The organism is Cellulomonas biazotea (assembly GCF_004306155.1).
Lineage (GTDB): Bacteria > Actinomycetota > Actinomycetes > Actinomycetales > Cellulomonadaceae > Cellulomonas > Cellulomonas biazotea.
In genome coordinates this window covers 1-106,765 of the sequence record NZ_BIMR01000038.1, presented here as the reverse complement: position 1 = coordinate 106,765, position 106,765 = coordinate 1, and the positions used below count along the sequence as shown (strand labels likewise).

The 106,765-nt window shown below is 71.2% G+C and carries 98 protein-coding genes, 4 tRNA genes and 2 pseudogenes; 49 read left to right on the top strand and 55 right to left on the bottom strand.

Annotation, left to right across the window (positions count from 1 at the left end; translation table 11 throughout):
* Positions 1-257 precede the first annotated feature (257 nt).
* The 6 genes from CBZ_RS03945 to CBZ_RS03920 form a co-directional block, all read right to left on the bottom strand.
* Positions 258-4,865 carry a PDDEXK-like endonuclease domain-containing protein gene (locus CBZ_RS03945; RefSeq protein ID WP_130780290.1) on the bottom strand — a complete coding sequence of 1,536 codons (4,608 nt, stop codon included), beginning with the start codon at positions 4,863-4,865 and terminating at the stop codon, positions 258-260.
* Between the two features lie 360 nt (positions 4,866-5,225).
* On the bottom strand, positions 5,226-6,431 hold the full coding sequence (locus CBZ_RS03940) for an MFS transporter (RefSeq protein ID WP_130780289.1): 1,206 nt from the start codon (positions 6,429-6,431) through the stop codon (positions 5,226-5,228).
* Complete coding sequence (narI, locus tag CBZ_RS03935; RefSeq protein ID WP_130780288.1) at positions 6,428-7,189, bottom strand: respiratory nitrate reductase subunit gamma; 762 nt, start codon at positions 7,187-7,189, stop codon at positions 6,428-6,430. The genes CBZ_RS03940 and narI overlap by 4 nt, the downstream gene beginning before the upstream one ends.
* Positions 7,189-7,866, bottom strand: a complete 678-nt coding sequence (gene narJ / locus CBZ_RS03930; RefSeq protein ID WP_130780287.1) for a nitrate reductase molybdenum cofactor assembly chaperone — start codon at positions 7,864-7,866, stop codon at positions 7,189-7,191. Before narJ ends, narI begins: the two co-directional genes overlap by 1 nt.
* Positions 7,863-9,605, bottom strand: coding sequence for a nitrate reductase subunit beta (gene narH, locus CBZ_RS03925; RefSeq protein WP_130780286.1), 1,743 nt, complete (start codon positions 9,603-9,605; stop codon positions 7,863-7,865). The genes narJ and narH overlap by 4 nt, the downstream gene beginning before the upstream one ends.
* A gap of 1 nt (position 9,606) precedes the next feature.
* Positions 9,607-13,332: a nitrate reductase subunit alpha gene (locus CBZ_RS03920; protein ID WP_130780285.1), complete on the bottom strand. Its 3,726-nt coding sequence runs from the start codon at positions 13,330-13,332 to the stop codon at positions 9,607-9,609.
* Between the two features lie 332 nt (positions 13,333-13,664).
* On the opposite strand from CBZ_RS03920, the gene CBZ_RS03915 reads away from it, so the two are divergent.
* Both CBZ_RS03915 and CBZ_RS03910 read left to right on the top strand, forming a co-directional pair.
* Entirely contained in the window at positions 13,665-15,155 is a 1,491-nt protein-coding gene (locus tag CBZ_RS03915) for a DHA2 family efflux MFS transporter permease subunit (RefSeq protein ID WP_130780284.1), read from the top strand.
* Positions 15,155-15,547, top strand: coding sequence for a hypothetical protein (locus CBZ_RS03910; protein ID WP_130780283.1), 393 nt, complete (start codon positions 15,155-15,157; stop codon positions 15,545-15,547). Before CBZ_RS03915 ends, CBZ_RS03910 begins: the two co-directional genes overlap by 1 nt.
* A gap of 66 nt (positions 15,548-15,613) precedes the next feature.
* Here the strand turns inward: CBZ_RS03910 and CBZ_RS03905 are convergent, their stop codons facing one another.
* Complete coding sequence (locus CBZ_RS03905) at positions 15,614-16,372, bottom strand: hypothetical protein (RefSeq protein WP_130780282.1); 759 nt, start codon at positions 16,370-16,372, stop codon at positions 15,614-15,616.
* Between the two features lie 164 nt (positions 16,373-16,536).
* Positions 16,537-17,145 (bottom strand): hypothetical protein, encoded by a 609-nt coding sequence (locus CBZ_RS03900; RefSeq protein ID WP_130780281.1) that lies wholly within the window; start codon positions 17,143-17,145, stop codon positions 16,537-16,539.
* A 121-nt stretch (positions 17,146-17,266) separates the two neighbouring features.
* Between CBZ_RS03900 and CBZ_RS03895 the strand changes: the two genes are divergently transcribed.
* On the top strand, positions 17,267-18,169 hold the full coding sequence (locus CBZ_RS03895) for a GNAT family N-acetyltransferase (protein WP_130780280.1): 903 nt from the start codon (positions 17,267-17,269) through the stop codon (positions 18,167-18,169).
* A 36-nt stretch (positions 18,170-18,205) separates the two neighbouring features.
* On the opposite strand, the gene CBZ_RS03890 is transcribed toward CBZ_RS03895, so the two are convergent.
* The 3 genes from CBZ_RS03890 to CBZ_RS03880 form a co-directional block, all read right to left on the bottom strand.
* Positions 18,206-19,477 (bottom strand): glycoside hydrolase family 16 protein, encoded by a 1,272-nt coding sequence (locus CBZ_RS03890; protein ID WP_130780279.1) that lies wholly within the window; start codon positions 19,475-19,477, stop codon positions 18,206-18,208.
* Between the two features lie 238 nt (positions 19,478-19,715).
* Positions 19,716-20,969 (bottom strand): RNA polymerase sigma factor, encoded by a 1,254-nt coding sequence (locus CBZ_RS03885; protein ID WP_130780278.1) that lies wholly within the window; start codon positions 20,967-20,969, stop codon positions 19,716-19,718.
* On the bottom strand, positions 20,966-21,343 hold the full coding sequence (locus CBZ_RS03880) for a YciI family protein (RefSeq protein WP_130780277.1): 378 nt from the start codon (positions 21,341-21,343) through the stop codon (positions 20,966-20,968). The genes CBZ_RS03885 and CBZ_RS03880 overlap by 4 nt, the downstream gene beginning before the upstream one ends.
* Positions 21,344-21,526: 183 nt before the next feature.
* On the opposite strand from CBZ_RS03880, the gene CBZ_RS03875 reads away from it, so the two are divergent.
* On the top strand, positions 21,527-22,915 hold the full coding sequence (locus CBZ_RS03875) for a wax ester/triacylglycerol synthase domain-containing protein (protein WP_130780276.1): 1,389 nt from the start codon (positions 21,527-21,529) through the stop codon (positions 22,913-22,915).
* A 19-nt stretch (positions 22,916-22,934) separates the two neighbouring features.
* Positions 22,935-23,420, top strand: coding sequence for a PPOX class F420-dependent oxidoreductase (locus tag CBZ_RS03870; RefSeq protein WP_130780275.1), 486 nt, complete (start codon positions 22,935-22,937; stop codon positions 23,418-23,420).
* A gap of 60 nt (positions 23,421-23,480) precedes the next feature.
* Here CBZ_RS03870 and CBZ_RS03865 read toward each other — a convergent pair whose 3' ends face one another.
* Complete coding sequence (locus CBZ_RS03865; protein WP_246013024.1) at positions 23,481-24,245, bottom strand: glycerophosphodiester phosphodiesterase family protein; 765 nt, start codon at positions 24,243-24,245, stop codon at positions 23,481-23,483.
* Positions 24,246-24,312: 67 nt separating this feature from the next.
* Between CBZ_RS03865 and CBZ_RS03860 the strand changes: the two genes are divergently transcribed.
* Positions 24,313-24,777, top strand: a complete 465-nt coding sequence (locus CBZ_RS03860) for a DoxX family protein (protein WP_130780273.1) — start codon at positions 24,313-24,315, stop codon at positions 24,775-24,777.
* A gap of 14 nt (positions 24,778-24,791) precedes the next feature.
* On the opposite strand, the gene CBZ_RS03855 is transcribed toward CBZ_RS03860, so the two are convergent.
* A complete protein-coding gene (locus CBZ_RS03855) occupies positions 24,792-25,895 on the bottom strand; it encodes a GTP-binding protein (RefSeq protein WP_130780272.1) in 1,104 nt (367 codons plus the stop codon).
* A 100-nt stretch (positions 25,896-25,995) separates the two neighbouring features.
* Between CBZ_RS03855 and rpmB the strand changes: the two genes are divergently transcribed.
* From rpmB to CBZ_RS21960, 7 genes are read left to right on the top strand one after another with little or no spacing between them, the layout of a single operon-like run.
* Complete coding sequence (rpmB, locus tag CBZ_RS03850; RefSeq protein WP_130780271.1) at positions 25,996-26,235, top strand: 50S ribosomal protein L28; 240 nt, start codon at positions 25,996-25,998, stop codon at positions 26,233-26,235.
* Positions 26,232-26,402 (top strand): 50S ribosomal protein L33, encoded by a 171-nt coding sequence (gene rpmG, locus CBZ_RS03845; RefSeq protein ID WP_130780270.1) that lies wholly within the window; start codon positions 26,232-26,234, stop codon positions 26,400-26,402. The genes rpmB and rpmG overlap by 4 nt, the downstream gene beginning before the upstream one ends.
* Before the next feature lies 1 nt (position 26,403).
* Positions 26,404-26,709 carry a 30S ribosomal protein S14 gene (rpsN, locus tag CBZ_RS03840; RefSeq protein WP_130780269.1) on the top strand — a complete coding sequence of 102 codons (306 nt, stop codon included), beginning with the start codon at positions 26,404-26,406 and terminating at the stop codon, positions 26,707-26,709.
* Positions 26,710-26,746: 37 nt separating this feature from the next.
* Positions 26,747-27,028: a type B 50S ribosomal protein L31 gene (locus CBZ_RS03835; protein WP_130780268.1), complete on the top strand. Its 282-nt coding sequence runs from the start codon at positions 26,747-26,749 to the stop codon at positions 27,026-27,028.
* A complete protein-coding gene (gene ykgO / locus CBZ_RS03830; RefSeq protein WP_034625243.1) occupies positions 27,025-27,147 on the top strand; it encodes a type B 50S ribosomal protein L36 in 123 nt (40 codons plus the stop codon). Before CBZ_RS03835 ends, ykgO begins: the two co-directional genes overlap by 4 nt.
* The gene (gene rpmF / locus CBZ_RS03825; protein ID WP_130780267.1) at positions 27,147-27,317 is read left to right on the top strand and encodes a 50S ribosomal protein L32; all 171 of its coding nucleotides are present in this window, start codon (positions 27,147-27,149) and stop codon (positions 27,315-27,317) included. Before ykgO ends, rpmF begins: the two co-directional genes overlap by 1 nt.
* Before the next feature lie 29 nt (positions 27,318-27,346).
* A complete protein-coding gene (locus tag CBZ_RS21960; protein ID WP_281274844.1) occupies positions 27,347-27,469 on the top strand; it encodes a hypothetical protein in 123 nt (40 codons plus the stop codon).
* Between the two features lie 18 nt (positions 27,470-27,487).
* Here the strand turns inward: CBZ_RS21960 and CBZ_RS03820 are convergent, their stop codons facing one another.
* From CBZ_RS03820 to CBZ_RS03805, 4 genes are all read right to left on the bottom strand, one after another.
* Positions 27,488-29,002, bottom strand: coding sequence for an MATE family efflux transporter (locus CBZ_RS03820; protein WP_130780266.1), 1,515 nt, complete (start codon positions 29,000-29,002; stop codon positions 27,488-27,490).
* 260 nt (positions 29,003-29,262) lie between these two features.
* Positions 29,263-31,569 carry a transglutaminase domain-containing protein gene (locus CBZ_RS03815; protein ID WP_130780265.1) on the bottom strand — a complete coding sequence of 769 codons (2,307 nt, stop codon included), beginning with the start codon at positions 31,567-31,569 and terminating at the stop codon, positions 29,263-29,265.
* Between the two features lie 271 nt (positions 31,570-31,840).
* A complete protein-coding gene (locus tag CBZ_RS03810) occupies positions 31,841-32,179 on the bottom strand; it encodes a cupin domain-containing protein (protein ID WP_130780264.1) in 339 nt (112 codons plus the stop codon).
* A 17-nt stretch (positions 32,180-32,196) separates the two neighbouring features.
* Positions 32,197-34,341: a DEAD/DEAH box helicase gene (locus tag CBZ_RS03805; RefSeq protein ID WP_130780263.1), complete on the bottom strand. Its 2,145-nt coding sequence runs from the start codon at positions 34,339-34,341 to the stop codon at positions 32,197-32,199.
* Between the two features lie 561 nt (positions 34,342-34,902).
* Between CBZ_RS03805 and CBZ_RS03800 the strand changes: the two genes are divergently transcribed.
* From CBZ_RS03800 to CBZ_RS03790, 3 genes are all read left to right on the top strand, one after another.
* Positions 34,903-35,340, top strand: coding sequence for a RelB antitoxin-like protein (locus CBZ_RS03800; protein ID WP_130780262.1), 438 nt, complete (start codon positions 34,903-34,905; stop codon positions 35,338-35,340).
* Between the two features lie 224 nt (positions 35,341-35,564).
* Complete coding sequence (locus tag CBZ_RS21460) at positions 35,565-35,768, top strand: hypothetical protein (RefSeq protein ID WP_218022702.1); 204 nt, start codon at positions 35,565-35,567, stop codon at positions 35,766-35,768.
* Positions 35,769-36,339: 571 nt separating this feature from the next.
* Positions 36,340-37,461: a PDDEXK family nuclease gene (locus CBZ_RS03790; protein WP_130780261.1), complete on the top strand. Its 1,122-nt coding sequence runs from the start codon at positions 36,340-36,342 to the stop codon at positions 37,459-37,461.
* A 377-nt stretch (positions 37,462-37,838) separates the two neighbouring features.
* Here the strand turns inward: CBZ_RS03790 and CBZ_RS03785 are convergent, their stop codons facing one another.
* From CBZ_RS03785 to CBZ_RS03775, 3 genes are all read right to left on the bottom strand, one after another.
* A complete protein-coding gene (locus CBZ_RS03785; RefSeq protein WP_130780260.1) occupies positions 37,839-38,252 on the bottom strand; it encodes a hypothetical protein in 414 nt (137 codons plus the stop codon).
* Between the two features lies 1 nt (position 38,253).
* On the bottom strand, positions 38,254-39,000 hold the full coding sequence (locus CBZ_RS03780) for an HNH endonuclease (protein WP_130780259.1): 747 nt from the start codon (positions 38,998-39,000) through the stop codon (positions 38,254-38,256).
* Positions 39,001-39,270: 270 nt separating this feature from the next.
* On the bottom strand, positions 39,271-40,413 hold the full coding sequence (locus tag CBZ_RS03775) for a competence protein CoiA family protein (RefSeq protein WP_130780258.1): 1,143 nt from the start codon (positions 40,411-40,413) through the stop codon (positions 39,271-39,273).
* Between the two features lie 535 nt (positions 40,414-40,948).
* Between CBZ_RS03775 and mobF the strand changes: the two genes are divergently transcribed.
* From mobF to CBZ_RS03750, 8 genes and pseudogenes are all read left to right on the top strand, one after another.
* Positions 40,949-41,998 carry a MobF family relaxase gene (gene mobF, locus CBZ_RS21690; RefSeq protein ID WP_246013022.1) on the top strand — a complete coding sequence of 350 codons (1,050 nt, stop codon included), beginning with the start codon at positions 40,949-40,951 and terminating at the stop codon, positions 41,996-41,998.
* Positions 41,919-42,644: pseudogene (locus CBZ_RS21685) on the top strand (AAA family ATPase); the annotation flags it as partial. The gene mobF and the pseudogene CBZ_RS21685, both read left to right, overlap by 80 nt.
* Positions 42,645-42,699: 55 nt before the next feature.
* Positions 42,700-42,789: pseudogene (locus CBZ_RS21680) on the top strand (hypothetical protein); the annotation flags it as partial.
* Positions 42,790-42,858: 69 nt separating this feature from the next.
* Positions 42,859-43,629 carry a hypothetical protein gene (locus CBZ_RS21675; RefSeq protein WP_246013030.1) on the top strand — a complete coding sequence of 257 codons (771 nt, stop codon included), beginning with the start codon at positions 42,859-42,861 and terminating at the stop codon, positions 43,627-43,629.
* A 36-nt stretch (positions 43,630-43,665) separates the two neighbouring features.
* On the top strand, positions 43,666-43,878 hold the full coding sequence (locus CBZ_RS03765) for a helix-turn-helix domain-containing protein (protein WP_130780257.1): 213 nt from the start codon (positions 43,666-43,668) through the stop codon (positions 43,876-43,878).
* 35 nt (positions 43,879-43,913) lie between these two features.
* Positions 43,914-45,020 (top strand): tyrosine-type recombinase/integrase, encoded by a 1,107-nt coding sequence (locus CBZ_RS03760; RefSeq protein WP_246013020.1) that lies wholly within the window; start codon positions 43,914-43,916, stop codon positions 45,018-45,020.
* Positions 45,021-45,066: 46 nt separating this feature from the next.
* Complete coding sequence (locus CBZ_RS03755) at positions 45,067-47,559, top strand: hypothetical protein (RefSeq protein ID WP_130780255.1); 2,493 nt, start codon at positions 45,067-45,069, stop codon at positions 47,557-47,559.
* A 104-nt stretch (positions 47,560-47,663) separates the two neighbouring features.
* The gene (locus CBZ_RS03750; protein WP_130780254.1) at positions 47,664-47,879 is read left to right on the top strand and encodes a hypothetical protein; all 216 of its coding nucleotides are present in this window, start codon (positions 47,664-47,666) and stop codon (positions 47,877-47,879) included.
* 210 nt (positions 47,880-48,089) lie between these two features.
* On the opposite strand, the gene CBZ_RS03745 is transcribed toward CBZ_RS03750, so the two are convergent.
* The 3 genes from CBZ_RS03745 to CBZ_RS03735 form a co-directional block, all read right to left on the bottom strand.
* A tRNA-Arg gene (locus CBZ_RS03745) sits at positions 48,090-48,162 on the bottom strand.
* A gap of 199 nt (positions 48,163-48,361) precedes the next feature.
* A complete protein-coding gene (locus CBZ_RS03740) occupies positions 48,362-49,732 on the bottom strand; it encodes a hypothetical protein (protein WP_130780253.1) in 1,371 nt (456 codons plus the stop codon).
* The gene (locus CBZ_RS03735) at positions 49,732-50,634 is read right to left on the bottom strand and encodes a site-specific integrase (protein ID WP_130780252.1); all 903 of its coding nucleotides are present in this window, start codon (positions 50,632-50,634) and stop codon (positions 49,732-49,734) included. The genes CBZ_RS03740 and CBZ_RS03735 overlap by 1 nt, the downstream gene beginning before the upstream one ends.
* Positions 50,635-50,820: 186 nt before the next feature.
* Between CBZ_RS03735 and CBZ_RS03730 the strand changes: the two genes are divergently transcribed.
* Positions 50,821-51,075: a helix-turn-helix transcriptional regulator gene (locus CBZ_RS03730; protein ID WP_165446635.1), complete on the top strand. Its 255-nt coding sequence runs from the start codon at positions 50,821-50,823 to the stop codon at positions 51,073-51,075.
* 97 nt (positions 51,076-51,172) lie between these two features.
* Positions 51,173-51,544: a hypothetical protein gene (locus CBZ_RS03725; protein WP_130780250.1), complete on the top strand. Its 372-nt coding sequence runs from the start codon at positions 51,173-51,175 to the stop codon at positions 51,542-51,544.
* Positions 51,545-51,581: 37 nt separating this feature from the next.
* On the opposite strand, the gene brxL is transcribed toward CBZ_RS03725, so the two are convergent.
* From brxL to CBZ_RS03690, 8 genes are read right to left on the bottom strand one after another with little or no spacing between them, the layout of a single operon-like run.
* Positions 51,582-53,705 (bottom strand): BREX system Lon protease-like protein BrxL, encoded by a 2,124-nt coding sequence (gene brxL, locus CBZ_RS03720; RefSeq protein WP_130780249.1) that lies wholly within the window; start codon positions 53,703-53,705, stop codon positions 51,582-51,584.
* Positions 53,706-53,721: 16 nt separating this feature from the next.
* The gene (pglZ, locus tag CBZ_RS03715; RefSeq protein WP_130780248.1) at positions 53,722-56,220 is read right to left on the bottom strand and encodes a BREX-1 system phosphatase PglZ type A; all 2,499 of its coding nucleotides are present in this window, start codon (positions 56,218-56,220) and stop codon (positions 53,722-53,724) included.
* Entirely contained in the window at positions 56,213-59,398 is a 3,186-nt protein-coding gene (gene pglX / locus CBZ_RS03710) for a BREX-1 system adenine-specific DNA-methyltransferase PglX (RefSeq protein ID WP_246013017.1), read from the bottom strand. The genes pglZ and pglX overlap by 8 nt, the downstream gene beginning before the upstream one ends.
* A 33-nt stretch (positions 59,399-59,431) precedes the next feature.
* The gene (locus CBZ_RS21670; RefSeq protein ID WP_246013015.1) at positions 59,432-59,638 is read right to left on the bottom strand and encodes a BREX-1 system adenine-specific DNA-methyltransferase PglX; all 207 of its coding nucleotides are present in this window, start codon (positions 59,636-59,638) and stop codon (positions 59,432-59,434) included.
* Positions 59,638-63,117 carry a BREX system P-loop protein BrxC gene (brxC, locus tag CBZ_RS03705; RefSeq protein ID WP_130780297.1) on the bottom strand — a complete coding sequence of 1,160 codons (3,480 nt, stop codon included), beginning with the start codon at positions 63,115-63,117 and terminating at the stop codon, positions 59,638-59,640. The genes CBZ_RS21670 and brxC overlap by 1 nt, the downstream gene beginning before the upstream one ends.
* A gap of 5 nt (positions 63,118-63,122) precedes the next feature.
* Positions 63,123-63,722, bottom strand: a complete 600-nt coding sequence (locus CBZ_RS03700) for a DUF1788 domain-containing protein (protein ID WP_444979405.1) — start codon at positions 63,720-63,722, stop codon at positions 63,123-63,125.
* The gene (locus CBZ_RS03695; protein ID WP_130780247.1) at positions 63,719-64,345 is read right to left on the bottom strand and encodes a DUF1819 family protein; all 627 of its coding nucleotides are present in this window, start codon (positions 64,343-64,345) and stop codon (positions 63,719-63,721) included. The genes CBZ_RS03700 and CBZ_RS03695 overlap by 4 nt, the downstream gene beginning before the upstream one ends.
* Before the next feature lie 55 nt (positions 64,346-64,400).
* The gene (locus tag CBZ_RS03690; RefSeq protein WP_130780246.1) at positions 64,401-64,610 is read right to left on the bottom strand and encodes a helix-turn-helix domain-containing protein; all 210 of its coding nucleotides are present in this window, start codon (positions 64,608-64,610) and stop codon (positions 64,401-64,403) included.
* A gap of 788 nt (positions 64,611-65,398) precedes the next feature.
* Here CBZ_RS03690 and CBZ_RS03685 point away from each other — a divergent pair.
* The 8 genes from CBZ_RS03685 (at position 65,399) to CBZ_RS03650 (ending at position 70,794) form a co-directional block, all read left to right on the top strand.
* The gene (locus CBZ_RS03685) at positions 65,399-66,196 is read left to right on the top strand and encodes a hypothetical protein (RefSeq protein WP_130780245.1); all 798 of its coding nucleotides are present in this window, start codon (positions 65,399-65,401) and stop codon (positions 66,194-66,196) included.
* A complete protein-coding gene (locus CBZ_RS03680) occupies positions 66,193-66,861 on the top strand; it encodes a type II toxin-antitoxin system prevent-host-death family antitoxin (protein ID WP_165446634.1) in 669 nt (222 codons plus the stop codon). Before CBZ_RS03685 ends, CBZ_RS03680 begins: the two co-directional genes overlap by 4 nt.
* A gap of 58 nt (positions 66,862-66,919) precedes the next feature.
* Positions 66,920-67,177 carry a hypothetical protein gene (locus CBZ_RS03675; RefSeq protein WP_130780243.1) on the top strand — a complete coding sequence of 86 codons (258 nt, stop codon included), beginning with the start codon at positions 66,920-66,922 and terminating at the stop codon, positions 67,175-67,177.
* A gap of 3 nt (positions 67,178-67,180) precedes the next feature.
* Complete coding sequence (locus tag CBZ_RS03670) at positions 67,181-67,906, top strand: hypothetical protein (protein WP_165446633.1); 726 nt, start codon at positions 67,181-67,183, stop codon at positions 67,904-67,906.
* Positions 67,907-68,530 (top strand): hypothetical protein, encoded by a 624-nt coding sequence (locus CBZ_RS03665; protein WP_130780241.1) that lies wholly within the window; start codon positions 67,907-67,909, stop codon positions 68,528-68,530.
* Positions 68,531-68,720: 190 nt separating this feature from the next.
* Positions 68,721-69,167, top strand: coding sequence for a TrmH family RNA methyltransferase (locus CBZ_RS03660; RefSeq protein WP_246013012.1), 447 nt, complete (start codon positions 68,721-68,723; stop codon positions 69,165-69,167).
* A gap of 212 nt (positions 69,168-69,379) precedes the next feature.
* The gene (locus CBZ_RS03655) at positions 69,380-70,375 is read left to right on the top strand and encodes a hypothetical protein (RefSeq protein WP_130780240.1); all 996 of its coding nucleotides are present in this window, start codon (positions 69,380-69,382) and stop codon (positions 70,373-70,375) included.
* Positions 70,372-70,794 carry a hypothetical protein gene (locus CBZ_RS03650; RefSeq protein WP_130780239.1) on the top strand — a complete coding sequence of 141 codons (423 nt, stop codon included), beginning with the start codon at positions 70,372-70,374 and terminating at the stop codon, positions 70,792-70,794. Before CBZ_RS03655 ends, CBZ_RS03650 begins: the two co-directional genes overlap by 4 nt.
* Before the next feature lie 172 nt (positions 70,795-70,966).
* Here CBZ_RS03650 and CBZ_RS03645 read toward each other — a convergent pair whose 3' ends face one another.
* The 4 genes from CBZ_RS03645 to CBZ_RS03630 all read right to left on the bottom strand — a co-directional run bounded on the left by CBZ_RS03645 (position 70,967) and on the right by CBZ_RS03630 (position 75,917).
* Complete coding sequence (locus CBZ_RS03645) at positions 70,967-71,374, bottom strand: hypothetical protein (RefSeq protein ID WP_130780238.1); 408 nt, start codon at positions 71,372-71,374, stop codon at positions 70,967-70,969.
* 83 nt (positions 71,375-71,457) lie between these two features.
* Entirely contained in the window at positions 71,458-73,407 is a 1,950-nt protein-coding gene (locus CBZ_RS03640; protein WP_165446632.1) for a DUF262 domain-containing protein, read from the bottom strand.
* Between the two features lie 283 nt (positions 73,408-73,690).
* Positions 73,691-74,521 (bottom strand): HNH endonuclease, encoded by an 831-nt coding sequence (locus CBZ_RS03635; RefSeq protein WP_130780236.1) that lies wholly within the window; start codon positions 74,519-74,521, stop codon positions 73,691-73,693.
* A gap of 1 nt (position 74,522) precedes the next feature.
* A complete protein-coding gene (locus CBZ_RS03630; protein ID WP_165446631.1) occupies positions 74,523-75,917 on the bottom strand; it encodes an AAA family ATPase in 1,395 nt (464 codons plus the stop codon).
* A gap of 852 nt (positions 75,918-76,769) precedes the next feature.
* On the opposite strand from CBZ_RS03630, the gene CBZ_RS03625 reads away from it, so the two are divergent.
* On the top strand, positions 76,770-77,075 hold the full coding sequence (locus CBZ_RS03625; protein WP_130780234.1) for a hypothetical protein: 306 nt from the start codon (positions 76,770-76,772) through the stop codon (positions 77,073-77,075).
* Positions 77,076-77,203: 128 nt separating this feature from the next.
* Here CBZ_RS03625 and CBZ_RS03620 read toward each other — a convergent pair whose 3' ends face one another.
* Positions 77,204-77,560 carry a VOC family protein gene (locus CBZ_RS03620; protein ID WP_130780233.1) on the bottom strand — a complete coding sequence of 119 codons (357 nt, stop codon included), beginning with the start codon at positions 77,558-77,560 and terminating at the stop codon, positions 77,204-77,206.
* Between the two features lie 119 nt (positions 77,561-77,679).
* Between CBZ_RS03620 and CBZ_RS03615 the strand changes: the two genes are divergently transcribed.
* Entirely contained in the window at positions 77,680-78,186 is a 507-nt protein-coding gene (locus CBZ_RS03615; protein ID WP_130780232.1) for an excisionase family DNA-binding protein, read from the top strand.
* On the top strand, positions 78,183-78,752 hold the full coding sequence (locus CBZ_RS03610) for a DUF6036 family nucleotidyltransferase (protein WP_130780231.1): 570 nt from the start codon (positions 78,183-78,185) through the stop codon (positions 78,750-78,752). Before CBZ_RS03615 ends, CBZ_RS03610 begins: the two co-directional genes overlap by 4 nt.
* 71 nt (positions 78,753-78,823) lie before the next feature.
* Here CBZ_RS03610 and CBZ_RS03605 read toward each other — a convergent pair whose 3' ends face one another.
* A complete protein-coding gene (locus CBZ_RS03605; protein ID WP_218022701.1) occupies positions 78,824-80,482 on the bottom strand; it encodes a glycosyl hydrolase family 18 protein in 1,659 nt (552 codons plus the stop codon).
* A 477-nt stretch (positions 80,483-80,959) separates the two neighbouring features.
* On the opposite strand from CBZ_RS03605, the gene CBZ_RS03600 reads away from it, so the two are divergent.
* The 4 genes from CBZ_RS03600 (at position 80,960) to surE (ending at position 84,192) form a co-directional block, all read left to right on the top strand.
* On the top strand, positions 80,960-81,808 hold the full coding sequence (locus tag CBZ_RS03600; RefSeq protein WP_130780230.1) for a VOC family protein: 849 nt from the start codon (positions 80,960-80,962) through the stop codon (positions 81,806-81,808).
* A 55-nt stretch (positions 81,809-81,863) separates the two neighbouring features.
* Entirely contained in the window at positions 81,864-82,232 is a 369-nt protein-coding gene (locus CBZ_RS03595; protein WP_130780229.1) for a nucleotide pyrophosphohydrolase, read from the top strand.
* 57 nt (positions 82,233-82,289) lie between these two features.
* Positions 82,290-83,264 carry a 1-phosphofructokinase family hexose kinase gene (locus tag CBZ_RS03590; RefSeq protein WP_130780228.1) on the top strand — a complete coding sequence of 325 codons (975 nt, stop codon included), beginning with the start codon at positions 82,290-82,292 and terminating at the stop codon, positions 83,262-83,264.
* Positions 83,265-83,400: 136 nt separating this feature from the next.
* Positions 83,401-84,192 carry a 5'/3'-nucleotidase SurE gene (surE, locus tag CBZ_RS03585; RefSeq protein WP_130780227.1) on the top strand — a complete coding sequence of 264 codons (792 nt, stop codon included), beginning with the start codon at positions 83,401-83,403 and terminating at the stop codon, positions 84,190-84,192.
* 25 nt (positions 84,193-84,217) lie between these two features.
* Here the strand turns inward: surE and CBZ_RS03580 are convergent, their stop codons facing one another.
* The 6 genes from CBZ_RS03580 to CBZ_RS03555 form a co-directional block, all read right to left on the bottom strand.
* Positions 84,218-85,099: a prenyltransferase gene (locus CBZ_RS03580; RefSeq protein ID WP_130780226.1), complete on the bottom strand. Its 882-nt coding sequence runs from the start codon at positions 85,097-85,099 to the stop codon at positions 84,218-84,220.
* The gene (locus CBZ_RS03575; RefSeq protein ID WP_130780225.1) at positions 85,096-85,473 is read right to left on the bottom strand and encodes a lycopene cyclase domain-containing protein; all 378 of its coding nucleotides are present in this window, start codon (positions 85,471-85,473) and stop codon (positions 85,096-85,098) included. Before CBZ_RS03575 ends, CBZ_RS03580 begins: the two co-directional genes overlap by 4 nt.
* Complete coding sequence (locus CBZ_RS03570; RefSeq protein ID WP_130780224.1) at positions 85,470-85,856, bottom strand: lycopene cyclase domain-containing protein; 387 nt, start codon at positions 85,854-85,856, stop codon at positions 85,470-85,472. The genes CBZ_RS03575 and CBZ_RS03570 overlap by 4 nt, the downstream gene beginning before the upstream one ends.
* Positions 85,853-87,481 carry a phytoene desaturase family protein gene (gene crtI / locus CBZ_RS03565; protein WP_246013026.1) on the bottom strand — a complete coding sequence of 543 codons (1,629 nt, stop codon included), beginning with the start codon at positions 87,479-87,481 and terminating at the stop codon, positions 85,853-85,855. Before crtI ends, CBZ_RS03570 begins: the two co-directional genes overlap by 4 nt.
* A 92-nt stretch (positions 87,482-87,573) precedes the next feature.
* Complete coding sequence (locus CBZ_RS03560; RefSeq protein WP_130780223.1) at positions 87,574-88,527, bottom strand: phytoene/squalene synthase family protein; 954 nt, start codon at positions 88,525-88,527, stop codon at positions 87,574-87,576.
* Between the two features lie 3 nt (positions 88,528-88,530).
* Positions 88,531-89,637: a polyprenyl synthetase family protein gene (locus CBZ_RS03555; protein ID WP_130780222.1), complete on the bottom strand. Its 1,107-nt coding sequence runs from the start codon at positions 89,635-89,637 to the stop codon at positions 88,531-88,533.
* A 175-nt stretch (positions 89,638-89,812) separates the two neighbouring features.
* Here CBZ_RS03555 and galE point away from each other — a divergent pair, with 175 nt between their 5' ends.
* Positions 89,813-90,772: a UDP-glucose 4-epimerase GalE gene (gene galE, locus CBZ_RS03550; protein ID WP_130780221.1), complete on the top strand. Its 960-nt coding sequence runs from the start codon at positions 89,813-89,815 to the stop codon at positions 90,770-90,772.
* A gap of 63 nt (positions 90,773-90,835) precedes the next feature.
* On the opposite strand, the gene CBZ_RS03545 is transcribed toward galE, so the two are convergent.
* Entirely contained in the window at positions 90,836-91,768 is a 933-nt protein-coding gene (locus CBZ_RS03545) for an LLM class flavin-dependent oxidoreductase (protein WP_130780220.1), read from the bottom strand.
* Positions 91,769-91,790: 22 nt separating this feature from the next.
* Complete coding sequence (locus tag CBZ_RS03540; protein ID WP_130780293.1) at positions 91,791-92,135, bottom strand: metallopeptidase family protein; 345 nt, start codon at positions 92,133-92,135, stop codon at positions 91,791-91,793.
* Between the two features lie 178 nt (positions 92,136-92,313).
* Between CBZ_RS03540 and CBZ_RS03535 the strand changes: the two genes are divergently transcribed.
* The 6 genes from CBZ_RS03535 (at position 92,314) to CBZ_RS03510 (ending at position 94,100) form a co-directional block, all read left to right on the top strand.
* Positions 92,314-92,386 (top strand) — tRNA-Glu (locus CBZ_RS03535).
* A 42-nt stretch (positions 92,387-92,428) separates the two neighbouring features.
* Positions 92,429-92,502 (top strand) — tRNA-Asp (locus CBZ_RS03530).
* A gap of 39 nt (positions 92,503-92,541) precedes the next feature.
* Positions 92,542-92,614, top strand: a tRNA-Phe gene (locus tag CBZ_RS03525).
* A 184-nt stretch (positions 92,615-92,798) separates the two neighbouring features.
* The gene (locus tag CBZ_RS03520) at positions 92,799-93,242 is read left to right on the top strand and encodes a phage holin family protein (protein WP_130780219.1); all 444 of its coding nucleotides are present in this window, start codon (positions 92,799-92,801) and stop codon (positions 93,240-93,242) included.
* Positions 93,243-93,375: 133 nt separating this feature from the next.
* Positions 93,376-93,786, top strand: coding sequence for a phage holin family protein (locus CBZ_RS03515; protein ID WP_130780292.1), 411 nt, complete (start codon positions 93,376-93,378; stop codon positions 93,784-93,786).
* Positions 93,783-94,100, top strand: a complete 318-nt coding sequence (locus tag CBZ_RS03510; protein ID WP_246013011.1) for a DUF3618 domain-containing protein — start codon at positions 93,783-93,785, stop codon at positions 94,098-94,100. The genes CBZ_RS03515 and CBZ_RS03510 overlap by 4 nt, the downstream gene beginning before the upstream one ends.
* Before the next feature lie 313 nt (positions 94,101-94,413).
* Here the strand turns inward: CBZ_RS03510 and CBZ_RS03505 are convergent, their stop codons facing one another.
* Positions 94,414-94,626 (bottom strand): BldC family transcriptional regulator, encoded by a 213-nt coding sequence (locus tag CBZ_RS03505; RefSeq protein WP_130780218.1) that lies wholly within the window; start codon positions 94,624-94,626, stop codon positions 94,414-94,416.
* A 415-nt stretch (positions 94,627-95,041) separates the two neighbouring features.
* On the opposite strand from CBZ_RS03505, the gene CBZ_RS03500 reads away from it, so the two are divergent.
* Positions 95,042-95,254, top strand: coding sequence for a DUF3073 domain-containing protein (locus CBZ_RS03500; protein WP_130780217.1), 213 nt, complete (start codon positions 95,042-95,044; stop codon positions 95,252-95,254).
* A 449-nt stretch (positions 95,255-95,703) separates the two neighbouring features.
* On the opposite strand, the gene purM is transcribed toward CBZ_RS03500, so the two are convergent.
* From purM to CBZ_RS03455, 9 genes are all read right to left on the bottom strand, one after another.
* Positions 95,704-96,831, bottom strand: coding sequence for a phosphoribosylformylglycinamidine cyclo-ligase (purM, locus tag CBZ_RS03495; RefSeq protein WP_130780216.1), 1,128 nt, complete (start codon positions 96,829-96,831; stop codon positions 95,704-95,706).
* A complete protein-coding gene (gene purF / locus CBZ_RS03490) occupies positions 96,828-98,375 on the bottom strand; it encodes an amidophosphoribosyltransferase (protein WP_130780215.1) in 1,548 nt (515 codons plus the stop codon). Before purF ends, purM begins: the two co-directional genes overlap by 4 nt.
* Positions 98,376-98,437: 62 nt before the next feature.
* A complete protein-coding gene (locus tag CBZ_RS03485) occupies positions 98,438-98,800 on the bottom strand; it encodes a histidine kinase (protein ID WP_130780214.1) in 363 nt (120 codons plus the stop codon).
* A gap of 14 nt (positions 98,801-98,814) precedes the next feature.
* Positions 98,815-99,195, bottom strand: coding sequence for a sterol carrier family protein (locus CBZ_RS03480; RefSeq protein WP_130780213.1), 381 nt, complete (start codon positions 99,193-99,195; stop codon positions 98,815-98,817).
* A 199-nt stretch (positions 99,196-99,394) separates the two neighbouring features.
* The gene (locus CBZ_RS03475; RefSeq protein ID WP_130780212.1) at positions 99,395-100,768 is read right to left on the bottom strand and encodes a glycoside hydrolase family 6 protein; all 1,374 of its coding nucleotides are present in this window, start codon (positions 100,766-100,768) and stop codon (positions 99,395-99,397) included.
* 234 nt (positions 100,769-101,002) lie between these two features.
* Positions 101,003-102,232, bottom strand: coding sequence for a ribosome small subunit-dependent GTPase A (rsgA, locus tag CBZ_RS03470; RefSeq protein WP_130780211.1), 1,230 nt, complete (start codon positions 102,230-102,232; stop codon positions 101,003-101,005).
* Between the two features lie 287 nt (positions 102,233-102,519).
* Positions 102,520-103,854, bottom strand: coding sequence for an NADP-specific glutamate dehydrogenase (gene gdhA / locus CBZ_RS03465; protein ID WP_130780210.1), 1,335 nt, complete (start codon positions 103,852-103,854; stop codon positions 102,520-102,522).
* A gap of 10 nt (positions 103,855-103,864) precedes the next feature.
* Positions 103,865-104,857 (bottom strand): MvdC/MvdD family ATP grasp protein, encoded by a 993-nt coding sequence (locus CBZ_RS03460; RefSeq protein WP_130780209.1) that lies wholly within the window; start codon positions 104,855-104,857, stop codon positions 103,865-103,867.
* 11 nt (positions 104,858-104,868) lie between these two features.
* Entirely contained in the window at positions 104,869-106,515 is a 1,647-nt protein-coding gene (locus tag CBZ_RS03455; protein WP_130780208.1) for a trypsin-like serine peptidase, read from the bottom strand.
* Positions 106,516-106,765: the final 250 nt, after the last annotated feature.

The window sequence follows — 106,765 nt, the reverse complement described above, 5'->3', positions numbered from 1 at the left end:
GCCCCCGACCCGACGGCCCGTCTGCCGTCACCGCGAGGGCCGGGGCGGCGCCAGCCGCCGGCCCGTCGGCCGCAGAGGCAGCGGGCAGCGCGTCACCGCTCGGCGAGCCCGCCGTCGGACCGTCGACGGCAGCGGCGGCGGGCAGCGCGTCACCGCTCGGCGAGCCAGCCGTCGGACCGTGGGCCGACGGTCGTGGCGCGTCCGGCAGGGTGGGGGTCACCGGTCGATGATCCCACCCGTCCGCAGCGGGGAGCGTGTCAGCGCAGCGCGCGGCTCACGGCGGAGCGGACCGCCGTGTCGATCCGGTACGAGCGGCGGGTGATGCCGAGCTCGTCGCGCAGGTCGGCGGCGAGCTGCTCGCGGGACCGGTCGTTGCCGTCCGACCGCAGCCACGCGACGAGCTCGTCGAGCTGGTCGTCGCTGTAGGCCCCGATGGGCAGGCCCTTGCGGACGTCCGGCCGCGGCGACCCGGGGACGGCGAGCGTCAGCTGCACCGCTCGGTCGGTCCGGTCGTCCTGGCCGTCGTGCGCGTCGCCCCGGTCGTCCGTCGGGCCGTGACCGGTCGTGCCCTCGACGTCGTCCGTCGCGGGACCCACCGGCTCGTCGGTCGTGCGGTCGGGGTCGGCCGAGGTGGCGGCCGGCTCGGGGACGGCCCGCCTGCCCGTCCCGGAGGCTCCCGGCTCCCGCGCGTCGGCGACGGCCCCGGCGGCGAGGTCGACGCCGGCGTCGGGGACGACGTCGTCGTCGGACTGTTCGCGGGCGCCCTCGGCGGCGCGGCGGGCGGCGAGGGTGGTGCGGACGGAGATGCGGATCGGGGCGGTGACGGGCGGGAGCTCCTCCTGCTCGTCGGACACGTCGACGGTCGGCACGCCCAGCACGAGGGGGACGTTGCGCGGCTCGGCGGGCGTGGGCACCCGGCCGTGCACGGCCCGGCGGATGCGGTCGACCTCGGCCTGCGGGTCGAGGAACGCGGCCGCCGACCAGACGCGGACGACGGTCCACCCGAGCCGTTCGAGGCGGTCGGCGAGCAGCCGGTCGCGGACCCGCACGGACGGCTCACCGACGTAGGCCTCGTCGTCGGTGAGGACCGCGACGAGCAGCCGGTCGGGCGCGTCGGGGTGGCCGACGACCATGGGGATGCGGGCGCCGCCGGGGATGCCGTGGTCGACCTCGACGGTCAGCCCGTGCCGCCAGAGCCGCTCGGCGAGGTCGAGCAGCAGCCGGTCCGGCTCGGCACCGGTGGTGTCGCCGGCGTCGCCGGCGGAACCGGTCGGCGCGTCGGCGGGAGCAGCGGCCGCAGCACGATCGCCGGAGGACGCGACCGTCACGACGGCGCCGGAGGTGGCCTCGCGCAGGTCGACCTGCGGGTCGGGGCGCGGACCGGGGGCGGTCAGGACGACGTCGTCGCCGCTCGCCCCGGCACCGCGCGACGCGGCGAAGGCGAGGAGGTCGCGCAGCAGGCGGGGTCCGGCGGCGCGGATGCGCTCGGGGTCGAGGTCGTCGGCGCCGAAGCAGGACACGACGGTGAGCCGGTGCCGGCTGGCCCCGAGGACGTCGAGCAGCAGCGCGTCGCCGCCGGGCTCCCCGACGACGCCGAAGGAGTGCAGGACGCGACGGTGCGGGGTCCGGCCGAAGCCGACGGACAGCACGACGGCCTCGCGGCGCAGGCCCGCGACGTTCGCGAGGTCGGTCACGACGAACGGCTCGGGACGCGCGCCGTCGAAGAACGCGGCGATCGCGGGGTTGCCGCGGACCTCGGTGAGGACGGCCTCGCGCAGCGCGTCGGCGTGCACGGTCGACGGCGTGACGACGGCGAGCGACTCGTCGGGGTGCGACAGCGCGTGGTGCAGGACGACCTCGACGACGTGCTCGACCTCGACGCGGGTCGACGCGACGGTGCCGGTCGCGGAGTCGGGCATGCCCGTGCCGTCGACGACGTCGAGCCGGACGAGCGGCAGGTGCTCGGGCAGCGGTGTCGCGGCGAGGACGCCGTCGTAGCCGTGCGCGGCGAGGAACGCGGTGAGGTACGGGTCGCGGCGGGACGTCTCGGCGTGCAGCGCGACGGACGGCAGGACGTCGGCGAGCTCGCGCACGGCGGTGCCGGACGCGCAGCGCGCGTCACCGACGACGACGACCTGACGACCCCGTGCGAGGGCGGCGACGGCCATGTCGACGGGCAGGTGCGCGGCGGCGTCCAGGACGACGAGGTCGACGCCGCGCGTCGGCGGCAGGACCTGCGGGACGAGCATGGGGCTCGCGGCGATCACGGGCCGCAGTCGGCGGGTGACGTCGGGGTGCCGGGCGACGGTGTCGCGCAGCGACGTGAGCCGCTCCTCGACGAGCTCGGCGAACAGCGACTCGGCCTGGACGCGGTGGTGGCGCAGGGCGTCGTGGGTCTGCTGCGCGACGGCGGCGCGCACGGGCCCGGACAGGCTCGCGACGTGCGCGCGGTCGAGCGCGGCGTACTGCGCGGACAGGTCGCCGAGCGCCGCACCGTCGTAGCCGGCGAGCGTGGGGTCCTGCGTGAGGATCTGCTCGATGACGGTGCTCCACCACGCGAGGTCGAGCTCGGCGGGGGCGAGCACCGGGTCGACGCGGCGGGTCGCGAGGTCGTCGACGAGCTCGCCGAGCCCCGCGGCGCGCAGCCGGTGCAGGAGCCCGGTGCGGTCGGGCAGCGTCTCGAGCGCGCTCGTGTCGGCGCGCAGCCGGGTGAGCCGCTCGGCGAGCGCAGCGAACGGCAGGTCGGCCAGGCCGGCGCCGGCGGGCGTCCCGGCGAGCACCTCGTCGAGCGCGGCGACGTCCTCACGGACCGCCTGGTGCTCGTCCTCGATGTGCTCGAGGCCGTCGGGCAGCCGCGGCCAGCCGCCCGCGGGGCAGTGCGCCTGCCAGATCTCGCGCTGCGCCTGCACGTCGAGCAGCGCGGTGTGCAGGTCGGCGACGGGACGCCCGGGGCGGACCATGTCGCGGGCCTGGCGGCGCAGCCGTCGGCGCAGCCAGAAGCCCATGTCGACGCCCCGCTCGGTGCGCCACTGCGGGGTCGCGGTGGCGGCCACGAGGTCGGCGGCGGTGCGCTCGAACACGATGGGCAGGAAGACGTCGAGCGCGCCGCGCACGCCGTCGAGCATCCGGAGCTGCTCGGCCCACGACGTGAGGCTCGTCGCCTGCGTGAGGCCGGTCTCGGCGGCCACCTGGGCGGTGCGCTCCACGAGCGCGGGCAGCGTGCCGTCGAGCAGCCGGGCGATGCGCCGCACGACGACGTCCGCGTCGGCACGGGTCCGCAGGTCGGCGCCGTACCAGGGGGTGTCGGTCGGGCGGACCTGGAACGCACCGAGCTCCCCGGCGCGCACGAGGTCGGCCCCCAGCGCGGCACGGCGCTCCGTGTCGAGCACCCGGGCGACGTCGGGCGTGAGCCGCACGGTGGTGCGCGGCGCGGGCCGGGTCGAGGTGAGGCGGGCGAGCTGCTGGAGCGCGTCGTACGCGGACGCGCCCCACGGCTCGCGGGTCGCGTGCAGGTCGTCGACGTAGGCGCGCAGGCGCTCGCGATGCTCGACGAGCCGGGTGCGCAGCACGTGCAGGCCCTGCCCGTCGACGGCGGGGACGTCGAGGGTCATCGCGCCGAGCAGGCGGCGCGCGGCGGCCGTGCGCCACCCGGCCTCGGGTGCGACGTCGAGCAGCAGGTCGCCCAGGCCGAGCTGGTCGAGCCGCTCGGCGAGCGCCGCGGCGGCACGGCGGTGGCCCGGCACGTAGAGGACGGTCCGGCCGGACGCGGCGGCGTCGGCGACGACCGCGGCGAGCGTGCCGGTGACGTCGGCACCCGTGGGGGCGTCGACGAACAGGTGCGCGCCGGTGCTCAGCGCGTCGAGGACGTGCTGCTGCGCGGGGTCGAGGTCGCCGACGCCGCGCTCCAGGTGAGGCTCGCGGTCGCCCGTGACCGGGTCGGGCAGGCGGACACGGAGGCGCTCGCGGTCGGCGTCGACCCCGGCGAGGGCGGCGACGACCTCGTGGGACTCGAGCGTGCCGGCGAGCGCGTCGAGGTCGTCGACGAGGATCTGCCCGGGGTGCACGAACGTCCCGACGACGACGCGCTCGGTGAGCCGGAAGTCGTCGAGCACGGCCTCGCCGAGCGACGCGAGCCGCTGCAGCGCGCCGCGCGGGTCGAACCCGCCGCTCGCGAACGTGCCGCGCGCGACGGCACCGGGGTCGAGCAGCGCGCCGCGGGTGCGCAGGGCGCGCGCGAGCACGGGGTTGACGTCGAGCGTCGGCTCGAGCGCGATCTCGTAGTCGGCCTCGCCGGTGCCGCGGGCGCGCAGCGTCACGGGCCGCAGCAGGACGGGGGCGCGGACGGTGCGGGCCTGCACGGTCGGGCGGGGCCCGGGCTCGACGGGGCGCGTGGCGTCCGCGAGCGCGGCGACGTCGTCGTGCTGGCCGGCGTGCGGCGCGGGTCGCTCGGTCCAGGTGGCGACGCCGATCGCGAGGGCGGTCGGCGCGATGCCGTAGCGCTGCTCGTAGACGGCGGCGCGCGCGGCGACGGCTCGCGCGCGGCGGCGGGCGTTCGACAGCGCGGCGCCCTCGCGGACCAGGTTGGACAGGCGCGTGGGCCGGCCGGCGAAGAGCTGCGCCATGCCGGAGGGGTGCGCGGACGACAGGTCGAGCGCGGCGTCGCCGAGCAGCTCCATGTCGGCGAGCGTCGAGCCGCCGGCGGCCTCGACGAGGCCTTCGCGCCATCGTTCGACGGCCCGGTCGACGAGCTCACCGGGTGTCGGCGGGACGACGAGCGAGACTGCGGCGTCGTCGGCGGTCGGGTTCTCGTCGGGCACGGGAGCCTGCTCGGGTCCCGTGCCGGACGAGCGCGCGGGGGCTGTCACCCTCGGAACGGTAACGGCCGTCGGGTCGGTCGGCCGGGTGGCGCGCCGGGGTCCCCGGAAGGCGTCGTCATGCGGTTCTCCCCCGTTCCCGGGTGGCTGGTCGGTGGTGCGCACGTGCCCGGAGACGCCACGAGCGGGACAGGTCGTGGACCCGTCCCGCTCGTGGGAAGCAGAAACGGTGCGCACCGCGCAGGGGGCAGGCGATGCGCACCGTCGAGTACGAGTGTGCGGCATGGACGGGCTCCTGGTCAAACGTCCAGGGCAGGTCCGCACGGGTGATTCATACGAACGGGTAACACCGCGCGGGCGACGCGCCGACGACCTGCGAGAACCCGTCCGGGAGGCCGCATATCCGCGTCGTCATGCGGGACGGTCCTCGCGCTTGAGGCGGAGCAGGACGAACAGGAACGACACCACGGCGGTCGCGCTGAGGAGCACCAGGCCGACCGTGTAGGACTGCGTCGCCTCGTCGTAGGTGGCCCCCATGACGAGCGGCGGGAAGTACCCGCCGAGCCCGCCCGCGGCACCGACGATGCCCGACACGGAACCGACCCGGTCGGCGGGTGCGCGGCGCGCGACCCACGCGAACACGCCGCCCGTGCCGATGCCCAGGAAGAACGCCATGGTGACGAACGTGAGGCCCGCGGGGATCTCCGGCTGCGGCTTGGTCGCGATGACGAGCGCCATCACGGCGGCCCCCGCGAACGACACGAGGACGATCGGCTTCGGGTGCCACCGGTCGGACAGGATCCCGCCGAGCGGGCGGGCGACGACGGCGGCGATCGCGAACCCGGCGGTGCGGGCGCCCGCGTCGGCGAGGTCGAAGCCGTAGACGTCGCTCAGGTAGGTCGGCAGGTAGGTGGAGAACGCGACGAAGCCGCCGAACGTCACCGCGTACAGGAACGACATCTGCCACGTGACGGGGAGCTTGAGCGCCGCGGCGAGCTTGGGCAGCACGCGGTCGGTCGAGCGCCGCCAGGCGGGGGCGTCCCGCATGACCGTCAGCACGACGAGACCCGTCACGCCGAGCGCGGCGGCGACGATGAGGTGCGTCGGCACGTACCCGAACGTCGCGACGAACCGCGGCGTGAAGAACGACGACAGGGCCGTGCCGCCCATGCCGATCCCGAAGACGCCGGTCGCGAACCCGCGCCGGGCGGGCTCGTACCAGGCGTTGACGAACGGGATGCCGGCCGCGAACGTCGTGCCCGCGACGCCGAGCAGGAAGCCGAACACGAGGAGCAGGACGTACGAGCCCTGCTCCCCTGCGAACGCGACGAGCAGCACGGGCACGATCGACACGAGGGACAGGACGCCGAGCATGAGGCGGCCGCCGTAGCGGTCCGCGAGCGCGCCCACGGGGATGCGGCCGACCGCGCCGACCAGCACGGGCGTCGCGACGAGCAGCGACTTCTCGGTCGCCGACAGCCCGAGCTCCTCGGTGTAGCGCGCGGCGAGCGGGCCGATGATGTTCCACGCCCAGAACGTGATGGCGAACGTCCACGTCGCCAGGACGAGGTTGAGCGTGCGGCCCGCGACGCGGGTCGCCGGTGCGGTCGTCGTCATCGACGCTTCCCCGATCGTTCGCGGTCACGCGTGCCGACCGGGTCCCACCCGGGCCGCGGCGCGCTGGCCCCGGGCGTCGGGCGGGCGTCACGGCTGCGGTACACGACGTACGGGCGGAACAGGTAGTGCAGCGGGGCGGTGAACGCGTGCACGAGGCGCGTGAACGGGAAGATCGCGATGAGGACGAGCCCGACGAGCGTGTGCCACTGGAACGACGCGGGCGCCGCCGCCATGGACGCGACGTCGGGCTGCAGGACGAACAGCGACCGGAACCAGGGGGCGACGCTCTCGCGGTAGTTGTGCGCCTCGTGGCCGGCGCCGACCGAGTTGAGCGTCGTCCAGAGGCCGAGCACGATCGCGGCGACGAGCGCCACGTACATCGTCTTGTCGTTCTTGGTCGTCGCCATGAACACGGGCCCGGTGCGGCGGCGGCGGTAGACGAGGATCGCGACGCCGACGAGCGTGCAGAACCCCGCGATGCCCCCGATCACCAGCGCCATCGCGTGGTACGCCTCCTGCGAGAGGCCGACGGCGTCGGTCCAGGACTGCGGGATCACGAGCCCGCCGACGTGCCCGACGATGACGAACACGAGCCCGAAGTGGAACAGCGGGCTGCCGATGCGCAGCAGCCGCGACTCGTAGAGCTGCGACGAGCGGGTGGTCCAGCCGAACTGGTCGTAGCGGTACCGCCAGATCGTGCCGCCGACGAGCGTGACGATCGCGAGGTAGGGCACGACACCCCAGAGCAGGACGTCCATCAGCGGCTCCCCCCGGTCGCGCCGGCGCCGGGTGCGGCGGCGAGCGGCAGCAGGCGCGGGTCGGCGACGTCGAGCCCGACGGACTCGCGCGGCGGCCCGGCCTGGGCCATGGCGTGCACGGCGGCGCGGTCGCGTGGCGACTCACCGGGCAGCGTCGCGCAGACGGCGGTCAGCACCCCGGTCCACGGGCTGGTGGCGTCCACGAGCGCGAGGCGGACCAGCTCGAGGCTCGCCCGGTACTCCTGCAGGAGAGCGGCGCCGTCGACGGGGTCGGCCACCGCCGCGTACTCGAGGACGAGCGGCAGGTGGTCAGGCAGCTCGCCGCGGGTGTCGACGAGCATCCCGGACGCCCGGTAGCGCGCCTTGAACGCCGCGAGGACCTCGCCGCGGCGACGGGTGTCGCCGTCGGTCCAGTACGACAGGTAGAGCGTCTGGCGGCCCGACAGGTCGAACGCGTCGACGTAGGCACGCTGCAGGTCGGGCAGCGGGGTCGTCGCGGCGTGGTCGAGGAACGCGCGCAGGCCGTCGCGCGCGGCCCCGGCGGGCAGCTCGTCGACCGCGGCCACGAGCAGCGGCAGCCGGTCGACGAGGTCGTCGTCGGGGTACGCGAGGCACCACGACGCGACCTGGTGCACGACGCGGGCCGTCGCGAGCCGCGCGGCCTCCCGGCGCCTCACGACCGTGTCCCCGTGACGCCGGGGTCGACGGCGGGACCGTCGCTCGCGCCGCCCGCGGCACCGGGCTCGGGCGCGGTCGCGCGCACGTCGGACGCGGGGAACAGGCCGGGCGGCGTGCCCTTGCCGTCCCAGTTGAGCAGGTTGACGCGGCCGTGCATCTCGCTGGGCGTCGTGACGCCGTCGGACGTCTGGCGCTGCTTGAGGGCGTGGAACGTCTCGACGGCGACGGGCACGGGCCGGCCCGACGCCTCCCCGAACGGCGACTGCTCGTACATGCCGGGGCCCTCGTCGAAGTCGAGCGAGCAGCCGAGCTCCTCGAGCTCGTGCCCGCGCTCCTCGTGGGCCTTGGGGATGACGTACCGGTCCTCGTACTTCGCGATCGCGAGCAGCCGGTACATCGCGTACATGAGCTGCCCGGACATCCCGACGGACGCGGGGATGCGCTCGTCTGCGGTGTCGTCGAGCGTGATGCCGCGCAGGTAGCCGCGCATGGCCGCGAGGCGGCGCAGGACGCCGGTGACGACCTCGGTGTCGCCCGCGGTGAACAGCTCGGCGAGGTACTCGACGGGGATCCGCAGCGCCTCGATCGCGCCGAACAGGTTGCCGTGGTCCTCGGCGTCGTGGCCCTGCTCGCGCAGCAGGTCGACGACCGGCGACAGCGGCGGGACGTACCAGACCATCGGCATCGTCCGGTACTCGGGGTGCAGCGGGAGGGCCACGCGGTACGTCTTGGCCAGGGCGTACACCGGGGAGCGGCGGGCCGCGTCCATCCAGTCGGCGGGGATGCCCTGCTCGCGGGCCGCGGCGACGACCGCGGGGTCCGTCGGGTCGAGCATGAGGTCGAGCTGCGCCTCGTAGAGGTCCTGGTCGTCCGGCACGGACGCGGCCTCCGTGACGCGGTCGGCGTCGTACAGGACGAGCCCGAGGTACCGCAGCCGCCCGACGCACGTCTCCGAGCAGACCGTCGGCAGGCCGACCTCGACGCGCGGGTAGCACATCGTGCACTTCTCGGCCTTGCCGGTCTTGTGGTTGAAGTAGATCTTCTTGTACGGGCAGCCGGTGATGCACTGGCGCCAGCCGCGGCAGCGGTCCTGGTCGACGAGGACGATGCCGTCCTCGGCCCGCTTGTAGATCGCCCCGGACGGGCACGACGCCATGCACGACGGGTTGAGGCAGTGCTCGCAGATCCGCGGCAGGTACATCATGAAGGTCTTCTCGAGCTCGAACTTGATCTTGTCCTCGGACTCGGCGCGGACCTTCTCGACGACGGGGTCGAGGTGCCCCATCTCGGCGGCGCCGCCCAGGTTGTCGTCCCAGTTCGCCGACCACGAGACCTTGGTGTCCTCGCCCGTGATGAGGGACTTGGGGCGGGCGACCGGGAAGTCGTCGCCGAGCGGGGCGTCGGTGAGCTTCTCGTAGTCGTACGTCCACGGCTCGTAGTAGTCCTCGAGCTTCGGCTGCACGGGGCTCGCGAAGATCGTCAGGAGCTTCTTGACGCGTCCGCCGGCCTTGAGCGTGAGGTTCCCGCGCCGGTTGAGCGTCCAGCCGCCGCGCCACTGCTCCTGGTCCTCGTACCGTCGCGGGTAGCCCTGGCCGGGCCGGGTCTCGACGTTGTTGAACCACACGTACTCGACGCCCGCGCGGTTCGTCCACGCCTGCTTGCACGTGACCGAGCAGGTGTGGCACCCGATGCACTTGTCGAGGTTCATGACCATCGCCATCTGCGCCATGACTCTCATGTCAGTACTCCACCTCCTGCGAACGACGACGGATCGTCGCGACCATGTCCCGCTGGTTCCCGGTCGGGCCGAGGTAGTTGAACGTGTAGGACAGCTGCGCGTAGCCGCCGATGAGGTGCGTCGGCTTGACCAGCAGGCGGGTCACCGAGTTGTGGATGCCGCCGCGGCGCCCGGTCCGCTCCGACTTCGGGACGTCGATCGTGCGCTCCTGCGCGTGGTGCACGTAGACGACCCCCTGCGGCATGCGCGGGCTGACGATCGCGCGGGCGATGAAGATGCCGTTGCCGTTCGCGCACTCGACCCAGTCGTTGTCGGCGGCGCCGATGACCTCCGCGTCCTGCGGCGACATCCAGCACGTCGGGCCGCCGCGCGACAGCGACAGCATGAGCAGGTTGTCCTGGTACTCGGAGTGGATGGACCACTTGGAGTGCGGCGTGAGGTACCGGACGGTCACCTGCGCGGAGCCGTCGGGGCCGAGCCGCGGCTCGCCGAGCAGCGTGTGCAGGTCGAGGGGTGGTCGGTAGATCGGCAGCGCCTCGCCGAGGTCCTTCATCCAGTCGTGGTCGAGGAACAGGTGCATGCGGCCCGTCAGGGTGTGCCACGGCTTGAGCCGCTCGACGTTGACGGTGAACGGCGCGTACCGCCGCCCGCCCGTCTCCGACCCCGACCACTCCGGCGACGTGATGACGGGCACCGGGCGGGCCTGGGTGTCGGCGAACGTGATCCGCTTCTCCTCCGAGCCCTCCGCGAGGTCCGCGAGCGGCTTGCCGACGCGACGCTCGAGGCTGCGGAACCCCTGCGTCGCGAGCTCGCCGTTGGTCGTGCCGGACAGCGACAGGATCGCCTCGGCGAGCTTGACGTCCGTGTCCAGCGCGGGCCGCCCGTCGCCCGCGCCGCCGAGCATGACGCCGTTGAGCTTCCCGAGCCGCTCGACCTCGTGCTCCAGCCGGTACGTGACGTTCTTGATCGTGAAGCCCAGCCGGTCGGCGAGCGGGCCGAGCGACCCGAGCTTGTCGGCGATCGCCGTGTAGTCGCGCTCGACGACCTGCAGCAGCGGCAGGTTGACGCCCGGGGTCGGCGGCAGGTCGCCGCGGGCCCAGTCGCGGGCCACGCCGCCCGCCTGGACCGCCTCACCGGGGGTGTCGTGCTGCACCGGCACGCTCACGACGTCGTGGCGGGTGCCGAGGTGCGTGCGGGCGAGGTCGGAGAACCGGCGGGCGACCAGGTGGAAGGCGTCGAAGTCGGACCGCGACTCCCACGGCGGGTCGATCGCGGGCGTGAACGCGTGCACGAAGGGGTGCATGTCCGTCGAGGACAGGTCGTACTTCTCGTACCAGGTCGCCGCGGGCAGGACCACGTCGGACAGGAGCGTGGTGGACGTCATCCGGAAGTCCGCGCTGACCAGCAGGTCGAGCTTGCCCTCGGGGATGTCGTCCCGCCAGGTCACCTCGGTCGGGCGCACGTCGGACGGCTCCGCGGTGACGTTCGAGTGCGTGCCCAGCAGGTACCGCAGGAAGTACTCGTTGCCCTTGGCCGACGACCCCAGGAGGTTCGCGCGCCACAGGATGAGCGTGCGCGGCCAGTTCTCCGGGGCGTCGACGTCCTCGACGGCGAACCGCACGCGCCGGTCGGCGAGGCGCTCCACCAGCGCGGTGGTCGGGTCGGGCGCCTCCCCCGCGTCCGCCGCCGCGCGCAGCTCGTCCGCCAGGTCCAGGGGGTTGCGGTCGAACTGCGGGTAGAACGGCATCCACCCGAGCCGCGCCGACTGCGCGATCGTGTCGGCGGTGTGCATCCCCGCGAGGTGCCCCTCGGCCAGCGGCGACGCCAGCGCGTCCGCGCGGTAGCCGTCGAACCGCCACTGGTCGGTGTGCATGTACCAGTACGACGTGCCCGTCATCGTGCGCGGCGGACGCGACCAGTCGAGCGCGTTCGCGAGCGACAGCCAGCCGGTCAGCGGGCGGCACTTCTCCTGCCCGACGTAGTGCGCCCAGCCGCCGCCGTTGCGCCCGAAGCAGCCGGTCAGGGCCAGCAGCGCGAGGATCGCGCGGTACGTCGCGTCGCCGTGGAACCACTGGCAGATGCCCGCACCCATGATGATCATCGAGCGGCCGCGGGACTTCTCCGCGTTCGTCGCGAACTCCCGTGCGATGCGCGTGACCGCCGCCGCCGGCACCGACGTGATGGCCTCCTGCCAGGCCGGCGTGTACGGGGTGTCCGCGTCGTCGTAGCCGCTCGCCCACTCCCCCGGCAGCCCGTCGCGGCCCACGCCGTACTGCGCGAGCATCAGGTCGTACACCGTCGTGACGAGGTGGTCGCCGACGCGCCTGGCCGGGACCCCGCGGCGCAGGACCGACCCCGAGCCGTCGGGCTGGTCGAAGCACGGCAGCAGCACGGTGACGCCCTCGGCCGTCCCACCCGCAGCGTCGCTGGCGCTCAGCGCCGGGGCGACACCCTCCAGGTCGAGGTTCCAGCGGCCCTCGCCCGACTCCGTGTACCGGAAGCCCATCGAGCCGTTCGGGACGACCGGCGCCCCCGTGGCCTCGTCGAGCAGGACCGTCTTCCACTCGTCGCCCTCGGCGCCCGGGACCGCGCCGGGCAGGTCGGCGGCGCGCAGGAACTTCGACGGCACGTACCCGCCCCCGGTCCCGTCGCCGTCGTGCGGCGCGAGCGTCACCAGGAAGGGCAGGTCCGTGTACTGCTTGACGTAGTCCCGGAAGAACGGCACGTCCCGGTCGACCAGGTACTCTCGCAGGACGACGTGGCCCATCGCCATCGCCATCGCCGCGTCCGTCCCCGCCTGCGCCGGCAGCCACTCGTCCGCGAACTTCGTGTTGTCCGCGTAGTCCGGCGACACCGTGACGACCTTCGTGCCCCGGTAGCGGACCTCCGCCATCCAGTGCGCGTCCGGCGTGCGCGTCACCGGGACGTTCGAGCCCCACATCATCAGGTACGTCGCGTCCCACCAGTCGCCCGACTCCGGGACGTCCGTCTGGTCGCCGAACATCTGCGGGCTCGCGACCGGCAGGTCCGCGTACCAGTCGTAGAACGACGTCATGACGCCGCCGATGAGCTGCACGAACCGGGTCCCCACCGCGTGCGACACGATCGACATCGCCGGGATCGGGGAGAAGCCCGCGCACCGGTCCGGCCCGTGCGTCTTGATCGTGTGCACGTGCGCCGCCGCGACCATCTCGACGGCCTCGTCCCACGACACCCGGACCAGGCCGCCCTTGCCGCGCGCCCGCTGGTACCGGCGCCGACGCTCCGGGTCCCCGACGACGTCCGCCCAGGCCAGGACGGGGTCGCGGAGGCGGGACTTCGCCTCGCGGTACATCTCGACCAGCACACCCCGCGCGTACGGGTAGCGGACCCGCGTCGGTGAGTACGTGTACCAGGAGAACGCAGCCCCGCGGGGGCAGCCGCGGGGCTCGTAGTCGGGACGGTCCGGGCCCGGCGACGGGTAGTCCGTCTGCTGCGCCTCCCACGTGATGATCCCGTCCTTGACGTAGACCTTCCACGAGCACGAGCCCGTGCAGTTCACGCCGTGGGTCGACCGGACCACCTTGTCGTGACGCCAGCGGTCCCGGTAGAACGCGTCGCCGCGCCGGCCGCCCTCACGGAACACCGCCCGGCCGTCGTCGGTCTCGTCCCAGCGCGTGAAGAACCGCCCCGTCTTCAGCAGCGCTGCCGTCGCCGGTCCGTCGAGTCGAGTCGCACCCTCGCCCATGGCCCGACCCTGCCCGACGCCCCGCGCTCCCGCCACCCGGACCGCGATCCCCGTCGACCCCGTGATCGTGACCGCGTGGGGTGCTTCTTCGGTCGTCATGACGGGGTCGCGCGGACAACGCGGGGCCGCGTCGCGCGGGCGGGAAGGTCGACGGGGGCCGATGAGTTGCACGGTGGTGGGCGGTCGGTCAGGGAGAGGCCCGTCTGCCGGTGGCGTATTTGCGTCGACCGTGTCAGACCCCTCGAACACACTGGACGCTCCACCGTCGACGCCGTCCGCGCCGACGCGTGCGACACCACTCCCGACCGTCCCCCCGGAAGCCAGGTGCCCCTGTGACCGAGACCTCGACCGCACCGCTGCGCGACGACCCCGCCGCCGGCGGGGCAGCCGCGAGCGCCGACCGCATGAACCCGCGCGACCGCCTCGCGGTCACGGTGCTGCTCGTCTCGACGTTCGTCGTCATCCTCAACGAGACGATCATGGGCGTCGCGCTGCCGCGGCTCATGACGGACCTGTCGATCACCGCGTCGACCGCGCAGTGGCTGACCACCGCGTTCATGCTGACGATGGCCGTCGTCATCCCCGTCACCGGGTTCGTGCTGCAGCGCATCACGACGCGGCCCGCGTTCCTGCTGGCCATGGGCATGTTCGCGCTCGGCACGCTGATCTGCGCGCTCGCCCCCGGGTTCGTCGTCCTGCTGTCCGGGCGCATCGTGCAGGCCGTCGGCACCGCGATCATGCTGCCGCTGCTCATGACGACCGTCATGACGGTCACCCCGGTCGCGTCGCGCGGCCGCACGATGGGCAACATCTCGGTCGTCATCTCCGTCGCGCCCGCCATCGGCCCGACGATCTCCGGCCTGATCCTGTCGGTGCTGAGCTGGCGGTGGATGTTCGGGCTGGTCCTGCCCATCGCGATCGCCGCGATCGTCCTCGGCGCGACCCGCCTGCCGAACGTCACCGAGCCGCGCTACGCGAAGGTCGACGTCGTCTCCGTGATCCTGTCCGCGCTCGGGTTCGGCGGGATCGTCTACGGGCTGTCGGGCCTCGGCGAGATCACCGACGGCGGTGTCGCCCCCGCGACGTGGGTCGCGATCGGCGTCGGCGTCGTGACGCTCGTCGCGTTCGTCCTGCGGCAGCGGTCGCTCGCGAAGGTCGACGACGCCCTGCTCGACCTGCGCGTCTTCTCGTCCCGCACGTTCGCCGTGTCGGTCGCGCTGCTCGCCGGGCTCATGGTGTCGCTGTTCGGCGTCATCATCCTGCTGCCCATCTACGCGCAGACCGTCCTCGGCCTGACGACGCTGCAGACCGGGCTGCTGCTCCTGCCGGGCGGGCTGCTCATGGGCCTGCTCGCGCCGGGCGTCGGGCGCGCGTACGACCGGCTCGGCCCGCGCCCGCTGCTCATCCCGGGTGCGGTCGCGCTGAGCCTCGCGTTCTGGGGCTTCGTCCTGCTGCAGCCGGACTCCTCGCCGTGGTGGGTGCTCGCCGCGCACATGACGATGTCCGCCGGGCTCGCGCTGATGTTCACGCCGCTGTTCACGTCCGCGCTCGGGTCGCTGCCCGCGCACCGGTACTCGCACGGGTCGGCCGTCGTGGGGACGCTGCAGCAGGTCGCCGGCGCCGCCGGGACCGCGCTGTTCGTCACCGTGCTCACCGCGCAGTCCGCCGCCCTGGCGGACGGGGGCGCGACCGCGACGGCCTCGGTCGCCGGGGGCGTGCACAGCGCGTTCCTCGTCGGTGCCGTGCTGTCGCTCGTCACGGTGCCCGTCGCCCTGCTCGTCCCCGCGAAGCCGTTCGTCGCCGAACCGGGGTCGCACCACTGATGAGCGGTCCCGGCACCCCCGACTGGATCGAGCACCGCCGGTCCGGCGACCGTGAGCTGCTCGGCTGGGTCCGGGTCGACGGCGACGGTTTCGTCGCCGTCGACCGGATCGGCCGCGAGCTCACCGGCGTCGTCGACTGGCACGACGCCGAGGAGGCCCTCGACGCGCACGGGCTGCACTGGCTCGCCGACCGGTGGCAGCTCACGCTCGACGACGGCCGGGTCGTGCGCGTGCGGATCTCCGAGGTCGCGACCGACCGCGTGGTCGTCGGGACGGACGACTTCGGTGCGGTCGACGTCGCCGTGACGACGTGGGTCCTGCCGTTCCCCGCGCCCGCCACGCTCGCCCCGTTCACGGGCGACCCGTTCCACATCGACGGGTTGCCCGGCTGAGGTCGGGCGCGGCCGAGGTCGGGCGCGGCCGAGGTCGGGCGCGGCCGAGGTCAGGCGCGGCCGAGGTCAGGCGCGTGAGCGGATGAGACGCCGCAGCCCCTCGTGGTCGGCGCGCTGCTCGACGTAGACGCCCATCGCGTACGTCTCCCGGAACAGCTCCTGCGCGTACCGCACGATGCCCGTCGTGTACGTCTCGTCGCCCGCACGCAGATGGGCGGCCACGTCCGGGTGCGCGACGAGGGCGGCATCCACCAGGGCGACGAGCCGCTCGGGGTCGGGCACGTGCGCGAGCGCCGCGACCAGCCGAGCCGCGTCCGGGCCGAACGCCCAGTACTGCGCCCACGGCACGGTCGCGACGACGTGGGGACCCCGCGGGGCGGGCTCAGGCCACAGCTGCAGGAGGTAGCGCTCGACCGGCTGCTCGTCGTCGCGCGCGGGGTCGCGGAACCAGTCCGAGCCCGCCTGCCCGTCGACGACGACGAACCGCACCCGGTGCAGCCCCGCGGCCGGCACGGGGACCTCCACGGCGTCGCCCTCGCCGGCCCAGCCCACGACCGTCGCACCGACGCCCACCGGCATCGAGGCCTCGTGCACCGCGTCCCACGCCGGGTCGAGCGGAACCGCGCCCAGGTGCACCTGCACCTCGACCGGCACCTGGCCGTACTGGCGGGCCGTCGTGAGCGTGAGCCAGTCGCCCGCGTTCACCAGGCCCGGGCTGTTCTCGACCGCGCCGAGGTCCGCGGCGGACGGCTCCTCGCCGTCGCAGTCCAGGTGGAGCTCGATCTGCGAGTAGTCGGCCGAGACCGTGCCCGTGCGGGTGATCACGGCCGCGAGCCTAAGACGTCGCCGTCCCGACCAGCTGCGTCACCCCCTGCCGTCACCCGTCCGCGCCGCAGTAGCGTGCGGTGAGCCGCGACGACGCGGCGCCGGCGCCTGGACCTGACCGGCGGGTCCGCGGGCGCGGGAACGGCCGGCGCCCGGCACCGCCGCTACCGCGGCGTCGCGATCGTCGTCCGGACCGTCGTGACCGTCGGCTGTCGCGGCACCGACGAGAAGCCGAAGCCGACCGGCGGGACGGTCGGCAGGAGCGCTCCGCACGGCACGCCGTCCCACCGGGCGTGCACGTCCACGACCGCGTGCTGGTCCCCCGCCCCGTACCACTCGCGCCGCCCCGCCCCGGCGGAGCCTCGGGTGCGGACCCCGGGGAGCAGCAGGCGGGCCACCGGGTCGGCGGCCGACGCGAACGCGCGCGACCGGGTCAGCGCCCGGGGCAGGGCCGACAGGAGCAGCCCGAGCGACGTGCGGCCGCCGATCGTCACGTCGGCCTCGAGCGGTCCGGCGACGATGCGCCACTGCCGCGCGGCGGCGTCGCAGGTCACGCGCACCGGCTCGACGACGACCTCGTCGAAGACGTACGTGGCCGCGACCTCGTCGGCGACCGCGCGCGTCGGGGCGACGAGCGTGCGCAGGCCGTCGGTGTCCTGCGTCATGACGTCGGCGAACGGCGGCCACGGGGAGCGGAGCCAGCGGCCGACGACGACCCGGCGGCCGTCGGCCGTCGCGAATCCCAGGATGTGGCCGTCGTAGCGGTCGAGCACGACGCCCAGTGTCCCCCGCGGGGACGACGCCGCACGGCGGCCGTGGTCGGGCAGGACCGCGCGCGGGTGACGACCGGCCGCGGTCGTGGACGCCGGGCCCGGTCGGGGTGAGGATCAGGGCATGGCTCCGGACCGCGCGAGCGAGGACGGCCCTGTCCCGCGCGTCCCCGGACCGGACGCGTCCGGCGCAGGCCGCGACGAGACCGGCGCGCCGGTCGTCACCGCTGCGGAGCCGGGCACGGACGGGGTCGGGACCGCCGCCGGGGACGCACCCCGCGAGCCCGTCCTGGTCGAGACGTCCCTCGCCGACCTCACCGACGCCGAGCTCGTCGACGTGTACCGGCGGCTGCTCGAGCCGACGTTCCGGCCCGAGGAGCTCATGTCGCGCGACGAGGTGCGCGCGACGTTCACCGGGCCCGACGCGGAGCCGTCGCTCGTCGTCCTGGCCGACGGCCGGGCGGTCGGGCTCATGCTGGGCGGCTGGTACGCGGACCGGCGCGCGCTGCTGCTCACGTACCTGGCGGTCGACCCGCGCACGCGCGGGACGGGGCTCGGGGCGCGGCTGGTCAGCGAGATCCTGCCCCGGTGGGCGGGCGCGTCGCCGGGGGCGCTCGTCGTCGCGGAGGTCGACGACCCGCGGCACTGGCCGGCCGACGAGACGCAGGGCGACCCCGTCGCGCGGCTGAGGTTCTACGGCCGGCACGGCGCCCGGCTGGTGCCGCTGCCGTACGTCCAGCCGTCGCTCGGGCCGGGCACGCCCCGCGTCGAGGGGATGCTGCTGCTGCGGCTCGACGCGAACCCGGGGGTCACGGGCGACACGCTCGCGGCGTTCCTGGCGGACTACTTCGCGCAGCACGAGGGCCCGGAGGCGCTCGACGACCCGGTGGTGGCGCGGCTCGTCGCGGGGGCCCGTGCGCTCGACCTGGACGACGGCCTGTGGTCGGTCGACCGCTGGCCGGACGTGCCGACGGACGCGCCTTCCGGTCGGCCCGCCGACGGACCGCGGGGCGAGGGCGACCGCTGACCGGCGCCCCCGCCCCGCGGGGTCCTCACCGGGAGGTCACAGGTACCACTGCTGGGCCGCGGTGCGGTTGCAGTCCCACACCTGGACGCGCTGGCCGTCGTGCAGCGGGGCCCCGCCCACGGCGTCGAGGCACCGCCCGGACTGCGGGTTCTTCAGCGCGCGGGTCGCGGAGTCGTAGGTCCACCTCTGGGCGCCCGTGCCGTTGCACGTCCAGAGCTGGACGACCGTGCCGCTGGCCGTCCCGCCGCCGCTGACGTCGAGGCACTTGCCGAGCGCGCGGACCGTGCCGTCGGAGCCACGCGTCCACTGCTGGGCGGCGTTGCCGTTGCAGCCGACGACCTGGATCGGGTTGCCGTCGTGCGTCTGCGCCCACGGGACGTCGAGGCACAGGCTGTTCGCGACCTTGAGCGTCCCCGTGCCGGTCGGCAGCGAGCCGCCGCCACCGCCGCCCCCGCCGGTGCCCGAGCCGTTGTCGTAGACGCGGACGTAGTCGACCTTCATCTGCTGCGGGAACTGGGTGGTGCCGTCGGGGTAGCCGGGCCACTGGCCGCCGACCGCGACGTTGAGGATGAGGAAGTACGCCTTGTCGAACACCCACGCGTTGCCGCCGACGCTGGCGGTGGTGACGCGGTGGAAGACGTTGCCGTCGACGGACCACTCGATGGAGCCGGGCTTCCAGTCGACGGCGAAGGTGTGGAACGTGTCGGCGAAGGACCAGTTCTGCGGGTGCTGGTAGGCGCCCGTGATGCCGCCGCCGCCGGAGTAGCCGGGGCCGTGCACGGTGCCGTAGACGCGGTGCGGCTCCTTGCCGACGTTCTCCATGATGTCGATCTCGCCGGAGGACGGCCACGAGTTCTGGGGGAAGTCGGCGCCGAGCATCCAGAACGCGGGCCAGATGCCCTGGCCGCGGGGGATCTGGATGCGGGCCTCGACGCGCCCGTACTTCACCTCGAACTTGTCGTTGCTCTGCAGACGCGCGGACGTGTACGAGCCGTCGCCCTCGCGGCGGGCGGTGATGACGAGGTTGCCCTGGCCGTCGAGCGCGGAGTTGTTGCGGGACGTCGTGTAGCTCTGCAGCTCGGCGTTGCCCCAGCCGCCGGCGCCGGTGTCGTAGCTCCAGACCGACGAGTCGGGGGCCGAGCCGGAGGCGCCGTTGAACTCCTGGGCCCAGATGATGTCGCCGACGGCGGCGTTCGCGGGTGCCGCGGGGGCGGTCGCGACGAGGGCGCTGGCGAGGAGTGCGGCGGCGCCGAACGCGGCGGCGAGTCCTCGTGCCCGGGTGGTCGTGCGTGGCTGTGCGTGCTGCATGGTGCCTCCTGGAACCGGTCGGCGATGCGGGCGGAGCCGGGCGGTCGGCGTCGCCTGCTGACACGTGTCACGACACTGCGCACGTCGGCGGCGACTCGTTCCGTCCGGCGCCCGACCGTAATGGGAGTCCTTACTGACCGGCAAGTAATCCTTGACCTGAGACCGTTGTCGGATTCGCTTCAGGGCGCTGACCTGCACCGATGTCTCGCCGGACTGAAAGGATTCGGACGATTCGGTCTCAGGTCGGGCCACCCGCGGCCGTGACCCGAGCCCACGTCGCCAGGTGGTCGCGCACCGCCGGGTCGTCCGCCAGCGCGGCCGCCCGCCCGAACGCCGCCACCGCCTCGTCCCGTCGTCCGGCCCGCGCCAGCAGGTCCGCACGCACCGCCCACCAGGGCTGGAACGCTGGCGACGGCTCCGCAGGCAGTGCCGCCAGCCCCGCCTCGGGACCGTCGAGCCGCCCCACCACCGCCGCGAGCGCGACCCGCCCGCCCAGGCTCGGCGCGACCGCGTCGAGCGCCACGTAGAGCGTCCGCAGCGCCGCCCAGTCCGTCGCGCCCGAACGGCGCCGGTCCGTGTGCACCGCCTGGATCGCGGCCTCCAGCCGGAACCGACCCGGCGGGCCCGGCCGGTACGCACGCCGCAGGTACGCCTCCCCCTCCGCCACCAGATGCTCGTCCCACCCCGCCGGGTCCTGCTCGTCCAGCGGCACGAACGGACCCGTCCGGCGCCGGGCCAGCGACAACGTGACGAGCGCCGCGAGCGCCCACGCCTCCGGCTCGTCCTCCAGCAGCACGGCCAGCGTCACCGCGAGGTGCTGCGCCTCCCCCGCCAGGTCGCGGCCGTCCTGCCGCCACGTCAGCGCCGCGCACCCGTACACCGCCTCCAGCACCGGCGGCAGCCGCTCCGCCATCGCCGCGCGGTCCGGGACGACGAACGGGATCCGGGCGTCCGCGATGCGCCGCTTGGCCCGCACGAGCCGCTGCTGCATCGCCGCCGGCGGCACCGCGAACGCCGTCGCGACCTGCGCCGAGCCCAGCCCCAGCACCGTCTGCAGCATGAGCGGCGTCCGGACGTCCGCCGCGATCGCCGGGTGCGCGCACACGAACAGCAGCGCCAGCCGACGGTCCGGGATCGCGAACGGGTCGACGTCCGCGAACGGGTCGACGGCGGGCGGGTCCCCGACGGCCCGGCCACGCGCACCGTCGGGCGCCGCACCCGCCGAACCGTCAGGCAGCGGGACGGAACGCCGGTGCGCCGCCGACCGCCACACGTCACGGATCCGGTTGCGGGCCACGGTCAGCAGCCAGGCATCGGGGTTGCGCGGCACACCGGCGTCCGGCCAGCGCGTCAGCGCCTCCTCGAACGCGTCTGCCAGGGCGTCCTCCGCGAGGGCGACGTTCCCGGCCTGCGCGGCGAGCAGCGCGACGAGCCGACCGTACGAGTCGCGGGCGGCGCGCTCGGCCGCCGCCCGCGCCCGCACGTCGGTCACGCGTTCGGCGTCCAGACGCCGTCGACCGTGTACAGCGCACCCGGTCGCACCTCGACCGCACCCCAGCCGATGTTCGGCGCCTGCCGGGCATGCTCCAGTGCCGCGTCGAGGTCCGGCACGTCGACGACGAACGTGCCGCCGAGCTGCTCCTTCGTGTCCGCGAACGGGCCGTCCTGCACCTGCAGGGCGCCGTCGACGGTCCGCAGCGTCGTGGTGCTCGTTGACGGCTGGAGCACCTCCGCGCCGACGAGGACCCCGGCGGCGTGCAGCGTCGCGGCGTACGCGGAGAACGCGCGCTCGCCCTCCGCCCACGCCTCCTCGCCCAGCGACTCCGGGGTGGCCTCGGGGTAGTGCAGCAGGATCGTGTACCGCATGGCGTCCTCCTCGGACGGTCTCGTGGTCAGGGTAGGTGCGCCCGTGCCGTGCGGCCCGGGCACCGCCGGACGAGGTGCCCGACACCTCCATGACGATCTCGGGCCGGCCCGGCAGACACCCCGCCGCCGACGTCGGGACGTTCGGCTCTGCCGTCCCCCACCCGGCCACCCCAGACTGCGGGGGTGGCGGAACGGCTGACGGTGTTCGACCGGGCGGAGCTCGCGACGGACGTCGGGCCGAACCCGCGGCACATCACCGTGCTGCTCGTGCTCGGCGGACCGACGCCCGACGTCGAGGAGGTCCGCCGCCGCCTCGCGCGCGCCGTCGAGGCGCAGCCCCGGCTCGCCGCGCAGGTCCGTGCCCCGTCCGGGCCGTTCCGCTGGTTCCGGGCTCCGACCTGGCAGACCGGCCCCGTCGACCTCGCCCGGCACGTCACCGTGCGGGCCGCGCCGGGCGCCGATCCCGTCACGCTGGCCGTCGACGACCTCACCCGGCCGCTCCCCGCCGGACGACCCGCGTGGCGGATCACGGTGCTCGACCTCGGCGACGCCGAGCGGTCCGCCCTCCTCTGGACCAGCCACCACCTGCTCGGCAACGGCCCGAGCCTGCTCGGGCTGCTGCTCGACACCCTCACGGACTCCCCGCTGCCCGCCGGGTGGCGCACGCCGGGGCGTCGCCCGGTCCCGGGTCAGGCCTCGGGGGTCGACGGACGCGTCGGGCGCTCCGGTCGGCCAGGTCCGGTCGGCCTGGTCGCGCACGAGGACCAGGGACGCCCGGTCGGCCCTGCCGCACGCGCGGGTCTGGTCGGCCTGGTCGCGCGTCTGACGCCCGGGGACCGCGAAGGACGCGCCGGTCGCGCCGCCCCCAGCCCGCTCGTCCGTCCGATCACCGCGGGCGCGGTCGCCGTCCCCGTCCAGGTCGACGCCGCGGCGGTCCGTGCCGGGGCGCGCACGGCCGGCGCGACGGTCAACGACGCGCTCCTGTGGGCGTGGGCGCGCGCGTGCGGACGGGCCGACGTCGCGCTCGGCGGGCCGAGCGGTCGCGTCGTGCTGTCGGTCCCCGTGACCGTGCCGGGCAGCCGCTTCGGCAACCGGCTGGGGACGTTCCGGGTCGCCGTGCCCGACCCCGACGAGCCGCCCGCCGACGGGCTCGCCGCGCTCGCGGCCCGGACCCGACGCGCCAAGGGCCGCATCCGCCCCTGGACGTGGGCGCTCGCCCCCTACGGTGCGCGCGTCGTGCGGCGGCTCGGCCTGATGCCCGCCCTGCTCCACCGCCAGCGCCTCATGACGACCGTGGTCACGCACGCGCCCGGCCCGCCCGACGCGCTGCAGATGCTCGGCGCACCGCTCGTCGCGACCGTCCCGCTGGTCCCGCTCGTCGGCAACGTCACGACGTGCGTCGCCGCGGTGTCGATCAGCGGGCGTCTGGACGCGACCGTGCTGTGCTCCCCCGAGTCCGCGCCAGCCGCCGACGCGCTCGCCCGTAACCTGAGGGCCGGGCTGGACGCGGTCGCGTCGCTCGCCACCCCGGCCGGTGACGACCCCGTCGTGCCGGTCGGCGCCCCCGCCTGACCGCGCCTACCGTGGCGGCATGCCCCGCACCGTCGCCACCTCCCGCACCGTCGGCCTGACCGAGCTGCTCGACTTCGTCCGGCCCCGCCACCACTTCCTGCTCGTCACCGCGCGGCAGGACGGCCGGCCGCAGGTCTCGCCCGTGAGCGGCGGTGTCGACGACGCCGGGCGCCTGGTGGTCTCGACGTACCCGGGCCGCGCCAAGTCGGTCAACGCCGCGCGCGACCCGAAGGTGTCGGTGTGCGTCCTGTCCGACGACTTCGGCGGCGCGTGGGTGCAGGTCGACGGCGACGCCGAGGTGCTGCACATGCCCGAGGCGGAGGACGCGCTCGTCGACTACTACCGCTGCATCGCGGGCGAGCACCCCGACTGGGACGAGTACCGCGCCGCGATGCGCCTGCAGGACAAGGCCCTCATCCGCGTGACGCCGACCCGCTGGGGCCCGATCGCGACGGGCGGCTTCCCGTCGGACGTCGCGGCCCGCCTGGACGCCCTCGACGCCTGACCCGACCGCCCGACCGCGGGCGGTGTCCGACCGGGGGTGGGGAGGCTGCGGCCGGCGCGGTCAGCGCCAGGTGCCGCGGGCGCGCAGGACGTCGCGCAGGACGTCGGCACGGTCGGTGATGAGACCGTCGACGCCGAGGTCGAGCAGCGTCGTCATGTCCGCCTCGTCGTTCACGGTCCACACGTGCACGAGCCGGCCCGCGCGGTGCGCGGTGTCGACGTGCCGGGCGGTGAGGACCTGCCGCCCGCGCCACCGCCACGGCACCTGGAAGACGTCGACGTCCCGGACGGCCCTGACGGGCACCCGACCGGAGCGGCCCGCACGGAAGAACGCGAGCGCCTCGGTGGTCCCCGCCGACGTCGCGACGGGTCGGGACAGCCGCGCGACCGTCGCGTCCCGCCGGGTGACCGAGAACGACGCGACGCACACGCGGTCGTGCGACCGGGTCCGCTCGATCGCGGCGGCGACGGGTGCGACCCCGGAGCGCTCCTTGACGTCGACGTTGACCCGCAGGTCGGGCCAGGTGCCGAGCAGGTCCTCGAGCGTCGGGACGGGCTCGACGCCGCCGACGCGAGCCTGCCGGACCTGCGACCACGGCAGGTGGGCGACCCGCCCGGTGCGGTCGGTGGTGCGGTCGAGGGACGCGTCGTGCAGCGCGACGGCGACACCGTCGGCGGTCCCGTGCGCGTCGGTCTCGACGTACCGGTAGCCGAGGTCGACGGCGGCCTGGAACGCGGCGAGCGTGTTCTCCAGGCCGTCGCGCGAGAACCCGCGGTGCGCGAGCGCGGCGACGCCACCCGGTGCGTCGAGGTACGGATGTGTCACGTGCACGACCTCCCGAGGCTCAGCACAGCACACTGCACGATCCCCCGCGGCCAGGGAGGATGTCGCCATGTCGAACCTCGCTCGCATCGCCCGCGCCGTCGGGCAGGTCGGCCTCGGCGCCGCGCTGCTCACCGCCGGCACGACCCACCTGACGACCGCGCGGGAGGAGTTCCAGGCCCAGGTGCCGTCGTGGTTCCCGGCCGACCCGGACGTCGTCGTGCTGGTGTCGGGCGTGGCGGAGATCGCGCTCGGCGCGGCGCTCGTCGGGACGTGGAAGCAGCCGGCGCGCGCGTGGGTCGGCGCCGCGGCGGCGGCGTTCTTCGTGGCGATCTTCCCCGGCAACATCGCGCAGTACGTCGAGGGGAAGGACGGGTTCGGCCTGGACACCGACACCAAGCGGGCCGTCCGGCTCGTGTTCCAGCCGGGGCTCGTCGCGTGGGCGCTCGCGGCGACGGACGCGCCCCGCACGCTCGTGCGCGGCCGCGGCCGCGGTGACGGCCCGTCGGGCGACGACCGGCCCACCCCGGCCTGAGCCGCACGGGCCGGTCACGCGCGCGAGCGCTCCCCCAGCCACGGCTCGAGCACGTCGGCGCGGCCGAGCCAGCCGGCGAGCCCTGCCCGGTGCTCGGCCTCGGTGACGAGGACGTCGGCGAACGCGTCGACGAGGTCGCCGGCCCAGTCGCCGACGCCGGTGAGCAGCAGGCGCGTGTCGGGCTCACGGCGTCCCCACGTGCCGGCCTCGCCCACGGAGAGCTGACCGCCGGCACCGTCCCAGACGCACACGGAGTCGGGGCGGCTGGGCACCCAGAACCGGCCACGGCCGCGAGCGGCGACGTCGCCGAGGCGTTCGACGTGCGCGACGAGCCGCTCGGGGTGCAGGGGGCGGCCGGAGTGCAGGTCGAGGGTCCAGACGCCGTGCGCGGTCGGCGCGCCCGCCACGGGTGCGGCGTGCAGGGGGTCGACGCGGCGGTCGGCGCGGCGGGCGTCGTGGACGTGCCGCAGGAGGTCGTGGGGGTCGACGCCGTGCAGGCCGTCGACGCGGCGGGCGTCGGCGGCGCGCAGGTGGTCGAGCAGGTCGGACGCGACGGGCTCGGCGGCCCGGTCGCCCGCGACGAGGACGGTGTCGACGTGCCCGACCTGCGCGGCGAGGGCCTCGCCGACGGAGCGCCGGTCGTCGACGGTGAGCGCGAGGCCGCGCTCGGCGAGCAGGTCGTCTCCGAGCAGGTCGTCCTCGAAGGTGTCGAGGTCGAGCGCGGCGGCGACGTTCGCGACGCGCAGGCCGCGCAGGGCTCCGCCGCGGCGGGCGGTCCACGACAGGGCGCGTGAGACGGGCAGCGACTCGGCGCCGACGGGCAGGGCGAGCACGACGGCGTCCCAGCGGGGGTCGTGGGCGAGGCGCTCGAGCTGTGGCACGGCGTCCTCGCGGACGGCGCAGGAGAGGCACGCGTGCTCGAGCGGGACCTCGGTGTCCTCGTGCACGCCGTGGCCGCTGACGACGACGCGGCGGATCCGGCCGCCGTCCTGGTCGTCGAGGATGTCGTGCCGCAGGACGACGAGGCGCGGGTGGTCGGTGACGAGACCGAAGACGGTGGTGTCGCGGACGACGGGGTCGACGGTGGCGAGGACGACGAGGGGCAGGGGTGCGGTCATGGCGACGGCTCTCTCATGCTCGGGCGGCTTCTCGGTCGGGGTGGACGGGTGCCACCGTACACGTTGACGGGAATGATTCTCACTATCTAGTGTCGCCGTCATGTCCGCTCACTGCCAGGTCCTCGGGACCTCCCCCGGGTTCGGCCATGCCGTGTCCCACTCGCATCGCCGAACGAAGCGCCGCTGGAACCCCAACATCCAGCAGCGCACGTACTACGTGCCGTCGCTGCGCCGCCGCGTGACCCTCACGGTCTCCGCGCGCGGCATCAAGACCATCGACAAGCAGGGCATCGACGTCGTCGTCGCCCGGATCCTCGCCCGCGGGGAGAAGCTGCGATGAGCACCAAGCGCGCCGACCTGCGACCCGTCATCAAGCTCCGGTCCACCGCCGGCACCGGGTTCACGTACGTCACCCGCAAGAACCGCCGCAACGACCCCGACCGGCTCGTGCTGCGCAAGTTCGACCCCGTCGTGCGCCGGCACGTCGACTTCCGCGAGGAGCGCTGACATGGCCAAGACCAGCAAGATCGCCCGCGACGCCCAGCGGCGGGAGGTCGTCGCCCGGTACGCCGAGCGGCGCGCCGCGCTCAAGAAGGCGTCCGTCGACCCGCACCGCACCGCGGCCGAGCGCGCCGAGGCCATGGCGGCGCTGCACGCGCTGCCGCGCGACGCCTCGCCCGTCCGGCTGCGCAACCGCGACGCCGTCGACGGCCGCCCACGCGCGCACCTGAGGAAGTTCGGGCTGTCCCGCACCCGGCTGCGCGAGCTCGCGCACCGCGGCGAGCTGCCCGGCGTCACGAAGTCCAGCTGGTGAGCGCATCACGCCGCACACCCGAGAGGAGCACCCCCGCATGAAGAAGGACCTCCACCCCGACTACCACCCGGTCGTCTTCCGCGACGCGTCTGCCGACTTCGCGTTCCTCACGCGCTCCACGGCGACGTCCGCGAAGACCGTCGCGTGGACCGACGGCCGGACCTACCCCGTGATCGACGTCGAGATCTCCTCGGCGAGCCACCCCTTCTACACCGGCACCGCGCGCGTCGTGGACACCGCGGGCCGCGTCGAGAAGTTCCGCCGCCGGTACGGCCGTACGGGCGCGACGACCGCCGCTGCCGACGAGGAGTCCCGATGAAGGTCCGCGCGTCGCTCGCGTCGCTCAAGAAGAAGGACGGGTCGATCGTCGTGCGCCGCCGCGGCAAGACCTACGTCATCAACAAGCGCAACCCGCGGTGGAAGGCGAGGCAGGGCTGATGGCCGTCCCGAAGCGGCGCCTGAGCCGCGCCCGGACCCGCGCCCGTCGCGCGCAGTGGAAGGCCGAGCCCGCGACCGTGGTCCCGGTCACCGTCGACGGCCGCACGGTCCACGTCCCGCGCCGCCTGGTGCGCGCCGTGCAGCGCGGCCTGCTCCGGTTCGACGCCTGACCCGGGTGCGGCTCGGCGAGGATGGGGGCGTGCACCGACCCACCCGGACGCTCGCCGCCCTCGCCGTCGTCGTCGGGCGGGCCGCCTGCTCCCCAGGCTCCGCCGCGCCCGACCGCGAGCCGGACGTGACCGCGGTGCAGGTCGTCGGCTGAGCGGCCCGCCGGCGCGATTCAGCAGCGCGCCGCGCCGCTCTCCGCCGGCTGAGCGAGCCCGTCCCGCACGTCGTCCGCCTCCGGCGACGGGTGCGGGGCAGGCAGCGCGTCGACGTCCGCGACGACCGCCTCCATGACGGCCGACCCCTCGGCGGGCCCCTCGAGGACGAGCGTCGTCGGGACGTCGCCGGCGCCGGTCACAGGCTGCCGGCCGAGCTGGCGGTGCGCGGCGAGGTACGCGGGCACGAGCAGGACGATCGCGCCGATCCACGCCAGCGGGTTGCCCCACACGACGCCGTCGTACCCGTAGGACGCCCCGAGGACGACCGCGGCGCCGACGCGGCAGACGAGCTCGATCACGCCGGTCATCGTCGGGACGACCGTCTGCCCGAGGCCCTGCAGCGCGCCGCGCAGGATGAACAGCGCGCCGAGCACGGTGTAGAGCGCGCCGTTGACGAGGAGCAGGTGCGCGGCCATGTCGACGACCTGCTGCTCGCCCGCACCGACGAACAGGGCGACGATCGGCCCGCCCGCGGCGACGAGCACGACGCCGAGCACCGCGGCACCCGCGACGGCGATCCAGACGCCCTGCACGACGCCGCGCCGGATCCGGTCGGGACGCCCGCCGCCGAGGTTCTGCGCGACGAACATCGACACGGCCAGCCCGAGCGAGGCGAGCAGGGCGACGGCGAGGCCGTCGACGCGCGCGGCGGTCGTGTAGGCGGCGACCGCGTCGGACCCGAGCTCGTTGAGGCGCACCTGCACGGCGAGCGTGCCGATCGCGATGATCGACGCCTGGAAGCCCATCGGGAGGCCGAGCCGCAGGTGCGTGCCGAGCTCCTCGCGGGTGACGTGCCAGTCCTCGCGGTGCACGTGCAGGACGGGCACGCGGCGACGGACGTAGTCGAGGCACAGCGCGACGGACACGCCCTGCGAGAGGACCGTCGAGAGCGCCGCGCCGCCGACGCCCCAGTCGAGCCAGCCGACGGCCGCGACGACGAGCACGATGTTGAGCACGCACGACACGGTGAGGAACACCAGGGGCGTGCGGGAGTCGCCGATGGCGCGGATGACGGCCGACAGGAAGTTGAAGAACATCATCGTGCTGCCGCCGAGGAAGCTGATGACGGCGAACGTCGTCGCCTGCGGCAGCAGCTCCTCGGGCGTCTGCAGCAGGCGCAGCGCGGGACCGGCGAGCAGCGGCGCGCCGACGGTGAGCAGCAGGCTCGTGGCGGCCGTCAGGACTGCGCCCGCGGCGACGGAGCGTCGCACGGCCCGGTGGTCGCCTGCGCCGAACGCCTGCGCGGTGGGGATCGCGAAGCCGTTCGTCAGGCCCCACGCGAACCCGAGCAGCAGGAACAGCAGCGAGCCCGTCGCACCGACGGCGGCGAGCGCGTCGACGCCCAGGACGCGGCCGACGACCATCGCGTCGGCGGCCTGGTAGAGCTGCTGGACGACGTTGCCGACGAGCAGCGGGACGGCGAAGAGGAGGATGACGCGCCAGGGGCGACCGGCGGTGAGGACCTTGGGCACAGCGATTCCCGGAGAGCTGGTGGGCGGGTTGGAGGACGTGCGCGGTGGTCGGGTCGTGCCGGTCGCGTCGTCCTTCGATCGTATCGATTCGAATCGGCGGGACGCGAGCCTTTTCCGCACGTGAGGTATGCGCTTGCCCACATCTCACCCGTTCCGGTGGCGCCACCTCCGGACACTTGTGGCGAACCACCCCTCCGGGTGCGGGCGTCAGGCGCTCACGCCCCCGCCGCTCGCAACGCCGGCCGGCCGCGGCCCGGGACTCAGCCTGTCGTGTAGGCCGCGAGCTGCGAGTCGACCAGCCAGTCCGTGTCGACCACGTGGTCGGCGTCGAGCTCGGCGTCCGTGACCAGCAGCCACCGGTCGGCGGACGCGCCGTCGTTCCACGTGACGTCGAGGTTGAGCCACGCGCCGTCGACCTTCGCACGGCTCCACTCGTGCCCGACCCCGTCGGCGCGCGAGCGCCCGGTGACGTTGACCGCCTCGATCCCCGCCTCCAGCGCGAGCGCCTGGAACGCGACCGAGTACGACACGCACACGCCCGCGCCGTCGAGCAGGACGCCCTCGGCCGACCACGCCCGCTCGAACCCGGCGGTGCTGTTCTGCGCCTCGACCTGCGCCCACGCGGTGTGGTGGTAGTCGGCGTTCGCGACGAGCCAGTCGTTGATCGCGCGGACCGTGTCGCGCTGCGACGGCTTCGTCCCGATGCGCGCCACGACGTCCTCGACCTGCACCTTCAGCGCAGCCTGGTCGGCCCGGTAGGTGTCCAGGTCGGTGAACGCGACCGGCTGCCCGTACAGGACGCGGGTCGACTGGCTGTAGGACACGTTCCACAGGCCCAGCAGGTACGGGTTCTGAGTGACGACCTCGCCGATGACGTCGTCGATGTCGACGCCCGTCCCGCTCACCCGGCTGCCGGGCTCGAAGAAGTCGGCGAGCGACACCTTGAAGTTGCCCGCGACGAAGTTCGTCGCGATGAACCGGCCCAGGTCGGTCGTCGCGAACACCGGGTACGGGACGTCGGGCAGGGTGCTCGACGTCTCGCCGCCGCCCACGAGGTCCGGGGTGACGTAGGAGTACAGGCTCATCCCGCCGGTGTTGGCGCGCAGCGCGAGCGAGCGCGCGTTGATCTCCGCCAGCGCCGCCTGCGCGGCCTCGACGCTCGCCGCCGTGAACGCCACGGTGTCGACGACGGTGGACCCGAGCACCGAGAACGTCGTCTCGTACCCGCCGAACCTCTCCGTCACCGACCCGACGGCGTACTCGACGCTGCCCACGGTCGTCGACCCGTCCGCCATCGTCACCGGCACCTGGTCCGGCAGGTCCGCGACGTCCCGCGTCCGCCCGACCATGACCTCCCGCAGCGCGTACCCGGCGACCTTCACGGGCAGACCCGCGCTGACGTCGCGCTGGTTGACGAGCGCGACCGCGCTCGGGACGTCGTCGGCCGTCATCGCGACCACGCCGTACAGGGCCGTCCGCGCGCTGTACGGACCACGGTCCGCGAAGTCCGGGTCGCGCGCCTCGTCCTCGGAGTTGCCGACGTAGGACACGAACGCGCTGTTGCGCCCCATCCACTCCTCCGTCGGGACGTCGGACGCCGCGATCTGCGTCCCGTCCGTCGTCGCGAGGACCTCCACCCGCGACGACGTCCCGTACTCCTGCTCGTGCGCGCCGTAGCCCAGGCTCACCAGGACGTACCGCGTCGCACCCTCGACCGCGTTCCACCGGAACACCCCGTCGCCGCCGTCGCGCGCCTCGTACGTCGCGACCGGCGAGTCGAGCTCCGCCTTCGGCGTGAACAGGCTGACCACCGGCTCGGGCAGCACCTCACCCGTCGCGAGGTCCTTCTTGACCGCCAGGTAGTACCGGTCGAACAGCCCCCACTCGCCGTTCTGGTTGATCTGCAGCTCGTAGCCGTCGCCGTCCTCGGCGATCTTGCCGATCGAGAACGACGACGGGCTGACGCTGAGCTGCCCCCGGAACTCGTACGACGACACGTCCGGCGCCGGCATCGTCAGCTGCGGGTCCAGGTACACCTCGACGATCTCGCCCAGGTCGTCGTCCTCCCCGACCGGGAAGCCCACGTCGAACAGGAACTCCTGGTCGCGGTCCACCCCGACGAACACGTTCGCGAACTCGCGGTCCTCCGCGCCCGGGCCCGCCTTCGAGGCGTCGATCCGCACCGCACCGACGTGCAGCAGCTCGCCCATGAGGCTCGCGCCGCTCATCGCGACGGCCACGACGACGACCGCCGCGACCGCGGCCCCGATCCCGCCGAACACCCACGCGAGGGTCCGCTTCCGCGACTTCTTCGGCGCCTGCTGCTGCGCGGGCGGGACGTGGTGCGGGGCGGCGCCCTGGGTCGGGGCGACGTGCGGCTCGTCGAGACCCTTGCGGATCTCCGCGACCATCTCCTGCGCCGTCCACCCGTGCGCCGCCGCCGAGCGCAGCCACGAGTCCTGCACGTCCGCGGGCCAGCCCATCTGCGCGGCCCACCGCCGGAACCCGTCGACCGCCTCGTCGCTCCACCCATACCCCAACGCGATCGGCCGCTCGTCCCCAGTCACGGGGAACGATTGTCCCGGACCCCGCCTGGGCCTCTGACCAGCACCGCGACGCCGAGACCTCGGTCACCCCGACTCGCCGACACCACCACCCGTTCGGCCCAGCGAGACCCGTGGGCCGCACCGACGCGGGCACCGCGAGACGTGGTCGAGCTTGCTACGCCCGGCAGGTCGGAATGAGAGCAGAGCAAACTCCTCGCGGCGCCTCTCAGGCCTGCCCCGTCATGCTCGGCCCGGACGGCGCCGGACCTGATGCCGTGGGCGGTCGTCGGGTCTAGGCCAGCGGCGTGAGCACGGCCTCGACACCCGACGGCAGCAGGAACCACCCGAGGAACTCCACGCCCTCGTCGGTCGCGTCGAACGCCTCGATCCGCTCGTCGCCCGGCTCGTGGAAGACGTCCCCGACGCCGAGCCGCACGCGCGGGCCGTCCCCGACCTGGAAGTCGACGGACCCGGACACGACGACCCCGAACACCGGGCCGTTGTGCACGTGCGGCCCCGCGACGAGCCCGGGCGCCAGGGTGATGCGCCGGACCTCGACGTGCCCGGTACGGAACTCTGCGGGGAGCTCGTGGTCGGCGAGGACGACGCGCGTGACGGGAGACTCGGTCATGACCCCATCGTCGCAGGTCAGACGATGCCGTCCCCGGCGAGCGCGTCGGTGAGCAGCGCGACGAGGGTCTCGAGCTGGACGTCGGTCGACGACGGCAGGTCCTCCTCCGCGGCACCGTCCAGCGCCCGGGCGGCGAGGCCCGACTTGCTGTCGATGAGCTCGGCGATCTTGGCGTCGATGGTCTGCGCGGCGATGATCCGCCACGCGGTGACGGGCTCGCTCTGGCCGATGCGGTGGATCCTGTCGATGGCCTGGGTCTGCTCGGCGTCGGTCCAGGAGAGCTCGGCGAGCACCAGGTTGGACGCGACCTGCAGGTTCAGCCCGACGCCGGCGGCCAGGAGCGAGCAGACGGCGATCGACACCTCGGGGTCGTCGACGAACGCCTTGACGTTCTTGTCGCGCACCCGGGTCGTCTGGTCGCCGCGGATCGAGGCGTACCGGATGCCACGCTCGGCGAACGTCTGCTCGGCCTGGTCCATCACGTCGACGTGCTTCGCGAAGAACACGACCTTGCCGACGTTGCGCGCGAGCTGCGCGGCGTAGTCGGCGGCCAGCCCGGCCTTCGCCTGGCCGATGCGCCGGACCATCGTGAAGACGTTCTCGCCGCCCGCCTTGGAGCTCGAGTCCTTGAGCTCCGCCTGCGCGACCCGGCGCGCGAGGTCGTGGTCGATCTCCCCGACGGCACTGTCGCCGCGGGCCTCGAGCGCCGCCCGGTACCGCCCGACGAGCCGCTCGGCGAGCGCCGCCTCCGCGGCACGGATCGACCGGCCGATCGCACCGTCGAGCTCGACGGGCAGGTCCGCGACCCGGCGGGCGGGGATGTCGGCGACGACGTCGACCTTGCGCCGGCGCACGATCCCCATGTCGATCACGCTGGCCCGCGCGGACGCCGAGAACCCCGGGTCGGCGGGCGTCAGCCCGGTCTCCTCCAGGGACGAGAGCAGCGTGCCGAGCGGCTTCGTGTCGTCGATCCAGCCGAGGTACTGCCAGATCGCCCGGAAGTCCTCGATGTCGTTGATCAGCGGGGTTCCGGTGAGCGCCATGAGCAGCGGCCGGGACGTGCGCGTGCGGATCCGCTCCGACAGCGCCAGCACGTGCTGCGAGCGCTGCGACGACTTGTTCTTGATGAAGTGCGCCTCGTCGACGACCATCCCGCGGAAGCCCAGGTCACCGAGCCACCCGACGTGCCGGTCCAGCAGCTCGTAGTTGACGATGACGACGTCCGCGAACCCGTCGACCTGCTCCCCGTCGCCGTGCACGACGGTCGCGCGACGCTGCGGCGTCCACATCCCGACCTCGTGCGCCCAGTTCGTCTTGACGACGTTCGGCACGACGACCAGCAGCGGGTACGCGTCGGCCACCTGCGCGGCGAGCAGCGCCTGCGCCGTCTTGCCGAGCCCGGGCTCGTCGGCGAGCAGGAACGTGCGGTGCCCGCGCGCCGCCGCCGCGACGACTCGCGCCTGGTGCCGCATGAGCTCCCGTCCCAACGGCGCCGACGCCGTCCGGACGTCGGGCAGCGCCATGCATGCCGGCGCACCCGTCGCCGCGACCTCGAACGACCGGAACAGCGGCTCGAGCAGCTCCCACCCGGCCAGCCGACCCGCCCGCGCCGACGCACGCGCCGCCGCAGCCTCGTAGTCCGGCGCCAGGAACGGGTTCGCCATCTGCCGCGAGATGACCGATCGCGGCACGACCTGGTTCTTCGCCGGCGGCGGCGTGGTCGGCGGCGCGGGCTCGGGCTCCTCGGGCGGCTCCAGACCGCCCTTGCGCATGATCGTCGCCTTGTACGCCCGCGCCGCGTCCGACACCCGGGCGTCCTCCGCGAGCAGCGTCAGCAGGGACGTGTCCCGCGCCGCGATCCTCGCGAGCAGCGTCGCGACCCCGTCGAGCCGCTTGAGCTCCTCGGTCCGCTTCGCCGCGCTCAGGCCGGTGTCAGCCATCACGCGGGCCCGCTCCTCGCGGACCAGCAGCGCCACGACCTGGAACTTCGTGCGCACGGCCGCGGTCGACGGCGGGCGCCGGACGGCGTCGTCGACGTCGCGCGCGACCGCAGCGAGCACCGGGATGATCCCCTGCTCCGAGGGCCGCCCGGTGCGGCGGCGCTGACCGCCCGTGTCCGGACGCGCGCGACCGGACCGGCCCTGGCCGCCTGCTCGTGCCACTTCTCCTCCTTCGAGCACTACCACCGTCGCCGCACGCCACGACGCCACGCCCGGGCCGCCCGTCAACCGGACGGACGTCGGCCGCCGCTTCCCCGGGCCGCTTCGGCGGGCCGGGTCACGGCGCTCGGACGCTGCGCCAGCCCGCGCACGGAGCTGGCGGCGGGGCGCGCCGACTCGGCAGCGCCACGTCATGCCCGTGGCTCGCACGGCCGGCCGTCGCCGATCATCCTCTGATCCACGGGTCCTGGCCGTCGACACGCGAGGGCAGTCGCCACTGTACGTCGCCGGTGGCGCGCCATGGGTCGCGTCGGTGATCTGTCGACCGAGAACGGAGAGCACGGACGCCCCCGACCAAGCCGCCGTCCGCCTGATCATCAGCGCGGGCCCGTGCTGACGAGAGCGTCATCAGTAGCCGTGTGGGTGAATCGTGGCTCGCGTCGCCAAGCCGCAGAGCCTCAGGGTGGCGTTCCAGATGGAACGCGCGTACGTTACGGAACGCTGTAGAGGACGTACAGAGCGTACATCGTCGCTATCGCACACCATCCAACCACTGGAGCCGTCGTGTCCGTGCTGGAACTGCCCGCCACCGAAGCGCGCGCACGATTCAAGGACGTCCTGGACGCCGCCGAGGGAGGTCGTGCCACATCGATCGTTCGCGACCGGGTGCACTTCGCCCTCGTTGACGGCGAGCGACTCCGGTCTGCCCTCGTGCAACTTGTCGAAGCAGACGCGCGTCTCGTCGCAGAGGCTGGCGGTTGGTCGGCGTTCCTCGTCGGACGGCCGATCTCCGGATCTGGCAACACGGTCGAAGAGGCGCTCGACGACCTGATCGTCGCCGTGCGCGAGTACGCCGAGGACTTCAACGACCATCTCTCGACCGTCCCCAACCACGCGGCCAACTGGCAGTTTGTCCAGCTGGTCGCGCTGTCCGACGACGATCATCTCCGCGAGTGGCTCGTGGCAGACGCGTCGCGCCAGATCGACACTCCCGTTCGGTGAGCGCCGGCCGGCGAATCGGCGCGCGCGACGACCATGAGCGGTTCTGCGAGGTCGAGCGTTGGGAGCCAGCCCGTACCGCTCGTGGAAAGCGCACCGGCCACCACGCGACATACGAGCTCGCCCTGCCAGACGGTCGAGTACTACGCACCCGGATCTCACGCCCCGTCGACGCCACGACTTACGGCGTGAGCCTCTGGGACCACATCCTTCGAGACCAGCTGGAGGTGACCGAAGACGAGTTCTGGACGTGCGTGAAGGACCGGCGACCCCCGGATCGTTCGCCCGCGCCGACCGCACCCGCGAACGCTCTGCCACTCGGACTCGTCCTGACCCTCAAGCGGGAGCTCGGGTTGAGCGAGGGCGAGCTCCAGACCATCACCAAGGACGACGCTGTCGCTCGCCTCAACGAGCACTGGGCGCAGGGGTAACCCGTGCGCGAAGCCCAGCGACGCTCACCACGGACTGGAAGCGTGCGCTTCACAGCGCCACAGTGCCAAGGCCGCAAGGCGGGCACGCCAAATGGTCGCGAAGGGTGACCCCGGCGTTCGTCGGCGAGCGCGCCTGAGTGAGCGGCTCCGACCCGCAACAACACTGTGCGCCTGGGCAGATTCGAACTGCCGACACCCGCTTTAGGAGTTCGATCTTGGTCTGTGGATAACGCGCTGACCTGCGGGAATACATGCGGGTAGTTCGTTGTAAGACCCCGTTCCGCGGTGCTCGCTGACCACACGCTGACCACGCGGGGGGCAACGTCCCATCGAGCGCGTGGATGCTCGATCGCCATACCGGAACGTCGCCGCGTCCCGATGGCATCGCGCCAATCGCTCGCTATCCAGTGCGTCACCATGCCTAGCCGTCCGGCGTGGCGCCCTCGGGCCAATCCCAGGGGCGGCATGATCGACACTCGATGAGGACTGCAGCGTCGCTTCGCTGCCGGGCAACGACATCGGAAGGCCAGCCGCGGGCGAGAGCATGCTCCATGAGTGATCGGACGGACACATGAGGCTTGACTCGCTGCGGGGGTACCTTCTGGAGGAAGCCCTGGCCTTCCTCCTCCGCGCCTCCGGATACGAGCTCCTCACGAGAGCTGAAGACGACCCGGTTGAACTAGTCGCGAAGGCCAACGGTCTGAACGTGCGCGGCCGCGGCGCGGACCATCAGGCCGACGTACTCGGACAGCTCGCCTGGACACCCGCGTTTTCCAGACCGCTGCGATTATTCGTCGAGGCCAAGTACCGGCGCAACCCGATCGGCGTCGAAGAAATGCGACAAGCTGTCGGCATCCTGCAGGACCTGAACAGTCGGTATTCGCGGCGAGACTCAGGAGGGCCCCTCGTCCGCCGCTACTCGTACCGCTACGCGATATTCTCGACTTCCGGCTTCAGCCGGCCCGCTGCCGACTACGCTCTCGCGCACGAACTGTCGATTGTCGACCTTCGAGTCGGCGCATTTCACCCGATGGTCGAGGCGATCCGCCTGTTGGCCTCCGACGTGAACTCTGCCATGCCGGACGGCCGTCGGCCTGGCATTGTTTCGAGCGTGGCTCTCCGGGCGACCCTCCGGACGCTCCTCGGCACGAATACCGTCGAGCTCGAGCCAGATTGGCCCGAGCGATGGGATTCGCCTAGCACCCAGGAAGGCTTGGCAGTTCAGACCCTGCTCCGCATACCTGAGCAATCGCGGGGGAACCTGGCCGAGGACGACATCCTCCCACTTGTCCAAGCGTGCACACCTCTGGCCCATTGGATCGCACACGAACAGCCGATCGTGGTCGGAGCTCCGGAAGCGCCCTTCTTCCTCGCGATGCGGCCTGATTCCTGGACGGACTTCGTCGCATACGTCCGTCAGCACGGCGACCACGGCGTACACGCCGAAGCGCACATCCAAGGCGATCGCGTCCTGGTGAGCCTTCGCCCGCAGGAGGGCCCGGGCGCTTACGCTTTGAGGTTCTCGTTGCCGTATGAGGTGGAGCAGTACATCCTAGGTGGCGACAACACATCCCGGAGGCTTCGAGAGCTGAAGCGTGCGGCTCTCGCTCACGTCACAGCAAGCGTCCGAGACAGAGGTCAGGACCGTCTGGTCCGTCTGTACTACGTCCCAAGACCGGAGACGTCGTGGTGACCACGGCGTCCTCGTGGGCGTAGCGCGGCTCACTGACGCAAACCGCCGAAATGCATGGATCAGGGGCGGATTCGGGCCCCCGAGACGGGCAGGGATCCTGGCCGCACGGCTCAAGCACCCTTGCAGACTCTCTTGACGCGAAGCTCGACTCCGCCTCCTCGTCAGCGTTCAGGAGCACCACGTCAGCGCGGACACGGAGCCGAACGTGCACCAGGTTCGCCAAAGCTGCTCGGGCCGCTAGCGCCTCGGAAACGAGCCCTTTCGGATAGACCAGCAGCAGGTCGACATCGTCGACGCTCGGTTCACCTATCCCAGTCCGACACCGCATCGATCCTTGGCAACGCGAGGAACTGCCGAAGACTAGAACGGCCCATGAATCAGGAACTGTTACGTTGGCGCAGTCTCTCACGCTCGCGAGGAGGCAGGTATTCGAGGAAGGCTGCACCATCATGATAGACCGCACCTAGGAGCTCTGTTGCCTTGAAGAGGCCCACTCCGCGCTCCTTGGCAGACTCCTTTGCTTCAGCGGAGTAGTGGTTGTAGTCCATTGTCGACACGATGCAGGTCGTCTCCGGAGCAAGCGCAAGGATCTCGTCGACGTCAGCCACGCCCAACTCATACTGATTTGTGATGTAGGCGTGGATGGTGGACTTACCATCGCGCAAGACCGTCATCCTGAAATCGTCGGCGAACTCGACCGAGTCAACAACGGGGCGCTCCATCAAGCGCTTCTCTAGGTACGCCCTGTGCTCGGGCCGGGGTCGCTTTTCATAGTAGCCTTGTTCCGCCATCTCACGCTCCTGGAAGTAGGATCTCGTTCATTTCGGCTGGGAACCGCGGTGCAAATTTGTTGACGACTCCTCCAAGATGTCGCTCTTCGAGGCCGCGCGCGTGGAGTCGGAAGGCAGCCACAACTCGGCGCTCGGATGGCTCGAGGAGATCGGTATTGGCATCGAGCAGGCGCAACAGGCGCGAGTTGTTTGGTATCACCTGCCGAACTACCTCCCGCTGCCATGCCAGAGGTGCGTCTGGCTGGAGGGTCCGCGCGGCGTCTGACTCGGGTCCGTAGGTTTCCCAGACCGCTCGGTTCTCAAGCAGGAGAGTCTCAACTTCCCGGCGCAAAGAATCGCGATCGTCGAAGCGTCTCACACCCCAAATGGCAGCGACTCTTGATTCGTGCTCGCTCTTCCACGCTTCGAGGGTCGCGACAGCGAAGCGGTCGGGCGCCCTGTCCACTACGACGTGGCAAGTCGGGCACAGAAGGAGCAGGTTCGCCGGCGAAACGAGTTCCTGATGCGTCGCCGCCGGATCGGCACGCGGCCCCGTCGGGCTAGCCGCGATGATGTGGGCTACCTGAGCGAGCTTGACCGCGCTCCCGTCTTCAAACTCGTGCCACAGGAAGCCCGTTGGGCAGTCCGGCTTGTAGCAGAAGCCCGCTCCGGCGGCCACGAGCCGGACGACAGTGTCTCTCGGAATGCCCCGCCCCCTCCGCCGCGAGCGCGCGGCATCGCACTCGAGGGTGATCAGGTCCTTGGACATGGACGAACCTTCTCACCGTATGGCGGCCGGTGAGGCCCGGACGAGCAGCGAGATGCAAGAGGAGTCGCCGCCCGTCATCGGCTCTCGGCAGGTAGCCAAGTAGTGAGCACCCGGTCGGGCCGCGACCGCTTCTCTCGACGCGTCCTCGGGCGCCGCAGTAGCACTCAAGGTCCGTGGCTGTGCCGACGTTGTCGTCTCGGCGGCGCTCCGTGGCGTGGACGATGAGGAGGTCTGCCCTGCGTCGCCCTCACCGAAAACGGCGGTGCGGAGTCATCTAATGCCGTCCTCGTCGGTACGCGACGACGGCGGCGCAGGAGATGGCAAGCTCCGGCACGGCGTCGCTCCTTCGGGCGGTCGGCACCAGTGCGGGACTTCGACAGCGCTCGCGCCTCGACTAACCAGTACCTCCGGCTGGTCTGGGTTGTAGGCGGCCTCGACCCAGACCTGGGAGAGGTAGTGGTCGCCCTGCACCCGGCCGCACTGCCAGCAGGAGAACGCCATGTATGTTTTGCCCGCCTCCTCCGAGGCCCGCGATGACAGACCGGCCATCGCAGGCCAGCGGAGGTCCTTGATGCGAGCGGCGACCGCCGCGCGGATGTCTTGCGCCTGCTCCCGCTTGGTTTCGGCATGGGCATGCTCGACCAGCCGCACGGCGTCTGCGTCGGCCCACCGCCCACACGCACCGACGGTGTGTTCGCCGACGACTCGCCAGAGGGATATCCGGGCGCTGCAGCTCCAGCACGCTCGCCGAGCCAGAACCACGCGAAGCACCCGTTCCCCACTGATCTGCGCCCGCAGGACGATCCTTCCTGACAGGAGGTCCGTCACCGCCTCTTCGAGCGAGCACATGCGATCGAGAAGGACGCTGAACTGCTGCCCCTCGGTCTCCACGAGCCGCGCCTGCGGCGCGCGCGGGTCCGGCACCGCAAGCGGGTCTGGCTCCCAATCTCCGCGCGGCGGGAGTGGATAACGGGTGAGCCACAACACGCGGCATCCGTCAGCCGTCCGCCTGAGGCTTCGCGTTCGGTAGTCGGTGTCCTCTTCGCGTGCGAGTTGCACCTCGAAGTTCAGTCGAACACCCGTGGGAGAGGTGGTCAGGACGTCTGCTTGGTAACCGGGGCCGGGAACCTCCGGCTCGGCCTGCCAGCCGGCAGCCCGCGCCGCGGCGATGATCAGCGCCTTCGCCTGCATGTGTGCGGCCGACTCGTCGCCGTGCGCGCCGCAACCACCCGCCCCCGGCGCATGCGCGAAGTGCCGCAAGCCTCGACGGGACGTGCGGAGGTAGGCGGCTGAGGCGCAGGCAGGGAATCGGAGAGCGCCGCCGCGGGATCTCAACCGCAGCGCATCCCAGGCGTCATCGTCCAGATCGATCGACACCACTCGTGCGCCATCGACTTCGGCCACCAGCGGCATCCGAAGGCTCCCTCCCACGAAGAGGGTACGAAGAGGGCAGCGCTGTTGACAGGCCCGCTCCCCCGGACGGCCTAGACCAGGAGACCTCGAGCGGCCTTTCGACCCTCGTGGATGTCTCGCTCGGCTCGGTGTACGACGCGACGGCTGAGCCCCGACATGGCGGAGCGCTGACTTTGGTCAGATCTCCCGTGAAGCCTCACGTTGGTAATGCCGCTGGCACACCTCTTCCTGAACGCCGTCGCGGCGGCAGGTGCGCATCTTCTCCCCCGGTGCCGCACACCTGCAGGTAGCGACGGAGTCGCGAGGGAGGTGGTGCCGGTGATGTCGATGCACAAGCTGACGGCTGGGGACGGCTACGCCTACCTGACCCGGCACGTCGCCGCGGGCGACGCTGGCCTCGACGCCGGGGCGTCGCTCACCGCGTACTACGAGCGGACCGGCAGCCCGGCCGGGCGCTGGTACGGCGAGGGACTCGCCTGGCCTCGGCGACGCCGCGCGGCGCCTCCGAGCGGGCGACGTCGTCACCGAGGCGGCGATGACGGCCGTGTTCCGTGATGGCATCGACCCACTGACCGATGACGCGCTAGGGCGGCCCTATAGCCGGTTCGATGACGGGAAGCGTCACGCAGTGGTGGGGTTCGACCTGACGTTCACGGCGCCGAAGTCAGTCTCGGTGCTGTGGGCGCTGGCCGATGACGCGACACGCGTCATCGTCTATGACGCGCACCGGGCGGCGCTGGCGTCCTCGCTGGAGTTCGTCGAGCACCGCGTCATCCGCACGCGCATCGGCGAGGCAGGGCGTCATCAGGTCCGCACCCGCGGCATGGTCGCCGCGGCGTTCGACCACTGGGACACCCGAGCCGGTGACCCGAACCTGCACACCCACGTCGTCATCGCGAACAAGGTCCAGGGCCTCGACGGTGCGTGGCGCAGCCTGGACGGCCGGACGGTGCACGCGGCGGTCGTCACCGTGTCCGAGCTCTATGACGCGCTGCTGGCGGACGAGCTGGCTCGCCGCCTGCCGGTCGAGTGGTCGATGCGCGACCGCGGCCCCCGCCGCAACCCCGCGTTCGAGGTCGACAGGATCGGCGACGACCTGCTCGCACACTTTTCGACCCGCGCAGAGGCGATCCACTGCGCCGAGCAGGAGTGGCTCGCCCGGTTCGAGGCCGCCCACGGCCGGGCACCTACGCGGGTGGAAGCCACCCGAGCGCGCCAGCACCTGACCCGGGCGACGCGGCCGCCGAAGACGGTTCGGCCACTTGCGGACCTCCTGGCGGACTGGACGAATCGCGCCCGCGCGCTCACCGGGCTCGAGCCGCACGACCTGGCCGAGCGGGCCCTGGCCAGGCGCCTACGGGCGGGCGTTGCACGCGCACGACGTCGGCCCGGAGGTGCGCGCGGCGATGGTCGCCCAGGTGCTCGACGACGTGTCGACGCGGCGGTCGGTGTGGACGACGTGGAACCTCGGCGCCGCCGCCGTCCGCTCCTCCAAGCTGCTGCGGATGGCGTCGCCCGAGGAGCGGCGTGCCCTGCTCAGCGCCATCACCTCCGAGGCCACAGCGGCGTGCGTGCAACTGGATGACAACCGCGACCCGGCCACCCGGAGGGTCGGCGAGTCGCTGTACACCTCGACCGAATTGCTTGTTGCAGAGAAGGTGCTCATCGACGCCGCCGAGGCCGACGGCTTCCCGCATCGGGCGCGCGCCATGCTCGGACAGCCGGCACTGCGCACCGAGCAGCACCTCGGCGCCCTTGCAGCCGACCAACGCGCGGCCGCCGAAGCCGTCGTCACCTCCGGTCGACTCCTCGACGTGCTGGTCGGCCCGGCAGGCTCCGGAAAGACGTCAACCCTGGCCGCGCTCACGACGTTCTGGGGCCGCGGTATCGGACCCGTCGTCGGCCTGGCGCCGTCGGCCACCGCAGCTCGGGCGCTCGCCGAGTCGCTGGGGATCCCGTGCGAGACGACGGCCAAGTGGCTGCACGAGTCCACGGGCGACGGCGGCACGGCCCGCGCACTCCGGTACGCCGACGCCATCGCCCGCGAGGCGGCGGGCGACTTCCGCGAGATGCGCGCGGCGCGGGAGGAGCAGTGGCGGGTGCGCGCCGAGCAGGACAAGTGGCGGTTCTCCCCCGGGCAGCTCGTCATCGTCGACGAAGCATCCCTTGCCGACACCCGCACGCTGGCGGCGATCGTCGAGCAGGCGCGAGCCGCGACCGCCAAAGTGCTGCTCGTCGGCGATCACTTGCAGCGCGGGTCCGTCGACGCCCGGCGGGGCGTTCGGCATGCTCGCCCGTCGCGGACCCACCGCCGAGCTCACCAGCCTCTGGCGGTTCAGCCAGCCGTGGGAGGCCCGCGCGAGCCTCGAGTTGCGCCGCGGGCACCCGGGCGCGCTCGACGCCTACGAGGCCCACGGCGCGATCAGCTCCGGCGACCACGACGCCATGCTCGACACCGCGATCAACGCCGTCACTACGGCCAGTGAGGAGGGCCGGGTCGCGGTACTGCAGTCGGTCGACAACCGGACCGTCCGCGAGCTCAATGCCCGGGTCCGCGCCGACCGCGTCACCATCGGCGACGTCGCCCGCTCCGGGGTGATACTGCACGACGGGCTGATCGCTGGCGTCGGCGATCGGATCGTCACCCGCCGCAACGACCGACGCCTGACCACCGCCGACGGGTTCGTGCGCAACGGCGCCCTGTGGGACGTCACCGCCGTCCTGCCCGACGGATCCCTGCGCGCCCGCCCCACCAGCCACGACGACGCGCCCACCGTCCGGCTCCCCACCGAGTACGTGGCCGAGCACGTCGAGCTCGGCTACGCCACGACCATCGCCCGCACGCAGGGCATGACCGTCGACGAGACCCACACCATCGCCACCCCCGGCATGGGCCGCGAGGACCTGTACGTCGCGATGAGCCGCGGCCGCCACGCGAACCGCACCTACGTCGTTGTCGACGGCGGCGACCCAGAGTGCCTGCCGGGCCAGGCGCCGCCATCGGGCCGGGAGGTGCTCGAGCGGATCCTCGCGACCAGCCACGCCGAGCCCAGCGCCACCGAGACCTGGGACGCATACCACCCCGGCCGGGCCGCGCCCCTCGTGCCGCCCGCGCGTCCACAGCAACCGTGGAGCGTCGTGCCTCCACAGCCCGCGCCGCACTACTGGACCGGAGTGCCGCCGTCGTCCGCCGATGGGCCTGTGCTCGGTCGCTGACCACCGCAACACCCAACCCAACAGAAGGAGAAGGTCATGACCACCACCGCACAGCACACCGTCCCCACCACCCCCGCCCGGCAGTACTACCGCGTGAAGGACGCCGCGCGGGTGCTCGGGGTGCCGCCCCGGACGCTGTACCACCTGGTCGAGCACGAGCAGATCCCGTACCGACGGCTCGGCACGGTGATCCTCCTCCCGGCGGCGTGGGTCGAGCGCGAGCCGACGATGCCGGTGAAGCGGCGCTGATGTCCGTCACCAGGCGGGCGCTTGCGTCAGGCAACGTGACCTGGCGCGCGAAGGTGTTCTTCGAGGGCCGGGTCATCGCGCAGCGGTCGTTCGGGCGCCGGGTCGATGCCAAGCGCTGGGAGGCCGACCAGCTCGCGAAGCTGGACGCCGGCTCGTGGATCGACCCGGCGCGCGGGCGGATGACGTTCGCGGCGCTGGCCGAGGAGTGGCAGGCCTCGCGTGGTCACCTGGCGGTGCGCAGCCAGGAGACCACGCGGTTCCTGCTGGACAAGTACGTGATCCCGGAGATCGGGGCGTACCCGATTTCCGGGATCTCGGCGGCCGACGTCGAGCGGGTGATGTCGGCGCTGACCGCGCGCGGGCTGGCGACGGCGACGCGGCGCCGGGCGCTGTCGATGATCCGGCTGGTGTTCGACTACGCGATCCGCGACCGGCGGCTGTCGGTGAACGTCGCGCGGATGGTCGCGCTGCCGCGCGGGGGGACCAAGCGCGAGCCGCGCTGGCTTCGGCCGGAGCAGCTTGGCCGACTCGTCATGGCGGTCCCGCCGCTGTGCCAGCCAGTCGTGCTGTTCCTCGGGACCACGGGGTGCCGGTTCTCGGAGATGGCGGCGCTGCGGGTAGACGACGTCGTGCAGACCCCGCACGGGCTTGGGGTTAGGGTCCACCGGGCCGCGACGCAGTCGAAGCGGACCAGCGGGGCGGTGTTCGGGCCGACCAAGACGCACCAGACGCGGACGGTGCCGGTGCCGGCGGCGCTGGACGAGTACGTGCGGACGCGGGTCGCGGGGACGGCTCCGGGCGGGTACCTGTTCCCGAGCCCGACCGGGGGCGTGTGGACAAACACCAACTTCCGGGCGCGGTCGGGGTGGATGGAGGCGACCCGGCGCGCGGGCGTGGAGGGAACGACGATCCACGACCTGCGACACACCGCGGCGTCGCTGCTCATCGCAGCCGGGGCGGACGTGAAGGCGGTGCAGGTGATCCTCGGACACTCGACGGCGACGATGACGATGGACCTGTACGGGCACCTGTTCAGCGAGGCGACGTGGCAGGCGATGGAGCGGTTGCCAGTGATCCCGGTGATGGAGGCGCCTCGGGCGATCGAGCGACTACGAAAGGACGCACCCGACGCGTTCGCCTAGGACGGGGGCGCCGCCGTGTGTCGGGCGTGCCTGCAAGTATTCGATCGTGGCGATCGATCCCTCCAACAAGCCCCGATGGGCCGACCCTGCCCGGGCAGACCTCCAGCCACTGACGGTCCACGAGGCGCTCTTCGAGGCACCAGATGGCCGTCGACTGAGGCTCGTGGCAGCAAGCCGCGAAGCGCTCGTCGCAACCGGCGCACAGCTTGACGCCATGGCGGGGCAGCTGCGGCCCGCTGAACCCGAAGAGTCACAGAGCACCCATGATCTAGACGAAGCCATCAGCTACGGAATCGCGGCATTGCACGACCTCGTGTGGGGGCATGACGCCTTCGACGTGATGATCTTGCTGCGCCAGTTCGTCATGCCTCCCGACCTTGCCCTCTGGAGAGAGAGCGAGACGAGCCCGCTTGACTCTTGGGCCGCAGTCGAAGTGGTGGGCTTGGTGCTGCTCGGACTCGGGTTGCCAACACGCGCCGCCACGTGCGCAGTCGACACTGCGTCCATCGTCGCGGACCTGGCCGCCACCGGAGCAACAATCGTCCAGCTCGCGACTATGCGCGGGCTCGTGCGCACGAGCTGGCGGGTCGACGGATCCTCCCAAACTCGAATGAGCGAACTCGCGTGGCGGCTTGCGAGCCACGAGATTTCCGTACGCGGACGTCAGTACCCTCAGATTGCTGCCGAGGTTAACGCGCGAGTCCTTCGCACGCCGAAGACAGACGCAGCTTTCGGCGATGTCTTAGGCTTTACCTATGACGACGTCCTCGCCGTCCGGGAAGCGCTCATCACCGTGGGTGGCGACCGGCTCGATGGGGTGCTCCAACAATTGCACCAGGCTTACCTGGCCGGTGGGCCGCCGAGCGAGGCGACGCGAGCTGCAGCGCACCTACTGTTTCGCACGCCCGCTGAACTGCAATTGGCTACGGCCAAGGAGGTCGCGCAAGCGGCCGGGCTGGATGTACGCGTCGCACAGGCTGTTTTGGATACCTTCAGTGCGCGACCCGACGGCCGCAGCTCCGAGGAGCTGGTTCGTCAGTTCTGCGAGGGACGCAACCCACTGGCCGGAAAGGCGATCCTGCACGCGCCCGGGCGCGGCTACCTCCCCCTTCCTGGGGCGATAGCCGAGGACGAGATCCGTCGGACCTGCGAGGCGCGTCTGAAGACGACATCGAGCTGGACTCGCTACGGCCGAGCCCGTGACCAGGCGGTCGAGAACCTGGTCTCGGCGACGATCGACACGATCCTCCGCAGCCGTGCCGTCATCCGCCAGAACGTTCGTTATCGCCACCGAGATGCCGATCACGATCTCTCGTCGACGTCCACGACGCACCAGCACGCGCCGGTGGCGGAGGCTGACGCGCTTGTCTTGCTGGATGGCGTTGCACTCTGCGTGGAAGTCAAAGCGGGCGATTTCAGGCTCAAGTCGCGCCAGGGCGGAGTACAGCAACTACACGGCGACGTGATGAAGACCATTGGCGAGGCGGCCGAGCAAGCCACGCGCCTACGCTCAATCATCGAGAATTACCGCGGCCTCTGGCTGGAGGACGGGACGTGGTTGGATCTCAGCAACGTGCACGAGACCCACTCCATCGTCGCGTGCCTCGACGACCTAGGGCCACTCGCCCTTGCGACGTCGGAGCTGGTTCAGGCCGGAGTTCTCACGCAGACGCAGTTGCCTTGGGTGGTGGGCGTCCACGACCTCCTAGTGTTCCAGCGCGTGCTCGATCGACCGGAGCACCTACTCACATACCTGCGTCGACGAACGAACCGCGATGCTGCGATGTGGATCACAGGGACGGACGAACTTGACATCCTCATGTGGTTCGTCGCTGGCGGCTTCTACTTCGAACCCGACCCCGACCGGATCTTCGCCCGGCATGCCAACTCCAAGCCTCCTACGACCAAGAAGCGACGTGAGTACGCGAACCAGGGGCGAACCCTCGTGGGGACCTTCACCGATCAGCTCGATGCCCATATGTACTTCGATGACGGCCTTTCGAGCCGACAGGTGGACTGCCCCCGTCGCGAGCCGATGCACGCGCAACTGGCCAAGATCTTCGACGCGATGGCGGCGGTCGGCGCACCGGGTTGGTGGCGAGCGGCCTCCGATATCGATAGCTACTCGGCGCAGGCTCAAGCTTCGACCGCTGGCGGTGTCGCACTCACGCTCGCGGCCGGCGCTGACGGCTCTTTTCATACCTTCGCGACGGGCGGCGCTGACGACACCGGGCGCTGGATCTACATCTTCGCCGCGGGCGCAGACACCCCGGCGAACCGGGAGCACCTGCGCCAGTACCTGGAGGCCAAGAAGCATCAGGAACATGCCGATCGGGCGCTCGGGGTGCTCCTGGCACCCGACGGCCGTCCCCGCGTGACCCTGTGGCTTGACGACCCGTGGGCGTTCGACCCCGATCTCGACGCCCTCGCGCGAGCCATGCGTCTCGTCCCGCCCGACAGGGCACCCAGCACTCTGCCGCCGAGGGCGAGGAAGAGGCAACCATCGAAGCGAGGGAACCGGGGGAAGCGGCGCCGCTGATTCGCCTTCGCACTCCATGTCGCCGGGAGGGAGTTCTCCCAGCCGACGAGCCGCCTGACGCCGGGCGCACGGCCATGTCGGTGGCGGATGGCACCCTCTCAGCCATGCGCGGATCGGACGCCATCGACATCGGGCTCGGCATCGCACCAAGAAGCTGGGCGCGGGGGTTCATGGTCGCGCTCCTGGTCGTGATGGCTGTCACCGGCTGGTACGACCCGGTGCTCTGGTACGTGGGGGACAAGGCGGCGGCTCTGACTGAGACCTTGCTGCCGGCCTTCGAGAACCTCACCACTCCAACGACGCCCACCGGTACGCCCTGACCGCGCTTAGGCCAACCTGCGACGGGTCGGCGCCGAGCTTCAAAGCCAGAACCGGCGCCATCTGTCCGCCGGCGTCCGTCCACGTCCTTGATAGGCCGTCCACGTCCTGAGACAAGTCACTGACCACACGCTGACCACGAGCCCCAGACGGAGACCGCAGCCCCGGCACCAACGTCGCCTCGCGGGCCTCTGACCTGCAATGACACTCTGTGCGCCTGGGCAGATTCGAACTGCCGACACCCGCTTTAGGAGAGCGGTGCTCTATCCCCTGAGCTACAGGCGCCAGGCACTAGCCGGAAACGTGGTCAATAACCCGCCGCAGGAGGCGCGAAGGGTCACGGAGACGCGTCGTAGCCGTGCCGATGACCCTGGGAAGGGGTTCCAGGGTCGCCTCAGCCTACCCGTGGACGGACATGGGTATGCCGAGGCCACCCGCGCTCAGCGGGTGACCTCGGCATGTGTAGTTGCGCGGCGAGCGTCGCCTACGTGCTAGGCGTGCGCCGCCAGTACCAGTCGGTGATGGCGTTGATCGTCACCGCGAAGCCGATCATGACGAGCCGTTGGCGCTCGAGCGTGTGCGCGATCATGCGGTGGCGGTACAGCCACGTGTCGAGTTGGTTGTGCGTCGTCTCCGTGTCCGAGCGCCATCCGTACGTTCCTGCGTAGACCGGCGAGCCGGGAGGGTGAAGCCGAAGGTTCTCGGCGCGGTTGTAGCCGTTGGCGATGTCGGCGGCGGTGCGGGTCAGCGGAGCCATGAAGGCGTGGCCGCACGGGAGCAGGTACTGCGCGTACCAGACGAAGCCCGACTTGTTCTCTCGAACGTTCTCCCGCAGCCGGGGCAGCGCGTGGAAGACCCGCGTCGTGCCCTTGTCGACGATGACTTCGGTGACGCCGAGATTGCCATCCTCGGTAAACAGGTCGTGCACCGTGCTGCACTCTTCAGCACCTGGCTTCTCGGTGTGTCTGCAGGTGATCGTGCCGTAGGCCTTGCGCTTGATGCCGTCGTGGGTCGGACTGACCACCGCGAGGCCGGCCGCCATCAGTGCGTCGAAGTGCGTTCCGCGCAGGGCACCGTCGTAGCGCACGCCGTGCATCCCCTCGAGGTGCCCGCGCAGTTCCAAAAGCTTGTCAACTGCGACGGAGGCCTCGCCACCGGGGGCATCGAACGGGACATGGGGGACGCCGAGGATGAGCCGGCAGTTGGGCAGCACGTTCCCGTTCGCATCCACGCCACGGACGGATGGCATCAGGAACTTGCTGCCGAAGACGGGGTGGTCACCCGCTTCGGTGTAGTAGCCATAATCAAGGACCTCGCCGGCCGCGGTGCGACGCTCGTAGGCCTCGCGGGACATCGGCATACGAGGCACAGTCGCGTCGGCCACCACGACGTTGGCTCGGCCCGGACGGCTCGACGTCCGGAAAGGCGAGTCAAGCAGGCCGTGTCGACGGGCGCGACGCCGTGCGCTCGCCTCGAACGCGCGCTCGATCGCGTCGGTGAAAGGCGCGACGTGGCGGTCCCGGTTGTAGTTGCACTGCCCTCGCGTGGGCGGCATTTTCGGCAGCTCAACGCCGCGCCGTGCCCACTGTTTGCGGATCTTGCGCCACACGTTCCGCTTGCCCATCCAGGACGCCGCCGCGCGATGCGCACCCATGGCCGACGCCGCCATGCAGTAGAGCAGGTAGACCGACGGCGGGAACTCGTTCGGGCGCCCCGGGCCGCGCGCAGGGCGAGTCGGCAAGACGTCGACGGTGTCCCAGAAGGTGTCGTCATGGATGAGCGTGGCGGCTCGGTCCTCCGCCGTCCACGAGTAGTCCCCGGTCCGGTCCGTGTCGGTATAAGAGTCGCGCGCCATCAGACGTCGCCCCGCCACTGCCAGCCGATCGAGCGAGCAGCCGCGTCGAGTGAGGCCAGTCCCAGGACACGAGCGGCGTCCTCGATGCGCGATGCGACTGCAAACGCCTGCACGCCAGCGACTGCCGTCATGGAGGACGGTCGCAGGGCGCCGTCCCGACCAAGACCGGCCTCGGTGAGGAGATCGGCGGCCGTCACGCAGACGCGCGCCTGCTTGTTCGCGTCTGAGCCGCCGGCTCCCGTCGCGAGGACCAGTTGATCGTCGTGCGCGTGGGGTGCCTGGCGCTTCAGTGTGTCTACGCGCTCGACCAGCGCCTCGAAATGCTTCGGTGCGACGCTGACGTGACGCGGCGTGTACCGGGAGGCGCCGTGCAGCCAGACTTGAGCGTTGACGACGTCCAGGTCGGCGACCGTGACGTGGCCGACCTCGCCGCTGTGCGCGCCCGAGAACAGCAACGCTGCGGTCGCTGCATGGCGGGTGAACCGACCACCGGCCGCCCATGCGTGCAGCCACACCAGGTCGGCCTCCGCCTCGGTCAGCGGACGCGGCGTGCGAGCTTCACGATGCGGCAGTTCGACGTCACGGGCGGGGTCGTCCCACGTCAACCGCAGCTGGCGCGCGGTGCGGTAGAAGGCTCGCAACACTGCCCGCCGGATCTGCATCGTCCCGACCGCCGCCTCGGCGATCTCGCCCGAGCGTCGCCTCCCCCGCGCGCGGATGAACTGTGCGACAAGTTCACCGTCAACGTCGACCAGTCGCAGCACCCCGAAGGCCGCGGCGTAGCCGCCGAACCGCTCGAGCACGCCGTCGAACTTCGTCACGCTCTGCTCGGCGAGCACACCCGCCGAGCGCCACGTCTCAACGACGTGACTGCATGCATCGACAATGGTGATCTCCGGCATGGCCAGCCATCCCAGGAGGAGTTCGGACGGCAGCATTGGCTGCCAGTGGTCAATAGTTTGACCACTGGATGCTGGAGGCGCAACCCCTCCGCCAAGCCCGGCGGTACTCGCGGACGCCAGCTCGGCCTTCGTGATGTGCCCTAACGTATAGACGTGCCCCGTCACAGGGATGCCCCTCGCGACGTCGTGGCCGACTGGCCCGCCGGGGCTCCGACGAGCCTCGGGGGCCGCTACGCCCAACTCGTCGCGATCACGATCGCCACCGAACTCGATCGCCGGCAATGGAGCCAACGCGAGCTCGCTCGGCGGGCCGGCGTGTCCCACGTCACCATCGCGAACATCACGTCCGGGCGAAACTGGCCCGACATCGAGACCCTCGCCCGCATCGAGGACGCCCTCGAACGTGTGCTGCTGCCCGCCGATCGGCTGCATCGCACCTGATGCTGGGCCGTTGTGGTGTGTACCTCTGCTCATGCAAAGAGGCTCGAAGGCCGCATATACACTGCTACAACTAAAGTCGCCTCCGACGGGACTGGTGATGAAGCAGCGACTGTGCAAGCAGTGCGGCAAGCCGCTCGAGCAACCACCTCGTGGACGACCGCCGGTCACCCACCCCAGCTGTCGCGACGCGTACATGAAGACGTACTGGCGCGAGCGACCCGCCCGCGAGCAGGCCAGGCGAGACTGGCTGGCTCCTGCCCTCGAGCCGCTGGTGCAACTCCTCGGCGACCCTCACCGCAGAGGCGAGATCGCGCAGTTCGCGCAATGGGCCCGGTCACACGCCCGCGAGGAGTACAGCCATCGCCATCAGTCCAGTTCGACAATCCGCGACCTGAACACCTACTTCAAACTCGCAGACCTACTCGAGGAGATCGTGGTGACGTCGACGGAGTCGGAGGCCCAACGCTAGGCGCGCCAAAGCGGACCGGCACCGGGTCGCACGCGTCTCACGACCCGCGAGCGTCCTCACGGATGTAGGTCACGCCAAAGGCCACCACCTGCCGGAAAGCGTGGTTGCGCGCTCCGAGGTCGAACTGGCCACCCGAGCCCTTCTGGAAGATGTCGAGCCCACGACCGAGCAGGATGCGCCAGCCGTTGTCGGCGCGGATGGAACGGTCGTGGATGGTGTCGTCCCAGGCCACCGTGAAGCTGATCCCGGCTCGAGCCGCGCTGTCCTGGATGTCCTTGAGCATCAGCAGGTGCTGCTTCTCGTACTCACCGGTGTCGGGCTTCGTCACGAGCGTCACCCGGATCTCCTCCGCGGGGTCCTTCGCGGCGGCCAACAGTGCGAGCAGGTCGACGAGATTCCGGCCCTGATGTGACATGCGGATGTAGGGGTCGACGATCGTGACCTCGGTCGCGCCGACCAGATAAGGCAGAAGCAAGGTCTCGTACGCGATGCCGCGCTGGTTCTCGTGGAAGTCCCTGTGCCCTTCGAAGAGTTGCGGCGCGGACTCCGAGGCCGGGGCAGTGCCTGCCTCCGACGGCGTGACGGTGCCGCCCGGTTCGGTCGTCGTGACAGCCGGCTCCACCGACGACTCGGTGATCGTGCGCCCACGGTAGTAGTAGCTCGGGTACTCGTCTTCTTCCAGCGTGGCGACGCTGGACCACGCGCCCTCCCGGTCGGTGTATCCGAACTTGACCTCGGCCATGGTGGAGTCGATGCGCAGGATCTGGTCCTTGACGCGCTTACGGCCCTCGATGGCGAACCGGAGGATCTCTTCGATCTCCTCCTTCGTCGCCTCCCCGCCGGGGTAGAGGATCTTCATCAGGCCGGAAAACGTCTTGTGGACGCCGTCACGGTCGCGCGTCGAGATGTCCGACGAGAGCGTGAAGTGCGGCTGGTAGCGGTCGGAGTAGTCCTGTGAGCGCATGGACTTGAGGACCTCGGCGATGTAGTCGACGACGAAGCCGTAGCCGTCGGAGAACATCTCGCCGCGGATGATGTCGACTTCCCAACCCGGGATGTAGTGGTGCAGGCGGTCGAGGTACGCGGGATCGTGGTACGCCTCGGGCAGCTCGTCGAACAGGTCAGAGTGCTTGAGCATGTACGGCACGGTGTGCGAGGTGTTGCCGACGAAGACCATCGACGCCTCGGCGCCCAGGGTCTCCACGCCCCGGGAGAACGACTTGTTCGCCATGTAGTTCTTCATGATGTCGACGAGCGACTTGTCGGTGCGCTTCTTCTTGCCGGCGAACTCGTCGAACGCGACGACATCCCAGTACCCGACGAGACCAAGTCGACCGTTGGAGTTGTTGACGAACAGCTTCGGGACGGTGACCTCACCGCCGGAGATCAGCATCCCGTGCGGGGAGAACTCCGAGAAGATGTGGGACTTGCCGGTGCCCTTGGGGCCGAGCTCGACGAGGTTGTAGTTGCGCTCGACGAACGGGATGAGCCGCACGAGTTGGAAGAACTTGCCGCGCCGGCTGAACATCTCGGGATTGAACCCGATCGACTGCATGAGCAGGTCGATCCACTCATCGGTCGTGAAGCCCCGCCGGGCCTCTAGGTACTGCTGGACGTCGAACTTCGAGAGCTGGATCGGCTTGATCGAGCCGAGGATCCACGGCACGGTCCGCTGGTCGTCGCTGTGGAAGTACTCGACGTCGCAGATGCACCACACGCCACCGACCAGCAGCTTGGGGTGGGCCTTGATGACCGGCGAGTCGACGATGACGCCCTTAATGCCGAGGTTCGCGAACTCGGCCTCGTAGACGTCGGCCTTCTCGTTGAGGGTGACCGTGACCTTGTCGATGACCCGGTGCCGGCCGCGCTCCTTGATGGTCGACTTGACCAGCTCCGACTCGCTGCGGTGCACGTAGTGCTCGGCCAGGATCTTGCGGACGGTCTCGATGCCGGCCTGAATAGTCGCCTCGTCGTCGGACGCCGCGTACTGCCCGAGCAGGTACTCCAGGACGTACGACGGGACGATGGCGTTGCCCTTGACCGCCTTGACTAGGTCCTTGCGGACGACGACGCCGGGGAACAACAGGTTGATCTTGTAGTCGAGGTCGCTCTTCGGTGGCGTGCTGCTCTCGGGAGCCGTCTCGTCCTCGGTGGCGCTCATCTCAGTTCTGATCCCTCTAGAAGTCGAAGTCGGACGCGAACGAGCGGGTCAGCGTGTAGAAGACCTTGCTCGGGTAGCGGCGCCACTGGTTGGTGTTCGGGATGCGCTCTTCCAGCCGGAACTCGACCGACCGATTGTTGAACCCAGCAGACTCCTGGGTGAGCAGCATGTGCGCGTGCTGGTAGCGGTCGCGCTTGTCGGTCGAAGTCTGGTCGAACGTGAGGTCGACGACGTTCGAGATCAGCGTCTCCTCCACGTAGAGGCCGGCGCGCAGTGTGCGCGGCTGGATCTTGTCGGTCACCGGCTCGGTCTGGAACAGCCGGACCACGACTTGCCCCGTCGTGATCTTGTTCGACTCGGGCCAGACCTCCACGTTGACCAGCCGGGTGTCACTCTTGCGCCGCTTGTTGACGAAGAGCACGGGAACGACGATCTCCTGCAGCGTGGCGCCGCCGTGCACGAATCGCGAACCGCTGCCCGCCTGGCGCAGCCGGTGGATGGACTTGGGGATCTGGACTTCGAGGTCGCTGTCCAAACCGAGTTGCCCCGCCGCGAACGTAGCGAATGCCGGATCGGCCTTCAGGCCCGTGCCGAGCACGAACCGCTTGTTCACGTACTTCAGGTCGTCGCCCTGCGGTTTGGTCGAGAGGAAGAAGGGGTCGGCGAGTGCCTCGTCCTGGTAGAGGAACCCGTGGTCGGCGGTGATGAAGATGTTCGTCGCGTTGGCATTCGCGAGCTTCTTGACGAGGTCTAGGAGGTCGCGCAATGTGTCATCGACGGCTTCAAAGACCTGCCTCTCCGTGCCGGGCTTCTCCCCCGTCGCATCGATCCTGTTGTGGTAGACGTACAAGACACGGTTGGCCCGAAACAGCTCACGGCGTTCGTCGGCGGGGAGCGCCTTGAAGTCCTCGGCTTGGATCGCCGAACCACTGACCGCAGCCAGGATCGTGCTCCGGAAGGCAGTACCGTTCGTGGGCTGGCCGTCGGCGAGCACCGTCTTAGCATCCGGCGCGTGAGTGAGGGCCGCATGCGGCAAGAGCGCGGCCATGCCTAGCTGGGTGTAGCTCGGCAGTACGCCGAGGACGGCGTCCAAGGTCGCGTCGAATCGATCCTCCTGCCGGATGAGCGTGCCGAGTTCGTCGGCCACCTCGTAACGCAGGGCATCGGAAATGATGACGACGGCCTTCTTGTCACCCTCCTTGACCAGGGGATCGACGTATCCGGCGTAGAAAGCGGTCTGCGACCGCAGCTCTCGCGACCGCCACTCTTGGGCGGCGTCGACCTGCTGCTGCCACGCGTTGCCAAGCTCGTACTGGAACTTGTTCGTGTAGTGCTTCTCCACTTGCTCGCGCAGCGCCTCGAGCGGCTTGGAGTGTTCGGCAGTGCGTGCCGCGGAGATGAATCGGCGATAGAGCTGGTCGATGCGGAACCACTCGCGCTGGTAGCGAGTCAGGCCATCGTCGAACGACTTCATCGACAAGTCGAGCGACGCCACCTCACCCAACATCTCCGATGCGCTCTCGACAGCGTCGTAGAGCTGCCGGTAGTGATCGATCCATACGCTGGTTCGGCGCAACCGCACGGCTTCGCCCACCTCGCGAGGGCTGACGGTCTGATCAGCCACCGCGCGGGCAAGGTCGCTGATGACCTTCTGGTCAGCCTCTTCGAACACGTCGTCGCTGCCCAGGTCGCGACATGTGAGGTTCTCGATCTTCGTCGTGTAGTCGAGGTCGCGGGCCGCGCGCTTCGCGAGCGTCGAGAGCGCCGCACGGCTCCGCGGGTCATGCCGCAGGCTCGCGAAATCGCGCTGGATGTTGTGGAACGCGTCCGGACGGTCCGAGCGGAACCTGTCGATCGCTCGCTGGAAGATCCACAGCACCAGGTCGTCGACTGTGGGCGCCGACGACTCGTATCCGTAGATGCGGGCCACGCCCTGCCAGTAGAAGCCGTTGAGTCCGTAGTCGACGAGCGCGTCGTACTTGGACGTCGCTCCATTCGCGTTCTCGATCAGAAGAGTGCGCGTTAGCTCCAGGAGACTGTGCTCACCCTGTGCAAGCACGACTGCGCTCAGCTTGGCGCGCAGCAGGACCCCGTCGTCCTCCGGCTTCAGCAGTGCCTTGAGGCTCTGAACGCGCTTGCCTGCGTTGAAGAACTTCGCGTGCGCCTCAACAACCTCGCCGATGTCTTCACCGGTGAGACCCAGGTCTTGGACCACGAGAGCGGTCCGGTCGGCCGTGAACGCGCCGTAGGCCAGCTCCAGGTCGAGCAACCAGTCCCCGATGCCGCTCGGCACCTGGCCCGAGCGGTAGACCAAGAACTTGCCCTCCGGCTCGTCGTGCAGCAGCCGGTTCTTGACCGCGAACTCATCGTTCGCAACTCGAATGGTCCGGACGCCCGGCAGGTCGAGGCTGTCGAGATCCGCGGCGTACTGGCCCTCCGGGTCATGCCAGAACACCACGCGGCGACTGTCAAACCACCGCAGCAGGTGTGGGCGAACCGTTGTGGCGTCACTCATCTGCGGCCTCAAGTCCAGGGATCTTCTTCAGGGCCTCACCAAACTTGGGGTAGTTGGCCTTCACGCCGTCGTCCAGGTCTATCGGTAGCTGACGCGAGGCCAGCGGGTACAAGACGTCGTGCTCGTACTCCTCGAGCTCCAGAAGCACCTCACGCAGCCGGTCCGCCTCTTTCTGGGCGGCCGCCTGCTCGCGCGGCGCACCACTGCCCGCGACCTGCCGGTCCTGCTGCTGCAGGCTCGAAGAAAGCTTGGCCCGGAACTCACGCAGGTACTCGTTGAGCACTGTCGACACCGTGGATGGCGTGTACCGGTGCACGTAGATCAACGCATTGAACGACCCCTTGGGACTGGAGAAAAGCCAGTAAATGGGGCGCTTTCGGTACCGCTGGACGTGGTCTTTGTAAAACGACCGCACGAAGTACTCACGGATGTCTCTGACGCCGAGCGACTCGGCGACGAAACGCAGGTTCTCCTCGAAGTACTGTTCCCCGAAGGCAGCGCGGAGAAAGGTGCGGAACCGTGCAACGATGTCGTCCTCGAACCAGTCACCATCGACGATCGGGATCACATTGTCCTTGTCCGGAGCGAACGTGGGGCTCGGGACCTTAGCCAGGTAGTCCTGAACCGTGGCGCCCTGGTCGGCCAGGACCAGCCCCGGTCCGTCGAGGCTAAAGCGACCGAAGATACACCCCACGGCATAAGAGACGAGGTCTCGGACAATCGAGGATTCCGAGGTCGGTTCTGGGCGATCGTCCTCTGTCGACCCTTCCGGGGCACTCGTGAGCAGCGCCTCCTGCAGGATTCCCGCATTCTCGAGCTCCAGTTGGCGCAGTTGTGCGCGAACGTCACTCTCCCTTCTCCTTATCGACTCAACTCCGAGTTGGAGATCCGAGGGTGTCGGTAGGCCGAGGAGGATCGAGTCCATGCCTACGAATCCGCGAGAGGTCTCGGACCGATCGAAGGTGACACGCGCGAGGGCAATGGCCGACTCGGCGATTTCCTCGATTCGCGGGACTGCAAGCAGGTCGGAAGGTATGGGCAACTGAGCCAGCGTGCCCACTCCGAAACCCTTGGGAGAGACGAGGCGTGCGAGCGTCTCGAATGCGGGACTGTTCATGAGGGAGAGAAGCTGTCCTGTTGTTGTCTGGCCCAGCGGGAAGACCATCGAGTTCTTCTGGTCGAAGATTGCATTCGCAGCGACGAGTCTCGCCTTAAGACTGCCCGCCAGTCCGCCGTACGAAATACCCGCCTGGAAGTAGTAGGACGCATTACGAACCACGGAACTCTGGTGGTCTCGGATCTCGGCGCCATCGTTTCGCCAGTCGACGACGAAATCTTCCCGCGCGAACCATCGAGTGGGCGAGCTTGACTTAACATAGGGGACCCAACGCGCGTCGTGAGATCCGTCGTCAGAGCGGATCTTGCTTACCGACACTTCGAACCACTGTCGCAAGAATCGTCCATTATCTCCCGTCTGCAGTCCCGTGCGCACTTCCGCGATTGACTTCATAGGTGGCGCAGTCATGAACGTCTTGTGGGCACTATCAGAAGCCGCATATGGGGTGAACACCCGCCCGGGGAAGGCGTCGAACCAGTCAAGCGAGTGCATGAACCTGCGCCTCGCGTCACGAAACTGCGCAATCTTGGACTCTACTGATGTCCCATTAGTAGCCCCGATGAAGGTGGTGATTGAGGCGCCAGGCGCGACCCTCTCGAACACCGTTGCGACGACCTGAACTACCTCGCCCGGGATCTCGGGAAAGGCGCGCGGACCTAGATGCACGACGATGCGGGGCGCCAAGCTTTGCCGGACAATGTCCCGGAAGCCGGCACACTCGGCGTTCCCAAGCCAACTGTCCATGCTTAGGAGCCCTAGGTAGCCCTTCGACCGCATGAGCGACCGCGCACGAATCACGAAGGCAAGATCTATTCCCGTAAATCCATCTGGGAAGTTCTCCACGACGTGGTCGTAGAGTGCCCCACTCATATTCCGAGCATCCATGTACGGGGGATTCGTAACAAGGACGGTGTATCGCGGCGAGAGGTATTCGGCCTGCTCGATGACTCGCCCCGCCCATTCGAGGACGTCGGCCAGCAGGAGGTTCCCGCCATCGTCCAGTCGCGCGATGTGCTGCTTGAGGCGGATGGTCAGCTCGACGCTGGGCTGGATGAGCGATCCGAAGGTGTCGGCGTGTTCGAACTGGTTCCAGAAGGCGGTCTCGGCGTGCTTGTCGCCGCCGCGGGTCAGCAGCAGGTCGATCTCGTCCGGCGTGAAGTGGATCGGATCGAGGACGCAGACGTTGGGCTCGACCTGCTTGGTGAAGAAGGTCCGCTGCTTGGCGCGTGCCTTCATGGTAAGGGCGAAGGCCGCCAGGGCTCCGGCCCGGGGGTCGATCTCGACGCCATAGAGGTTGTTGGCCAGGATCAAGCCGGGGATCTCGGCCGGGGCGTAACCCTCTTCCTGGTAGATCGCGAACAGCAGGTCGAAGGCGTAGGTCAGCATGTGCCCCGACCCGCAAGCCGGGTCCACGACCTTAAGCTCCTCGGGCCGGGAGATCTTCAGGAAGTCGGTCTCCTCGTCGACCGGGGCGATGTAATAGTCCATCTGGTCGACCAGGCGCGAGGCGGGGCGGTTGAGCATCCACAGCCGGCCGAGGGAGTTCTCGACGAGGTAGCGCACGATCCAGTGCGGCGTGAACAACTGGGTGGCTGCGGGGATCTCCTCGGCGCCAGCCTTCTTGTTCTTCTTGAACCCGGCGAAGACCTCGTCCTTCCGCTCCGAGATGTAGAACTGGTAGAGCCAGCCGATCACCTCGACGTCCTGGCACACGTCCGCGCTCAGGACCTTGACCGCCCGGCTCGGGACCGAATCGTCGGCCAGCAGATTCGCCGGTATGAGCAGTTCGGTGAAGTCGCCTTCCCGCTCGAACATGAACGGCATCGCGCGGTTCCAGTACCGGCAGTGCTCCGCAAGCAGCAGGGCGTAGGCCTCGCCCTGGGGGTCGTCGCTGCGGCGAGTGCCGTTGAGCAGGCCCGTGATTTTCTCGCGGGCCTTGCCCCCGACCACGTCGCTCTCGAAGTTGCCGCGCTTGGCCTCCGCCAGGACCTCCGGCTGACCGGTCTGCACGCCGGCCTGCGGGGACACGATCCCGACGCCGGTGTAGCCGTTGGCGTCCATAAACCGCAGGGCGACGATCCGGTTGAACCAGGTCTAGGCGACCTTGTCGGCGACCGCAGCCTTGCCCTTGTCACCACCACCGGCCGCCGCGACAGCCCTCTCCAAGGCCTCGACAGCGTTCGGCCGCTCGACCCGCTCAGCCGAGGCGGATGCCAGCACGACGGCGATCCGGGCGGTCACCTCGCGGATCAGCGAGGTACGCGCCCAGGTTGCGAACGACTTCAGCGGTGCGGTTTCCATCAGAGCGAGATTCGCTTTCCGTCGTTCAGGGTCTTCACCAGCGCCGAACGCAACGCATCGAGGTAACCGTCCACATCCGCCTCGTTCTCCAGAAGGCCGGAGACGCCAGAGGCCGAGATGGTCTTGATAGATACGGTCTGCTTCGGCGCCGGGGGCGGTGTGTCACCGTCGCCGCCACCTGTCTTCTGCGCGGCGGCCAGTTGGTCGAGCAAGTTTGGATAGATCGTCTCCTCGAAGCCGGATCCCGTATCGCGAATGAGCGCGACCTGATCCTGGTTGCGGACCTGGGCGATCGCTTGTTCTATTCGGCGCAGCACACCGTCCTGGGCGTCGCTCGTCGCACTGGCGTAGGCGGAACTGTGCTCGATCTCGTCCTTTCGCCCTTCGATCTCAGCAACGACGTCGTCGCGGTTCGTGGTCACTATCGCGTCGAGCTGGGCTCGCAACTGGTCGGTGGCCTGCTTGAGCTGGGCCATCTTGTTGCCGCGGAATGCGTTGGCGTCGTCTAGGGCTGCTCGCACGGTGGCGTCGCTGCCCTGCGGCAGGTAGCCGAGGTTGCTGCTGTGGACGGTGAGCAGAGCGACTGCGTCGTCGTAGATCGCCTTCTGCCCACCGGAGAGGAAGGCCAGGATCGGGTCGATCGTGGACTCCTTGGCATCGAGCAGTTCGTCGCCCAGGTCGAAGTCCGTCACGTACCACTCGTCCGACCTACCCACCACCTGGTCGAGCAAGTCGATCGGGCCGGAGAGTTGGCTGACGAACCGGTACTTCGAACCGGACGCGGTTGCGTTGAGCTCGTCGCGCTTGGCCTTCAGCTTGTCGGACCCGTGGCGAGCCAGCTCCAGCGGGTCGTTCGGAGTGTTGCCTTCGTCGAAAAAGTCCGTGCAGAACTTGCGGAAGGCCGCGACCCGGCGCTGGTCGAACGTCTTCTGCGGTGACACCACTGCATGGGCGTGCTTGGCGGTGTTGCGCAGGGCGAGTGCGACTTCCGAGCGCTTCAGGACGTTGCTGTCAATGGTGAGCGTGATCTTGGATGCCCCGATCAAGTGCGCGATCAGGACCTCAGTCGAGGCCAGGTCCCAGCCGTAGGGCTTGGCCGTGAAGCTGTCGACAATGGTCTTCACCGTGACCTGCTCGCCGAGGGCCTCCTTGCGCAGGACGAACGACAACACCTCCTCGGACGGCGCGAACAGGGCGCTCGCCTCCCCGGCGCCGAAGAGCCCGCTGTCGGGGTTGGCGGCGCCGGCGATCTGCTGCTCGGTGTATGTCTTGCCGCCGAGGAGCTTGAGCTGGGTGTAGGTGCGGCTGATCAGGTCCTGGAAGCCATCGGTCACCCGGACTACGGCGTCCTGCGAGCTCGAGGCGATCTCGGCCGCGTTGATGACCAGGGCGGACTTGCCCACCGAGGCCTTGATCCGCTGGATGAGGTCCTTCTCGCGCTCCATGTTCTGCGCGCCCCTCGCCTGCAGGATCTGGCCCTCAACGGCTGAGTTCGAGGTGCCCTGCTTGCGCTTGATGTACTTCTCGGTCTTGATCAGCAGCCGCAGGTCGGACAGCACTCGGGCGTCCGGCTCGAGGATGACCCGCAGCTCGTCCTTGCCGGCGCTGTGCATGCGGATCTCATCGGGCGTATACGGGTACTCCGGTGAGATGAAGTGGACCGCGAGCTCCTTCTGAGGGCCGTGCGCTTGGTCGTCGAGCTTGAAGCCGAACGGGAAGTCCTGGTTGTTCTTGGCGTAGCGGAGCTTGCTGGTCTTGATGACGTCGCCGGACAGGATCTTGAACAGCCGGCCGCTGACCTCGGAGGAGTCGATCTCGACGTTCTTGATCTCCTCCTCGATGACCTGCTCTTCGTTGGTCAGGTACTCGTAAGTGGCGCCGTTGCGTTGGATGTAGGTCTGGGCCTCTAGGACGCCCAGGGCTTCCTTGACCTGCGCCGACAGCGCCGGCAGGTCCAGACCGAACCGGTCGTACATCAGCACGGTGAGGTTCCTCGGCGTGGCCTGGAAGCTCTCGACGTACTTCACCAGGAACAGAGCCTTGAGCAGCCGGATGGCCAGGGGGTTGTCGAGGTTGCGTTCGGCGACGTCGATCGAGCGCTGGGCAGCGGACTTCAGCGACGCGCGGATGCCGGCGAACATGGCGTCGAAGGTGGCGAGCTGGCCGACCTGGACGTTGCCGATGTCCTTGGCGACCTGCTGGACGACGCCGAGCATCGAACGCTCGCCGACCGAGCTGTTGCGACCCTCGAACACATTGTGGTCCGAGATGCCCTCGATGGCGGCCTGGAACAGCGGGAACTGGTAGGAGACGAAGGGGTAGGTCCCGACGAAGTGGGATTCGTCGGCGTAGTTGCGGTAGGACTTCGCCCCGTCGACGAAGTCGAACAAGGTCTTGAAGTTGGCGTGCTGCTCGTCGTAGATCACACTCAGCGCACCGTTGCCGGCGTCGTTCTTCTCCAGCAGACGCTTGCGGATGACCTCCTCGACGTCCGCGCTGGTGAGCTTGAGGCGGGTCTTGAACCGGGCCTGGATCTTGGAGAAGTCGTTGCCCTGCTGGCGGGTGCGGTCCCCGATGACCTTGTCCATGTCCTCCTGGGAGGTCACGAACACCCACGCCCGGCCGCCGCACTTGGTATTGAGCGACTCGGCGATGGTCTGCAGGTTCAGCATCAGCTTGGTGTCCGAGCCGATGAACTGGCCGACCTCGTCGACGAAGAAGTTCAGCCGGAATGTCGAGTCGGTCTGCTTGTCCAGCCACGCCTTGACCTCTTCGGCGAAGTCCTCGATCGAGACCGCGTACGAGGCGCTGTATTGCTTGATGATCCCATCGGCAGTGCCGCCGTTGACCTCGGCGAACGCCCGGTCGATGCTGGGCGCCTCCAGCGCACTCTGCTCGCGCCCCTGGGCCCACGTGATGCCGGCGATGCGCTCGAACGCCTGCTGGAACGCCTGGTACTGGCCGCGGCTGTCCAGGTCCCGCTCGAGGCGTGCGACGTGGCCCTGGTTGCCGTAGTAGCCGCGCGCCTCGTCGAAGACCTTGACGAACACCTTGAGCAGCGCGTCGGTCTGATCCTTGGAGATCAGGGTGGCCTTCTGGTCGATGTTGAACAGCAAGCTCTTGGCCGGGATGCGGTCGGCCTTGTCGAGCAGGCCGGGCAGGAACGCGTCCAGAGTCTTGGCGCGGAAGCTGCTCGAGACCTGCTGGCGCGGGTAGTCCTGGCCCTCGACCTCGCCGAGCAGGTGGGCGAGCATCTTGAGCATGTGGGACTTGCCGGACCCGAAGAAGCCGGAGATCCACACGCCGTTGGCGTTGGTGTAGGAGGTGTACTCCTCGAGCAGGATCTCCAGGCCCTTGGCGGCCTCGTTGGTCAGGACGTACTCGTCGACCTCGGTGCCCAGGTGCGCGGCGTCGTCGGCCTTGATGACGCCCTCGATCGGGCGCTGGATGTCCTTGGCGAAGATCTGGTCGAGCTGCATCGGGCTCACGCTTCCTGTTCCAGGATGTTCTTGGCTCGGTAGTACTGGTCGTCTTTGAGCTGGCCGAAGAGCACGAGCGAGGAGCCCAGCGTGTCGGACTGCTCGTAGCGGCCGGGGAAGAACATGAGCATCGGCTTGCCGGTGATCACCGACTGCAGGTTGTTCAGCACGTTGTGCGAGCGGATGAACGGGAAGACCTCACCGATGCCGGTGAGGAAGACGACGTCGAAGCTCTCGCCGGCCAGCCGTTCGCGGATCGCGGGGGCGAGGTGCAGCTGGGGGTCGAGCATCCCCTGGAGCATCTCGCGGAAGTCGTCCTTGTCCTGATCGGGCTCGATGGCCAGCACCCGGTCCCACACGCCACGCGTCTTGAGCAGCTCGACCGCCAGGTCGTAGAGGTTGATCTCGAAGACCGTCACGCCGACGCCTGCGAGCTTGTTCTTGACGCGCTTCTTGGCCCCGGCCACATCGAGCGCGTTCTCCGGCGGGTAGGGGTAGATGAAGAACGGGACCTCGTTGCTCAGACCTTCCATCTGCAGGAAGCGGCGCCCGCTCATCACGGCGAACAGGTGCTCTTCCTGCTTGGGGAGCGTCTTGGGGATCACAGCGCGACCTCTTGCAGCTCGACCTGCCGGGTGGGGAAGAACCGCGCGTCGCTTGGCGTGCGGGCGTCAAGCAGGGTCAGGACGCGTTCGGACAGCAGCGCCGGGGTGATGTGCCCGGCGACCGAGAGCAACTCGGCCTCGCGCAGCATCCGGAACACGTTCGACCTCAGCTTGTGCAAGGTGGACTCCTTGATTCCTGCCAGCTCCTCGTGCCAAAGGGCCTTGCTGCGGACGAAGCTGTCGAACTCGTCGTGCCTCAGCGTCGAGGCGAGCAGCAGAAACCGTTCCCGCAGGACCTCCTCGGCGAACTCGCCGACCAGGTCGTACCGGCGGCAGGCCGCCACCCACATCAGGTGCGCGCGCTCGGCAGCCGTGGCCTCGACGACGAGCCTGACCTCCTCATCGGTCAGCACCGACAGACGCTTGACGGTTTCGCGTGCGAGGCGCACCGAGCTGGCACGAGTCCGCGCCTGGAGCAGGTTGTCCGCGACGGCGTGGTCGCGCACCCGCTCCCAGTCCCCGTGCGCGTCGTGGAGCGGTGCCAGGATCGCGACTTCGCGTGCGAGCAGCGCACCGGTGGTGAACGACAGCGCGTATCGCGTAACGGTCGGCACGTTGTTCACCTCGATTCCTTTCCCGCTTCAGGCAAGTCGAGCAACGTATCGCCAACGGCTGACATCACTCGGCGCCCGCCTCGGGCGTGACGCCGTCGGCGCCAGCGGCGCTACCGCTTCGGACCCAGTCGTCGACCTCGGCGGCCTGAAACTTCCACAGGCGCCCGATCTTGTGTGCCGGCATCCCCTTGTCCGCGATCCATGCGTAGACGGTGTCCTTCGTGACGCCCAGGTGCATGGCGATGGCGTCGGCGGACAACCACGGGTCAGGCAACGTGCACTCCTTCGGCCGAAGGGTCGGCTCTGATGCACCGACAGTACCGAGCGCGACCCGACGAGACCGGAACTAGCCGGTTGTTGCCCGGTTTGCCTGGGCGCTTGGACGAGATGCCGTCGGTGCGTGCGGTGACGGGGATCGCGTCGAACGGTCGCCGCTGGCCGGCGTGCCACGCGCACGGAGCCAGCCGACGTAACAACCGGATGATGGCGGGCCGAACCGGCTCCGGGCGCCTCAGCGGGCTCCGCGTGTCCGGAAGCCGAGCCCAGTGGGGTCCAAATGGCGAGACATCCGACGTTGTCCGGCCGCGATATTCCCGACCTCAATGTCTAGACGTGGTGGCGTACCGCCCCGGCGTGACCTCGGCGCCCGACCCCGGCCCGCGCATCACGGCGCTGCTGCAGGCAAGAGTTTAGTTCATCCGTGAGATCCGTCGGGCCGCCGGGATCAGCCGGTCCGCACTGGCCCGTCGCGATGGGGCGACCGCAGGCACCTGAACAGGATCGAGACCGGCCAGACCAACGAGTCTCCGCCCGCGTGCACGCGTCTTGCTGGCGTCTTCGACCTGACCCTGGCCCCGTTCTTCGTTCACGCCCGAGAGGTCGCCACAGCGTCCATCGTCGCGCGCCGTGCCCGCACCGTGCTGTGTAGACACCGCTGAATGGACGGCACCGGATGCGTGTCGCCGCAGGTCAGAGAGCCCGTTGACGCCACTTGGCCGCCGTGCCTGACTGTGCCCGCGGACCACATTCGCGAACTGGCAGCGACGTGCGCGGGAGGTCGAGATGCGTGGCGGGAGCGACGATGTCGAATGCGATGCCGCCGAAGGCCCTGACGAGGCGCCCACAGACCTTGAGGCCGTCTCGGTCGATGAGCTTGTCCTGGCGCGAGCCACGGGCGTCTGGGAGGTCCGGTCCGCCGCACCGCACGAGCTGGCTCTGTTCGTCGACACGGATGCCCCGGCCGTGACCCGCAGTCTCTACGGCCGAGACGCGGGATTGTTCGCTGGGCAGTGGCTCGTGCTTCGGTCGGTGCGCGGTCGGCGTCGCGGCGAAACAGACATCATCAGGTCCGGGGAGCGTCACCTGTTCGACCTGTACTCCGCTATGGACGTCGAACTGCGTGGCGCCCTCTCCCATGGTCCCGTCGCCGCGATCGTGCCGGCCTCCCGCGAGCAGCTCGTGCAACTGCCTCTGCGGCTGCCGCGCGGGCTGGGGGGAGGCGAGGGAGGGGTGGAAGCGCTGGCGGTCGACGAGGCCACGGGTGTGTGGGTCGTGCGGTCGTCGAGCCCGACGATCTATGTCGTGGATGCGGACGCCGGGGCACTTCTTCGGGTACCGGGCGCTGGTTCATCCCCCGGCGTGGCCGACGACCGATGGGTGCCGCTGGTGCGCGTGCGCGGGTACAAGGCCGGCGACGAGGGCATCATCCGCGTCGCCGATCGACACGAGTACGTGTTCGATCACGACCGCGACGGTGCTGACTTCGGATGGTGGCTCCAGCGGATCGTCACTCGGATCGATCCGGCGACGGACGCCGAACTCGCCGGGTTTCCGACACGGGTTTCGGGAGCCTGGCAGTGAGCACGCCAAAGAGCCCGCGGGTCGACGTCCGGGTGGTGTTGCCGGAAGGTGAGCATGTCGTGCTGGCGATTCCGGGCGACGAGCCCGTCGTGCTCGAGGACGACATCGTGGCCGCACTGCTGGCGATCGGTCTTGACCTGCGCCCGGTGTCCCGGTCGCGCAAGCAGGAGCGGCCGCGATTGGAGGTCGACGACCGCGTGCAGTTCCTCGTCGGTGGCACCGATCTGGGCGCCAAGCGGGGCCTGCGAGCGGTCCGCGACGGTCTCGCCATCGCCGTGCAGGTCGGCCTGGAGGAAGCCAGGGCGCAAGCAGAACGCCGGCACGCCGAGGCGGCGCCCAGTGGCCCCACGCCCGTCGGGGTCGACGCCCCTGAGCTCGTGATGGATGTCGCCGGTGTCGAGCAGTCGTTCGACGAGGTCTTCGCGCGGGTCGAGCGTGACGAGGTTCGCGTGGTGCTTACCCGCGACGGGCGTCGTGTCGCGGTGATGGTGTCGTGGGGTCGATGGCGTCGCCTGAACGAACGGCTCGCTCGTGAACGCCTGGCCTACTGGACCGCGTGGAGCGATGACGGCACCTTCGACGCGCTCAGATTCGCTGAGCAGGTGGCGCCGAGCACGCCCGACCCAGACGGCGGGATGGCCGGGAGCGTCGGCAGTGGCCACTGATCTGGTGCGTGGACTCGGAGACGACACGCCGATTGGCGACCGACCAAGCGCGGGTCCGATGCTTCCTCAGACGCTGCAGTCCCGGATGGTCGCCGCGTGCAAGTGGTGGCTCGGGTGGTGCGCCACGAGTGGTATCGACCCGCTGGGCGCCGAGTTCGACGACCTCGAGCGTGCCGCACGGCAGATGAAGGCTGACGGAGCCCCAGAACTCGATGTTCTCGACCTCCTCGATCAGGTCGGGCACCTGCTCGGGTTGTGGCGCGACCCCCGCTGGGCGCGGCTGCGCCGCACGATCTTGCGACCCGACGAGGAGTGACTCATGCACCACCGGCCGAGTCCGTCCAGCCGCCCACCGCTCGTGCGCGACGTCGACCTAAGCGACCAGCAGCGCGCCTGGATGCCGGCAACCGCCTGGGACGCCTTCGGCCAGTGGCCGTGCGCGAGCAAGGTCGAGCTGGCCGACCGCCTGGAGTTCCTCACCCACGCCGGCGGATGGGACTGGCGCAGCGTCGCCACGGCCGCCCGCGCCTACCCCGGATGGCGAGTCGAGCTCCAAGGCGATGGCTTCCTGACCATCGCACCCCCGCAGGGCCAGGACCCCACCGACGCGACAGCCACGGCGAGTGGCGCTCGCACCCCACCCACAGTGGAAGCACCGTCGGACCAGAAGTCGACGCGCTGGCAGACGAGCAAGCCCGCCCTTGCGTGGTTCGCCGAAGCGATCACGGGCGCGTGGATCTGTCTGGTTGTCGCGCTCAACCGGGCACTCAGACACGATGACACGCTTGTGGTCGGCACGCTGCTGCTCGCCGCCTCGATGATCTTGCTGATGCGGCTCGACGCCCGCCGGGAGTACCACCGCGGCTGGGCCGATGCCCGATTGCACGCCGCCACGCTGCCGCATCCGGTCCAGCGCCCCAGGCAACCTCCGGATCAGCCGCGAACCCTGCACGAGCCGTGGCACCGCAGCACGCTGTTCGTAGCGGCCACTCGAACCACGGGTCAAGCGGCGCGTCGACCTTCGGACGAAGCGGACGAGACCTGAGTGACGTCGCAGAGGGGAACGATCCTGTCCAGCGTCGACCGGTTCTGGACCGCCGATGACCTGCGCGGAGCGCGCTCGACGAGGCATCGCCTGCTCGCTTTCCTGGCCGCGACGGGCGAACTGAAGCGAGTTCATCCGGGCCTCTACTGGCGGGGCCGTTCGACGCCGCTCGGCTTCTCGGCGCCGACACCTGAGCAGATCACGAGTGCTTTGCTGGGCGCGACGCCGGGGGTGGGTCCCGCGGGCGCGTCGGCTGCGCATGCGCTCCGGTTGTCGACGCAGGTGCCGCGGGTCGCACTGGTTGCCGTCCCCCGACGCGCGCCGACGTCGGTCGTTGGCGTCAGGTTCGTCGCTCGCGCCGCACGTACCGGGCGGGTGGATCAGGGTCTGGCTGCGGTCGAGGTGGCGGTGCTCGAGGTGCTCGAGGCGTGGCATGACGTTGTCGAGGTCTCCGACGGTGAGGCGACCTCCGCGCTTCGGGTGCTACTCATGTCTGCCCGGGCCGATCCAGGGCGCCTGGCTGCCGCCGCGACGACCGAGCCGCGTGAAGTGCGCGCTCGGCTGGCGGAGCTCCTGCGGTCGGTAGGGCACGAGGCACTAGCGGCAGCCATCCCGACCGGCTGATCAACGCGCACGACGATCAGTCGGGGAGGGCGGAACCGGCCGAGCGTCTTTTCCAGAACGGGAACGAGACCCCGGCTGCCACGAGGCACATCCTGGTGCGACGATGGGGTCTCCCGATGATGGCCCGCGTGCGCCGCGAAGCACGCCGCATCATGACCGCTGAGCTCGGAGGGACTCCCCTCACCCACCGGTGAACGGCCCGCAGGTGCGTGTACGCACCCCCAAGGACCTTCGCCGCGAACGCCGCCGCCGGCCCCACTCCTGCTGGGACCACCTGATCGCCGCCCCGCTCTGGCCACTGCACGGCATCAACCTCGGCACCCTGCTACGCACCTGCGACGCCGTCGGTGCATGCCTCGCCGTCCCCCGACTGCCATGGCTCCCCGAAGCCCTCAGGCGCGGCAACACCCTGCGCCACCCAGCATGCGTGCACTGGACCGGGAACCCGATCCGCTGGCTCGAACAGCAACGGGAGCGTGACACGGCGATCGTCGGCGTGGAGCTGACCGAGGAGTCGGTGCGACTCGGGGACCTACCCGCCGCCCGCAGGCGCACCGTGATGGTCCTCGGCCACGAGCAGAGCGGGATCCCCCCCGAGGCGCTAGACCTGCTCGACCTCGCCGTCGAGATCCCCTAGATCGGCACGGGAGCCAGCCTCAACGTCGCCGTCGCTGGCTCGCTCGTCCTGTACCGGCTCGCCGGACTGCTGTGAGTCCGCGGTTTCGGCGCCCGACAATCGCCCGGCCTCGCAGCACGACCCCCGATGAACCTCACCCGGATGTCCCTGCAATCCACAGCAGGCGTCTGGGATCCTTGGGCGGCAACGTGCGCCAGGGAGGTCGTGTCCAGATGGTCGTCCAGCTCGCGCTCAAGGCGATCCCCGCGATCGGCAAGGCTGGGTGGAAGGTTCTGGTCCCCCTCGGCGCCGCGACAGTCGCGGCGGTCGGTGTCGGCGCAAAGGGAGTCATCGACACCGCCAGGGGCCGCTCCATCCGCAACACCGCCACCCAGCGGTTCGACGAGGCCATCTCCCAGTGCGACGCGGCACAGCGACGCACGGAGGAGCTGGCCCGCGACTACGGCGCCTACCAGATCCAGGTCCACGCCCAGAGCGTCGGCCGGCTCGCCGACTGGCTCGAACGAAACGAGCACCTCGTCAAGCGCCTCAACTTCAAGAAGGTCGACGGCGTCCGGATCCGGGTACCGAACATCCCGAAGTACGTCGCCGCCGCCGAGAACGTCACGACGGGTGTAACCGGACTGGTCAGCGCGGTCGGCGCAGGCGTGTCCGCGCAGGCAGCCGCCGTGTGGGGCGTTTCCGCGTTCGCGACCGCAGGCACCGGTACCGCGATCTCCTCACTGAGCGGAGCCGCCGCACAGAGCGCCACGCTGGCGTGGCTTGGGGGTGGCCCGATCGCAGCCGGCGGTGGCGGTGTCGCGGCCGGCAGCGCCGTCCTGGGCCTGGTGACGGTCGTCCCGGTCCTGTTGGTCGGTGGCTTCACGATGGGCGTCGCCGGAGCACGAACCAAGACCAAGGCACACGGGTTCGCAGCGTCCGTGAACGTCGAGATCGAACGCATCAAGCTCGTCGAAGACCTGCTCGGCGCCGTTGGCCACCGGATCGAGGAACTTCGCGAGACCCTCGGAAACCTCGCTAAGCGCGCCACTGAGGCCCTCGACCGACTCGAGTCAGTGGACTTCGATCCGAATCTTCACGCCCGCGAGTTCGTGCAAGCCCTGCAGCTTGTCACCGCAGTGAAGGAAGTCCTAAGCACGCCGGTTCTGGACCCGAGCACCGGTGAGCTGACCGAAGCGTCCGTCGAGATCCTAAGGAAGTACGCATGAGCACCCCGCAACAGGTGGCAGCCCTGCTCCCGAAGCCGAGCCCGGCGATGGTCGTCGATGCGTTCCGGCTCGTCATGGGCTCGGCGAACGAGTGGGTCGCCGTCGTCCGCCAAGAGGAGACCAAGCGGCAGGAACTCCGTGTTTGGGAGAAGACCCAGCTGGAGATCATCCAGGTGCAGCGAGACTTCCTGCTCACCGCACTCGACCGGACCTTCGACGAGCGCCGCGAGAACTTCCGGCGACTCTTCGACAACCTCGACACCGCTCTCGCGTCGGACGGTGACGACGCGGCCGCGCACGTCGCGGACATCCTCGGCGCGATCACCGACCTCGCCAAGACGAGCCCGTTCAAGGACCTGAAGAGTCCTTCGATCGTCGTGCAGGAGTTCCTACAGAGCGGGCGGGTCATCGAGCTCTAGCTCACACCATCGTGGTCTTGGATCCCGACCTCAACAGTGACGAGTGCGGCGACGAAGCGGACGCGGGGTGACCGCAGGATCCGGGGTTGGTCTCCGGCTCGTCATCTGTCATCTCAGGCCGCCGACGCACGATCATCAGCGCCGCACGATCAGGACCTAGCAGATGCCGGCATTACGGCCCCGAGGGAGCCCCGATCCTCTTGCAGACCTCATCTTGGAGCCCGCTCGCGAAGAACTCAGGGATCGGCGACTGATCGTTCTCCGAGGTCAGCCAGTACGTGCCGGTGAGTCGCCCGTAGTCGTTGAAATCGGCTTCAGCTTCCCAGTTCGTGAGACCGCTATTGGACCGCACCACCAGGGTGACGGTCATTCCGCGGACTTCGGCGCGCACGACCCGTGGCGTCTTCCTCGCGATCTCTCCCGCGATGTCAATGAAGTCCTGGCCGCTCAGACGGGTGTCGAACTGCGGTGCAGAGCTCTTGCGACGCTTGGTCTCCCGAGCGTCGCGAACCTGCGCGCGAACTCGCGCGCCCACCACTAGGACAGCACCACTCACCAATGCCTTGTTGAGCAGTCCCATGCCACCCTCGCTCGACGTACCAAGCTTGCGGGGACACCGTACTAGCGGCGGGGTCGGGCAAGTCGGGAATGCGACACCACGGCCTACTCGAAGTCCTGTTCGGTGTCGACCTCCTCGTCCTCGATGAGGCGGTCGTCGTCGATGTCAGCTTCGGTTGCCGCCGGCCGACGCGCGGGCCACCGGGTCAAAGCCCACGCGGCGATATCGGAGGCTCGACGCTCGATCGTGGCCGGGGTCCATTCAGAGAACTGGATGGCCAGTTCGCGCTCCCGCGCCAGGTTGGACTCGCTGTAGTAGCACCAGGGTTCGGCCTGTCCTTCACGCCCTCGCTTCCCGCGGCGCCCGTCTGCGCTATCGAGGTAGTCGCGATTCCCATACCGCGAGTTGTCTCGCGTCAAGACCAGGTTCCCGATGCCGTGCACAAGTTTCGCATGCTGCTCGGGCGTGAAGCTCTTCCACCAGGCGGAGTCCGAAGCGGGAGTCTGCGGAAGGATGTGTTCCGTCGTCTTGTTGCCTTTCGCGGTGATGTCACCGAACTGGGGCAGGTCGCTCGCGTCGCGCTGCTTCGAGAGCTCGTACTCGTAGAGGACGAACTTGTGGGCCGTGGAACGCGGGTACCACTGAACAAGGGCCCCGAAGCTGGACACGACGTCCTCGTCGGGCGCGAGGTGCCAGAGCCGCTGCTCCAAGCCCGCCAGGACCTCGTCAGGAGCGGTTCCTGTGAACATGTCCCGGGCCGCCCAGCGAATCGATGACTCGCCGGCATTGGAGCGCAGACCGCGGATCGCCCACACGCGGGCAGAGAACCTCTCGCAAAAGTGAACGACCCGCAGATACAGACCGGCGTTCGCGGCGTGAGCCAGGCGCGTCGCCAGCAACAACGGGTGGAACGAGGCGACCGAGCCACTTCGCCGGAGGGCGGCCGTTGTCTGTGCGATCTCCGAGCCTGCCGATGCGTAGCTCGGATATGTCGCGGCGGGATCGTGCACGTCCGCGAGGATCCCAGCGCTCTTGCGAAGCGAGTTGATGTAGGCGTCGAGCGCGAGGTAGAGGCGGTCGTCGGGCACCGGGCTCGCGGCGTCTTCGGTCGCTCCGATCAGGCGGCTGCTCCCCGGGACATAGGCGGACCGTGGGAACTTCGCCTTGACCGAGTCCGCGCCATGCCAGTTGCGGGTGTTGGCGTCCTGGGTCACCAGCCAGTGGGCGCGCAACAGTGCATCGTCGCGGAGACCGACCCGACCGAGATTGCTGAAGATGGTCGACCAAGAGCGGTTGATGTTGGCTGCCACATCGTCCCGCTGGACGTCGTTCAGTTGCCTGGAGAGATACAGCAGGTAGTTCTTGACTCTCTCCAGTTCGGTCAGGGGTTTGCCGCGGCCGTTCACCGTCTCGAACAAGACTCCGACCTCGTCCGACCGATCAACGCTGTACACCAGGAACCGAAGCTGGTGGCTAACTCTCGCGCGGAGGGCCAGCAGGCGTGTGAGGCCGGCCTCGGGAGCGACATCGGCCGTCAGGTCAGCGATCTGATTGTCGAAGTACCGGCTGGCAGCCAGGAGCCTTCTGGCGCCGAGTTGCAGAGGAGCACCTTCTGGGGCGTCATCGCCGATGATCGAGTCAGCGAAAAACTCGCGCAAGTCGCCGCCGAGTTCCAGGCGCGGTCGCCGTACGCCGTCGACATTGACGTACACCAGGCGGTCAAGATCGTGCGCAGCTTCCTGTGCGTCTGGGTCGCGTTGGTCGCGAAGCGCACGCCGAAGTCGATCCAGCAGGATGACGCAAGTGGTCAGGCGCTGCTGTCCGTCGACGACATCGAACAACGTGAGCACCTGGCCCGAGCGCGTCGTCTGGGTCGACCCCATGTCCTGGAGCACGAGAGTTCCCGTGTAATGCGGAAGGGACCCCAGCAGATCGATGTCCGCCCACAGGTCCGAGAGCTGCTTCTCTTCCCAGGCATACGGGCGCTGATAGTCGCCGACGTTTAGCAACTTGTCCTGCAGAACCTGCTCGAGCGGAGTTCCAAGATCGGGCATGACCCTCATCCTGCCCCCGCCGTGCGACGGGGGCAGGATGAGGGCCGACGTAGACGTCCTTGGGGGTGGCCGGCCTTGCGGTCCGACTCGGCGGCCGCATCTTCGGACACGCGGACGTCCTTGGGGTGATCACCAATCTTGCGAAGTCGAGTCCAAGCAACTACCTGAACCGCCCATCGGTAGTTGTCGAGGAGTTCGTGCAGGGTGGGGGAGCATGGCCCGCTTCTCCGGACAGTCCGGGATACCCGGTCATGCTCCCTTCCCGAGGGTCGCCCATCGGGGGTTAACCCCTGAAACCGCCTCCGCAGAACCAGGTCGAAGCCGCGCACGCCTCGTAGATCGCGGCCTGCCAGGAGTTTGGGTCGTTGGCAGCCCAGGACGCCGCCGCTTCCTGAAGGTGCAACTGAACGGCGGCTGCCCCTCCCCGGTCCAGGAGCCCGGCAAGCTGGTCGCGGATGCCGACGAGGTGACGACTCGCCTCAAACGAGTACACCGTCCGCAATCGCAGGACCTCGAAGTGTGCCTGAGCTCGATCGGCCAGCGCAGGCGACCAGGTCGGCTGGACGGCGAGCTCGAAGTCGGGAACGAAACTCCCGCCACGGATCACAATGACGGCGCTGAGCCATCTGCCCGGTCCGAGATCGTCAAAGTACGTGTTGAGCGTGGGCCTCAGGCTCGCCAGCTTAGCCGCATTGCAATCCCGGCATGCGGGCAAGAGATTCTCCGGGGTAACCGCGAAGATCGGATGCTCGGCCTTGGGAAGGTGGTGATCCAGCGTAGATGCCTGCTTCGCGTTGCAAAGCGCGCATCTCTCGTCGCGATTGCCCGTTCGAATCGCCTCGTAATACCCGCGCCCGACCCTACTCCTAACCAGGCGCTGATCGTATAACCAAACGAAATCGCCGACCGTCGCGGTACCGTAGGGCTCGTATGATGTGGCGACGATTGTTTGGAGCCTACCCTGTTGGGCCGCGGTTGCGTAATCCGCGGCCGCTGCCCCAATCTTCGACGAGTTCGGGACCAGCCGCGCCTTTCGGTGCGCGTCCACAATGCCGACGCAGCACGCCTCGAAGACGTCACGTGCCGCGATCGACGGCCTAGTTGTCAGGAGCACGCTATTGCCTCGCGAAGTAGACCATCGACTGCAGAAGAGCGCGCGCCTCGGCCCCCAATCGTCCGTCAAACATCTCCACCAGCCGGCCATAGTCAGCCGTCGGATATTCCCGGACTAACTCGGCCAGAGATCTATGAAACCCCGCTTCCGTTACTTCCAGACCGAACACCTCCTGGGTCAGCGTTCCGACGTTCTCGCCGTACGTCTCGATCGCAGGACGCCTAACGGCAAGTTCGCCTGCCGAGCCCATCAGCTTCCAAACGCAGGAGCGCGATACTTCCTGCAGCACGACGGGCGAGTGCGTCGCGACGATCGCGACACCGTTGCGCTCCTCAAGTAACTCGGAGAGCGCACTCATGAAGGCGGAGAGTAGGGGCGGGTGCAGGTGCGACTCGGGTTCGTCTATCAGAACCAGACTCGCTTCTTCGACCGTCTCCACCAGTCTCGTGAGCGTCAGGAGCACAATCTTGTGGCCCGAGCTAAGTTCCGCAAAGACTCGCCGCGCTCGTTCGCGAAGCTCGTCCCCCTGGGCCTCGCGGAGGCGCTCGAGCAGCTCTGCGAAGAGCGGATCACTGAGGAGGGGGCCCAAAATGCGATTCCACCGCTCGATTCTTCCACCCTTCTCCAGTTTTCCGAGACTCTGGGAGAAGTCACGCGCCAGGGTGACATGATCCTTCAGCCCCAACGACTTATCCCCGACCGCCGTCGGAATATTCTTCAACCCGATATAGTGATGCCGCAGCGCACCCGCTGCCGTCGACTGGCGTCGGCGTTCGAAGCCGTCGAAGGCGCTGAAGGCCACAGACACGACGTTGGCGAAGCGGTTGGCAAGCTTGTCGTCGTTGCGCTGTACAAACCCAACCGATCCGGCCGACTCCCGCCTCGTCAACGCGGTTGCAAGATCGTTCAGAATGAACGATTTCCCGACACCATTGCGCCCGATGAGAACATGGATATTGGTTCGGGGCATCGAGGTGGGCTCGACCTCAAAGTCGAGCCGCTTTGGTTGCACGGCGGCGCCATACCGATCGGAGCCGGGCGTTTCATACCAGAACGAATACGGCGATAGGCGAGCGCCGCCAAGAGCTATCCGATGCAACTGGGTCTGCACCGCCACCGCGGTAACCCATCGGAGGAGCGACGTCTGGGTGACATCCAGTGACTCGACCTGATGGAAGCGCTTTAGGTCGAGGGCGATGTCGTTCAGGCCATTGAGGACTCGAGCCGCTTCATCTGGGCCCAGCGTGTTGAGGCGATCGTAGTAATCTTCGTCCTGACCCAGCGAGAAATACAGGTCAGGCAACTTTGAGAACTCTGGTGGCAGATCTGGGCGGCTACTGTCGGCCTTGTCGCCGATCTTCACGCCACCAATCTCGTCAACTCTGCCGTCCGTCACGACAATCAGTGTCCACAGCGTCTTGTACCCATAGTCGTCCCAGGCGTCGGCCACTAGATACGCGCCGTTAAGTGATCTGGCAGTCGGTCGATCGGACTTGGAGCGTGTGTGAAATCGCATGGCCCACCCGACTCTGATGCCGTGCATCTCACGGCTTCCGTTCGCTCGCCTGATGCTAGTCGGCGCAGCCCTCGACCGAAGCAGACTCCAACGCGAGCGTCGGCCGACCCGAATAGGACCCGTTCCGCCAGGCCAGAAGCGTTCGCGCACGTGACCGTGTGTTCCCGAGCCGGCACGCCTCACCTCGCGGCATGAGCGAGGTGGAGGCGACCCGGGTGAAAGCGAAGGCACAGGCTGAGGAGCTCAGCCAGCTGAGAAGCAGCGACGGCGATCGCCTAGTCCTCGGGGCAGCTACATGAGGCGGTGGCGGCTCGCGGTCTCCAGGGGCCGACGGCTCGCGCAAACGCTCAGGCCGCGCGCACTGACGGCGCGATCGTTTCCAGATCTACCGATGTCCGTTTCAGCCCCATCCGTCGGCAGAGCGGTGAACTGCACCTCGACGATTTTTGACAAGTGCCCAGGCGCCAGGCGCCCAGGCGCCCAGGCGCCCGGGCTCGTCCGGCCCGCGCGTCGTCGGCATGTGACGCGCCGACGCGGTGGTCAGCCTACCGGCAGGTCCGCCTGCGCTCGTGCGTCCGCGCGACGCAGGTCGGTCGTGGCCGCCGACGCCGGAGCGTCCGCACCGAGCCCCTAACCAGCGCGACGAGCCGCGCCCTCTCACCCCGGCTGCGCCCGTCGCTGCGCCGCGCGACGATGGGTCCACTGCCGACGACGGGAGCCACCATGGCCGAGGTGACGAGGCTGACCACCGACCCGGACGAGATCCGACAGTTCGTGGAGTCCCATGACGCCGTCCCCGCGCTCATCTACTCGGACGATCCCCGCGAGCTGCCCGTCCCGGCGGTGATCTTCCCGAGCGGGCCGAGCGGGAGGGGCGCGCAGGAGGTGACCTGGCCGGAGTTCCTCACCGCGCTGGAGGCGTCGGGGCTGGCGCTCCGGTACGCGGTCGCGGCGCCGGGGGTCCGGACGCCCGCGTTCTTCGAGCTGGCCCAGCGCGAGGGCTGGGTGCCGCCGTCCGACGGGCACGGCAGGCCCTAGCCAGGCGGAGCCCAGCGGACGGCAAGCCCGGTCCGACGCGCGCCCGGGAGGTCGGCCTGCTCGGCACGGCCCGCACCTCGACGGGACCACGGTCACCACCGTCGAACGCTGACAGGCGGTGCGGGGCGTCAGGCGACGCAGATGCAGAAGGGGTGACCGGCCGGGTCGAGGAACACCCGGAACGTCTCGCCGGGCTGGTGCTCGGCCTTCGTCGCGCCGAGCGCGAGGACCTCGGGCTCGGCGGCGTCGAGGTCCTGGACCATGACGTCGAGGTGCATCTGCTGCGGGACGTCCTGACCGGGCCACTGCGGGGCCGTGTAGGGGTCGACGCGCTGGAACGAGATGCACTGCGTCGCCCCCTCGCGGATCTCCGACCAGCCCTCGTCGCCGGAGACGTCCCAGCCGAGCAGGGAGCCGTAGAACCGGGCGAGCGCGGGCGGGTCGGGACAGTCGATGACGAGTCCGGGGTATCGGGCGATGGCCATGCGCGGCACGCTACGCGCGACAGCCAACACCCACCGACGGGACGTTGCGAGCCATCCCCAACAAACACAAGCATGCAACATATCTGTTGTGTTTGTTGTGTTGCGCGTAGTCTGAAGCCATGCCGGCGACCGCCCACGGCTCCGTCCACACGGACGACGACGACCTCCTCACCACCGGGGAGGCCGCGGTCCTGCTCGGGGTGTCCCGGCAGCACGTCGTCAACCTCACCGCCCGGGGCGACCTCCCGTTCGAGATGTCGGGCGCGCACCGTCGCGTGCGCCGCTCGGACGTCAGCCGCGTCCGCTACTCGACCCAGCGGCCGACGGCCGACCAGCGACGGTCGCTGCGGCTCGCCTACGCGATCGCCGGCAAGGTCGCCCAGGACCCCGAACGCTGGTTGCCGGTCGCCCGCGGGAACGTCAAGAAGATGCTCGAGCAGCACCCGCGGGGTCGTGCTCGCACGTGGCTGTCGGAGTGGGCCGACCTCCTCGACGGGCCGCTCGACGAGCTGCTCGCCGTTCTGACGTCACCGACCCCACGAGCCCGCGAGCTGCGGCAGAACTCCCCCTTCGCCGGCGTCCTGAGCGACGCCGAGCGGCAGGCGGTGCTGGACGCGGCGCGGTGAAGCGCTCCGAGCTCGCGCACGTCCTGCGTGCCGCGAGCACGATCGCGGACGACGTCGACGTGGTGGTCGTCGGCTCGCAGTCGATCCTCGGCAGCTTCGACGAGGACGACCTGCCCGACGAGGCCGTCGGGTCGATCGAGGTCGACGTCGCGTTCCTCGGTGAGGACGCTGCCGCGAAGGCGCTCGCGGTGGACGGCGCGATCGGCGAGGACTCGGGCTTCCACGCCATGTACGGCTACTACGGCCAGGGTGTGGAGATCGACGGTCTCGTCGTCCTGCCCGACGGATGGCGCGAGCGACTCGTCGTCTGGCAGTCGTTCTCCTCGCAGCCGGCCCGCGCCCTGTGCCTCGAACGGCACGACCTGGCCGTCGCGAAGCTCGCCGCCTTCCGCGAGAAGGACCTGGAGTTCGTCGAGGCGCTGCTGCGGGAGCGTCTGCTGACGCCGGACGTCCTCGTCGAGCGGCTGGGGCACGCGGAGATGCCAGGGCCGCACCGCCGTCGCCTCGTCGCGTGGGTCGTCGCGGTGAGCGACCGCCTGGGTGCGTCGCGTGACGGTCTGGCCTGACTACACCCGCACGCACGACGCGGCCCCGGACCGGGGAGGAAGGAGGGTCCGGGGCCGCGTCGTGGAGCGCGCTACTTCAGGCCGTTGGACACGGCCGAGATGAGCTCACCGTTCGAGGTGTCGCCGGAGAGCTCCCAGAAGAACGCGCCGCCGAGGCCCTGGCCCTTGGCCCAGGACATCTTGCCGGCGATGGTCGACGGGGTGTCGTACGACCACCACTCGCTGCCGCACTTGGCGTAGGCGGTGCCGCCGACGGTGCCGGTCGCGGGGCAGCGGTTCTTGAGGACCTTGTAGTCCTCGATGCCCTGCTCGTACGTGCCGGGGGCGGGGCCGGTGGCGGTGCCGCCGGGCGCCGTCTGGGAGACGCCGTTCCAGCCGCGGCCGTAGAACCCGATGCCGAGCAGGATCTTGTTCGACGGGATGCCCTTGGCCTTGAGCTTCGCGACGGCGTCGGCCGAGTTGAAGCCGGCCTGCGGGATGCCGGAGTACGACGTGAGCGGCGAGTGCGGGGCGGTCGGGCCCTGCGGGTTGAACGCGCCGAAGTAGTCGTACGTCATGGGCATGATCCAGTCGAGCTTGGTCGCCGCGGTGGCGTAGTCGGTGGCGTCGATCTTGCCGCCGTTGCTGCCGTCGGCCGTGATGGCCGCGGTCACGAGCGCGGAGGAGCCGAACTTGTTCCGCAGCGCCGCGATGACCGAGTTGAAGGCCTGCGGGCCGCTGCTGTCGCAGGTGAGGCCGCACGCGTTGGGGTACTCCCAGTCGACGTCGATGCCGTCGAAGACGTCCGCCCAGCGCGGGTCCTCGACGAGGTTGTAGCAGGACTCCGCGAAGGCCTGCGGGTTCTGCGCGGCCTGCGTGAAGCCGCCGGACCAGGTCCAGCCGCCGAACGACCAGATGACCTTGAGGCCGGGGTTGAGGGCCTTGAGCTTGCGGAGCTGGTTGAAGCTGCCGCGCAGCGGCTGGTCCCACGTGTCGGCGACGCCGTCGACGCTGTCGGCCGCGGTGTACGCCTTCTCGTAGTCGGCGTAGGAGTCGCCGATGCTGCAGCGCCCGTTCGTGGTGTTGCCGAACGCGTACAGGATGTGGGTGAGCTTCGACGCGGAGCCCGACGTCTGGATGTTCTTCACGTGGTAGTTGCGGCCGTAGACGCCCCACTCGGCGAAGTAGCCGACGACCTTCTGGCCGCCCGGGCCGGGGTTGGTGGGCGTCGGGGTGGGCGTGGGCGTGGTGGGGGTCGGCGTCGGTGTGGGCGTGACGGTCGGGGTGGTCGTCGGGGACGGGCCGGGGCCGCCGTTGCACGCGCCGCCGTTGACGGTGCAGCCGGTCGGGCCGCCGAACGGGCCGGACGCGACGTAGCCCCACTGCTGGGTGGCGCCGGGTGCGAGGGCGCCGGCCCAGGACTTGGACGTGGCGCGGTAGTGGTTGCCGGTGCGGACGACGTCGGCGTCCCAGGAGCTGGTGATCGCGACGTTGGACGGCAGGTCGAACTCGAGCGTCCACTTGCTGACGGGTGCGGACGTGCCGTTGGTGACGCGGACGGACACCTGGTGCCCGGTCCCCCAGTCACCGGCGGACGTGAACGTCGCCGTGAGGGAGCCGGCGGCGGACGCGGCGGTGGGGAGGGTCGCGGCGACGAGCGCGGCGACGACGCCGGTGACGGCGAGCAGTGCGGTGGCCGCGAGCCCTCGACGCTGAGGGCGGCGGGCGGGGTCGTGGTGCCGGGGACGCATGGGGCCTCCTGGGGGCAGATGGGACCGGCGATTTGTAAAGATCACGTACTAATGGTTCACTTGCGACATTAGCGACGCGCCGATCGGAGGGTCAACGGCCCCTCCGCGGCGCCACGGGCCGCTGCGAGCAGTCCGCGGCCCGGCTCGTCTGGGCGACGACGGTGCAGGTCAGGCTGGTGTCATTACCGGTATTGACGCAGGTCACGCGGGGTGCAACCCTGCGCTCCCCATCCGCCCCGGTGAGATGTCGTCGCGCCGTGGCAAGCGATTCCCACGGCCGCCCACGGGTCCGCAGCGGATCACTCGATCGAGTGAAGGCGCCGACCGCTCCACGGCCCCTCGGCTCCCCCGCAGCGAGCGCCGGACCATCGGCGTGACCAGCGTCGTCGCCAGGCTCGGGGCTGCCCACGTGTCGGTGGTCGGTCGTAACGTCGGTCGGAGCACGGCAGACGACCCAGCCGACGACGGAGGCGTGCGATGACGCTGCAGCGGACGTACCCGCAGGGCGTGACGTCCTGGATCGACCTCGAGCAGGACGACGTCGAGGCGGCGACGGCCTTCTACGGCGCGCTGCTCGGCTGGACGTTCCACGACGCGACACCGCCGCATGCGCCCGTCCGGTACGTGATCGCCCAGCTCGACGGCCAGGACGCGGCGGGCATCGGCGGCCCACGGACGCCCGGGACGGGGACGCCGACGTCGGACCCCTCGTGGCACACGTACGTCGCGGTCGACGACCTCCCCGCCGCACTCGCCCGCCTGGAGGCCGCCGGCGCGACCGTGACGACCGGGCCGACCGTCGCCGGCGAGGGCGGCGCCTGGGCCGCGTTCACCGACGCCCAGGGCGCCGACCTGCGGCTCTGGCAGGCGAAGAACCGCCTCGGCGCGCAGATCACCAACGCACCGGGCGCGTGGAACTTCACCGACCTGCGCACGACCGACCAGGACGCCGCACGCGACCTCTACGGCCGCGCGTTCGGCTGGGAGTTCAGCGACCTGGGGTTCGCGACGATGATCCGCGTCCCCGGCTACGGCGACCACCTCGCCGCGACCGTCGACCCCGGCATCCACGAGCGGCAGGACGAGGTCTCCGCACCCCCGGGGTTCGCGGACGCGATCGGCTGGCTCGGGCCGACGGTCGGCGACGAGCCCCCGCACTGGCACGTCACGTTCACCGTCGAGGACCGCGACACCGCGGCCGACCTCGCGGCCCGGCACGGCGGCACCGTCCTCGGGACGGACGAGTCCGACTGGACGCGCACCGCGACGATCCGCGACCCGCAGGGCGCGGTCTTCACCGCCAGCCAGTTCACGCCACCGTCCTGACGTCTCGGCACCGGGCCCCTCCCCCGACGTCGGACGCAGGTGCCACGCTGGCCCGGTGACGACGACACCCCCGGCCGAACGTGAGATCGCCGAGCTGACCCGGCTCGTCCGCGAGTTCTCGACGGAGCGCGACTGGCAGCAGTTCCACGACCCGAAGTCCGTGATCCTCGCGCTGGTCGGCGAGGTGGGCGAGCTCGCCGAGCTGTTCCAGTGGGTGCGCGCGGACGAGGCCGTCGCGACGTTCGACGTGCCGGAGCGACGCGCCCGCGCGGGCGAGGAGATGGCGGACGTCCTCATCTACCTCGTGTGCCTGGCGGACGTCCTCGGGGTCGACCTGGGGGCGGCGGCACGCGCGAAGCTGTCGGCGTCGCACCAGCGGTTCGCCGCCGACGAGGTCCGCGGGCGCGCCCCCGAGAAGCCCTGAAGCCCCCCGGCACGCTCCAGCGCGCGGGCCCCGCACCCTGACCGCACACTCGGAGGCATGCCGCCGCAGCAGCCGACGACGACCGACGAGACCCGCAGCCCCCGGGTCTGCGTGCTCGCGCCCACCCCGCTGCTGACGATCACGATCGAGGCCCCGACCAGCGAGGAGTCCAACCCCGAGGTGCACGTGCACGCGGGCGGGCAGGGCCTGTGGGTCGGCCGCATGGCCGTGTCGCTCGGCGCGGACGTCGTGGTGTGCGGGCCTTTCGGCGGGGAGACGGGCACGGTCCTGGCGCACCTCGCGGAGGTCGAGCGGCTGCGCGTGCGACCGACGGCGTACGCGGGAGGCAACGGCGCGTACGTGCACGACCGGCGCGACGGCGAGCGGCAGGAGGTCGCCCAGACCCCGCCGCACTCGCTCGACCGGCACGAGCTCGACGACCTGTACGGCACGGTGCTGGTCGAGGCGATGGACGCCGACGTCACGGTCCTCACGGGCGCGGACCCGCCCCGGATCCTGCCCGCGGCGGTCGTCGGGCGCCTGGCGCGTGACCTGCGAGCGGCGGGCCGGACGGTCGTCGCGGACCTGTCGGGCCGGGCCGCGGCGGCGTTCGCGGAGGCGGGCGGCGCGGTCCTGAAGATCAGCCACGAGGAGCTCGTCGAGGGCGGGTTCGTCGACTCGGACGCCCCGGCGCACCTGCTCGAGGCGGCGCACCGGTTCGTCGACGACGGGCTGGACGCGGTCGTCGTGTCCCGCGCGGGCGAGCCGGTGCTCGTGGTGACGCGCGACGCGGTCGAGGAGGTCCTCCCGCCGCCGATTACGGTCGTGGACCACCGGGGCGCGGGCGACTCGATGACGGCGGGCATCGCGGTCGGGCTGGGCCGCGGGCTGCCGCTGAACGAGGCGGTGCGCCTGGGCGCGGCGGCCGGGGCCCTCAACGTGACCCGACGCGGCCTGGGCACCGGACGCCGGGAGCAGATCGAGCGGTTCGCCCGACGGGTCGTCGTGCGCCCGGCGGGCGACCCGGCCTGACCGGCCGGACGACGACGGCCCAGGCACCAGGTCAGCCGGGCTCAGGCCGACGACGCGTCGGCCCGCCCGGGTGGCGGCGTCGCGCCACGTCGGGTCCGATGGGGACGTCCCCTTCGTCGACCCCGAGGTGATCCCCGTGCGTGTGCTCGTGACGAACGACGACGGCATCGACTCCCCCGGCCTGACGACGCTCGCCGTGATGGCGTCGGACGCGGGTCACGACGTCGTGGTCGCCGCCCCGGCACGGGAGTCGTCGGGCGCGAGCGCGTCGCTGCTCGGCGCCGAGCAGGACGGCCGCCTCATCGTCGCGCCGAAGTCGTCGCCGGGGCTGCCGGAGGGGATCACGTCGTTCGCGGTCCGCGCCGCCCCGGGCCTCATCGCGTTCGTGGCGGCGTACGGGGGGTTCGGGCCGAAGCCGGACCTGGTGCTGTCGGGCGTGAACCGCGGCGCGAACACCGGCCACGCGGTGCTGCACTCGGGGACGGTGGGCGCGGCGCTGTCGGGCGCGACGCACGGGATCCCGGGCCTCGCGGTGTCGATGGCGTACCACGAGCCGCGGCACTGGGAGACGGCGGCGGCGATCGCCCGGCCGGTGCTCGACTGGCTCGTCGCGCAGGGTCCGGACCAGGCCCGGGTGCTCAACCTCAACGTGCCCGACCTGCCCGCCGACCAGATACGAGGGCTCCGCAAGGCGCCGCTCGCGTCGTTCGGTGCGGTGCAGGCCCGCATCCACGAGCTCGAGCACGGGCACCTGCAGCTCACGTACTCGGACGTCGAGATCACACGCGAGCCGGACACGGACGCGGGTCTCCTGGCGCGGGGCTGGGCGACGGTCACGCAGCTGCGGGCGCCGTGCTTCGACGCCGACGCGGACCTGCCGGAGTCGGGCCGTCAGGCCGCCGCCGAGGCGGTCGCGGCCACGTCGTGAACCGGGCGGCACCCACCGCGGGGCGTCACGAGCCCGTCGACGTCCGCGCGATCGCGATGAGCAGCATCGTCACCAGGAACCCCGTGACGAGGTTGAGCCACAGGAACCGCCGCCACCCGGCGTTGGCGCGCTCGCAGTCGTCGTCGGTGACGCGCCAGAACAGCGCGGTGCTGACGGCGTACGGCAGCGGGAGGACGGCGGCGAGGACGCCGGGCCACGGCACGACGAGCAGGACCGCGGCGGCGCCGACGTAGAGGAGGGTCGACAGGACGACCGTGGGGTGGGCGCCGAGCGCGGTCGCGACGGACGCGATCCCGCCCTCCCGGTCGGCCCGCACGTCCTGCACGGCACCGAACGCGTGGGACGCCATGCCCCACAGCACGAACGCGACGAGCACGGGCCACACGGTCGGGGCCCGCAGGTCGGCGTCGACGAGCACGAGCGCGTAGAGCAGCGGCCCGACGAAGTGCATCGCGGACGTGAACGAGTCGAGGACGGGCCGCTCCTTGAACCGCAGCCCGGGCGCGGAGTAGGCGACCACCAGGAAGAGCACGAGCGCGAGCACCGCGGTCGCGGCGGCGGACCCCACGACGACCAGCCAGACGACGAACGGCAGCGTCGACAGGACGCTCGCCCACAGGATGCGTCGGTGCACGGCCGCGGCCCGCTCGGGCGCGACGAGCCCGCCCTCGATCCCGCCCTTTCGGGGGTTGCGCAGGTCGGACGCGTAGTCGAAGACGTCGTTCACGCCGTACATCAGCAGGTTGTACGGGACCAGGAAGAACAGCGTCCCGACGACGAACGTCGCGTCGAGCCGCCCGCCGGTCGCCATGAGGTAGCCGGCGGCGAAGGGGTAGGCGGTGTTGATCCAGGAGAACGGCCGCGACGCGGCGAGGACCTCCCTCACGACGCCCCGCCGTCGCCCGACGACCCCGTCCCGCCGGTCCCTCGCATCCCGTCCGCGCCGTCCGGCCCGACCGCCGCGGCGGCACGCTCCCGACGACGCCCGAGCACCGTCCACACCACGGGCATCGCGACGCCCGCCGCGATCGCGTACGCGAAGTCCTCCAGCGGCGCCCCCGCGATGTACACCCCGAGGATCTTGTCGGGGTCGAACACGTAGAGGTCGGCCTGGATCATCAGGGTGTCGAACACCGCGGTCAGCACGCACAGGTGCACGAGGGTCCAGGCCAGCGGCGCGCCGCGCAGCCGCCGCAGCGTCGGGAAGGACACGGCGAGCAGCACGACGAGCACGGCGACGTTGAGCACGATGTTCGTCATGCCGCACCCCCCGCGTCGCTGCCGGCCCCGGGGCGGTCACGCTCGGCGAGCGCACGCGTCCCCGCGGCCCGCAGCTCGGCGGTCCGGTCGAACCAGCGCCACAGGATCAGCGCGGTGTAGCAGAGCAGCGTGAGGAAGAAGACCTCCTCGACGGGCAGCTCGGGCGCGAGCAGGATCCCGGTCATGTGCGGCGAGTCGCCGCGCGCGAAGATGCCGAGCACCAGCCCGGCGACGTCCCAGACGAGGAACCCGACGACGCCGATCCCGATCGTCCACGCGGCGCGGCGGGCGTCGGCCCAGAACGCGAGGTGGAACCGCCGGTCGACGAGCGCGAGGCCGCCGAGCGAGAGCAGCAGCGCGCCGAGGTAGGCGAACCCGGTCATGCGCTGCCGGTCCGGACGGCGGACCAGAGCCCGGCGGGCCGGGCGGCGTCGAGGTAGCCGGGGCGCAGCGGGGTCGGCAGCGGCCGGGTCGACGTCTCCCCCAGCAGCCGCTTCGCGACGAGCTCGGCGCTGATGAGGCACATGGGCAGCCCGACGCCGGGCACGGTGCCGCCGCCGACGTGCAGCAGGTTCGGCACGCGGGCGGACGCGTCGCCGGGGCGGAACATCGCGCTCTGGGCGAGCGTGTGCTCCATGCCGAGGGCGGTGCCGCGCCACGCGGACAGGTCGCGCGCGAGGTCGGCGGGGGCGACGACGCGGCGCGTGACGACGCGGCCGCGCAGGTCGTCGATGCCCGCCCACGCACCGACCTGGTCGAGGAACCGGTCGGCGTGCCGCTCGACGGCCTGGCGTGCGGGGCTGCCGGGCGGGCCGTCGCCGAGCGAGGCGTCGGCGGGGAACGGCACGAGCAGGAAGAGGTTCTCGTGGCCGGGCGGTGCGGCGCCCGGGTCGGTCGCCGTGGTCCGCGAGACGTAGACGGACCCGACGTCGGGCACCCGCAGGTCTGACTCCGGCCCGGACCGCCCGGTGCCGAGGATGTCCTCGAAGTTCCCGGGCCAGTCCCGCGTGAAGAACAGCGAGTGGTGCGCGAGCTCGGGCAGCGCGCCGCGCACGCCCGCCATGACGAGCAGCGCGGAGATCCCGGGCCCGTGCCGCTCCCACGACGCGGCCGGGTGGTCGCTGTGCCGGGCGTCGAGCAGCGCGGTCTCGGTGTGGTGCCGGTCGGCCCCGGACACGACGACGTCGGCCTCGACGACCTCCCCCGACGCGAGCCGCACACCGCGCGCGACACCGGTGCGTCGGGGCGACCGGACGGTCCGCGGGGCGTCGTCGACCTCGATCGCGACGACGTCCACCCCGGTGCGGATCTCGACGCCCTCGCGCACGGCGAGCCGTTCGAGCGCCTCGATCACCGTGTACATGCCGCCGCGCGGGTAGCGGACGCCCTCGACCAGGTCGAGGTGGCTCATGAGCGAGTACAGCGCGGGGACCCGGTACGGCGACGACCCGAGGAAGACCGCGTGGTAGCCGAGCGCCTGCCGCAGCACGGGGTGCTCGACGGTCCGCTCGATGCGCTCCGCGAGGGTGTGCGTGAGCAGGTCGACGAGCGTGCCCGCGCGCCGCAGGACGGGGGCGGAGACGAGCCGGTCGGGCCGCTGGAACGTCGTCCAGAGGAAGTGGTCGAGCGCGGTCCGGTACGCGAGCGACGCGTCCTGCGCGTACCGCCGCACGGCCTCGCCCGCGCCGGGCTCGAGCGCCTCGAACGTCGCCCAGTTCTGCTCGGCGTCGGCGACGAGGTCGAACCCTCCGGCGGCCGCGCCGGGACGCTCCGGCTCGGTGAACAGCCGGTACGCCGGGTCCAGCGGCACGAGGTCCAGGTGGTCCTCGACCCGCTCGCCGAGCAGCGCGAACGCGTGCGCGAACACCTCGGGCATGAAGTACCACGACGGCCCGGTGTCGAACCGGAACCCGTCGAGCGTGAGGGTCCCCATCCGCCCGCCGAGCCGGTCGTGCCGCTCGAGGAGCGTGACCTGCGCGCCGCCCCGGGCGAGCAGCGCGGCCGTCATGAGCCCGCCGATCCCGCCGCCCACGACGACGACGCGACCGTCGGGGCCGTGCCCGTGCGCGGCCCGCGTGCCGGGCCGGGGTGCCGTGGTCGTCACGCGGACCGTCCCGACCGCCCGGACGCACCGCGCCGGCGGTCCCACCACTGCCGCGCGACCGCGCCCGCGACGACGCGCACCTTCACGGGCCCGGGCACGCGCACGCGTGCGGCGAGCAGGTGCTCGGTGGGCTGCGCCGCGAGGTCGGCGAGCAGCCGGTCGTAGAGCGCGAGGGTCGCCGCGACGGCGTACCGCGACCGCCCGGGCAGCCGGGGCAGCGCCGCACGCGCGACCTCGACGTCGCGGCCGATCTCGGCGAGCGCCGCGTCCCGCTCGTCGTCGGTGAGCCGACCCGGGGTCGAGCCGGGGAAGTACGCCCGCCCGAGCTCGCCCGCGTCGACGCCCAGGTCCCGCAGGAAGTTGATCTTCTGGAAGGCCGCGCCGAGCGCGCGGGCACCCGCGACCTGCTCGTCGTCGGGCTGCCGGACGGGCTCGCCGGGCACGCGCTCGGCGTTGAGGAACACCCGCACGCACATCAGCCCGACGACCTCGGCGGACCCGTACACGTACTGCTCGAAGCTTGCGCGGTCGTGCGCGGCGACGGTGAGGTCGGCGCGCATCGACGCGAAGAACGGCTCGGTCTCGACGGTCGTGATGCCCACGCGGCGTGCGGTCCGCGCGAAGGCGTGCACCACCAGGTTGGTCGAGTACCCGGTGCGCAGGGCTCGGACGGTCTGCGCCTCGAGCTCGTCGAGCTCGGCGGCCGCGCCAGGCCCGCCGAACGTGTCGACGACCTCGTCGGCGAGCCGCACCAACCCGTAGACGGCCTCGATGTCGCGGTGCGCGCGCCGCCCGAGCAGCCGGGCGCCCCACCCGAACGACGTCGAGTACGCCCCGAGCACGAGCGCGCTGGTGCGCGCCGCGGTGGCGTCGTACAGCCGGACCGAGCGGTCGTGCGCCGTGCGCGCGCCGGTCCGGCGCCCGGTCTCCCGGGCGTGCTCCACGCTCATGCCTCAGTGCCCCCGTCCGACCAGATCGTCGACGACGCCCACAAGGTAGCCCGCCAGGGGCTCCGGGAGTGCGGCGGCGTGGCGTCGGGCTCGGTCGGCGGTGCGCTCGACGAGGGTCCGGACGGCGGCGAGCGCGCCCGAGTCGACCATGACGGCCCGCACCTGAGCGGCGCCGTGCTCGTCGAGGTCGTCCCGGCCGACGTACCGGTCGAGGGTCGCGCGGCCGGTGTCGTCGGTGCGGGCGTAGGCGAGGCGAAGCAGCTCGGTCCGCTTGCCCCGGCGCAGGTCGGACAGCACGGACTTGCCCGTGAGCGACGCGTCGCCGAACACCCCGAGGTCGTCGTCGGTGAGCTGGAACGCGAGCCCGAGCGCGGCGGCGACGTCGTCGAGCCGGTCGAGGACCTCGACGTCGGCACCCGCGAGCACGGCGCCGGACGCGAGCGGGACGCGGCACGAGTACTCGGCGGTCTTGAGGGCCGCGACGAGCAGCGCGTCGACGTCGGCGGGCGCGAGCGCCTCCGACGCGACGTCGAGGAGCTCGCCGGCAACGGCGGTCTCGACGCCGTCCGCGAGGAGGTCGGTGAGCCGCATCCGTACGTCGGCGCTGACGGGCGTGCGGGCGAGCAGCCGGAACGCGGTCGCGAGGGCGAGGTCGCCCGCGAGCAGCCCGGCGGCGAGCGCCCGGCCGTCGGCGACGTCGGCGGGCATCCCGTCGCGGTGCGCGCGAAGGCGGGCCGCGCCGCTGACGTTGAGCCGCCCGCGGCGGACGTCGTCGTGGTCGAGCACGTCGTCGTGGACGAGCATCGCGACGTGCAGGACCTCGTGCGCGGCGGCGACGGGTGCGACGGCGTCGACGTCGTGCCCGCCGAGCCCGAGGTACGCGGCGGCGGTGAGCCGGGGCCGCATGAGCTTGCCGCCGAGCGTGGAGGCGAGGTCGTCCCAGAGCTCGCGGGCCTCGTCGGCCTGCCGTCCGGCGCGGGCGGCGCGCTCGTCGAGCAGGTCGCGCAGGAGCTGTTCGGTCCGCGACGTGACCTCCTCCACGGCGAGGGCGAGCTCCCGGGTGGAGCGGACGCTCCCTCCGGGGGCGAGTGCGAGCTCGCCGTCGTCCACGTGCCCTCCTGGGTGTGTCGTCCGCGGTGGCTGTCCGCGCGGGAGAGGCAGGTCCGTCTCCGGAATGCTCAGCGTACTGAGCGTTTCTCGGTCCGCCACTCGAAAGACAACCAGAATTCGATCAGATATCCCCAGGATCGAACACAGATCAACATCCGTGGGCTACGCTGGCCCCATGACATGGTTGGTGACGGGTGGAGCGGGGTACATCGGGTCGCACGTGGTGCGGGCCTTCCAGCAGGCCGGCATCCCGCCGGTGGTGCTCGACGACCTGTCGAGCGGGCACCGCGGGTTCGTCCCCGCCGACGTGCCGTTCGTCCACGGCTCCATCCTCGACGTCCCGCTCGTCGCACGCACGCTCGCCGAGCACGACGTCACCGGCGTCGTGCACCTCGCCGGGTTCAAGTACGCCGGCGTCTCGGTCGACCGCCCCCTGCACACGTACGAGCAGAACGTCACCGGCACCGCCAACCTGCTCACCGCCATGGCCGACCAGGGCGTCGAGGCGATCGTCTTCTCCTCCTCCGCCGCCGTCTACGGCACGCCCGACGTCGACCTCGTCACCGAGGCCACCGCCACCACGCCCGAGTCGCCCTACGGCGAGTCCAAGCTCATCGGCGAGTGGCTGCTGCGCGACCAGGGCCGCGCCACGGGCCTGCGGCACACCTCGCTGCGGTACTTCAACGTCGTCGGCTCCGGCACCCCGGACCTCTACGACACCAGCCCGCACAACCTGTTCCCGCTGGTCCTCGACGCCCTCACCCAGGGCCGCACGCCGCGCATCAACGGCACGGACTACCCCACGCCCGACGGCACCTGCGTCCGCGACTACATCCACGTCGCCGACCTCGCCGACGCGCACGTCGCAGCCGCCCGCGCGCTCGGCGAGGGCCGCACCCTCGAACCCGTCTACAACCTCGGCTCGGGCGACGGCGTGTCCGTGCGCCAGATCATGACGGCCATGGCGGACGCCACCGGCATCGCGTTCGAGCCCGACGTCGCCCCGCCGCGCCCCGGCGACCCCGCCCGGATCGTCGCGTCGGGCGAGCTCGCCGCACGCGACCTCGGCTGGCGCATGACCCACACGCTCGCCGACATGGTGTCGAGCGCGTGGGAGGCCCGCCGGGCCCACTGACCCGACCCCGCACGCCCCGGGCCGGGCTCGCCACGCCGGCGGGCCCGGCCCGGTCGCGTCCGGCTAGCGCTGCGCGACCGGCATCGCCTGCAGCGCGGGCAGCCGCTCGGCCAGTCCCTCGAGGACCGACTCGCTCCCCGCGTAGATGCCGTCGGGGCGCGGCCAGTGCACGACGACGTCGGTGAACCCCAGCCCGGCCGCGCGCTCGACGCCCTCGAGCGCCAGGTCCAGCGACGTGAGCGAGAAGACCGGCGCCCCGTCGAGGCTCAGGTACCGGCGCAGCCGCGGCAGCGTGGACCCGTCTCGCTCCGCGGCCGCCTCGGCCGCGTCCATCTGGTCCGACACGTCCGCGAGCCCCGCCCACCAGCGCTCCTGCGCCGCGTGCGGGTCGTCGTCGACGCCCTCCGAGTCGAACGACGGCCCGTACGTCACCCAGCCCTGCCCGTACCGGGCCGCGAGCGACATCGTGCGCGGCCCGGCCGCGGCCATGACGAACGGCGTGCGCGGCCGCGCGATCGTGCCGGGGATCATCCGGGCGTCGTGCGCCTCGTAGAACTCCCCCGTGAACTCGGTGGCCGGCTGCGTCAAGAGCCGGTCGAGCAGCACGACGAACTCCTCGTACCGCCGCGTCCGCTCCCCGCGCGACCACGCCGGCCCGGTGACCGACGCGTCGAACCCCTCACCCCCGGCCCCGAGTCCGAGCAGGAACCGCCCGCCCGCGACGTCGTCCAGCCCGAGCACGTCCTTGGCGAACGGGACGGGGTGCCGGAAGTTCGGCGACGCCACGAACGTCCCGAGCGCGATCCGCTCCGTGACGGCGGCCGCAGCGGCCAGCAGCGGGACGGTCGCGAACCAGGGACCGTCGGCGAGCGTCCGCCACGCCAGGTGGTCGTAGGTCCACGCGTGGTCGAAGCCCCACTCCTCGGCCTGCCGCCAGCGGTCCTTTGCTCGTGACCAGCGGTCCTGGGGCAGCAGCACGACTCCGACGGCGACCATGCGCCGACCCTAGCCGGGCGCGTCAGCCCCAGCCGAGCTCGTGCAGCCGGTCGTCGTCGATGCCGAAGTGGTGCGCGACCTCGTGCACGACGGTCACCGCGACCTCCTCGACGACCTCGTCCCGGTCCGCGCAGATCGCGAGCGTCGGACGGCGGTAGACGGTGATCCGGTCGGGCAGCGACCCCGCGGCCCACCACTCCCCCCGCTCGGTGAGCGGCGTGCCCTCGTAGAGGCCGAGCAGCTCGGGGTCGTCCGGCGGCGGGTCGTCCTCGACCAGCACGACGACGTTGTCGATCAGCCGGGCCAGCTCGGGCGGGATCTCGTCGAGCGCGTCGCGGACCGCGTCCTCGAAATCGTCCCGCGACATCTCGACCACGCGACCATTCTGCCTGCTCAGCGCCGCCCCGTCCCGCCGGCGACCGCCTCGCGCCCGCCGCCGCCCCCGGTGCCACCGACCGGGTGACCGTCCGCCATTTTGGAGTTCGGGCCGCCGACCCCGTATGCTCGACTCCGGTCAACCGGCGCCTCGTCGTTGGGGCGGACACGCCCTCATCGTCTAGCGGCCTAGGACCCCGCCCTTTCACGGCGGTAGCACGGGTTCGAATCCCGTTGGGGGTACGAGCAGGTGCAGTGAGAAGCAGCAAGGCCTTGTTCCACCAAGGCCCCGTAGCGCAGTTGGTTAGCGCGCCGCCCTGTCACGGCGGAGGTCGCGGGTTCAAGTCCCGTCGGGGTCGCTCGAAGCGCCGGTCCTCGGACCGGCGTTCTCGTTCCGAGGCTCTGTAGCTCAGTTGGTAGAGCGTTCGACTGAAAATCGAAAGGTCACCGGATCGACGCCGGTCGGAGCCACCTTCGACGAAGGCCCCCTGGATCACCGGGGGGCCTTCGTGCATCCCGGGCACCTCGCGCTGGCCGGGACCGTCGCGGCCGCGGGACGCGCGGCGACCTGGGCCGATGATCCCGACCCCCGGCCCGGCACCCGCCTAGGGTGGGACGTGCACCGCACTGCACTGTCCCGTCGACGGAGGAACCCGTGAGCAGCACCCCCGGACCCGAGCGCCCGCGCAAGCCGTTCTTCGAGCGCTTCACCGAACCCTTCGCGGACCTCGCGCGGGAGAAGATCGGGCAGGCCGAGGACCGGGTCCGTGAGGCGATCCAGGCGGAGATCGACGCGGTCAGTGCGAGCGTGCGCGCCCGCGCGATCGAGGCCCGGCCGTCCGCCATCGGGTTCGGCGCCGCCGCGCTGCTGACGTTCTTCGGGCTCGCGCTGTTCGTCACCGCCGCCGTCATCGGGCTCTCGCACGCCGTCGAGCCGTGGCTCGCCGCGCTGCTCGTCGGAGTCGCGCTGATCGCCGTCGCCGCGGGCCTCGCGGCGTGGGCGCGGCACCGCCTGCCGAAGGGGCAGCCGATGTCGATGACCCGCGCGCACCAGGTGACGCACCCCGCCGAGGAGCACGTCCACCCCTGGTCCGACTGACCGTGCACGCCCCCGACCGGACGACACCCGTCGTCCGGTCGGCGCGGCTCGGATGCGGCCGTCCACCTGCACCGTCACACTGGGAGTCCCGGACGGCAGAGCCCGGACGACGAGTGGACGAGAGGGCGTGACCATGACCACGCAGCCAGGACCGGCGGGCGAGTCCCGGAGCATCGGCCAGCTGGTGAGCGACCTGAGCGAGCAGACGTCGCGCCTCGTGCGCGCCGAGATCGAGCTCGCCAAGGCAGAGGTCGCCGCCAAGGCCCAGCAGCTCGGGATCGGGGCCGGTCTCCTCACGGCCGCGGGCGTCCTCGCGCTCTACGTGCTGGCCGCCGCGATCGCCACCGCGATCCTCGGCCTGTCCACGGTGATGGACGCGTGGCTCGCCGCCCTGATCGTCACCGTCTTCCTGCTGATCGTCACCGTGATCCTCGCGCTGGTCGGGATCCGGCTCGTCAAGCGCGGGTCGCCCCCCACGCCGGACCGGGCGATCGAGAACGTGCAGGAGGACCTCGAGGCCGTGAAGGCGGGGTGGAACGCGTGAGCGACCAGACCAAGGCGACCGGGCAGGACGAGAAGGACGCGAAGCCGGCCATCTCGACGCCGAAGATGGTCGAGCTCGAGGGCGAGGTGACGCGGACGCGCGCCGAGCTCGCCGCGACCGTCGACCAGCTCGCCGACCGCCTCGACCCGCGCACGCAGGCCAAGGGTGCCGTGAACGGTGCCAAGCGCCTGTTCGAGGACGCCACGGCCAAGGGCGCCGACCCGCGTCGCCGGACGCGCGCCCGGGCGATCCTGGGTGGCGCGGTGGCCGTCGTGGCACTGCTCGCGGCGGCAGGTATGCGCCGGCGCGACTGAGGCCCGCGCTCGTCGGCCCGTTTCCTCGCCTCGTCGCGAGGGTGGCGGGTCGTGGTGCGCTCGGCTGGGCCGCACGGCCGCATGGGGCCGCGCTCGTCTGGGCCGCACAGCTGGTGCGGAGTCGCGCTCGTCTGGGTCGCACAGCTGGTGCGCAACCTCGCTCGTCCGCGTCGCGGCCGTGCGGTCGCGTGCAGGTCGCGGTGGCGCACGTGGCGTCGAGCAGACGTGGCGACGTGCGCGTCAGCGGGCGCGCACGTCAGGGGTGGCCGCGCCGGCGGCCGTGGGCGTCCGACCCGAGGGGCCGGGCGTCGCGTCAGTCGTCGGTGGGGCTCTGCTGCTGGGGGACACCGTTCAGCAGGTCGCGGACCTCGGACTCGCGGTAGCGGCGGTGGCCACCGAGGGTGCGGATCGAGGAGAGCTTGCCCGCCTTCGCCCAGCGCGTGACGGTCTTCGGGTCGACCCGGAACAGCGTCGCCACCTCGGACGGCGTGAGCAGGGCCTCGGACTCTGCGGGGTGAGCGGTCATCTGCTGCCTCCTGAGGCGAGCGTGCGGGCGGACGACGGGACTGCCGGCTCCGCCCAGTACGGGTGCGGTTGGTGCGTGCGCTGTAGCGCGGTTCGTGCGGGTGAAGCGAGGGGTCTCACTAGCATGAACGAAAGGGTCAGACGGCGCATTCCGGGACACAGTATGGTCACGGACTTCACAAGACTCTCATCCAACTCTCATCATGCATCGTTACACGAACCGTACCGTCACCCTAAACCCGGCGAATCGGTCATCACGACCCCTGGCCGACACGTGATGCGCGTCGCGCCTGCGCGAGTGGTCGGAATACGGCGGGACCATGTACCGTTGCCCCACGAAGAGACGATTCAGCACCCCGGGGCCGCACGTGTGAGCACGGTGCCGCCCCGCATCCACGTAAGAGGGGGTCGATGCCATGGGGCGCGGCCGTCAGAAGGCTAAGCAGACCAAGGTGGCCCGGGAGCTGAAGTACTTCAGCCCTGAGACCAACTACCGAGCCCTCGAGCAGGAGCTCGGCTCGCTGAGCCACAACGACCTCGGATCCGAGCGACGCGGCAGCGCGATCGACACCGGAGACCGGCCTGGCGAGGACGACGACTACCGTCGTTGGCCCGACGACGACCGCTGACGTCGGCATCGGTCGGTCCGACAACCCACGCCGGAGCAGGTCGGACCCCTCGCTGAGGCGATGACCGCTCCCGTCCGGCGGACCACCGCGCGACACGCAGCGGGCACCACGCACCTCCCGGCCGGCGACCTCCGTCGCCGGCCGGAGTCGTGGTATCCGCCGTCGTCGCGCGCGTGGCTGCGGGCGACCCCCTCGTGGCCCGCACACGCCGTGGCTGACGCCTGGGTCGCGGCTGACGTCTGGGCCGTCGGCGCGACCCCGCCGCGCTCGCTCCGGCGCACCCGGCGTCGGGCGTCGCGGTGCGGAGCCGTGCGGTGCGGGTGCGTGCGGGTGCGGTGCCGGTTCGACCCCACCGCACCGACGTCCGCGTTCGACGTCGCCCCGACCGCACCTGCACCGTCGCCGAGGTCGGCGGCCGGCGCCAGGCCGCGCCGGCAAACGCGCGCGCGTCAGACCCGGTAGGCGCCCGAGAGTCGCACGGCCCCGCCGTCGACACCCTTGGTCCCCGCGACGAAGTCGGGCGACCCCAGGACGTCCACCGTCGGGTCGGCGTCGCGCACGGTGCCGAGCACCCAGGCGGGGAGGCCGAGCTCGCCCGCGTGCGCCAGGACGCCGTCCACGGCGTCGGCGGCGACGATCGCGACCATCCCGACGCCCAGGTTGAGCGTGCCCTCGAGGTCGTGCCACGGCACGCCCCCGAGGCCCTGGACCAGGGAGAACACGGGCGGCAGCTGCCAGCCGGACCGGTCGACGTCGGCGACCAGACCCTGCGGCAGGACGCGCGCGACGTTCGCCGCGAGGCCACCACCCGTCACGTGGCTGAAGGCGTGCACGCCCGCGACACCCGCCCGCTCGACGAGGGCCAGGCAGTCGCTCGCGTACACGCGCGTCGGCTCCAGCAGCTCCTCGCCCAGCGTCCGGCCGAGCTCGTCGACGTGCCGGTCCAGCGACCAGCCGGCGACCTGCACGACGCGGCGGACCAGCGAGTACCCGTTCGAGTGCAGCCCGCTGGACGCGAGCGCGACGAGGACGTCACCGGCCCGCACCCGCTCGGGACCGAGCAGCTCGTCGGCCTCGACGACGCCCGTCGCGGCACCGGCCACGTCGTAGTCGTCGGGGCCCAGCAGCCCGGGGTGCTCGGCGGTCTCGCCGCCGACCAGCGCGGTGCCGGCCACGGAGCACGCGGCGGCGATGCCGCGCACGACGTCGGCGATGCGCTCGGGCACGACGCGGCCGCACGCGATGTAGTCCGTCATGAACAGCGGCTTCGCACCGACCACGACGATGTCGTCGACGACCATGCCGACCAGGTCGAACCCGATCGTGTCGTGGATGTCGAGGGCCTGCGCGATCGCGACCTTGGTGCCGACGCCGTCGGTCGACGTCGCGAGCAGCGGGCGACGGTAGCGGGTGAGCGCCGACGCGTCGTACAGCCCGGCGAACCCGCCGACGCCGCCGAGGACCTGCGGGCCGTGCGTCGCGCGCACGGCGTCCTTCATGAGCTCGACGGCCTTGTCGCCGGCCTCCGTGTCGACGCCGGCCTCGGCGTACGTCACGCGCGGCGTGGGGGCGGTCACGGGTGCTCCAGCGCGGACGCGCCACCGGACGACGGGACGATGGTGAGCAGGCCGTCCTCGGGCGCACCGAGGGGCAGCTCGTTCTGCTCGAGCAGGTGCTTGCCGAGGCGGTCGGCGGGCGGCAGCTCGATGGGGTACCGGCCGCTGAAGCACGCGGTGCAGAGCTGCGACGCGGGCTGCTCGGTCGCCTCGACCATCCCCTCCTCGGAGATGTAGCCGAGGGAGTCGGCGCCGAGCGACGCCGCGATCTCGTCCGGGCCGAGCCCGTTCGCGATGAGCTCGGCACGGCTCGCGAAGTCGATGCCGTAGAAGCACGGCCACTTGACCGGCGGTGAGCTGATCCGGATGTGCACCTCGGCGGCGCCGGCCTCCCGGAGCATCCGGACGAGTGCGCGCTGGGTGTTGCCGCGCACGATCGAGTCGTCCACGACCACGAGCCGCTTGCCGCGGATGACCTCGCGCAGCGGGTTGAGCTTGAGCCGGATGCCGAGCTGGCGCAGCGTCTGCGACGGCTGGATGAACGTGCGGCCGACGTAGGCGTTCTTCGTCAGGCCCTGCCCGAACGTGATGCCGGACTCGGCGGCGAAGCCGACGGCCGCGGGCGTGCCGGACTCGGGGACCGGGATGACGAGGTCGGCCTCGACGGGGTGCTCGACGGCCAGGCGGCGGCCCATCGCGACGCGCGCGGCGTGCACGGACCGGCCGGCGATCGTGGTGTCGGGGCGGGCCAGGTACACGTACTCGAAGACGCAGCCCGCGCGGTCGACGGGCGCGAACCGCGTCGAGCGCAGACCGTCGGCGTCGATCGCGAGGAACTCGCCGGGCTCGACCTCACGGACGAACGACGCGCCGACGATGTCGAGCGCGGGCGTCTCGCTGGCCACGACCCAGCCGCGCTCGAGGCGGCCGAGCACGAGCGGGCGCACGCCCTGCGGGTCGCGCGCGGCGTAGAGGGTGTGCTCGTCCATGAAGACGAGGCTGAACGCGCCGCGCAGGCGGGGCAGGACCTCGAGCGCGGTGGCCTCGAGCGTGTGGTCCGGGTCGCCCGCGAGCAGCGCGGTGATGAGCGCGGTGTCCGTCGTGTTGCCGCGCGCGCGCTCCCCGCGGCGCTGGCTGCCGTACCGCTCGGCGACGAGGTCGACGAGCTCGGCGGAGTTCGTGAGGTTGCCGTTGTGGCCGAGGGCGACCGTGCCGGCGGCCGTCGGGCCGAGCGTCGGCTGCGCGTTCTCCCACGTGCTGCCGCCCGTGGTCGAGTACCGGGCGTGCCCGATGGCGATGTGCCCCTGCAGGGCGTTCAGCGCGGTCTCGTCGAAGACCTGGGAGACGAGGCCCATGTCCTTGTAGACGAGGAGCTGCTGGCCGTTGGACGTCGCGATGCCCGCGGACTCCTGGCCGCGGTGCTGCAACGCGTAGAGGCCGAAGTAGGTGAGCTTGGCGACCTCCTCGCCGGGTGCCCAGACACCGAAGACGCCGCAGGCGTCCTGCGGGCCTTTCTCGTTCGGGAGGAGGTCGTGGTTCAGTCGTCCGTCTGCGCGGGGGGCCACGGCCCTATGGTCGCACACGCCCGTGGAGGCCTCCGGGCGACGCCCGGACCCCGGACGCCGGGTCAGCGACCGCGCGTGGAGCGGCGGTCGGCGAGCACCGCGAGCGCGCCGCCGACGAACCCGCCGACGACCCCGAGGCCCAGCGCGACGACGGTCCGCACCGCACCCTCGCCCTCGAGGAACGGCAGGAAGCCCGACCCGTCGGAGACCCAGCGGACCTGCGGGTCGACCACCGCGACGAGCACGAGGCCGAGCACGATCCCGACGATCGCCCCGGCGGCGATGAACACGCTGTACTTCGGTGCGCGCCGCACGGTCGCGGGCTGCGCGGTCGCGAGGAGCTCCGCCTCGGACGGGACCGGGCGCTCGGGGACGTCCGGCTGCTGGTCCGGGCTGTCCTGCGGCGAGGGGGTGGTCGACGACACCCGGTGATCCTAGGTCAGCCGCGCCGCCGGGCGGCCTGCAGCGGCAGCCACCACGACAGGTCGGCCCGCTCCCCCGACGCCCGGACCGCACCCGCCTCGACGGCGTCCGCCCAGGTGGTCGCGCCCGTGACCAGCGCGAGCCACGTCTGCGGGTCGGTCTCGACGACGTTGGGCGGCGTGCCGCGCGTGTGCCGCGGCCCCTCGACGGCCTGGACGGCGCCGTCGGGCGGGACCCGCACCTCGACCGCGTTGCCGGGGGCGACGTCGGCGAGCTCCTCGAGCGTGAACCGCACGGCGGTGCGCCGCGCCCCCGTGGGCACGCCGGCCGGGTCGGCGCGCCACACGTCGAGCGCGGCGCGCCCGTCGTCGGGAGAGGTCCGTCGTCTGCCTGCCACGACCCCATTCTCCCCGGGCCCCGGCTTCCCGGGGCGCGCCCGGGAGCCCCGGCACGTGTGGAAGGTGTGTCGCGGCGGGGGCGACAGACCTTCCACACCGGCGTCGGCGCCCGAGCGGCGACAGCGACGAGCCCGCGGACGGTGGGCCGTCCGCGGGCTCGTCGTGGGGGCGTCCCGGAGGGGGCGGGACGTCGTCAGCTCACCACTTGGCGTTGCGGGCGAGCTCGAGGGCGACGTCCTGCCACCACTGGCCGGCGCCGGGGCCGCCGTTGCAGGCGCCGTCGGACTCGCCCGGCAGCTTGACCCAGAGCAGCGCGTCGAGGCCCGAGCCGTCGCTCACCGTCGTCGGGCGCTCACCGAGGGCACGGCCCCGCGGGTTGCACCACTCGCCGTTCGAGCCGTTGCCGTTGCGGGAGGTGTCGATGACGAACGTCTTGCCGCCCAGCCGCTGCGAGATCTGCTGGCCGTACGACTTGGAGGCCGCGGTCGTCTGGTAGTTCGACGTGTTGAGCGCGAAGCCGACCGCGTACTCGAAGCCGACCTGGTTGAGCCGGTTGACCGCGTTGTCGACGGTCAGCCACGACGAGTGGCCGGCGTCGATGTAGACCCGGGCGCCCTTGAGGGTGAGCGACTTGGCGGCGTACTTGAGGAAGCCGACGCGGTCGCCCTGGCCGGAGCAGTCGCCGAGCTGCGCGAGGGCGTCGGGCTCGAGGATGACGTACGGCTTGCCCTTGATGCCCTGCGCGACGGTGTCGATCCAGCGCGCGTACTCGGACTCGCTCACGCCGCCGCCCGAGTGCGAGCCGCAGTCACGGCCCGGGATGGCGTAGACGACGAGGACCGGGGTCTTGCCCGCGGCGACGGCGCGGCCGGTGTAGTCCGCGACCTCGGCCTGCGCGTGCGACGCGTCCGCCCAGTTGCCGACCCAGTAGGCCTGCGGGGTGAGCGCGATCTTCTCGAGCAGCGCCTTGTCCGTGCCCGACGCCGACTGCCACGCCTTGTACCCCTGCGTCGTCGGGTCGACGTAGAAGCCGCTGGTCGGCTGCGGGGTGACGGTCGGCGTCGGTGTCGGCGTGGGGGTCGGCGTCGGCGTCGGGGTGACCGTCGGGGTGGGCGTGGGGGTCGTGACGGTGGGCGTCGGCGTCGGGTTCGTCGTGGGGACGGTGCCCGTGCACGTCGTGCCGTTGAGCGTGAACGACGACGGCACCGGGTTGGAGCCCGACCACGCGCCGTTGAAGCCGAACGACGCGGTCCCGCCCGTGGCGAGCGAGCCGTTCCACGGGAGGCTCGCGACCGAGACCTGCGAGCCGCTCGTCGTGAGCGTGCCGTTCCAGAGCTGCGAGATGCGCTGGCCCGCGCCGAACGTCCAGTCGAGCTTCCACGACGGGACGGGGTCGCCGAGGTTCGTCACGGTGACGTTGGCACCGAAGCCGCCGGGCCACTGGTTCGTGACGGCGTAGTCGACGCGACAGCCGGGGGCGGCCTGCGCGGCGCTCGCCGTGAGGGCGGTGAGGCCGGCGACGGCGACGGCTGCGGCGGCCAGCAGCGCGGCGGCGGATCTGCGGGTGGACATGAGCGGGGCTCCCTGCGTGGTCGGCTCCTGGCGGGTCCCGACGAGGAAACCCGACGAGGGCCGTCCGAGGCGAGCACATGAGGATTTCCTAATCGCTTCACCCGACGATCACCGGCGTCGACGCGGTTCGACGGCACGCTTCGACGAGCGGTGTCCGGGCCGCGCCAGCCGGGCAGAGCCGGTCGGGCTGCATCAGCCGGGCCGTGTCAGCCGGGCCGTGTCAGCCGGGCTGCGTCAGCCGCGCGGGCGCCCCGGCCCGCGCATCCCGCGCTGGTACTCCTTGGTGACCTTCTTCCACCGGGCGCGCTCCTCGGCGGCCAGCCGGGCGTCCACGCGACGCGCCTGGTACGCCGCCTCCCGCTCCAGCCGGCGGAACGACTCCAGCCGTCGCGCCGGCAGGTCCCCGGACTCCAGCGCCGCGCGCACGGCACAGTCCGGCTCGCCCTCGTGCCGGCAGTCCGCGAACCGGCACGCGCGCGCCAGGTCCGCGACGTCCGCGAACGTCGTCTCCAGGGCGTCGGAGTCCGCGACCACGCCGACCCCACGGATGCCCGGGGTGTCGACCAGGACGGCACCGTCGGTCAGCGGGACGAGCTCGCGGTGCGTGGTCGTGTGCCGCCCGCGGCCGTCCGCGCGCCGCTCCCCCACGTCCATCACCGGGCGACCGGCCAGCGCGTTGACCAGCGTCGACTTGCCGGCGCCCGACGGCCCCACGACCACCAGGGTCGAGCCCGGCAGCACGACGTCCCGCCGCAGGTCGTCGAGGCCCCGGCCGTCCTGCGCGGAGACCGCGTGCACGTCGACCGCGAGCGCGACCTGGGCGACGTCCGCGGCCATGCCCTCGGGGTCGGGCACCAGGTCGGCCTTCGTCAGGACGACCACCGGACGGGCGCCCGACCGCCACGCGAGCGTGAGCAGCCGCTCGACGCGACCGAGGTCCGGGTCGGGGTCGAGGTGCTCGACGACCATCACGACGTCGACGTTCGCCGCGAGCGCCTGTGTCCGCGACGTCTCGCCCGCGGTGTCGCGGACCAGCGCGGTCCGGCGCGGCAGGAGCTCGGCGACGCGCGGGCCGTCGGGGGTCTCGTCGAGCAGCAGCCAGTCGCCGACGGTGGGCGGGGTGCGGCCGTCGGCGGACGGGGCGAGGCCGTCGCGGTCGAGCACGACCCGCCGCGGCTGGTCGTGAGGAGCGCCGTCGCCGCCCCCGTCGCCGCGCGGGGCAAGGTCGTGGGTGTCGTGACCGGCACCCGCTTCGTGCGGGTCGTGGACGTGACCGGCTCCCGCTTCGTGCGGGTCGTGGTCGTGACCGGCACCCGCTTCGTGCGGGGCGTGGTCGCGCCCGTCGCCGTCGTGGCCGCACCCGACCCCGGCGAGGGCGCGCGCGGGCAGCACGAGGACCACGCCGCGGTCGGCGCGGACCACGCGCACGGCTCCCTCGGGGAGCGCGTCGGTCTCGGTCGTCACGTCGTCGACGGTAGGCGTGCCCCGCACGTCGATCCACGGGATTTCCGCCGGCCCCGCCCCGCCGCGCACCGGCGCCGAGGTCGTCACCCCGGGCCGAGGTCGTCAGCCGGAGCCGGCGAGCTCGGCAGCAACCAGCGAACTCGGTGACCTGAGGGTGGGGCGGGCAGCGGGAGGGCGGCGGGTGTCAGGGGGACGGCGGGTGTCAGGGGGACGGCGGGTGTCAGGGGGACGGCGGGTGTCAGGGGGACGGGGCCGCCGGCCCGCGGCGCAGGCGGCGGGCGGCGGGGTCAGACGACGCCGAGGGCCAGCATCGCGTCGGCGACCTTGGTGAAGCCCGCGATGTTGGCGCCCACGACGTAGCTGCCGGGGGCGTCGTACTCGTCGGCGGTGGCGAGGCAGCGGTCCTGGATGGCGTGCATGATGCCCGCGAGCCGCTGCTCGGTGTACTCGAACGTCCACGAGTCGCGGCTGGCGTTCTGCTGCATCTCCAGGGCGGACGTCGCGACGCCGCCCGCGTTGGCGGCCTTGCCGGGGGCGTACAGGACGTCGGCGTCCTGGAGCAGGGCGACGGCCTTCGGGGTGGTCGGCATGTTGGCACCCTCGGACACGGCGAGGACGCCGGACCGGACGAGCGCGGCCGCGTCGCCCTCGTCGAGCTCGTTCTGGGTGGCGCAGGGCAGCGCGACCTGGGCCCCGACCTCCCAGACGCGGCGGCCGGGCACGAACGTCGCGCCGCGGCGCTCGGCGTAGGTCGAGACGGGCAGCCGCTCGACGTCGCGGACGTGCTGCAGCAGCGGCAGGTCGATGCCCTGCTCGTCGAGGACGTACCCGGTGGAGTCGGAGCACGCGACGACGTGCCCGCCGAGCTGCTGCGCCTTCTGGATCGCGTACTGCGCGACGTTGCCGGAGCCGGACACGACGACGCGGCGGCCGTCGAAGTCCTGGCCGCGGGTCGCGAGCATCCGCTCGGCGAACAGCACGGTGCCGTACCCGGTGGCCTCGGTGCGCACGAGCGACCCGCCCCACGACAGGCCCTTGCCGGTGAGGACGCCCGACTCGTAGCGGTTGGTGATGCGCTTGTACTGGCCGAACAGGTAGCCGATCTCGCGGCCGCCGACGCCGATGTCGCCCGCGGGGACGTCGGTGTGCTCACCGAGGTGGCGGTACAGCTCGGTCATGAACGACTGGCAGAACCGCATGACCTCGCCGGCGCTGCGGCCGCGCGGGTCGAAGTCGGACCCGCCCTTGCCGCCGCCGATGGGCATCCCGGTGAGCGCGTTCTTGAAGACCTGCTCGAAGCCGAGGAACTTGACGATGCCGAGGTACACCGACGGGTGGAACCGCAGGCCGCCCTTGTACGGGCCGAGGGCGGAGTTGTACTCGACGCGGAAGCCGCGGTTGATCTGGACGCGACCCTCGTCGTCGACCCACGGCACGCGGAAGATGATCTGCCGCTCGGGCTCGCACAGGCGCTCGAGCACGGCGGCGTCGACGTACTGCGGGTTCTTGCGCAGGACGGGCTCGAGGCTCTCGAAGACCTCGCGGACGGCCTGGTGGAACTCGGCCTCCCCCGGGTTGCGTCGAAGGACCTGGTCGAGGATCTCGCCGAGCTGCTGCTTCACCGGTCCATGGTCACACGGGCACCTCGATGCCCTGGGCGACGTCCGGGACGCGGTCGTCGGCGGTGTCGAGCCGGATCAGCAGGTCGGCGAGCGCGGCCGAGATCGGCTGCCCGGTCGCGAGCTCGACGAACAGCCACTGCCCCGCCGGGTTCACCTCGAGGAACACGTGCTCGCCGTCGGGCCCGACCCGGAAGTCGGCGGCGCCGTACCGCAGCCCGAGCCGCCGCGTCAGGGCGACGAGCCCGCGCTCGACGTCGTCGGGCAGCCGGTGCTCCGCGATGGGCGCGTGCGTGGTGTCGATCCGGAAGTCGAACTCGTACGCCGACCGGTCCGCGCGGATCTCGGCCGCGAAGACCTGCCCGTCGACGACCGTCGCGCGCACGTCCCGGCCGCCCGGCACGAGCTCCTGGAAGATCACCGGCGCGAACCGCACGGCGTCGATCATCCCGACGTCCTCCTCGCGGACGGGCCGGGTCTCGCGCCACGTCCGCGGGGTCGCGGAGAACGACTTGTAGACGACCCCCGCGGGCTCGGCGGCGACGAACGCCCGCGCCTGCTCCGGGTCGTTCGTCATGCACGTGCGCGGCACCCGCAGGCCCTCGCGGGACGCGAGCTGCAGCTGCCACATCTTGCGCGACGCCGCCTCGTCCCGGTCGGGGTCGTTGACCCACTCCGCGGACATGCACGACCACAGCCCCGCGACCATCGCGGCGCACTCGCCGTGCGCGAAGCCGCGGTCGTGCGGCCGGGTCACCTCGTCGTGCAGGACGAACGGCTGCGGGCGACGCCACCAGACGGCGCGGACGTCCGCGAGGTCGAGCACGCCGTCCGCGTCGGACCACGTGCCGGTCCACGTGCCGTCAGGACGCTGGCGCGCCGTGAGGGCGGCCGACGTCGGGACGTGCGACGTGTCGAGCAGCCGGTGCCCGGCGCCTCGGAGGTCGAGGTGCCGGGCCACGGTCTGCGTGTGCAGGTCGCCCGCGTGGGAGACGATGCCGATCACGTCGGCGCCCGTCAGCCCTGGCCCGTGAGGCCCGCGTCGCCGGCGAGCGTCGCGTACAGCGCCTGGAGGGACGCGAGGACCTGCGTCTGGGTCGAGATCAGCGCCTCGAGCTCGGCGAGCACCGCGCCCAGGACGGTGTCGGCCGTGTCGTCCTGCCCGAGCGAGATGTACGGCCCGGCCTGCACGAACGGTCGCTGCCCGCCGACGAGCCCCCCGGTGAGGCCGGGGTTGATCACCGGGTTGATGACCGTGCCGCCGGGCTGCAGGATCCCGATGTCGGCCGCGGTCACCGTGCCCGGCTGGTCGGCCGCGCCCGAGTCCACCGCGACGGGCGTGCCGACGTCGACCGCGACGTGCGTGTCGGTCTGGAGCGTCGTCGTGTAGTCGTGCGTCGGGAGCGTCATCGCGTCGGCCGCGACCGGGGTGCCGATCGTGTCCTGCAGCCGCGGGGTGCCGGCGTCGAGCGCGAGGGCCGTGCCGTGGTCGAGCACGAGAGGCGTGCCGATCGTGTCCTGGACCTTCGGGGTGCCCGCGTCCGAGACGAGGGTCGTGCCGAGGTCCTGCGACAGCGGGGTGCCGATGAGGTCCTGGATCTTCGGGGTGGCGGTGTCCGCCGCGAGGCTCGTCGCGAGGTCCTGCGCGATGGGCGTGCCGATGTGGTCCTGGATGCCGGTGTCGGACGCCGCCGCGGTGTCGGCGGACAGGAACGTCCCCGTCACGTCGGTCGCCAGCGCGGTCGCCAGGTCGAGACCCAGCCCGGTGGCCGAACTCGGGGTCAGGCCCTGCAGCGTCGGCGAGGCCGCGACGATCGCCGCGATCGCGACGCCCGAGTTGCTGCCGCCGGTCGCGGTGCAGCCGCCGTTGGTGTGCACGCCGACGACCCGTCCTGACGGGCTGTGCAGGATGCCCGAGCCGGAGTTCCCGCCGAGCGTGTCGATGTCGGCGTACCGGATCGTCGAGCCGCTGACCTGCGTCGCCGGGCCGGCCTCGACCCGCTTCGGCTGCCCGGCCGGGTGCCCGATGATCGCGAGCATGTCCCCGACGGCCGCGTTGGTCGTGCCGAACTCGGACCAGCCGAACGTGTTGCCGGGGTTGCCCGCGACGCGGAACAGGGCCATGTCGAGGCCGCCGAGCCGGTACTCGACGAGCTGCGTGATCGCGAAGCTCTGCTCGGCCTGGAGCGTGCCGCCCGAGTCGACCTGGTAGTTGAGGTTGACGTGCATCGCGGTCGCGACCTGCTGCGGCGACAGCGGTGTGCTCGTGCCGTTCTGGCGCGGGATCGTCCAGCCGTTGGGGTCAGGGTCGAACAGGTGACCGCAGGTGAGGACGAGGTCGGGGCCGATGAGCGTGCCGGTCCCCCACCGCACGCCGCTCACGTTGCCGGGGTTGGTGAACGTCGCCGCCAGGTTGTTGTTCCACTGCACCTGGACGACGGGCCGCTCGTGGGCGTTGACGAACGCGACGGTGACCCCGAGCGTGCCGTCGTACTGCTCGACGGCCTGCGAGTCGTCGGTCGCGCCGCAGATGGAGCGGAGGATCTCCGCGTACTCGACGCGCTCGCCCGCGTCGCGGGCCCCTGCGCCCGGGAGGTCCTCGAGGTGCGGCGGGAACATCCCGTCGCCGCCGAGGTCCGCCGGCTTCTTCTTCGCTGCAGGCATGGTGGTGCTCCCTCAGGTCGGCGACAGGCCTCCTGCCGCGCCACTGAGGAAGGAGCGCACGCGTCGCCGCCCGATACCCCGGGACCGGGTCGGGAAGCGCGGTGCGGGTGAGAAAGGGGTGCGGGGCGCGACCGAAACGATTCGGGAGCGGTGCCCTCCGGTTTCATGGGCGCGCGCACCACCATGCGCACGGACGGCACGCCCCCCGGTGCAGGGGCGTGCCGTCCGGACGACGCCGGCGGTGGGTAGC

Bases quoted from the DNA above. Each gene is read 5' to 3' on its own strand.
- CBZ_RS03940 (WP_130780289.1), bottom strand. From the start codon at position 6,431: ATGACGACGACCGCACCGGCGACCCGCGTCGCGGGCCGCACGCTCAAC.
- narI (WP_130780288.1), bottom strand. From the start codon at position 7,189: ATGGACGTCCTGCTCTGGGGTGTCGTGCCCTACCTCGCGATCGTCACG.
- narH (WP_130780286.1), bottom strand. From the start codon at position 9,605: ATGAGAGTCATGGCGCAGATGGCGATGGTCATGAACCTCGACAAGTGC.
- CBZ_RS03920 (WP_130780285.1), bottom strand. From the start codon at position 13,332: ATGGGCGAGGGTGCGACTCGACTCGACGGACCGGCGACGGCAGCGCTG.
- CBZ_RS03910 (WP_130780283.1), top strand. From the start codon at position 15,155: ATGAGCGGTCCCGGCACCCCCGACTGGATCGAGCACCGCCGGTCCGGC.
- CBZ_RS03895 (WP_130780280.1), top strand. From the start codon at position 17,267: ATGGCTCCGGACCGCGCGAGCGAGGACGGCCCTGTCCCGCGCGTCCCC.
- CBZ_RS03890 (WP_130780279.1), bottom strand. From the start codon at position 19,477: ATGCAGCACGCACAGCCACGCACGACCACCCGGGCACGAGGACTCGCC.
- CBZ_RS03880 (WP_130780277.1), bottom strand. From the start codon at position 21,343: ATGCGGTACACGATCCTGCTGCACTACCCCGAGGCCACCCCGGAGTCG.
- CBZ_RS03870 (WP_130780275.1), top strand. From the start codon at position 22,935: ATGCCCCGCACCGTCGCCACCTCCCGCACCGTCGGCCTGACCGAGCTG.
- CBZ_RS03860 (WP_130780273.1), top strand. From the start codon at position 24,313: ATGTCGAACCTCGCTCGCATCGCCCGCGCCGTCGGGCAGGTCGGCCTC.
- CBZ_RS03855 (WP_130780272.1), bottom strand. From the start codon at position 25,895: ATGACCGCACCCCTGCCCCTCGTCGTCCTCGCCACCGTCGACCCCGTC.
- rpmB (WP_130780271.1), top strand. From the start codon at position 25,996: ATGTCCGCTCACTGCCAGGTCCTCGGGACCTCCCCCGGGTTCGGCCAT.
- rpmG (WP_130780270.1), top strand. From the start codon at position 26,232: ATGAGCACCAAGCGCGCCGACCTGCGACCCGTCATCAAGCTCCGGTCC.
- rpsN (WP_130780269.1), top strand. From the start codon at position 26,404: ATGGCCAAGACCAGCAAGATCGCCCGCGACGCCCAGCGGCGGGAGGTC.
- CBZ_RS03835 (WP_130780268.1), top strand. From the start codon at position 26,747: ATGAAGAAGGACCTCCACCCCGACTACCACCCGGTCGTCTTCCGCGAC.
- ykgO (WP_034625243.1), top strand. From the start codon at position 27,025: ATGAAGGTCCGCGCGTCGCTCGCGTCGCTCAAGAAGAAGGACGGGTCG.
- rpmF (WP_130780267.1), top strand. From the start codon at position 27,147: ATGGCCGTCCCGAAGCGGCGCCTGAGCCGCGCCCGGACCCGCGCCCGT.
- CBZ_RS03810 (WP_130780264.1), bottom strand. From the start codon at position 32,179: ATGACCGAGTCTCCCGTCACGCGCGTCGTCCTCGCCGACCACGAGCTC.
- CBZ_RS03790 (WP_130780261.1), top strand. From the start codon at position 36,340: ATGAGGCTTGACTCGCTGCGGGGGTACCTTCTGGAGGAAGCCCTGGCC.
- CBZ_RS03785 (WP_130780260.1), bottom strand. From the start codon at position 38,252: ATGGCGGAACAAGGCTACTATGAAAAGCGACCCCGGCCCGAGCACAGG.
- CBZ_RS03780 (WP_130780259.1), bottom strand. From the start codon at position 39,000: ATGTCCAAGGACCTGATCACCCTCGAGTGCGATGCCGCGCGCTCGCGG.
- CBZ_RS03775 (WP_130780258.1), bottom strand. From the start codon at position 40,413: ATGCCGCTGGTGGCCGAAGTCGATGGCGCACGAGTGGTGTCGATCGAT.
- mobF (WP_246013022.1), top strand. From the start codon at position 40,949: ATGACGGCCGTGTTCCGTGATGGCATCGACCCACTGACCGATGACGCG.
- CBZ_RS21675 (WP_246013030.1), top strand. From the start codon at position 42,859: ATGCTCGACACCGCGATCAACGCCGTCACTACGGCCAGTGAGGAGGGC.
- CBZ_RS03765 (WP_130780257.1), top strand. From the start codon at position 43,666: ATGACCACCACCGCACAGCACACCGTCCCCACCACCCCCGCCCGGCAG.
- CBZ_RS03750 (WP_130780254.1), top strand. From the start codon at position 47,664: ATGCGCGGATCGGACGCCATCGACATCGGGCTCGGCATCGCACCAAGA.
- CBZ_RS03740 (WP_130780253.1), bottom strand. From the start codon at position 49,732: ATGGCGCGCGACTCTTATACCGACACGGACCGGACCGGGGACTACTCG.
- CBZ_RS03735 (WP_130780252.1), bottom strand. From the start codon at position 50,634: ATGCCGGAGATCACCATTGTCGATGCATGCAGTCACGTCGTTGAGACG.
- CBZ_RS03725 (WP_130780250.1), top strand. From the start codon at position 51,173: ATGAAGCAGCGACTGTGCAAGCAGTGCGGCAAGCCGCTCGAGCAACCA.
- brxL (WP_130780249.1), bottom strand. From the start codon at position 53,705: ATGAGCGCCACCGAGGACGAGACGGCTCCCGAGAGCAGCACGCCACCG.
- pglZ (WP_130780248.1), bottom strand. From the start codon at position 56,220: ATGAGTGACGCCACAACGGTTCGCCCACACCTGCTGCGGTGGTTTGAC.
- pglX (WP_246013017.1), bottom strand. From the start codon at position 59,398: ATGGACGCCAACGGCTACACCGGCGTCGGGATCGTGTCCCCGCAGGCC.
- CBZ_RS21670 (WP_246013015.1), bottom strand. From the start codon at position 59,638: ATGGAAACCGCACCGCTGAAGTCGTTCGCAACCTGGGCGCGTACCTCG.
- brxC (WP_130780297.1), bottom strand. From the start codon at position 63,117: ATGCAGCTCGACCAGATCTTCGCCAAGGACATCCAGCGCCCGATCGAG.
- CBZ_RS03685 (WP_130780245.1), top strand. From the start codon at position 65,399: ATGCGTGGCGGGAGCGACGATGTCGAATGCGATGCCGCCGAAGGCCCT.
- CBZ_RS03675 (WP_130780243.1), top strand. From the start codon at position 66,920: ATGCTTCCTCAGACGCTGCAGTCCCGGATGGTCGCCGCGTGCAAGTGG.
- CBZ_RS03670 (WP_165446633.1), top strand. From the start codon at position 67,181: ATGCACCACCGGCCGAGTCCGTCCAGCCGCCCACCGCTCGTGCGCGAC.
- CBZ_RS03655 (WP_130780240.1), top strand. From the start codon at position 69,380: ATGGTCGTCCAGCTCGCGCTCAAGGCGATCCCCGCGATCGGCAAGGCT.
- CBZ_RS03650 (WP_130780239.1), top strand. From the start codon at position 70,372: ATGAGCACCCCGCAACAGGTGGCAGCCCTGCTCCCGAAGCCGAGCCCG.
- CBZ_RS03645 (WP_130780238.1), bottom strand. From the start codon at position 71,374: ATGGGACTGCTCAACAAGGCATTGGTGAGTGGTGCTGTCCTAGTGGTG.
- CBZ_RS03640 (WP_165446632.1), bottom strand. From the start codon at position 73,407: ATGCCCGATCTTGGAACTCCGCTCGAGCAGGTTCTGCAGGACAAGTTG.
- CBZ_RS03620 (WP_130780233.1), bottom strand. From the start codon at position 77,560: ATGGCCATCGCCCGATACCCCGGACTCGTCATCGACTGTCCCGACCCG.
- CBZ_RS03615 (WP_130780232.1), top strand. From the start codon at position 77,680: ATGCCGGCGACCGCCCACGGCTCCGTCCACACGGACGACGACGACCTC.
- CBZ_RS03605 (WP_218022701.1), bottom strand. From the start codon at position 80,482: ATGCGTCCCCGGCACCACGACCCCGCCCGCCGCCCTCAGCGTCGAGGG.
- CBZ_RS03600 (WP_130780230.1), top strand. From the start codon at position 80,960: ATGACGCTGCAGCGGACGTACCCGCAGGGCGTGACGTCCTGGATCGAC.
- CBZ_RS03590 (WP_130780228.1), top strand. From the start codon at position 82,290: ATGCCGCCGCAGCAGCCGACGACGACCGACGAGACCCGCAGCCCCCGG.
- CBZ_RS03575 (WP_130780225.1), bottom strand. From the start codon at position 85,473: ATGACGAACATCGTGCTCAACGTCGCCGTGCTCGTCGTGCTGCTCGCC.
- CBZ_RS03570 (WP_130780224.1), bottom strand. From the start codon at position 85,856: ATGACCGGGTTCGCCTACCTCGGCGCGCTGCTGCTCTCGCTCGGCGGC.
- crtI (WP_246013026.1), bottom strand. From the start codon at position 87,481: ATGACGGCCGCGCTGCTCGCCCGGGGCGGCGCGCAGGTCACGCTCCTC.
- CBZ_RS03560 (WP_130780223.1), bottom strand. From the start codon at position 88,527: ATGAGCGTGGAGCACGCCCGGGAGACCGGGCGCCGGACCGGCGCGCGC.
- galE (WP_130780221.1), top strand. From the start codon at position 89,813: ATGACATGGTTGGTGACGGGTGGAGCGGGGTACATCGGGTCGCACGTG.
- CBZ_RS03545 (WP_130780220.1), bottom strand. From the start codon at position 91,768: ATGGTCGCCGTCGGAGTCGTGCTGCTGCCCCAGGACCGCTGGTCACGA.
- CBZ_RS03540 (WP_130780293.1), bottom strand. From the start codon at position 92,135: ATGTCGCGGGACGATTTCGAGGACGCGGTCCGCGACGCGCTCGACGAG.
- CBZ_RS03515 (WP_130780292.1), top strand. From the start codon at position 93,376: ATGACCACGCAGCCAGGACCGGCGGGCGAGTCCCGGAGCATCGGCCAG.
- CBZ_RS03505 (WP_130780218.1), bottom strand. From the start codon at position 94,626: ATGACCGCTCACCCCGCAGAGTCCGAGGCCCTGCTCACGCCGTCCGAG.
- CBZ_RS03500 (WP_130780217.1), top strand. From the start codon at position 95,042: ATGGGGCGCGGCCGTCAGAAGGCTAAGCAGACCAAGGTGGCCCGGGAG.
- CBZ_RS03475 (WP_130780212.1), bottom strand. From the start codon at position 100,768: ATGTCCACCCGCAGATCCGCCGCCGCGCTGCTGGCCGCCGCAGCCGTC.
- CBZ_RS03455 (WP_130780208.1), bottom strand. From the start codon at position 106,515: ATGCCTGCAGCGAAGAAGAAGCCGGCGGACCTCGGCGGCGACGGGATG.